At 56.9% G+C, this 112908-nt stretch carries 105 protein-coding genes, 1 tRNA gene, 4 pseudogenes and 1 riboswitch (2 of these 111 running past the window's edge); of the genes and pseudogenes, 67 read left to right on the top strand and 43 right to left on the bottom strand.

Annotation, left to right across the window (positions count from 1 at the left end):
* The 3 genes from RHM59_RS15535 to RHM59_RS15525 all read left to right on the top strand — a co-directional run.
* On the top strand, positions 1-2362 hold the final stretch of the coding sequence (locus tag RHM59_RS15535) for an Hpt domain-containing protein (RefSeq protein ID WP_322224642.1). The gene continues 3653 nt to the left of window position 1, outside the view; 2362 of the gene's 6015 nt are visible here — the last part of the coding sequence; the start codon falls outside the window, past its left edge; its stop codon occupies positions 2360-2362.
* Entirely contained in the window at positions 2355-2837 is a 483-nt protein-coding gene (locus RHM59_RS15530) for a chemotaxis protein CheW (protein WP_322167067.1), read from the top strand. The genes RHM59_RS15535 and RHM59_RS15530 overlap by 8 nt, the downstream gene beginning before the upstream one ends.
* 238 nt (positions 2838-3075) lie before the next feature.
* Positions 3076-4218 carry a Fic family protein gene (locus RHM59_RS15525; protein ID WP_322167068.1) on the top strand — a complete coding sequence of 381 codons (1143 nt, stop codon included), beginning with the start codon at positions 3076-3078 and terminating at the stop codon, positions 4216-4218.
* 81 nt (positions 4219-4299) lie between these two features.
* On the opposite strand, the gene RHM59_RS15520 is transcribed toward RHM59_RS15525, so the two are convergent.
* The 3 genes from RHM59_RS15520 to RHM59_RS15510 are packed head-to-tail and all read right to left on the bottom strand — an operon-like array spanning position 4300 to position 7552.
* On the bottom strand, positions 4300-6870 hold the full coding sequence (locus RHM59_RS15520; protein WP_322167069.1) for a DUF2235 domain-containing protein: 2571 nt from the start codon (positions 6868-6870) through the stop codon (positions 4300-4302).
* Positions 6855-7412, bottom strand: a complete 558-nt coding sequence (locus tag RHM59_RS15515; protein ID WP_322167070.1) for a DUF3304 domain-containing protein — start codon at positions 7410-7412, stop codon at positions 6855-6857. The genes RHM59_RS15520 and RHM59_RS15515 overlap by 16 nt, the downstream gene beginning before the upstream one ends.
* On the bottom strand, positions 7397-7552 hold the full coding sequence (locus tag RHM59_RS15510) for a hypothetical protein (protein WP_322224640.1): 156 nt from the start codon (positions 7550-7552) through the stop codon (positions 7397-7399). The genes RHM59_RS15515 and RHM59_RS15510 overlap by 16 nt, the downstream gene beginning before the upstream one ends.
* Positions 7553-8417: 865 nt before the next feature.
* Between RHM59_RS15510 and mdcA the strand changes: the two genes are divergently transcribed.
* From mdcA to madM, 9 genes are all read left to right on the top strand, one after another.
* A complete protein-coding gene (gene mdcA, locus RHM59_RS15505; protein ID WP_322224637.1) occupies positions 8418-10094 on the top strand; it encodes a malonate decarboxylase subunit alpha in 1677 nt (558 codons plus the stop codon).
* Positions 10094-10969: a triphosphoribosyl-dephospho-CoA synthase gene (locus tag RHM59_RS15500; RefSeq protein ID WP_322167073.1), complete on the top strand. Its 876-nt coding sequence runs from the start codon at positions 10094-10096 to the stop codon at positions 10967-10969. Before mdcA ends, RHM59_RS15500 begins: the two co-directional genes overlap by 1 nt.
* 2 nt (positions 10970-10971) lie before the next feature.
* On the top strand, positions 10972-11271 hold the full coding sequence (locus tag RHM59_RS15495; RefSeq protein WP_322167074.1) for a malonate decarboxylase subunit delta: 300 nt from the start codon (positions 10972-10974) through the stop codon (positions 11269-11271).
* Positions 11264-12115 (top strand): biotin-independent malonate decarboxylase subunit beta, encoded by an 852-nt coding sequence (locus tag RHM59_RS15490; RefSeq protein ID WP_322167075.1) that lies wholly within the window; start codon positions 11264-11266, stop codon positions 12113-12115. Before RHM59_RS15495 ends, RHM59_RS15490 begins: the two co-directional genes overlap by 8 nt.
* The gene (mdcE, locus tag RHM59_RS15485; protein WP_322224635.1) at positions 12112-12915 is read left to right on the top strand and encodes a biotin-independent malonate decarboxylase subunit gamma; all 804 of its coding nucleotides are present in this window, start codon (positions 12112-12114) and stop codon (positions 12913-12915) included. Before RHM59_RS15490 ends, mdcE begins: the two co-directional genes overlap by 4 nt.
* A complete protein-coding gene (locus tag RHM59_RS15480) occupies positions 12909-13547 on the top strand; it encodes a malonate decarboxylase holo-ACP synthase (RefSeq protein ID WP_416195021.1) in 639 nt (212 codons plus the stop codon). Before mdcE ends, RHM59_RS15480 begins: the two co-directional genes overlap by 7 nt.
* Positions 13544-14479, top strand: a complete 936-nt coding sequence (mdcH, locus tag RHM59_RS15475) for a malonate decarboxylase subunit epsilon (protein ID WP_322224632.1) — start codon at positions 13544-13546, stop codon at positions 14477-14479. Before RHM59_RS15480 ends, mdcH begins: the two co-directional genes overlap by 4 nt.
* A 64-nt stretch (positions 14480-14543) precedes the next feature.
* Positions 14544-14975, top strand: coding sequence for a malonate transporter subunit MadL (madL, locus tag RHM59_RS15470; protein WP_322167079.1), 432 nt, complete (start codon positions 14544-14546; stop codon positions 14973-14975).
* Position 14976: 1 nt separating this feature from the next.
* Positions 14977-15741, top strand: coding sequence for a malonate transporter subunit MadM (madM, locus tag RHM59_RS15465; RefSeq protein ID WP_322224630.1), 765 nt, complete (start codon positions 14977-14979; stop codon positions 15739-15741).
* Positions 15742-15810: 69 nt separating this feature from the next.
* On the opposite strand, the gene RHM59_RS15460 is transcribed toward madM, so the two are convergent.
* The 3 genes from RHM59_RS15460 to RHM59_RS15450 form a co-directional block, all read right to left on the bottom strand.
* Entirely contained in the window at positions 15811-16731 is a 921-nt protein-coding gene (locus RHM59_RS15460; protein WP_322167082.1) for a LysR substrate-binding domain-containing protein, read from the bottom strand.
* A gap of 143 nt (positions 16732-16874) precedes the next feature.
* The gene (locus RHM59_RS15455) at positions 16875-17417 is read right to left on the bottom strand and encodes a chromate transporter (RefSeq protein WP_322224628.1); all 543 of its coding nucleotides are present in this window, start codon (positions 17415-17417) and stop codon (positions 16875-16877) included.
* Positions 17418-17419: 2 nt separating this feature from the next.
* Positions 17420-17992: a chromate transporter gene (locus RHM59_RS15450; protein ID WP_322167085.1), complete on the bottom strand. Its 573-nt coding sequence runs from the start codon at positions 17990-17992 to the stop codon at positions 17420-17422.
* Between the two features lie 169 nt (positions 17993-18161).
* Between RHM59_RS15450 and trhA the strand changes: the two genes are divergently transcribed.
* On the top strand, positions 18162-18779 hold the full coding sequence (gene trhA, locus RHM59_RS15445; protein WP_322167086.1) for a PAQR family membrane homeostasis protein TrhA: 618 nt from the start codon (positions 18162-18164) through the stop codon (positions 18777-18779).
* A 104-nt stretch (positions 18780-18883) separates the two neighbouring features.
* Here trhA and RHM59_RS15440 read toward each other — a convergent pair whose 3' ends face one another.
* Together RHM59_RS15440 and RHM59_RS15435 are read right to left on the bottom strand one after the other, a co-directional pair.
* The gene (locus RHM59_RS15440) at positions 18884-19603 is read right to left on the bottom strand and encodes a 16S rRNA (uracil(1498)-N(3))-methyltransferase (protein WP_322224626.1); all 720 of its coding nucleotides are present in this window, start codon (positions 19601-19603) and stop codon (positions 18884-18886) included.
* A gap of 165 nt (positions 19604-19768) precedes the next feature.
* Entirely contained in the window at positions 19769-21175 is a 1407-nt protein-coding gene (locus tag RHM59_RS15435) for an adenosylmethionine--8-amino-7-oxononanoate transaminase (RefSeq protein ID WP_322167088.1), read from the bottom strand.
* Positions 21176-21474: 299 nt separating this feature from the next.
* Here RHM59_RS15435 and RHM59_RS15430 point away from each other — a divergent pair, with 299 nt between their 5' ends.
* Both RHM59_RS15430 and RHM59_RS15425 read left to right on the top strand, forming a co-directional pair.
* Positions 21475-22023: a cytochrome b gene (locus RHM59_RS15430; RefSeq protein WP_322224624.1), complete on the top strand. Its 549-nt coding sequence runs from the start codon at positions 21475-21477 to the stop codon at positions 22021-22023.
* Between the two features lie 26 nt (positions 22024-22049).
* Positions 22050-22646 (top strand): YceI family protein, encoded by a 597-nt coding sequence (locus RHM59_RS15425; RefSeq protein WP_322224622.1) that lies wholly within the window; start codon positions 22050-22052, stop codon positions 22644-22646.
* A 168-nt stretch (positions 22647-22814) separates the two neighbouring features.
* Here RHM59_RS15425 and RHM59_RS15420 read toward each other — a convergent pair whose 3' ends face one another.
* From RHM59_RS15420 to ahcY, 5 genes are all read right to left on the bottom strand, one after another.
* On the bottom strand, positions 22815-24716 hold the full coding sequence (locus RHM59_RS15420; protein ID WP_322167091.1) for a DEAD/DEAH box helicase: 1902 nt from the start codon (positions 24714-24716) through the stop codon (positions 22815-22817).
* A gap of 222 nt (positions 24717-24938) precedes the next feature.
* Positions 24939-25769, bottom strand: coding sequence for a substrate-binding periplasmic protein (locus tag RHM59_RS15415; protein ID WP_322167092.1), 831 nt, complete (start codon positions 25767-25769; stop codon positions 24939-24941).
* Positions 25770-25834: 65 nt separating this feature from the next.
* Entirely contained in the window at positions 25835-26926 is a 1092-nt protein-coding gene (locus tag RHM59_RS15410) for a hypothetical protein (RefSeq protein WP_322184401.1), read from the bottom strand.
* Between the two features lie 108 nt (positions 26927-27034).
* Positions 27035-27880 carry a methylenetetrahydrofolate reductase [NAD(P)H] gene (gene metF, locus RHM59_RS15405; protein ID WP_322184399.1) on the bottom strand — a complete coding sequence of 282 codons (846 nt, stop codon included), beginning with the start codon at positions 27878-27880 and terminating at the stop codon, positions 27035-27037.
* A 171-nt stretch (positions 27881-28051) separates the two neighbouring features.
* On the bottom strand, positions 28052-29461 hold the full coding sequence (gene ahcY, locus RHM59_RS15400; RefSeq protein WP_322167095.1) for an adenosylhomocysteinase: 1410 nt from the start codon (positions 29459-29461) through the stop codon (positions 28052-28054).
* Positions 29462-29483: 22 nt separating this feature from the next.
* Positions 29484-29601: riboswitch (S-adenosyl-L-homocysteine riboswitch) on the bottom strand.
* 159 nt (positions 29602-29760) lie between these two features.
* On the opposite strand from ahcY, the gene RHM59_RS15395 reads away from it, so the two are divergent.
* The gene (locus RHM59_RS15395; RefSeq protein ID WP_322167096.1) at positions 29761-30165 is read left to right on the top strand and encodes an acyl-CoA thioesterase; all 405 of its coding nucleotides are present in this window, start codon (positions 29761-29763) and stop codon (positions 30163-30165) included.
* A gap of 147 nt (positions 30166-30312) precedes the next feature.
* Here the strand turns inward: RHM59_RS15395 and RHM59_RS15390 are convergent, their stop codons facing one another.
* The 4 genes from RHM59_RS15390 to RHM59_RS15375 form a co-directional block, all read right to left on the bottom strand.
* On the bottom strand, positions 30313-30768 hold the full coding sequence (locus tag RHM59_RS15390) for a thioesterase domain-containing protein (protein WP_322167097.1): 456 nt from the start codon (positions 30766-30768) through the stop codon (positions 30313-30315).
* Positions 30769-30783: 15 nt separating this feature from the next.
* The gene (locus RHM59_RS15385; protein WP_322167098.1) at positions 30784-32169 is read right to left on the bottom strand and encodes a sigma-54 dependent transcriptional regulator; all 1386 of its coding nucleotides are present in this window, start codon (positions 32167-32169) and stop codon (positions 30784-30786) included.
* On the bottom strand, positions 32166-33980 hold the full coding sequence (locus RHM59_RS15380) for a sensor histidine kinase (protein ID WP_322224620.1): 1815 nt from the start codon (positions 33978-33980) through the stop codon (positions 32166-32168). The genes RHM59_RS15385 and RHM59_RS15380 overlap by 4 nt, the downstream gene beginning before the upstream one ends.
* A 160-nt stretch (positions 33981-34140) precedes the next feature.
* Positions 34141-34533 (bottom strand): lysozyme inhibitor LprI family protein, encoded by a 393-nt coding sequence (locus RHM59_RS15375; protein WP_322167100.1) that lies wholly within the window; start codon positions 34531-34533, stop codon positions 34141-34143.
* A gap of 229 nt (positions 34534-34762) precedes the next feature.
* Here RHM59_RS15375 and RHM59_RS15370 point away from each other — a divergent pair, with 229 nt between their 5' ends.
* The 6 genes from RHM59_RS15370 (at position 34763) to RHM59_RS15345 (ending at position 42578) form a co-directional block, all read left to right on the top strand.
* Positions 34763-35740 (top strand): dipeptidase, encoded by a 978-nt coding sequence (locus RHM59_RS15370; RefSeq protein ID WP_322167101.1) that lies wholly within the window; start codon positions 34763-34765, stop codon positions 35738-35740.
* 80 nt (positions 35741-35820) lie between these two features.
* A complete protein-coding gene (locus RHM59_RS15365; RefSeq protein ID WP_322167102.1) occupies positions 35821-36351 on the top strand; it encodes a DUF5943 domain-containing protein in 531 nt (176 codons plus the stop codon).
* Between the two features lie 15 nt (positions 36352-36366).
* Positions 36367-38427, top strand: coding sequence for a dimethylglycine demethylation protein DgcA (gene dgcA / locus RHM59_RS15360; RefSeq protein WP_322167103.1), 2061 nt, complete (start codon positions 36367-36369; stop codon positions 38425-38427).
* A gap of 176 nt (positions 38428-38603) precedes the next feature.
* Entirely contained in the window at positions 38604-40565 is a 1962-nt protein-coding gene (dgcB, locus tag RHM59_RS15355; RefSeq protein WP_322224618.1) for a dimethylglycine demethylation protein DgcB, read from the top strand.
* On the top strand, positions 40565-41785 hold the full coding sequence (locus tag RHM59_RS15350; protein ID WP_322224616.1) for an electron transfer flavoprotein subunit alpha/FixB family protein: 1221 nt from the start codon (positions 40565-40567) through the stop codon (positions 41783-41785). Before dgcB ends, RHM59_RS15350 begins: the two co-directional genes overlap by 1 nt.
* Complete coding sequence (locus RHM59_RS15345; RefSeq protein WP_322224614.1) at positions 41775-42578, top strand: electron transfer flavoprotein subunit beta; 804 nt, start codon at positions 41775-41777, stop codon at positions 42576-42578. Before RHM59_RS15350 ends, RHM59_RS15345 begins: the two co-directional genes overlap by 11 nt.
* A 318-nt stretch (positions 42579-42896) precedes the next feature.
* On the opposite strand, the gene RHM59_RS15340 is transcribed toward RHM59_RS15345, so the two are convergent.
* Both RHM59_RS15340 and RHM59_RS15335 read right to left on the bottom strand, forming a co-directional pair.
* Positions 42897-43253, bottom strand: a complete 357-nt coding sequence (locus tag RHM59_RS15340) for a bacteriocin (protein ID WP_322224612.1) — start codon at positions 43251-43253, stop codon at positions 42897-42899.
* 68 nt (positions 43254-43321) lie between these two features.
* On the bottom strand, positions 43322-43807 hold the full coding sequence (locus RHM59_RS15335; RefSeq protein WP_322224610.1) for a hypothetical protein: 486 nt from the start codon (positions 43805-43807) through the stop codon (positions 43322-43324).
* A gap of 259 nt (positions 43808-44066) precedes the next feature.
* Here RHM59_RS15335 and RHM59_RS15330 point away from each other — a divergent pair, with 259 nt between their 5' ends.
* Complete coding sequence (locus tag RHM59_RS15330) at positions 44067-44882, top strand: AraC family transcriptional regulator (RefSeq protein ID WP_322224608.1); 816 nt, start codon at positions 44067-44069, stop codon at positions 44880-44882.
* On the opposite strand, the gene RHM59_RS15325 is transcribed toward RHM59_RS15330, so the two are convergent.
* Entirely contained in the window at positions 44879-45466 is a 588-nt protein-coding gene (locus tag RHM59_RS15325; protein WP_322224606.1) for a LysE family translocator, read from the bottom strand. The genes RHM59_RS15330 and RHM59_RS15325 overlap by 4 nt on opposite strands.
* A 479-nt stretch (positions 45467-45945) precedes the next feature.
* On the opposite strand from RHM59_RS15325, the pseudogene RHM59_RS15320 reads away from it, so the two are divergent.
* The 4 genes and pseudogenes from RHM59_RS15320 to RHM59_RS15305 all read left to right on the top strand — a co-directional run.
* A pseudogene (locus RHM59_RS15320) lies at positions 45946-46917 on the top strand (ShlB/FhaC/HecB family hemolysin secretion/activation protein); the annotation flags it as partial.
* Between the two features lies 1 nt (position 46918).
* Positions 46919-48940 (top strand): hypothetical protein, encoded by a 2022-nt coding sequence (locus RHM59_RS15315; RefSeq protein WP_322224604.1) that lies wholly within the window; start codon positions 46919-46921, stop codon positions 48938-48940.
* Between the two features lie 20 nt (positions 48941-48960).
* Positions 48961-49713: a hypothetical protein gene (locus RHM59_RS15310; protein ID WP_322184390.1), complete on the top strand. Its 753-nt coding sequence runs from the start codon at positions 48961-48963 to the stop codon at positions 49711-49713.
* A 288-nt stretch (positions 49714-50001) separates the two neighbouring features.
* Positions 50002-50247: a hypothetical protein gene (locus tag RHM59_RS15305; RefSeq protein WP_322167113.1), complete on the top strand. Its 246-nt coding sequence runs from the start codon at positions 50002-50004 to the stop codon at positions 50245-50247.
* 1300 nt (positions 50248-51547) lie between these two features.
* Here RHM59_RS15305 and RHM59_RS15300 read toward each other — a convergent pair.
* The 5 genes from RHM59_RS15300 to RHM59_RS15280 form a co-directional block, all read right to left on the bottom strand.
* Positions 51548-51623 (bottom strand) — tRNA-Phe (locus RHM59_RS15300).
* 100 nt (positions 51624-51723) lie between these two features.
* Positions 51724-51996 carry an oxidative damage protection protein gene (locus tag RHM59_RS15295; protein WP_322167133.1) on the bottom strand — a complete coding sequence of 91 codons (273 nt, stop codon included), beginning with the start codon at positions 51994-51996 and terminating at the stop codon, positions 51724-51726.
* A complete protein-coding gene (mutY, locus tag RHM59_RS15290; protein ID WP_322167134.1) occupies positions 51996-53060 on the bottom strand; it encodes an A/G-specific adenine glycosylase in 1065 nt (354 codons plus the stop codon). The genes RHM59_RS15295 and mutY overlap by 1 nt, the downstream gene beginning before the upstream one ends.
* The gene (locus tag RHM59_RS15285; RefSeq protein ID WP_322224602.1) at positions 53057-55288 is read right to left on the bottom strand and encodes an AsmA family protein; all 2232 of its coding nucleotides are present in this window, start codon (positions 55286-55288) and stop codon (positions 53057-53059) included. The genes mutY and RHM59_RS15285 overlap by 4 nt, the downstream gene beginning before the upstream one ends.
* A 101-nt stretch (positions 55289-55389) precedes the next feature.
* Complete coding sequence (locus RHM59_RS15280) at positions 55390-55800, bottom strand: acetyl-CoA sensor PanZ family protein (protein ID WP_322167136.1); 411 nt, start codon at positions 55798-55800, stop codon at positions 55390-55392.
* A 248-nt stretch (positions 55801-56048) separates the two neighbouring features.
* Here RHM59_RS15280 and RHM59_RS15275 point away from each other — a divergent pair, with 248 nt between their 5' ends.
* The 7 genes from RHM59_RS15275 to RHM59_RS15245 all read left to right on the top strand — a co-directional run bounded on the left by RHM59_RS15275 (position 56049) and on the right by RHM59_RS15245 (position 62010).
* Positions 56049-57710, top strand: a complete 1662-nt coding sequence (locus tag RHM59_RS15275) for an OFA family MFS transporter (RefSeq protein ID WP_322224600.1) — start codon at positions 56049-56051, stop codon at positions 57708-57710.
* A gap of 213 nt (positions 57711-57923) precedes the next feature.
* A complete protein-coding gene (gene hisB / locus RHM59_RS15270) occupies positions 57924-58517 on the top strand; it encodes an imidazoleglycerol-phosphate dehydratase HisB (protein ID WP_322167138.1) in 594 nt (197 codons plus the stop codon).
* Positions 58517-59155 (top strand): imidazole glycerol phosphate synthase subunit HisH, encoded by a 639-nt coding sequence (hisH, locus tag RHM59_RS15265; RefSeq protein ID WP_322167139.1) that lies wholly within the window; start codon positions 58517-58519, stop codon positions 59153-59155. Before hisB ends, hisH begins: the two co-directional genes overlap by 1 nt.
* Positions 59155-59415: a DUF2164 domain-containing protein gene (locus tag RHM59_RS15260; RefSeq protein WP_322167140.1), complete on the top strand. Its 261-nt coding sequence runs from the start codon at positions 59155-59157 to the stop codon at positions 59413-59415. The genes hisH and RHM59_RS15260 overlap by 1 nt, the downstream gene beginning before the upstream one ends.
* Before the next feature lie 107 nt (positions 59416-59522).
* Complete coding sequence (gene hisA / locus RHM59_RS15255) at positions 59523-60260, top strand: 1-(5-phosphoribosyl)-5-[(5-phosphoribosylamino)methylideneamino]imidazole-4-carboxamide isomerase (protein WP_322167141.1); 738 nt, start codon at positions 59523-59525, stop codon at positions 60258-60260.
* A 105-nt stretch (positions 60261-60365) separates the two neighbouring features.
* Positions 60366-61136: an imidazole glycerol phosphate synthase subunit HisF gene (gene hisF / locus RHM59_RS15250; protein ID WP_322167142.1), complete on the top strand. Its 771-nt coding sequence runs from the start codon at positions 60366-60368 to the stop codon at positions 61134-61136.
* Positions 61137-61209: 73 nt separating this feature from the next.
* Positions 61210-62010: an ABC transporter substrate-binding protein gene (locus RHM59_RS15245; RefSeq protein WP_322167143.1), complete on the top strand. Its 801-nt coding sequence runs from the start codon at positions 61210-61212 to the stop codon at positions 62008-62010.
* Positions 62011-62126: 116 nt separating this feature from the next.
* Here RHM59_RS15245 and RHM59_RS15240 read toward each other — a convergent pair whose 3' ends face one another.
* From RHM59_RS15240 to gpmI, 4 genes are all read right to left on the bottom strand, one after another.
* Entirely contained in the window at positions 62127-62927 is an 801-nt protein-coding gene (locus RHM59_RS15240) for a divergent polysaccharide deacetylase family protein (protein ID WP_416194750.1), read from the bottom strand.
* A 1-nt stretch (position 62928) separates the two neighbouring features.
* Positions 62929-64266, bottom strand: coding sequence for a S41 family peptidase (locus tag RHM59_RS15235; protein WP_322224597.1), 1338 nt, complete (start codon positions 64264-64266; stop codon positions 62929-62931).
* A 34-nt stretch (positions 64267-64300) separates the two neighbouring features.
* Positions 64301-65629, bottom strand: coding sequence for a murein hydrolase activator EnvC (locus RHM59_RS15230; RefSeq protein WP_322167145.1), 1329 nt, complete (start codon positions 65627-65629; stop codon positions 64301-64303).
* Positions 65630-65774: 145 nt separating this feature from the next.
* A complete protein-coding gene (gene gpmI, locus RHM59_RS15225) occupies positions 65775-67310 on the bottom strand; it encodes a 2,3-bisphosphoglycerate-independent phosphoglycerate mutase (protein WP_322167146.1) in 1536 nt (511 codons plus the stop codon).
* A 146-nt stretch (positions 67311-67456) separates the two neighbouring features.
* Here gpmI and RHM59_RS15220 point away from each other — a divergent pair, with 146 nt between their 5' ends.
* From RHM59_RS15220 to secB, 3 genes are read left to right on the top strand one after another with little or no spacing between them, the layout of a single operon-like run.
* Complete coding sequence (locus RHM59_RS15220; RefSeq protein WP_322167147.1) at positions 67457-67870, top strand: rhodanese-like domain-containing protein; 414 nt, start codon at positions 67457-67459, stop codon at positions 67868-67870.
* A 1-nt stretch (position 67871) separates the two neighbouring features.
* The gene (gene grxC, locus RHM59_RS15215; RefSeq protein WP_322167148.1) at positions 67872-68126 is read left to right on the top strand and encodes a glutaredoxin 3; all 255 of its coding nucleotides are present in this window, start codon (positions 67872-67874) and stop codon (positions 68124-68126) included.
* A gap of 38 nt (positions 68127-68164) precedes the next feature.
* Complete coding sequence (gene secB, locus RHM59_RS15210; RefSeq protein WP_322167149.1) at positions 68165-68653, top strand: protein-export chaperone SecB; 489 nt, start codon at positions 68165-68167, stop codon at positions 68651-68653.
* A gap of 127 nt (positions 68654-68780) precedes the next feature.
* Here the strand turns inward: secB and trmL are convergent, their stop codons facing one another.
* Complete coding sequence (gene trmL / locus RHM59_RS15205) at positions 68781-69236, bottom strand: tRNA (uridine(34)/cytosine(34)/5-carboxymethylaminomethyluridine(34)-2'-O)-methyltransferase TrmL (protein ID WP_322167150.1); 456 nt, start codon at positions 69234-69236, stop codon at positions 68781-68783.
* On the opposite strand from trmL, the gene RHM59_RS15200 reads away from it, so the two are divergent.
* Positions 69235-69675 (top strand): hypothetical protein, encoded by a 441-nt coding sequence (locus RHM59_RS15200; protein ID WP_322167151.1) that lies wholly within the window; start codon positions 69235-69237, stop codon positions 69673-69675. The genes trmL and RHM59_RS15200 overlap by 2 nt on opposite strands.
* A gap of 308 nt (positions 69676-69983) precedes the next feature.
* Here the strand turns inward: RHM59_RS15200 and RHM59_RS15195 are convergent.
* Positions 69984-70507 (bottom strand): annotated as a pseudogene (locus tag RHM59_RS15195) (ATP-binding cassette domain-containing protein); the annotation flags it as partial.
* 178 nt (positions 70508-70685) lie between these two features.
* Positions 70686-70821: pseudogene (locus RHM59_RS15190) on the bottom strand (ABC transporter substrate-binding protein); the annotation flags it as partial.
* Positions 70822-71430: 609 nt separating this feature from the next.
* On the opposite strand from RHM59_RS15190, the gene RHM59_RS15185 reads away from it, so the two are divergent.
* Positions 71431-72813, top strand: coding sequence for an OprD family outer membrane porin (locus RHM59_RS15185; RefSeq protein ID WP_322167152.1), 1383 nt, complete (start codon positions 71431-71433; stop codon positions 72811-72813).
* Positions 72814-72997: 184 nt separating this feature from the next.
* Here RHM59_RS15185 and RHM59_RS15180 read toward each other — a convergent pair whose 3' ends face one another.
* Entirely contained in the window at positions 72998-73459 is a 462-nt protein-coding gene (locus RHM59_RS15180; protein WP_322184337.1) for a hypothetical protein, read from the bottom strand.
* A 374-nt stretch (positions 73460-73833) separates the two neighbouring features.
* On the opposite strand from RHM59_RS15180, the pseudogene RHM59_RS15175 reads away from it, so the two are divergent.
* The 8 genes and pseudogenes from RHM59_RS15175 to RHM59_RS15140 form a co-directional block, all read left to right on the top strand.
* Positions 73834-74044: pseudogene (locus RHM59_RS15175) on the top strand (peroxidase); the annotation flags it as partial.
* 289 nt (positions 74045-74333) lie between these two features.
* On the top strand, positions 74334-75299 hold the full coding sequence (locus RHM59_RS15170) for a sulfonate ABC transporter substrate-binding protein (RefSeq protein ID WP_322224595.1): 966 nt from the start codon (positions 74334-74336) through the stop codon (positions 75297-75299).
* Between the two features lie 27 nt (positions 75300-75326).
* Entirely contained in the window at positions 75327-76124 is a 798-nt protein-coding gene (gene ssuC, locus RHM59_RS15165; RefSeq protein WP_322167155.1) for an aliphatic sulfonate ABC transporter permease SsuC, read from the top strand.
* Positions 76121-76939, top strand: coding sequence for an aliphatic sulfonates ABC transporter ATP-binding protein (ssuB, locus tag RHM59_RS15160; protein WP_322167156.1), 819 nt, complete (start codon positions 76121-76123; stop codon positions 76937-76939). Before ssuC ends, ssuB begins: the two co-directional genes overlap by 4 nt.
* Positions 76940-76964: 25 nt before the next feature.
* Positions 76965-77180: a TOBE domain-containing protein gene (locus RHM59_RS15155; RefSeq protein ID WP_297842014.1), complete on the top strand. Its 216-nt coding sequence runs from the start codon at positions 76965-76967 to the stop codon at positions 77178-77180.
* A 253-nt stretch (positions 77181-77433) separates the two neighbouring features.
* The gene (locus tag RHM59_RS15150) at positions 77434-77676 is read left to right on the top strand and encodes a hypothetical protein (protein ID WP_322167157.1); all 243 of its coding nucleotides are present in this window, start codon (positions 77434-77436) and stop codon (positions 77674-77676) included.
* 163 nt (positions 77677-77839) lie between these two features.
* A complete protein-coding gene (locus RHM59_RS15145) occupies positions 77840-79360 on the top strand; it encodes an argininosuccinate lyase (RefSeq protein ID WP_322224593.1) in 1521 nt (506 codons plus the stop codon).
* An 86-nt stretch (positions 79361-79446) separates the two neighbouring features.
* Positions 79447-80385: a LysR family transcriptional regulator gene (locus tag RHM59_RS15140; protein WP_322184331.1), complete on the top strand. Its 939-nt coding sequence runs from the start codon at positions 79447-79449 to the stop codon at positions 80383-80385.
* A 5-nt stretch (positions 80386-80390) separates the two neighbouring features.
* Here the strand turns inward: RHM59_RS15140 and RHM59_RS15135 are convergent, their stop codons facing one another.
* Together RHM59_RS15135 and RHM59_RS15130 are read right to left on the bottom strand one after the other, a co-directional pair.
* On the bottom strand, positions 80391-81032 hold the full coding sequence (locus RHM59_RS15135; protein WP_322184329.1) for a TetR/AcrR family transcriptional regulator: 642 nt from the start codon (positions 81030-81032) through the stop codon (positions 80391-80393).
* A 613-nt stretch (positions 81033-81645) separates the two neighbouring features.
* Positions 81646-83022, bottom strand: a complete 1377-nt coding sequence (locus RHM59_RS15130; RefSeq protein ID WP_297845848.1) for a glutamine synthetase family protein — start codon at positions 83020-83022, stop codon at positions 81646-81648.
* Positions 83023-83299: 277 nt separating this feature from the next.
* Here RHM59_RS15130 and RHM59_RS15125 point away from each other — a divergent pair, with 277 nt between their 5' ends.
* The 8 genes from RHM59_RS15125 (at position 83300) to RHM59_RS15090 (ending at position 92282) form a co-directional block, all read left to right on the top strand.
* Positions 83300-84076, top strand: a complete 777-nt coding sequence (locus tag RHM59_RS15125) for a gamma-glutamyl-gamma-aminobutyrate hydrolase family protein (protein WP_322167161.1) — start codon at positions 83300-83302, stop codon at positions 84074-84076.
* A gap of 41 nt (positions 84077-84117) precedes the next feature.
* Positions 84118-85476, top strand: coding sequence for a glutamine synthetase family protein (locus tag RHM59_RS15120; RefSeq protein WP_322167162.1), 1359 nt, complete (start codon positions 84118-84120; stop codon positions 85474-85476).
* Positions 85477-85496: 20 nt separating this feature from the next.
* Positions 85497-86861, top strand: a complete 1365-nt coding sequence (locus RHM59_RS15115; RefSeq protein ID WP_322224590.1) for an aspartate aminotransferase family protein — start codon at positions 85497-85499, stop codon at positions 86859-86861.
* 143 nt (positions 86862-87004) lie between these two features.
* A complete protein-coding gene (locus RHM59_RS15110; RefSeq protein ID WP_322167164.1) occupies positions 87005-88105 on the top strand; it encodes a polyamine ABC transporter substrate-binding protein in 1101 nt (366 codons plus the stop codon).
* A 69-nt stretch (positions 88106-88174) separates the two neighbouring features.
* The gene (locus RHM59_RS15105) at positions 88175-89269 is read left to right on the top strand and encodes a polyamine ABC transporter substrate-binding protein (RefSeq protein ID WP_322167165.1); all 1095 of its coding nucleotides are present in this window, start codon (positions 88175-88177) and stop codon (positions 89267-89269) included.
* A gap of 57 nt (positions 89270-89326) precedes the next feature.
* Positions 89327-90469: a polyamine ABC transporter ATP-binding protein gene (potA, locus tag RHM59_RS15100; RefSeq protein ID WP_322167166.1), complete on the top strand. Its 1143-nt coding sequence runs from the start codon at positions 89327-89329 to the stop codon at positions 90467-90469.
* A gap of 35 nt (positions 90470-90504) precedes the next feature.
* Positions 90505-91386 carry an ABC transporter permease subunit gene (locus RHM59_RS15095; protein ID WP_322170648.1) on the top strand — a complete coding sequence of 294 codons (882 nt, stop codon included), beginning with the start codon at positions 90505-90507 and terminating at the stop codon, positions 91384-91386.
* Entirely contained in the window at positions 91383-92282 is a 900-nt protein-coding gene (locus RHM59_RS15090) for an ABC transporter permease subunit (protein WP_322167167.1), read from the top strand. Before RHM59_RS15095 ends, RHM59_RS15090 begins: the two co-directional genes overlap by 4 nt.
* A 372-nt stretch (positions 92283-92654) precedes the next feature.
* On the opposite strand, the gene RHM59_RS15085 is transcribed toward RHM59_RS15090, so the two are convergent.
* A complete protein-coding gene (locus tag RHM59_RS15085; RefSeq protein WP_322224588.1) occupies positions 92655-95051 on the bottom strand; it encodes a penicillin acylase family protein in 2397 nt (798 codons plus the stop codon).
* Positions 95052-95165: 114 nt separating this feature from the next.
* On the opposite strand from RHM59_RS15085, the gene RHM59_RS15080 reads away from it, so the two are divergent.
* Positions 95166-96086 (top strand): ParB/Srx family N-terminal domain-containing protein, encoded by a 921-nt coding sequence (locus tag RHM59_RS15080; protein ID WP_322224586.1) that lies wholly within the window; start codon positions 95166-95168, stop codon positions 96084-96086.
* Positions 96087-96101: 15 nt separating this feature from the next.
* Here RHM59_RS15080 and RHM59_RS15075 read toward each other — a convergent pair whose 3' ends face one another.
* Positions 96102-96677, bottom strand: coding sequence for a DUF6436 domain-containing protein (locus tag RHM59_RS15075; RefSeq protein WP_322224584.1), 576 nt, complete (start codon positions 96675-96677; stop codon positions 96102-96104).
* A gap of 118 nt (positions 96678-96795) precedes the next feature.
* On the opposite strand from RHM59_RS15075, the gene RHM59_RS15070 reads away from it, so the two are divergent.
* The gene (locus tag RHM59_RS15070) at positions 96796-97746 is read left to right on the top strand and encodes an alpha/beta hydrolase (RefSeq protein ID WP_322184321.1); all 951 of its coding nucleotides are present in this window, start codon (positions 96796-96798) and stop codon (positions 97744-97746) included.
* A 196-nt stretch (positions 97747-97942) separates the two neighbouring features.
* Here the strand turns inward: RHM59_RS15070 and RHM59_RS15065 are convergent, their stop codons facing one another.
* The gene (locus RHM59_RS15065) at positions 97943-98701 is read right to left on the bottom strand and encodes a hypothetical protein (RefSeq protein ID WP_322167172.1); all 759 of its coding nucleotides are present in this window, start codon (positions 98699-98701) and stop codon (positions 97943-97945) included.
* 119 nt (positions 98702-98820) lie between these two features.
* On the opposite strand from RHM59_RS15065, the gene RHM59_RS15060 reads away from it, so the two are divergent.
* The gene (locus RHM59_RS15060) at positions 98821-99453 is read left to right on the top strand and encodes a 2OG-Fe(II) oxygenase (RefSeq protein ID WP_322184319.1); all 633 of its coding nucleotides are present in this window, start codon (positions 98821-98823) and stop codon (positions 99451-99453) included.
* Between the two features lie 64 nt (positions 99454-99517).
* Positions 99518-99955 (top strand): DUF4399 domain-containing protein, encoded by a 438-nt coding sequence (locus RHM59_RS15055; protein WP_322184317.1) that lies wholly within the window; start codon positions 99518-99520, stop codon positions 99953-99955.
* A gap of 88 nt (positions 99956-100043) precedes the next feature.
* Here the strand turns inward: RHM59_RS15055 and RHM59_RS15050 are convergent, their stop codons facing one another.
* Positions 100044-100574 carry a GNAT family N-acetyltransferase gene (locus RHM59_RS15050; protein ID WP_322184315.1) on the bottom strand — a complete coding sequence of 177 codons (531 nt, stop codon included), beginning with the start codon at positions 100572-100574 and terminating at the stop codon, positions 100044-100046.
* Between the two features lie 90 nt (positions 100575-100664).
* Positions 100665-101894: a phosphoglycerate dehydrogenase gene (gene serA, locus RHM59_RS15045; protein ID WP_322167176.1), complete on the bottom strand. Its 1230-nt coding sequence runs from the start codon at positions 101892-101894 to the stop codon at positions 100665-100667.
* Positions 101895-102051: 157 nt separating this feature from the next.
* Between serA and RHM59_RS15040 the strand changes: the two genes are divergently transcribed.
* On the top strand, positions 102052-103446 hold the full coding sequence (locus RHM59_RS15040; protein ID WP_322224582.1) for an FAD-binding oxidoreductase: 1395 nt from the start codon (positions 102052-102054) through the stop codon (positions 103444-103446).
* A gap of 31 nt (positions 103447-103477) precedes the next feature.
* Entirely contained in the window at positions 103478-104143 is a 666-nt protein-coding gene (locus tag RHM59_RS15035) for a fumarylacetoacetate hydrolase family protein (protein WP_322167178.1), read from the top strand.
* 88 nt (positions 104144-104231) lie between these two features.
* Here the strand turns inward: RHM59_RS15035 and rpiA are convergent, their stop codons facing one another.
* Positions 104232-104903, bottom strand: a complete 672-nt coding sequence (gene rpiA, locus RHM59_RS15030; protein ID WP_322224580.1) for a ribose-5-phosphate isomerase RpiA — start codon at positions 104901-104903, stop codon at positions 104232-104234.
* 247 nt (positions 104904-105150) lie between these two features.
* Here rpiA and ilvA point away from each other — a divergent pair, with 247 nt between their 5' ends.
* The 4 genes from ilvA (at position 105151) to RHM59_RS15010 (ending at position 108894) form a co-directional block, all read left to right on the top strand.
* Positions 105151-106665 (top strand): threonine ammonia-lyase, biosynthetic, encoded by a 1515-nt coding sequence (gene ilvA, locus RHM59_RS15025; protein WP_322286710.1) that lies wholly within the window; start codon positions 105151-105153, stop codon positions 106663-106665.
* Between the two features lie 64 nt (positions 106666-106729).
* Positions 106730-107158 (top strand): DUF2269 family protein, encoded by a 429-nt coding sequence (locus RHM59_RS15020; protein WP_322224578.1) that lies wholly within the window; start codon positions 106730-106732, stop codon positions 107156-107158.
* A gap of 15 nt (positions 107159-107173) precedes the next feature.
* Positions 107174-108430: an SDR family oxidoreductase gene (locus tag RHM59_RS15015; protein ID WP_322224576.1), complete on the top strand. Its 1257-nt coding sequence runs from the start codon at positions 107174-107176 to the stop codon at positions 108428-108430.
* Positions 108427-108894 (top strand): DUF2269 domain-containing protein, encoded by a 468-nt coding sequence (locus RHM59_RS15010; protein ID WP_322224574.1) that lies wholly within the window; start codon positions 108427-108429, stop codon positions 108892-108894. Before RHM59_RS15015 ends, RHM59_RS15010 begins: the two co-directional genes overlap by 4 nt.
* A gap of 131 nt (positions 108895-109025) precedes the next feature.
* On the opposite strand, the gene RHM59_RS15005 is transcribed toward RHM59_RS15010, so the two are convergent.
* The gene (locus RHM59_RS15005; RefSeq protein ID WP_322224573.1) at positions 109026-109682 is read right to left on the bottom strand and encodes an HAD family hydrolase; all 657 of its coding nucleotides are present in this window, start codon (positions 109680-109682) and stop codon (positions 109026-109028) included.
* Between the two features lie 142 nt (positions 109683-109824).
* Between RHM59_RS15005 and RHM59_RS15000 the strand changes: the two genes are divergently transcribed.
* Together RHM59_RS15000 and ptsP are read left to right on the top strand one after the other, a co-directional pair.
* Positions 109825-110304, top strand: a complete 480-nt coding sequence (locus RHM59_RS15000; RefSeq protein WP_322170655.1) for an RNA pyrophosphohydrolase — start codon at positions 109825-109827, stop codon at positions 110302-110304.
* Between the two features lie 22 nt (positions 110305-110326).
* Positions 110327-112606, top strand: a complete 2280-nt coding sequence (gene ptsP / locus RHM59_RS14995) for a phosphoenolpyruvate--protein phosphotransferase (protein WP_322167182.1) — start codon at positions 110327-110329, stop codon at positions 112604-112606.
* 126 nt (positions 112607-112732) lie between these two features.
* Here ptsP and RHM59_RS14990 read toward each other — a convergent pair whose 3' ends face one another.
* On the bottom strand, positions 112733-112908 hold the final stretch of the coding sequence (locus tag RHM59_RS14990; protein ID WP_322224570.1) for an NRDE family protein. The gene runs 571 nt beyond the window's last position; only the last 176 of its 747 coding nucleotides appear in the window; the start codon falls outside the window, past its right edge; it ends in the stop codon at positions 112733-112735.

Raw genomic sequence — 112908 nt, 5'->3', positions numbered from 1 at the left:
GGAACCCGAGACGAAACCCGCTAAATCAGCCGTGGAAACCCTTCACGAAAGCGATCCTGAATTGCTGGAGATTTTTCTCGAAGAAGGCTTCGACATCATTGAAAGCTCTGGCAGCGCGTTAGCCCGCTGGCAAGACGATCCGACCAATACCCTGGAAGTGGAAAACCTGCTGCGTGACTTGCACACGCTCAAGGGCGGTGCGCGGATGGTCGAAATCACCCCAATTGGCGACCTTGCCCACGAGCTGGAGTTTCTTTACGAAGGCTTGGCGGCCGGGGTGCTCCACAGTCAGCCGCTGCTGATCAGTTTGTTGCAAAGTGGCCACGACTTCCTCGCCGACATGCTAGATGCGGTCCGCGTGAATGAGCCATTGCCCAGTGCGACGCTATTGATCGACAGTATTCATCGATTCAGCACCCACAGCGAATTGAGCGAAGCCTCGGCCCGCGTTGAGCCAGGCGCGGTCCTCGAACCGGCGTTGCAGGTGGCCCCGTCGCCGGAGCCGGAAACCGAGCGGACGCCGCCAGAAATGGTCAAAGTCGCCGCCGAGCAGTTAGAAAGCCTGGTCAATTTGGCGGGTGAAACCTCGATTTTCCGCGGACGCATCGAGCAGCAAGTCACCGACGTGGAAGTCACCTTGGCCGAGATGGAAACCACCATCGAACGCATGCGTGATCAGCTTCGACGTCTGGACATCGAAACCCAGGGCCGAATCCTCAGTCGCGAACAGGTCCAGGCTGAGCGGTTGGGCTACGAAGAATTCGACCCGCTGGAAATGGACCGTCATTCGCAGCTGCAGCAGCTGTCGCGGGCCTTGTTCGAGTCGGCCTCCGACCTGCTGGACCTCAAAGAAACCCTCCACACCCGCAACCAGGATGCGCAACGGTTGTTGTCGCAGCAGGCTCGGGTCAATACCGAGTTGCAGGAAGGCTTGATGCGCACGCGGATGGTGCCGTTCGAACGCCTATTACCGCGTTTGCGCCGGATCGTGCGCCAGGTCGCGGGGGAGTTGGATAAGCAGGTCAATTTCGATGTCGGCAGTGCTGAAGGCGAGATGGACCGTAGCGTCTTGGAGCGCATGGTCGCGCCGCTGGAGCATATGCTCCGTAACGCCGTCGATCACGGCCTGGAAAGTGCCGAAGAACGCCGGGCTGCGGGCAAGCCGGAAGAAGGCACTATCAGTTTGAGCCTGATTCACGAAGGCGGGGATATCGTCATTGAAATGCGTGATGACGGTGCCGGTGTTGACCTTGACGCGGTGCGGCGCAAGGCCATCAAGCGCGGGCTGATTGATGCAAGCGCCGAGCTGAGTGATTACGAATTGCTGCAATTCATCCTTCAGGCAGGCTTCTCCACGGCGGAAAAAGTCACCCAGATTTCTGGTCGCGGAGTGGGCATGGACGTGGTTCATGCGGAGGTCAAACAGCTCGGCGGCTCGATGATCATTGACTCGAAACCGGGGCAAGGCACGCGCTTCCAGATTCGGCTTCCGGTTACGGTGTCGGTCAACCGGGCGCTGATGGTTCAGTGCGGCGACGAACAATACGCCGTGCCGTTGAACACCGTTGGCGGCATCGTGCGGGTCATGCCTCATGAGCTGGAAGCCTGTTACCAGTCAGACCCGCCGCGCTATCAATTTTCCGAGCGCAGCTATGAGTTGCGCTACCTCGGTGAATTGTTGAATAACGGCCTGCCACCAAAGCTGCTCGGTCAGACTCAGCCGCTGCCAGTGCTGTTGGTGCATGTGCACGACCACTGGGTCGCGGTGCAAGTCGATGCACTGGCCGGTTCGCGGGAGATCGTGGTCAAAAGCCTGGGCGCGCAGTTTTCGGGATTGCAGGGCATTTCCGGTGCGACGATCCTGGGCGACGGTCGAGTGGTGTTTATTTTGGATTTGCTCACACACATCCGTTCTTTGAACTTGCGGCTCTTGGCCCAGCAAGCAGCCGGCCTGAGCACTCCGAAATACATCGAAATGGAGCAGGCGCGTCCGGTGCTGGTCATGGTGGTCGATGATTCGGTGACAGTGCGCAAAGTTACCAGTCGCTTGCTCGAACGCAATGGCATGAACGTGCTCACCGCCAAAGACGGCGTCGATGCCATGGCGCTGTTGCAAGAACACACGCCTGACGTTCTGTTGCTGGACATCGAAATGCCGCGCATGGACGGCTTTGAAGTTGCCAGTCGAATCCGCGCCGATCAACGCCTCAAAGAGCTGCCGATCATCATGATCACCTCACGCTCCGGGCAAAAGCATCGCGACCACGCCATGACCATTGGCGTGAACGATTACCTGAGCAAGCCGTATCAGGAATCAGTGCTGCTGGAGAGCATCGCCCAATGGAGCCAAGTTCATGTCTAGCACCACCCTCACCACTCGGAACCTGAGCAGCCATGCCGGCAGTTTGACCGGGCTGCTGCTGCCATTGAGCGACCGCAGCTTATTGTTGCCTAACGTTGCCGTGGCAGAGCTGATCGATTATCAGGACAGCAAAGCCGAGACCGATGCGCCTAGCTGGTACCTGGGGCCGATCAAATGGCGCAACCGTACCTTGCCGCTGCTCAGTTTCGAAGCCGCCTGCGGCAGTCGTACCCGAGTCGGTGGCCGCGCACGCATCGTCGTCCTCAACGCCTTGGGCGGCCGCGCGGATCTGAAATTCATCGCCCTGCTGACTCAAGGCATCCCTCGCTCCTGTAAAGTTGACAGCCAACTCAGTTACGTCGATGTGCAACTGGCCGCGCTGGAACTGGCTGCGGTGCAAGTCGGCGACACCATCGCCAAAATTCCGGATTTGGCGGGGTTGGAAGAGTGGCTGGTTGAGGCTGGGTTGGTTTAGAGCCCCAACAATGCATAACCTTTCTAAGTCGTAGAGCGCGCTTGCCCGCGATCGGCTGCGCAGCAGTTGTAAATCAGCGACTCAGGTATTTCAGTTAAAACGAGTCAGTCCGATGGGACCGTATCGCGCTCCTATGTCTGTGCTGGCTTATAGGGATGAGCCGATTAAATGCCGTATTCGGCTCACAAAATGAGCCGAATACGGCTATTATTCGGCTCATGCACTTCAGGGCCGCCGAATGAGCACACTCACTGATTGGATCTGGCAACAACCGGCATGGCCACATTTCACTTGGCAAGTGGATCGCTTGCCTGCCTTGCTACGCGCCTGTTCCAAGGCCCAGGGCCAATTATTGGGCATGATCGGCGCTGCAGGAGCGGATGCCAGCGCACAGACCGAATTGGATGCGCTGTTACAAAACATCATCACCTCATCGGCCATCGAAGGGGAGCAACTGAACGCAGGGTCTGTGCGTTCATCCTTGGCTCGGCGTCTTGGACTGGCGGGCGATCAACGTGTCAGCCAGCGCAGCGAAGGTCTGGCCGAACTGATGCTTGATGCCACTCAACAGCATCATTCGCCATTGACCCTTGAGCGGCTGCTGCATTGGCATCGGCTGCTGTTTACTGTTGAAGACGCCTATTTGGCCCACGGCATTCGCATCGGTGCCTTGCGCGGCGACGAGCCCATGCAGGTGGTTTCCGGCAGGCTTGACCGACCAACCGTGCATTTCCAGGCCCCACCGCGAGAGGGGCTGGACACTCAGCTCGCCGATTTTCTCAATTGGTTCGACCGCAGCCGGTCCGACACGAGTCTTGATCCTTTCCTGCGAGCAGGCATCGCGCACTTCTGGTTCGTGACCTTGCACCCGTTCGACGACGGTAATGGCCGCCTGGCCCGCACGATCACCGACTTGGCGTTGGCCCAGAGCGAAAACCAGGCCATCCGTTTCTACGCCCTGTCCGCAAGCATCCTTGCTGCGCGTCAAGGGTATTACCGAATTCTTGAAGACAGCCAGAAAGCTGAGATGGACATCACCCCGTGGCTGGAGTGGTTCCTGCAAACGCTGCTGGATACCCTAGAGCAGGCGATAAAACGCATAGATCGCGTACTAGCCAAAGCGCGTTATTGGCAGCAACACCGCGCGCATGGATTATCGGTCGAGCAGGTCAAAGTGCTTAACCGGCTACTGGACGGCGACGTGCTGTCAGATAAAAACGGTTTTGAGGCAGGCATCAGCGCCGCCCAATACCAAGCCGTGGCCAAGGTCAGCAAGGCCACCGCCACCCGGCACCTCAGTGACCTAGTGGAAAAAGGCTGCCTGCAGAAACTGCCGGGCGGCGGGCGCAGCACGCGGTATGAGATCGACGGCCGTCTGTAGGAGCGAACGTGTTCGCGAGGCGGTGTTACTGAAACACCGCGTTAAGGCCTTCGCCAACAAGTTGGCTCCAGATGGGGGGGGTTACCCGCCCACGGCGCCTTTGATTTGGTCCAGCCAACTGGTTTTCTCTTCGGCGGGCAGGCTGTCGAACAGGTCTTTGGCCATTTTTGCGACCTTCGCCGTTTTGTGGGCTTTGAGCAGGGTTTTAAGCTCAGGCGTGGTGGCGGTTTCGTCGCTGAGGGTGGGCGGAATCGGCAAGGCGTTAACCAACTTCAGTACGTCGCCGGTGTCTTTGCTGAAGGCACGGAGGTTGTCGAGGTTGCTCAGCATGGGCAGGGCCATGCCGGTCAGGGTATCGAAGGCGCTGATGCCCGGCAGGCCGACTTTGCCTCGGAACAACGGAATCCCAAACGACGGCGCCAACAACCCCACCAGATAACGGGGGTCATGACGCTTGATGCTCAGGCCGATGCTGGCGACAGCGACAGCGACGCCAATCACTTTCTCAGTGGACACCAGAGGTGACAGAGCTTTGCTCGACTCGTTGTCGAAGAAAATGCAGCGGTAGCGGAAGTAATCGGTGAATAACTCGCGCTCGCCCAAGATGGCGTTCATGAACCAGGCGCGGGAGTCATGGACTTGCTCGTCGAAAAAATCGGTAAGGGTCTGCGCTTTATCGCTGAGGATTGCAAAACTGCCGGCGGCGTAGAGCTTGTCGAAGACGATATTGGCCTTTCGGCGCATTCGAATGTACTCCTCGGCTTCGTCCTCTTCGTTGGTCAGGTACACCCAGCCGCCGAAGGTTACGTGGGCGAGGGTGGCAAAGCTAACGGTATCGGCGTCCCACGACAACCCCCAAAAAGAGGGCACGTAGTCACGGCGAAACTCGGCCATGGCGTTGTCTATTTGCGCTTGGTCAAGGCTGGGTTCGAAGCCTTTGCGCATGTTGAACGTCATCGGTTTTTCAGCACCGATACGTTGCTCATAGGCCAGTTTGATCGCCAGCTGTTCCTCATGGGTCGCCAACGTCGTGCCTGACAACTCGCGTAATGGCTGGCCCTCGTAGATGGCTTTTTCTTCGGCGAATTGTCGTTGGTGCAGGGCTTTGAATGCATCGCGCTCCGGCGTGGTCATGTCCTTGCCCTGGAAATGCTGGTAAGCGGCGGTGTGCTTGAACCTGTAACTGGCATAGCGATTGATCCGCCACGCAGTGAGCATTTCCAGTTCGCTTTCCATGGCTTCTTTGAGGGGGCCGGTTTTGTGGAAAGAGAGCCAGGTGTTGAAGCGGTGGGTGAGGGTTTCGGAGACGTCGAAGGCTTCGAAGGTTTTTCTGTCCATTTCCAGCCAAGGCCATTTCTCCCTTTGCTCCGTACTGAGAGCGACCGTCGGTGCCTGCAAAGGTGCGCCCACTGCGTACGCTTCGGCATACATGTGGTGTAGCGGAATCTGCGACAGCACATCCTTGCCTCCCGCTACCGCCTTCCCCTGTTCCCCCGGTGCATAACCACCGCCCACATCCGAGTGGACGCCGGGGTACAGGTATTCGAACGTTCCCTTACGGTAGGTTGACGCGCCGTTCGGATCGTCAGGATTGTCCTTGCGTCGAATTGAATCCAGTGGAAAGCAGCCGCGCTGTTCATGAGCCGCGACCAAATGCACGCAGCGCTCCAGAAACTTCTCCGAATCCGGCAAACGCATGGAGTCATCGGCCCAACCCATGTGCCCGGCGGCAAACGGGGCCACGTAGGCCACGCCCACCGAGGCCACGGTATCGAATAGCCCCATGAAGCCAATGCTGATGGGGATTCCGGCAAACAAATAACAGGTCTCACCGTCCACCTCGACCTTGGTCAGCGCCTCCAGCCAGTTGGCGAACGCCCGGGCTTCGGCAGCCCCCCGAGAGAAACCGTAGATCCACAGGCGCATGCCGATGATGCGCGGGACGGTCTTGCGGGCATGCACGTAGTCGACCTTTTTTTGCAGGGCCATCAACGGTGCTTGCAGGGCTTGCTGGCGTCGGATGAATCCATCTTTAAGCAGTGAGGCGCCAAGCATGTCTTCGGTGACCGAGGTGCCCATTTGTTTAACCAAGGCGTAAGCGTCTGGAGATTGCAAACGTTCATCCCCACAAGCTCTGCCAACGGCATCCAAGAGCCGAGTAATACCCCAGTTGATCCGGTTTTCGCCCCCGGCAGCCATCATTAGTCCATTGTCGTCGGGCGTGAATTCGCCGATTTCCTTGAACTCGGTGCCCACGCCTTGCATGTAATAAGCGTAAAACCCATTTTCATTGGCTCGGCTCTGACCGCCGCCCTGATCAGCGCCGAGGCTGGCATGGTAAAGCCGCGCCACATTGGTGGTGGTGGGTGGCAGGGCAAGTTTGTCCGATGGCTCATGGTTATTGGTGCCGTCGAAACACAGGGTAATTTCCAGCACATCAATGCACGGCGGCCCAGGGTAGGTGAAACCTGCTGCTTTGGCGGCTTTTTCAGCGGCATAGCCTGCCAGAATCCTGGGCCGGATTTGCGTGCGGTAATTGAGCCCGACGTCCAAGTGAGTGCGAGGTAACAGGCCTTCTTTTTTGAAGGGCGGCGTTGGTGTTAAAGACGCCGACGCGGGGCGTTGCGAAGCTGGGTTCAAGGTGCTGGACATACGGCAGGTTCTTCCATTTTCGATGGGTAGCTAAAGGGATACTTGGCATGGCCAGGCGTGGCCGCGACCGCCGAGACGGCGACTTGATCGCAGGGCAAAAAATGGACGTCGACGACGCCTAGCACTTCATACGGCGCCACCTCCACGACGGCGCGGTGGCGGGTGTTGTTGGTCTTTTCTTTTTTCATTCGGGCACGCCAGGCATCAGTGAATGGTGGCTCGGGCCAATCACCGTAAGCGTGTGGTGTTGGATCTTTCTCCCACTCCACCACCACGGTCAGGCCGGGATGCCATTGGCGCGGCAGGGTCACGCAGCAGTTCTGCTTGCCACCCCCGCCGTAAGGCCCGATGTTCGGACCGCCATTGCCGTTGACCATGAAGTAATTGATGGCCGCCGAGGTGTGGCTGTAACCCTCAATGGGCGCGCCGAGGCGGTCGGGTAATGATTGGCTGCACGCTTGCAGGGCCAGACAGGCGAGCACGCCCGCAGCCAAAAGCACCGGCGTACGGCGAGGCCAACCTGAATTCAAGGTGCTGGACATACAGAAGGGACTTCCATTTTGGATGGGTAATTGAAGGGGTAACTGCTTTGACCGGGCGTTGCCGCCACTGCCGAAACGGCGACTTGGTCGCAGGGTAGAAAGTGGCCGTCGATACCCCCCAACTCTGTATAGGGCGCCATCTCCACGACTACCCGATGTCGGGTGTATCTGGACCGGTGCCCTCTTGCAGCTTTGCGCCAAACGTCTGAGTAAAGGGGGTTAAGGGATTCCTTTCTGGAGAACGCGAACACCTGTAGGTTGCGCGACCTTTTCAGGTCGGTGACAGTCTGGGTGAATATGTTCTGAATGATAAAGATCGGCATGTTCGATCCTCTTTTTGTAAGGCCAAAATTCATTGGCTCACATGCTGGCTCAGGTCCACCCACGCCGTATGTAGGACGCATCCGCGACCGTATTAGGATATTTCCTAAACGTAAGTTATAAAAAAACCGCCTGCGATAACGCGGCGGTTTTTGAGTTGAAGGCGGGGATGTATTAGTGCTCAGTTGGAAACAGTAGAGCGTTTATCAACTAATGCCGAAGGCTGCGAAGCCGCTACGACTCTAAGATTTAATTGACAGGGGTGATAGCAAGCAGCCGTAGACCGTGGGAGCAGGCTTGCCTGCGAAGAGGCCGGAATCGCGCCGCTGATGTCGACCTGAAATGTGGGTCGCCTGCATTGGCACTTTCGTTAGCAAGCCCACAGAGACTTCGTTAGACCCGAAAGGGTACGACCGAAAATTTTTATCGCAGCCTTCGGCAGTTCCTACAGAATCCGCGGGACCGATTTATTCGGGAATACTTCAGTCCTGACACGCTGCAATCTCAAGCCACACCAAGTGCAACCCAGTTTGCTGCGCGACAGCGCGGCGTATAGGACGTGGCATTCACCATACAGTCGAAGCAATCATTACCCTAACCGTAACGATTGGGCGTTTTGCTTGATTGATGCTCAAGGCCATTCGATTCTAAGGTGACCCACGATAGCGAATTCGTGGAGCCAGCATGACAATAACAACAACACTCGATCCGCGCTGGTCGCGTCGGCGCAGCGAAAAGCAGCGGCGGCTCGAGCAGGTGCGGTCTCTCGCAGATGGCGTGGTACTGCCGACTGAACACATCGTCGCGGCGCTTGAGGCGCTGATTGCACCCGGCGACCGCGTGGTGCTGGAAGGCAATAACCAGAAGCAGGCAGATTTTCTCTCTCGCTCGCTGGCCAAAGTCGATCCCGCCAAGCTGCACGATCTGCACATGATCATGCCCAGCGTTGGCCGCTCGGAACACTTGGACCTCTTCGAACTCGGCATCGCCCGCAAGCTCGACTTCTCCTTTGCCGGCACCCAAAGCCTGCGCATCAGCCAGTTGCTGGAAGACGGCCTGCTGGAAATCGGCGCCATTCACACCTACATCGAGCTGTACGCGCGGTTAGTGGTCGATCTGATCCCGAATGTCGTGCTGTCAGCCGGTTTCATGGCCGACCGCGCTGGCAATATCTACACCGGGCCCAGCACCGAAGACACCCCCGCACTGGTGGAACCTGCCGCGTTCAGCGATGGCATCGTGATCTTCCAGGTTAATCAGATCGTCGACGATGTCAGCGATCTCCCTCGCGTCGACATCCCTGCGTCATGGGTAGACTTCGTGGTGTTGGCCGACCAGCCGTTTTACATCGAACCGCTGTTCACCCGCGACCCGCGTCACATCAAGCCCGTGCACGTGTTGATGGCGATGATGGCGATCCGAGGCATTTACGAAAAACATAACGTTCAGTCGCTCAACCACGGCATCGGTTTCAACACTGCCGCCATCGAGTTGATTCTGCCCACCTACGGCGAATCCTTGGGGTTGAAAGGCAAGATCTGCCGCAACTGGACGCTGAACCCGCACCCGACCTTGATCCCCGCGATCGAAAGCGGCTGGGTTGAAAGCATCCATTGTTTCGGCACCGAACTGGGCATGGAAAACTACATCGCTGCACGCCCGGACGTGTTCTTCACCGGTCGTGACGGCTCGCTGCGCTCCAACCGGATGATTTGCCAGCTGGCCGGTCAGTACGCGGTGGATTTGTTTATCGGCGCGACGTTGCAAGTCGATAGCGATGGTCACTCCTCAACTGTCACCCGTGGCCGCCTTGCCGGTTTCGGGGGCGCGCCGAACATGGGCCATGATCCTCACGGCCGTCGTCACGCCACCCCCGCGTGGTTGGACATGCGCCAGCAAACCGGTGACGGTCCGGCGGCGTACCTTGAACGCGGCAAAAAGCTCGTGGTGCAAATGGTCGAGACTTTCCAGGAGGGCGGCAAACCGACCTTTGTTGAAACCCTGGACGCGGTTGAAGTCGCAAAGAAAAGCGGCATGGCCCTGGCGCCGATCATGATTTACGGCGATGACGTCACCCACTTGCTCACCGAAGAAGGCATCGCTTACCTGTACAAGGCGCGCTCGTTGGAAGAACGTCAGGCCATGATCGCTGCGGTTGCCGGTGTCACCGTCATCGGCATGCGGCATAACCCCAAAGACACGGCGCGGATGCGGCGTGAGGGGTTGATTGCGCTGCCGGAAGATTTGGGCATCCGCCGTACCGATGCCAGCCGCGAGCTGCTTGCCGCCAAAAGCGTTGCCGATTTGGTGGCGTGGTCTGGAGGCTTGTACAACCCACCCGCCCAATTCAGGAGCTGGTGATGCGCGCACTTAAGCTAGAACCGCTCGCCATGTCGCTGGCCGAGCGCTTGGCCGACCTCGCGGTTGACGCATTGATTGATGAAGCCGACCTGTCGCCGAAACCGGCGCTGGTGGACCGTCGCGGCAACGGTGCACACAGCGATTTGCACTTGGGCTTGATGCATGCCTCGGCCTTGTCGTTGTGGCCCGCGTTTAAAGAGATGGCCGAAGCGGCGCTGGAGTTTGGCGCCGTCGGACAGCCGTTGCGGGAAGCCATCGGCCGCATCGGTCGCGACGGCGAAGCGGCGATGATGCGCACCACGGACGGCGTGAATACCCACCGTGGGGCGATTTGGGCCTTGGGCTTGCTGATAGTCGCTGTCGCGCTAGAGCCGGCGAATCAAACGCCCGCCGCGATCGGTCTGCGAGCGGCGCGCCTGGCCCTGATCGACGACCGTCACTCACCGGTCCAAAACAGCCACGGCGCTGAAGTCGCTCAACGTTACGGCGCACACGGTGCTCGGGAACAGGCGCAGTTGGGCTTTCCGGCAGTGCTGGAGTTTGGTTTGCCGCAGCTGCAACGCAGTCGTGCCGCAGGGCAAGGCGAGCAAAACGCCCGACTCGACGCCTTGCTGGCAATCATGACCACCTTGGGCGATACCTGCGTGCTGTACCGCGCCGGGGAAGCCGGTCTTCAGGCCATGCAACTCGGCGCACAGAAAGTGCTGGATGCGGGCGGCAGTGCCAGCCTCGCGGGTCGGCGTTGCCTGCACGAATTAGATGCGCAGTTGTTGAGCCTGAATGCATCGCCCGGTGGCGCAGCGGACCTGCTCGCAGCGTGCCTGTTTATCGATAGCCTTGAGCCTGGGCTCGGCGAACACTCGAGGAATGTTTGATCATGGAAACCCTTTCTTTTGAATTCCCTGCCGGGCAACCGCCCTTGGGCCGTGCGTTGGTGGGCTGTGTCGGTTCTGGCGATCTGGAAGTGATGCTTGAACCGGGCGAACCGGGCAAGTTGTCGATTCAGGTGACGACCTCGGTCAACGGTGCTTCCTCGCGTTGGCAGCACCTGTTCGAGCGGATGTTTGATGGACAAACACCGCCAGCCATGAGCATCGATATTCATGATTTCGGCGCGACGCCGGGCGTGGTGCGCTTGCGCATGGAACAAGGTTTCGAGGAGATCGGCCATGACTGACAGCGCACGCTTGCTCAATCAGCACAGCTTCGTCGAACTCAATGCTCGCCAGCGCGCCCGTGCAGTATTGGATGCCGGGAGCTTTCGCGAATTACTCGGCCCGTTCGATCGCATGATGTCACCGTGGCTGGCCAAACAAGGCGTCGTGCCACAAGCCGACGATGGGGTAGTGATTGCCAAAGGCACCATCGGTGGTTTACCGGTGGTGGTCGCCGCGATTGAAGGCGCGTTTCAGGGCGGCAGCATGGGCGAAGTCGGTGGCGCGAAAATGGCCGGTGTCTTGGAACTGGCCGCTGAAGACAACCGCAACGGAATTCCCACCGCCGCCGTGCTGTTGCTGGAAACCGGTGGCGTGCGTTTGCAGGAAGCCAATCTGGGCCTGGCGGCGATTGCTGATATCCATGCCGCGATTGTCGATCTGCGCCGCTACCAACCGGTGATCGGCGTGGTGGCGGGCAGCGTTGGTTGCTTCGGCGGCATGTCCATCGCCGCAGGCTTGTGCAGCTATTTATTGGTGACTCAGGAAGCCCGTTTGGGCTTGAACGGTCCGCAGGTCATCGAGCAAGAAGCCGGCATTCAAGAATACGACTCGCGCAACCGGCCGTTCATCTGGAGCTTGACCGGTGGCGAGCAGCGCTTTGCCAGCGCACTGGTGGATGCATTTGCCATCGACGACGTGGCAGCCATTCAGCAGCAAGTGGCCGCCCTGTTGCACAAGGGCTTGCCCGCGCAACATCGCAGCAATCAATACGAACACTATTTACAGCGCCTGTCCGAGTTGGACACCACCTCGCAAATCGACCCGCAAACCGTGCGCGCGCTGTACCAGGGAGAACAGTCATGAGTGATTTCTCAGTGCGGGGTTTGCAGTGGTTTTTGGCCCTGAGCAACGGCGCCGCTGAAGTACAGGGTTTGCCCGCATCGCTGAAAGTCGCCGACGGCGAATTGGGTCAACAGCCGGCGCGCTTTTTAGCGGTGGTTGCCGACACCGACAATCCGTTCCCTCGGGCGCGTAACGGTGAAGTGGGTCTGTTGGAAGGCTGGGGTCTGGCGAAAGCGGTGGACGAAGCCATCGAGCTGGATCAGCACAGCGAACACAAGCGGATCTTGATCGCCATCGTCGACGTGCCGAGTCAAGCTTATGGTCGCCGCGAAGAAGCATTGGGCATTCATCAAGCGCTGGCGGGCGCCGCAGACAGCTACGCCCGTGCGCGGTTGGCCGGGCACCCGGTGATTGCGCTGTTGGTGGGCAAGGCCATGTCCGGTGCGTTTTTGGCGCACGGTTATCAGGCCAATCGCCTAATCGCCCTGCGCGACCCCGGCGTGATGGTGCATGCAATGGGCAAAGCCTCTGCCGCCAGAGTTACCCTTCGCACCGTTGAAGAACTGGAAAAACTCGCGGCTAGCGTGCCACCCATGGCGTATGACATCGACAGCTTCGCGACCTTGGGTTTGCTGTGGAAAACCCTCTCTGTGAGTCAGATCGAAAAGCCCACTGCGCAAGACATTGAGCAGGTTCGAGCGTGCTTGATTGCGGCTGTGGAGGATGTTCGGGCAACTGGCACCGACTTGAGCAGTCGCCTTGGGGCAGAGAACCGAGCGGCGTCTTCCACGGTGCGTGAGCTGTTGCGGGCGCAGTGGTAATGAAGCGTTTTGGCGCGGTGCAGCCCCATGATTTGCTCTGGGGTTTGCCTGCGCGCGCGTTGCCGGCTGATGCGCCACTGTGGGTGGCCGACGCCTTGGGCCTCGGTCAACCGGTGGTGGTGCGTCGGGCATTGGTGGCGGCCGAACAAATTGCGGTAGGTGTGCGCGGTCAGCAGCGTGAACAACGCTATGCCACGCTGATGAACCGGGTTGATATACAACATCAGATTTCGCCGGAACAACTGATTGCTGCTGAATTTGAAGGTGATCACGATTGGCCCGCCTTGAAAGCGCTGAAGCAGATCAAGCCGGTGATGGACGATTTAGGCCTGGTGTGGGGCGTCAGCGGCAGCGCCGGTTTTGAACTGGCCAGTGGTTTTTCAGCGCTGCATGCTGGCAGCGACCTGGATTTGATTCTGCGCACGCCGCAGCTGTTTAGTCGCAACCATTCGGCGCAGTTGGTTGCTCAACTTGAATACGCTGTTTGCCGGATAGACGTGCAGTTGCAAACGCCCAGCGGCGGCGTGGCATTGCGTGAGTGGGCCGGAACTGCGCACCAAGTGCTGTTGAAAACCGATCACGGCGCGCGCTTGATCGACAACCCCTGGCTGTCGATCGAGCAAGCGGCATGAGCAGCTTTATGGTATTTCCCGGCCAGGGTGCGCAGTACCCGCAGATGCTCCATCAGTTGCCGGATGAAGCACTGATTCGCGAGTGCCTGCTTGAGGCCAGAGATGAGTTGGGCGAAGAAATAGGGGGGTTGGATTCTGCTCAAGCATTGACCTATACCCGGGCCGTGCAGCTGTGTTTATTGATCTCGGGCGTGGCCTGCGCTCGGTTGCTGATCGAACGCAGCGAAGCGCCCACCTATGTGGCGGGGCTGTCCATTGGCGCGTACCCCGCAGCAGTGATTGCCGGGTCGCTGGGGTTTGGCGATGCCTTGCGCTTGGTCGCCTTGCGCGGTGAGCTGATGCAAAACGCTTACCCCACAGGATACGGCATGACCGCGATCCTCGGTCTCGATCAAACCACGGTTGAGGCCTTGATCGCCGAGGTTCACTGCGCAGAGACGCCGCTGTACCTCGCCAATATCAATGCCGAGGCGCAAATGGTGGTGGCAGGCAGCGATGCGGCAATGGCTCACGTCGCCGAACTGGCAAAAGCCAAGGGGGCAGCCGCCGCAAAACGTTTGCTGGTCAGCGTGCCGTCTCACTGCGCGTTACTCGACCAGCCGGCGTTGGCCTTGGCAGACGCGTTTGCCAAGGTATCGATGCAAGCACCGACGGTGCGCTACCTCAGTGGCAGCACCGCGCGGTTGGTAATGACCGTCGATAAATTACGCGATGACCTGACCTACAACATGTGTCGGGTGATCGACTGGCGCAGCACCGTACAAACCGCTTACGAGCGTGGAGTGCGCCTGCAAATCGAATTGCCACCCGGCACCGTGCTAACGGGGCTGGGCCGAAAAGTGTTTGAACCAGGAGCTGCGGTCGCCTTTCAAGGGGCCCGCTTGGATACGTTGGGCGCGTTGCTGCAAGAGGAGGGACGCCGTAATCCATAGATCAAATAGCTGCTGCGAAGGATAAAAACAACAACTTCAGCAACGCAATGTGAGGATAAAAATAATGATTATTTACGGTGTGGCTTTACTGGCCATCTGCACCCTGGCAGGGGTCATTCTCGGCGACATGCTGGGAGTGTTACTGGGCGTCAAATCCAATGTCGGCGGTGTGGGCATCGCCATGATCCTGTTGATCTGCGCCCGGTTGTGGATGCAGAAACGCGGTGGCGGCATGACCAAAGACTGCGAGATGGGCGTGGGTTTTTGGGGTGCCATGTACATTCCGGTCGTGGTTGCCATGGCCGCGCAACAAAACGTAGTCGCCGCTTTGCACGGCGGTCCGGTTGCCATTTTGGCCGCCGTCGCCTCGGTGCTGGTGTGTGGTTGCGCCATCGCTTTTATCAGCCGATTCAACAAAGGCGAACCGCTGCCAGCTGAGGAACCGCCGGAAATGTTGCCGGCTGCACCTGTTGTCACCACCGTAGGGGGACGTTGATATGTGGCCACTACTGGCAAAAGACCTCGGCCAATACGGCCTGGTCACGGCGTTCGCGTTTGTCGGCATCGTCATGTGGATGTCCGTCGTTATCTCGAAACGTCTGACGTTCGGCCGTATTCATGGTTCAGCGATTGCCATTGTGATCGGGCTAATCCTTGCGTGGATCGGCGGCACAATGACCGGCGGCGAAAAAGGCCTGGCGGACATCAGTCTGTTTTCCGGCATCGGTTTGATGGGCGGCGCCATGTTGCGTGACTTCGCCATCGTCGCCACTGCCTTCGAAGTGCAAGCCAGCGAAGCACGCAAAGCCGGATTGGTTGGCGTCATCGCCTTGCTGCTGGGCACCACGCTGCCCTTCATCGTAGGGGCGAGCATCGCCTGGATGTTCGGTTACCGTGATGCGATCAGCATGACCACCATCGGTGCAGGCGCTGTGACCTACATCGTTGGCCCCGTCACTGGCGCCGCCATCGGTGCGAGCTCTGCCGTGATGGCGTTGTCCATCGCCACCGGCTTGATCAAAGCAATTCTGGTGATGGTTACTACCCCGATGGCTGCACGCTGGATGGGTCTCGACAACCCACGCTCGGCGATGGTCTTCGGTGGCCTTGCAGGCACCGTCAGCGGCGTCACCGCAGGTCTCGCCGCCACGGATCGCCGTCTGGTGCCCTACGGCGCACTGACCGCGACCTTCCACACCGGCTTGGGCTGCTTGCTAGGGCCTTCGGTGTTGTACTTCATCGTGCGCGGAATTATGGGCTAAAAAGCAAAAGGCCTCTCGCCCACGTTGGCTCCTACAGAGCCAACGTGGGCGAGGCGGTTTAAATCCGCATCAACCTTGCGAATGCCGATTGGCATACATTCGGCATTCAGCTACCAAGGCCAGTAAGTTTGGGTCGCGCTCTTTGGCTTTCAGGAACACCACGCCGATGTGTTGTTGCATGCGATAGCGTTTCTGGAGTGGGATCAAACGCACTCGGTTCTCATACACCGCCGCTACTCGTCCTGGCAGCAACGCATAGCCGACCCCGGAGCTGACCATGCTCAGCAGGGTGAAGATGTCGTTGACCTGCATCGCCACTTTTGGCTCAAAGCCCGCTTGTTGAAACACCCTAACCCCGTCTTGGTGGGTGGCGAAGCCTTGGGTCAGGGTCAGGAAGGTGGCTTCGCGTAGGTCGCTAAGGTCGACTTCGCTTTGGTGCGAGAAGGGTGAGTCCGCGGGGGCCGCGAGGAAGATGTCGTCGGAGAACAGCGGCAGTTGCTCGCAGTCGGGGTCGCTGACGCTTTCGTTGAGCGACACCAGAATCGCGTCCACTTCCATGTTTTTCAGCTTATAGAACAGGTCGATGTTTGAGCCGAGAATCAAGTCGATGTTCAGCTCGCTGCGGCGTATCTTCAAACCCATGATCAGTTGCGGAACGGTTTTGACGGTGAGGGAATACAACGCCCCGAGCTTGAATCGCGCGGCTGAAAACCCAGCAGCCTGACGCGTCACTTCCACGGTTTTGACCACGTCCTGAATCAGTTTTTGCGCACGCTCTTCCAGTACATAAGCGCTCTCCAACGGCGTCAGATTGCGGCCTTCGTGCTTGAACAGCGGGCAGCGCAAGGCGCTTTCCAGCGAGTGTATGGCCCGGTGTACGCTGACGTTGCTTGTCTGCAACTCAACGGCTGCCCGCGCCAAGTTGCCGGTGCGCATGAAGGCCAGAAATATCTCCAGCTTCTTCAGGGTCAGTTCTTCGTCGATCAACATGTCGGGCATTCCTATCAACAACCTATAACGCTTGAGTTAACTGTAGGGGCCAACGTGTTGGCGAGGCGATTAATCAAGTACACCCGCTAGGGCCTCTCGCCAACACGTTGGCTCCTACAGATAGTTGTGTGTGCTGTGGAGCGTCAGAACCAATCGGCATTCAACAAGCCGCTGGTTAAACCCAGCACGGTTCCGATCAGGATCAGCCAAATCGCATTGATCCTGGAAAAATAGATGATCGCGGCGCTGATAACGGTCAGTGATATTTGAGCCCAGCCGTTCTCCATGCTTTTGATCAACACGAACGACGCAGCCAGAATCAGGCCGATGGTCACCGGCAATAACGAACGCTTCACCCGCTGCACCCACGGCCGATGAGCCTGGCGCTCCAGCCAGGCGGCGCCGTAATAGGTGATCATCGAACACGGCACCAGCTTGGCCACCATCACTGTCAAAGCACCGGAAATGCCCGCCGCTTCTTGGCCGATGAACACCAGAAACATACCATTGGGCCCCGGCAATGCTTGGGCCATGGCGAAGAACGCGACAAATTGTGCGTCGGTGACCCAATGCGCCTGCATCACGGTGTAGCGGTGAATATCGCTAATCGCCACGCTGTTGCCGCCAATGGCCATCAATGACCAGAGCACGCAGTTGAATGCCAGTTGCAGCAGCACACTTTGCATGGTCAAGCCTCGCCCTGATGCGCGCGACCGTCGGGGGTGAGGTAGCTGAGCGCCAGTGACAGCGGGATGCAGATCAACAGCACCGTCCACAGCGGCAACACCAACAACCCGGTGAAGACGAAGGTGATGACGAACACAGAAAGGGTATGAATGTTGCGCGGCATGCCCTGCAGTAACCTGAGGGTGGTGCCGAGCATCAGGCCGGTGGCGATTGGCATTACGGCGCCGAAGACCTGCTGCACTGCGTACACGTGCCACCATTTGGTGTAAGCAAAACCGGCGAGAATCGTGACGATAGTGGGGAAGAGATAGAGGCCGACAATCGACACCCAGGCGCCGGCCAACCCTTGCTGACGCCTGCCGAAGATGATGCAGATGTTGCCAATATTAGGACCGGGAAAGAACTGGCCGGTGGTCAGCAGCTCTGCGAACTCCGCGTCATCGACCCATTGCCGGCGGTCGACCATCATTTGCCGCGCCCACGGCATGACGCCACCAAACCCGAAGAGCCCGACCATGGCAAAGTTGAAAAACAGCTCCCACAGCGTCGGGCGAATAGGGTTGGGTAATTGCATGGCGATTCTCAAAAAGGCTTAGGCTCAAACGCGCTCAGTGTGAACGTTAGGGCGCTAATTACTCTAGTTTTTTATCGACGAGCGCGACAAGGATTGAGGTCGGGGATTGCGCTTTTGACGCATAACCCTGAGCCTTGCGCGCTGGGTTGTAGGCTTTTGAGGTTCGAGTATGTATCACGGGGAACGTTTCAACGCCTGGACCCACTTGGTGGGGGCCGTGTTGGCTTTCATAGGGGTGGTCTGGATGCTGGTAATGGCCAGCATGGACGGCAGTGTTTGGAAGATCGTCAGTACGGCTATTTACGGCGTGACCTTGCTGCTGCTGTACAGCGTGTCCACGGTGTATCACAGCGTCCGGGGCCGGGCGAAGGTCATCATGCAGAAGGTCGATCACCTGTCGATCTACCTGTTGATTGCGGGCAGCTATACGCCGTTTTGTCTGGTCACCCTACGCGGGCCGTGGGGCTGGACACTGTTTGGTATCGTCTGGGGCTTGGCGGTGATCGGCATGTTGCAGGAAATAAAACCCCGCTCCGAAGCGCGAGTGATGTCCATCGTGATTTACGCGGTGATGGGCTGGATTGTGTTGGTGGCGGTCAAACCGCTGATGGCGGCACTGGGCACAGCGGGATTCGCGTGGCTGGCGGCGGGCGGAATTTTGTACACCATCGGTATTATCTTTTTCGCCTTCGACACGCGATTCAGGCACTGGCATGGCATCTGGCATTTATTCGTGATGGCTGGCAGTTTGCTGCACTTTGTGGCGATACTTTTTTATGTGCTGTGATCTTAAATCGGGTTGATTTCTTCGCAGGCAAGCCTGCTCCCACAGTTGTGTTCAGCACCCTGTGGGATCAGGCTTGACCGGTTCACCTTGCCTGCGAAGGCTGTTTAGAAATCACCCCATAACTGTTGGGCGACGCTCAGTGCCACCACCGGTGCGGTTTCGGTTCTCAGGACGCGGGGGCCGAAGCGGGCGGCGTGGAAGCCGGCGGTTGTCGCTTGGTCGACTTCAGCATCGTTCAACCCGCCTTCAGGACCAATCAAAAAGGCCAGGGTGAAGGGCTTGTCGTGGCGGCTCAGTGGCTCGGCAACGGGGTGCAGCACCAGTTTCAAATCCGCATCGGTCTGCTTCAGCCAGTCAGCCAAAGCCAGCGGCGGATGAATGACCGGCACCACAGAACGGCCGCATTGCTCGCAGGCGCTGATCGCGATTTGTTTCCAGTGCAGCTGGCGCTTCTCGGCCCGTTCGTCCTTGAGGCGGACTTCACAGCGCTCGCTGATGATCGGGGTGATTTCGCGGACGCCCAGTTCGGTGGCTTTCTGAATCGCCCAATCCATCCGCTCGCCGCGTGACAAGCCTTGGCCCAAGTGGATTTTCAGCGCCGATTCGGTTTGCCCGGCGAACTGCTCGTCGAGGTTGACCCGCACGCGTTTTTTGCCGACTTCGAGTAACGTGCCGCGAAATTCGCTGCCCGATCCGTCGAACAATTGCAGGGCGTCACCTTCGGCCATGCGCAACACGCGGCCGATGTAATGCGCTTGGGCTTCTGGCAGTTCGTGTTCGCCGAGGCTCAGGGGCGTCTCGATAAAAAAGCGGGACAGTCTCATGGTGGGTCTCTGAAATGGGTTGAATCTGTTGAAACAAGCGTGCGGGGTTGTGCCTGATATCTTGCGTGAACTTCTTCGCAGGCAAGACTGCTCTCACAGGTTCGCATACCTGTGGGAGTCGGCTTGCCGACGAAAGCAATATTCCAGGCGCCACCGAAATACCTGCTAGCCCGGATCACGAAAATTCGGGTGGAAGTTCTCGTGCACGGCCACGCTGACGCTCGTGCGGGTGGCGATGTCGATGCCTTCGGTGGCGACTTCGGCGAGGAAGTCGATTTCCTCGGGGGTGATTACGTAGGGCGGCAGGAAATAGACCACGCTGCCCAATGGACGGAGCAGGGCGCCACGCTCCAGCGCATGCTGAAATACCTTCAAACCGCGCCGCTCTTGCCACGGGTAAGCGGTTTTCGTGGCTTTGTCCTGGACCATTTCGATGGCCAATGCCATGCCGGTCTGTCGCACTTCAGACACATTCGGGTGGTCAACCAAATGCGCAGTCGCCGTGCCCATACGCGTCGCCAGGGCTTTGTTGTTTTCGATCACGTTGTCTTGTTCGAAGATATCCAGCGTCGCCAACGCCGCCGCACACGCGAGGGGATTGCCGGTATAGCTGTGGGAATGCAGGAAGGCGCGCAAGGATGAGTAGTCGTCGTAGAACGCGTCGTACACATCATCAGTGGTGATGCAGGCGGCCAGCGGCAAGTAACCACCGGTCAACGCTTTGGACAAACACAGAAAGTCCGGGGTAATGCCGGCTTGTTCGCAGGCGAACATGGTGCCCGTCCGGCCGAAACCTACAGCGATTTCGTCGTGAATCAAATGCACGCCGTAGCGGTCGCAGGCGTCGCGCAATAGCTTGAGGTAAATCGGGTCATACATACGCATGCCGCCTGCGCCCTGAATCAAGGGCTCGACGATGACTGCGGCGACGGTGTCATGGTGCTCGGCCAGGGTCTGCTCCATGGCGACGAACATGTTGCGCGAATGTTCTTCCCAGCTCATGCCCTCGGGCCGGTGGTAGCAATCCGGGCTTGGCACTTTGATCGTGTCTAACAACAGCGCTTTATAGGTCTCGGTAAACAATGGCACGTCGCCCACTGACATCGCGGCCATGGTTTCGCCGTGGTAGCTGTTGGTCAGGGTGACGAAGCGCTTTTTATTCGGCTGACCGCGATTGAGCCAGTAGTGAAAACTCATTTTCAGCGCGACTTCAATGCACGACGAACCGTTGTCAGCATAGAAACAGCGGGTCAGGCCCTTGGGCGTCATCTTGATCAGGCGCTCGGAGAGTTCGATCACCGGCTGATGACTGAAGCCAGCGAGGATGACGTGTTCCAATTGATCGACTTGATCCTTGATCCGCTGGTTGATGCGCGGATTAGAGTGGCCGAAAACGTTAACCCACCACGAGCTAACCGCGTCAAGGTAGCGTTTGCCTTCGAAGTCTTCGAGCCATACGCCCTTGCCGCTTTTGATCGGGATCAGCGGCAGGCTTTCGTGGTCTTTCATCTGGGTGCAAGGATGCCAGAGCACCGCGAGGTCGCGTTGCATCCACTGGTTATTCAAGCCCATGGGTAATCTCCTGGTGACACTCGCTTGGCGCGAGGGCAAAACAATCGCGCAAGCCTATGCAATGCATGGCTGCGGAACAACCTCTTGTAACGAACAATGATTAAGCAGTGCCGTTCATCGGGGCGTAAAGTCCGACTGTCACAGCGCAGTATTGTCGGTTGGGCATTATCGGGATGCTGATAGTTGGCCGATGTGAGGTCATCAGTGATCGTATTTTTCGATATCTCACAGCTAAATTTTGCGCTTTCATTCGATAGATAAAAAGTTAGTCTTGAACCCATTCTTACAAGGTAATTGGCATGCAGTTACGTAACTCCTCCTCTCGTTACGGTCTGGTCAGCATGGTGCTGCACTGGGGCGTTGCGGTTGTCGTGTTTGGCTTGTTCGCGCTCGGGCTTTGGATGGTCGGGCTCGATTACTACGACACCTGGCGTAAAGCTGCGCCGGACCTGCATAAGAGCATTGGCATAACACTGTTTGCCGTGATGTTGTTTCGAATCGTTTGGCGTTTGTTCAGTCCTGCGCCGCCGAAGCTTTCAACCTACGGCAAGTGGACTCGCCTAGGCGCTACGTTCGGTCACGTGTTCCTGTATGTCGGTCTGTTTGCCACGATGTTCGCCGGTTACCTCATTTCCACCGCCGACGGTGTGGGAATTTCGGTGTTCGGTCTGTTCGAAGTGCCGTCGTTGATCGACAGCATTCCTGACCAGGCAGATGTCGCTGGCGACGTTCACTTGTACCTGGCCTGGATTCTGGTGATTTTCTCAGTCCTTCACGGTCTTGCAGCATTGAAGCACCACTTTATCGATCGCGATGCGACCCTAACGCGCATGTTGGGTCGCGACTAATGTTCAAACCAAACAGGAATTACAGCATGTTCAAGAAGACTCTCGCCGCTCTGGCACTGGGTACCGCTTTGTTGTCGGCCGGTCAGGCGATGGCCGCTGATTACAAAGTCGACAAAGAAGGCCAGCACGCCTTCATCAACTTCAAAATCAGCCACTTGGGCTACAGCTTCATTTACGGCACGTTCAAGGACTGGGACGGTACGTTCAGCTTTGATGCAGCCAAACCTGAAGACAGCAAGATCAGCATCAGCCTGAAAACCGCCAGTGTTTTCACTAACCAGGCTGAACGTGACAAGCACATCAGCAGCGCTGATTTCCTGGATGTCGCCAAATACCCGGAAGCCAAATTCGTCTCTACCTCGGTCAAAACCACTGGTAAAGATGCGGATGGCAAGGTCACTGCCGACGTAACGGGCGACCTTACCCTGCACGGTGTTACCAAGTCGGTCGTGGTCAAAGCGACCTTCTTGGGTGAAGGCAAAGATCCGTGGGGCGGCTACCGTGCTGGCTTCGCAGGCACCACTACGATCAACCGTTCTGACTTCGGCAAAATGATGAACCTGGGCCCAGCGTCCGATTCAATGGAACTGATCATTTCGTTCGAAGGCATCCAAGCTAAGTAACGTTATTGTTTGCACTTGTAGGAGCCAACTTGTTGGCGAAGCGGCCTGACAGACCGCATGCAACTTTCGCCAGCAAGTTAGCTCCTTCAGAGATTCGGTTCTATAGAAATGGCTTAACCCGCACCCAAAAAAAACGCCCCAACCGGGGCGTTTTTTTATTCAGCTAGTTCAGCCTTCGCGGTTACGCGTCAGCAGTGCTGGCTTCTCGCCGCGTGGGCGGCTTGGCAGTTGGTCCAGTTGCTCGGCCGACGGGAAACGGTCGGTCTTGGACTCTTTATGCACGATGGTCGGCGCGGGCTGGCCGTCGCGAGGACCACGAACGGCGGGCTCTTGGCGCGCGGCAGGTTGGTCATCACGAGCAGCCGGACGGCGATTGCGAGGTTGTTCCTCGCGACGGGCCTGACCGTCACGAGGTGCGCCGTTACGCGCGCCGCCGCCAGTACGTTTGGCCGGCGGTGTGCCGGTCGTTGTGCCAGCGCCTGTGCGCGGAGCACTTGGACGAGCCTGACTCGGCGCACGGCCAGCAGGTGCTGCACCGCCCGCAGCAGGAGCTGGAGCCGGTGCGCCTGGACGACGACCACGGCCTTGGCCCTTGTTCGGGTATGGGCTGACGTAATCAGCGCGGTTACCGAAGTTATCCACTTCGTCATCCAGAAACTCATCCGGAGCACGGTCGGAACGCGGAGTCGCCGGACGTTGTTCACGTGCCGGGGTGCCTTCGCGAGGCTTTTGTGCCGGACGCTCAGGACGTGCTGCGGCAGCCGCAGCCGGTTTTTCCTGACCCCGGTCTTTGCCTTTGTCCTTGCGACCGCTGCCACCGCCACCGCCGGCAGGGCCATCACCGCGTGGGCCGCGAGGCGCGCGTGGGTTAGCGCGGACGTCTGGACGCTCGCGAACTTCTGGTTTCTCGGCTTCCACGGCCGTGATGTCGAAGCCCATCAGATCGCCGTCGGCAATCTTTTGCTTGGTCATGCGCTCAATGCTTTTGAGCAGTTTTTCTTCGTCTGGCGCAACCAGTGAAATCGCTTCACCGCTGCGGCCCGCACGGCCAGTACGGCCAATACGGTGGACGTAATCTTCGTCGACGTTCGGCAATTCGAAGTTGACGACATGGGGTAACTGATCGATATCCAGGCCGCGAGCGGCGATATCGGTGGCAACCATGATCCGCACTGCGCCGGCTTTAAAGTCAGCCAACGCTTTGGTGCGTGCGTTTTGGCTCTTGTTACCGTGAATCGCCACAGCCGAGAGGCCATGCTTGTCCAGGTACTCGGCCAAACGGTTTGCGCCGTGCTTGGTGCGGGTAAACACCAATACCTGTTCCCAGGCGCCAGCCGTAATCAAGTGCGACAGCAGCGAGCGCTTGTGGCTCGATGACAAACGGAAAACGCGCTGTTCGATACGCTCGACGGTGGTGTTCGGCGGCGTGACTTCGATGCGTTCCGGATTGTGCAGGAGCTTGCCGGCCAAGGCGGTGATGTCATTGGAAAAGGTCGCCGAGAACAGCAGGTTCTGACGTTTGGACGGCAGGCGGGCCAGGACCTTTTTCACGTCATGGACGAAGCCCATATCGAGCATCCGGTCTGCTTCATCGAGCACTAGAATTTCAACGTGGGACAGATCGACACTGCCTTGACCGGCCAGATCGAGCAGGCGGCCAGGGCAAGCTACCAACACGTCAACGCCTCGGGCCATGGCCTGGACCTGTGGGTTGGTGCCCACACCGCCGAAGATCACGGCACTGACAAACTTCAGGTTCTTGGCGTAGACCTTGAAGCTGTCATGCACTTGCGCCGCGAGTTCGCGGGTTGGAGTCAGGACCAGGACGCGGGGTTGGCGCGGGCCATGACGCTGGGACTTGTCCGGATGACCGTTGGGGAAAAGCCGTTCCAGGATCGGAAGAGCGAAACCGCCGGTTTTACCAGTACCTGTCTGAGCCGCAACCATCAGGTCGCGACCTTGCAACACGGCGGGAATAGCCCGCTGTTGCACTGGAGTAGGCTGGGTATAGCCAGCAGCCTCGATGGCGCTGACTAAAGCCTCGGAGAGACCGAGGGAAGCAAAGGACATGAGTAATCCTGTTTTAGTTAGGGCGGTGCCCATAAGAATGGTCTTGCCTGGCGCGATGGGCGTTTAGATGACGCAATCTCGTCCGGTCCTGCTGGGCCTTTTAGGCATTTCGGCACGTTGTCGCGGGATAGAAAAGGCGCGACTGGCGTGTTCGAGAGGTCTATTGCAAGGCGGAGCGTCCGGGCGTAAGCCTGGCGGGAAGGTCGGAGTATAACAGAGCATTCACCGTACGCCGCTTTCCTGCTGCTCAACGGTTTTATCAGGCGTTGACGCAGAGGGCGCAAGTGCTGCGGGCGCAATAACAATGGCTGGTATCGCTTCGCCGGTGTACCGAGCGACGAGTTCGGCATAGGCCGGCTCGCGCTTGAAGCGTTTGAGTTCGGCGCCAAAGCGCTGCACCAGCAGGTCCATGCCGGCATTTTTGCGCAGGGCAAGGTATTGCGCTTCACGGCTGAGGACGGTGGGGGACTGGGTAATCTGGTCGCGAGCCATCAATTGATCAAGCACGTGCTGACCGACACGTCGGTCAGTGATCACCAGGTCGATTCGGCCCAACAGCAGCTTGCCAAAGTTCGCTTCATGGCTGGGCGCGGGCTCGCGGGTGAACAGTGTCGAGGCCTCGAAATCCTTGCCATAGAGGTACCCCGGCGAAACCCCGATGGTCAGGCCGCGTAAATCCTCAAGGGTGAGGAATGGGTGAGGTCGGGCGTTGGCGTAAAACAGCACCCACTCGACGTCAGACAGCGGCTCGCTGGGATACAGCAGTAAATCGTCGCGCTCGCCCCGCTGGAAAATATCCAGCGCGCCATCGGCCTGGCCTTGTTTGAGCATTGAAAGGCAACGCTTCCAGGGCAGGAATTCCCATTTTACGTCGATGCCCAGTCGCTCAAAAATGATCGCCGTGGTGTCGTAATCCAATCCGCGCGCCTGACCGTCTTCAACGTAGACATACGGCGCCCAGGGTTCGGTGACGATATGCAGCGTTTCACCCAACGCAGTAAAGCTTAGGCAGTTGAAAAAAACGGCAGCAAATAATCGGGTGGTAGCGAGCATGGGCGGAGATTACGACGCGAGATGCTTAAAGAGAAGTGCCGCATCAGGTGGTTTGCACAGGCAGATCATTTATTCGCAGCGCTCTGTTTGAGCAAGTGCAGGTAAATCACATCGCGTTGTTTGCCGAGAATCTGCCGAACGCCCCAATGATTCAACCAACTGTTCAACTGGGCCGGTTCCAAGGTGTGCTTGAGCTTTTCTTCGGCGTTCTGCCGGGCTTTTTCCCACCAGACCGGCGAGCACGCGCGGTCAAATTCGTTGCTGTGCCATGAGCACCCGTAAAGAATCTCGCGCAGAAACTGCCTCTGGGTGGCAGGCACGCCAGCGGTGACGGCTTTGTACATCAGGCGTTTCCAAGTGGCCGGGCGTGGCAACAAGGTGTTTACGCGTCGTGTGTCATCCAGCGCCGCCTGGCTAAGCGGTGCATCCCCGTGCTTGGCGAGCCAGGCGCGAATCTTGGCGCGGAACAGCTGCTTGCGGCTCCAATAGTGATGGATCAGGTCCGTACACTCCTTGACCTCCATGGTGCGGTACGCCGCCACGCTCAAGCAGAACTCTTCGAGGGTGTAGGAGGTGGTCACTTCCGGATAAAACTCATCCATCAAAGCGATCGATTGATCCAGCACGCCTGCGTCTTCACGCATCAAGCCGATGACCCCCGAGTTGAGCAACGGCATCTGGTCGTCGGTCAGCCCGCGTGCCCCTAAACGTTCAGCGAGCACGGCATACAGCGGGACTTCGCGATAAGCCCCGTAGCGCGGACCGAACGCATTGCACAGCAGCGTGCCGGGCTTGACCCGATCAAACAGCTTTAGTGGCGAGCAATGGAAGAAGGTGTCGGTGTCGATTAGCAGCGCGCATTCCGATTCTGCCAACACGGTGCGAAGCGCGACGTGTTTGGTTCGGAAGTGGTAGCCATGAGGGTCGCTCCACGCAGCGCGGGTCTCTTTGTCCAGCGGGCGAACGCGCACGGGCAAGCCAGCGTAGGGCGCGGGGTTGTCGCTGAAAACCTGGATGTCCAAAGGCTGATCAGGCGTTTCGCGCATGCCGGCAAGGGCACTGGCGATACTGAATACCGCTTCCTGATGGTACGTGTCCGCACCAAAAACCAGGTAGACCAGCTGCGGCGCTTGCGGGGAAATATTGGAAGATGTCACAGATAAGTCCGTAATCCAAAGTGCCAGCAAGGTCCCGCCGACGCGAAAGCTTGCTGATTCAAGAGGCTCGAATGGTACACAAGCGCGCTTGTCACGTTGGATTTGTTTTCAGCGCGGCAGTTTCAAGTTATTCCAGATGGCCAAGCTCGGCTCAGCCTGATTCAACGTGTAGAAATGCAGGCCCGGTGCACCGCCGTCCAACAGGCGATCACACATTTGAGTGATGACCTGTTCGCCGAACGCCTGGATGCTTTGGACATCATCGCCGTAGGCTTCCAGTTGCTTGCGAATCCAGCGTGGGATCTCTGCGCCACAAGCGTCAGAAAAGCGCGCCAGTTTGCTGTAGTTGGTGATGGGCATAATGCCCGGCACTACTGGGATGTTCACGCCCATTTTCCGCACTCGCTCGACGAAGTAAAAATAGCTGTCGGCGTTGAAGAAGTATTGAGTGATGGCACTGTCGGCACCGGCTTGAGCCTTGCGCACGAAGTTAGCCACGTCGTCTTCGAAATTGCGCGCTTGCGGATGCATCTCCGGGTAGGCCGCTACTTCTATGTGGAAATGGCTGCCGGTCTCTTCCCGGATGAACGTCACCAGATCATTTGCATGACGTAATTCACCGCTGGCCATGCCCATGCCAGAAGGCAGGTCACCGCGCAGGGCGACAATGCGTTTAATGCCCGCTTGTTGGTATTGGGTCAGCAGGGCGCGCAAGTCGGACTTGCTGTCGCCGACGCATGACAGATGCGGGGCTGCCGGGACTTTTACTTCGCTTTCCAGCTGTAGCACGGTGTTGATCGTGCGGTCGCGGGTTGAACCGCCTGCGCCATAGGTGCAGGAAAAGAAATCGGGGTTGTACGTGGCCAATTGACGAGCGGTGGTGAGCAGTTTTTCATGCCCGGCATCGGTCTTGGTCGGGAAAAATTCGAAGCTAAAGCGACGGTCTTGGGACATGGACGCCGATCTCATTGTAGTAGCGGGCTTGCCCGCGATAAGGTCGGAACGACCTTCAAAAAATGTGAATGATGGCTAATGCAACTGCTTCACGCTCGTTCGCGGACAAATCCGCTCCCACAGGAGAGCGGACAGTCCGAGATCAATTGCGAGCGCGCGAGCGCCAGTCAATCAATAACGATAAGCGTGCGGCTTGAACGGGCCTTCGACAGCCACGCCGATGTAGTCGGCTTGGGTCTTGGTCAGTTGAGTGACCACGCCACCGAAACCACGAACCATCTCCAGCGCCACTTCTTCGTCGAGCTTCTTCGGCAGCACTTCTACGGTCAGACGCTCGGCTTTTTGGGCCGGTGCCAGGTCGGCGTATTTCTGATCGAACAGGAAGATCTGAGCCAGCACTTGGTTGGCGAACGAACCGTCCATGATGCGGCTCGGGTGACCTGTGGCGTTGCCCAGGTTTACCAAACGACCTTCGGCCAACAGGATCAGGTAGTCATCGTTGTGCGGATCGAAAGTGCCCGGCCCGGTACGGTGAATCTTGTGAACCTGCGGCTTCACTTCTTCCCACGCCCAGCTTTTGCGCATGAAAGCGGTGTCGATTTCGTTGTCGAAGTGACCGATGTTGCACACGACCGCGCGTTTCTTGAGGGCCTTGAGCATGTTCGAGTCGCAAACGTTGACGTTACCGGTGGTGGTCACGATCAGGTCGATCTTGCCCAGCAAGGCGGTGTCGATGCTGGCGGCGGTGCCGTCGTTGATCCCGTCGATGAACGGCGAAACCAGTTCAAAACCGTCCATGCACGCTTGCATGGCGCAGATTGGATCAACTTCCGTAACCTTGACGATCATGCCTTCCTGGCGCAGCGACTGCGCAGAACCCTTGCCCACGTCACCGTAACCGATGACCAGCGCTTGCTTGCCGGACAGCAGGTGGTCGGTACCACGCTTGATTGCATCGTTCAGGCTATGGCGGCAGCCGTACTTGTTGTCGTTTTTGCTTTTGGTCACAGAGTCGTTGACGTTGATGGCCGGGATTTTCAGCTCGCCCTTGGCCAACATGTCCAACAGGCGGTGAACGCCAGTGGTGGTTTCTTCTGTGACGCCGTGGATGCGTGCGAGCATCTGCGGGTATTTCTTGTGGATGATCTCGGTCAGGTCGCCGCCGTCGTCGAGAATCATGTTGGCGTCCCAAGGCTGACCATCTTTAAGGATGGTTTGCTCGATGCACCACTCGTATTCAGCTTCGGTTTCGCCTTTCCAGGCATAAACCGCAACACCGGCAGCGGCAACCGCGGCAGCGGCCTGATCCTGAGTAGAGAAAATGTTGCATGACGACCAACGCACTTCGGCACCCAGGGCAACCAGGGTTTCGATCAGCACGGCGGTCTGGATGGTCATGTGGATGCAGCCGAGAATCTTCGCGCCCTTGAGCGGTTGCTCGCCGGCGTATTTACGGCGCAGACCCATCAGGGCAGGCATTTCGGATTCGGCGATGATGGTTTCGCGACGACCCCAGGCAGCCAGGGACATGTCAGCGACTTTGTAGTCGGTAAAATCAGCGGGCGAAATTACAGCACTCATTGAGAGTCTCCATTCGTAAGTATGCGAATGGGCGCCGTTGTGCGTTTAGGTTTGACCGGCATGATTCGCAGAATCAGCTGATTAAACAACGCCCCATCCGAGCCTGACAGGAAGAACCTGCTGCAGCGCCCCTCGGACAGGTGGCGGGAACGGTATCAAGCGAAGATGACCGTTTTGAAGCGGTGGCGATTATCTTTTTTTGAGCGGTAAGTTGCAAGCCTCAAGCTACAAGCGGCAAGCTGAGCGCTATTTCTTGCAGCTCGCAGCTTGCCGCTCAAACTGCCTTTCTAGGAGTGATTATGAATTTCCACACCCGCAAGTGGGTTAAACCCGAAGACCTCAACCCCAATGGCACGCTGTTCGGCGGCAGCCTGCTGCGCTGGATCGACGAAGAAGCGGCGATTTACGCCATTGTTCAGCTGGGTAACCAGCGCGTTGTCACCAAGTACATTTCCGAAATTAACTTCGTCAGCGCCTCGCGCCAGGGCGACATCATCGAACTGGGCATCACTGCGACCTCTTTTGGTCGCACCTCGATTACGTTGACCTGTGAAGTGCGCAATAAAATTACGCGTAAAAGTATTCTTACCGTCGACAAGATGGTCTTCGTTAACCTCGGCGAAGACGGCTTGCCGTCACCCCATGGCCGGACTGAGATTTTGTATGTGAAAGATCAATTCAAGGAAGAAGCGATCCACGGCTGATTGCTCTTGTACCAAACATAAAGCCCAAAACTGGGATAGCTTTCTGTAGAGCCAACTTGTTGGCGAGAGGCTTGATGCCGTGTTACCGGTCAGCAGCCTCGCCAACAAGTTGGCTCTACAGATGACGAGACTCAAGTGATTGTCCTCTTACCGGTGCAACACAAACTGACCGCTGAAGGTCACTGCCACGTCTTCGCTGCCTTGGTTGACGATGTGCGTCGCCAATGTCAGGCGCGCTCGGCCATGGCGTTCATAAGTGCGCAAAAACTTCTCCCATACGACTGGCTCTGGCGCTTCGCAAATGGCGGTGGCATCGGTGGTGACGGGCAGCGGGTAACTGATCTGTCCTTCTTGAATAACGATGTGCCCGTCTTCAATTCCCGCTTCGCGTAGACGCAGATGCATCCAGCCCCAGCCGGCGAGCACGGCGCAGCAATACAGGCTGCCGCCGAACATCGTGCTTTTGTGGTTGATGTTGGGTTCCAGCGGCAAGTGCAGGCGCAATTGGTGTTCGTGCCAGCTCAGCACCTTCAGGCCCATCTCTCGGGTCAACGGAATGTCGTGATGGAGTACCTGTTCTAGCGCGTGGCTATGGGCGTTCATGCGGGGTCCTTGCGATCAATCGAGGTCATCGGCAGCGCTGCTATTGTCACCAAAGCTCAAGCCGTGTTTGCGCAACTTGTCATGCAGGGTTTTGCGCGGCAAACCCAGCGCTTCGGCCAGGCTGCGGACCGAAGTATGAGGCCGTGTCAGCTCGGCAGCGATCAGCGACCGCTCGAAACTTTCAACCTGCTCGCTGAGTCCGCTGCCGGTCGAAGGCATGCTTGGCAGTTCATTGCCCTCCAAGGCCAGTTCCAGCCCAAGGGCGAAGCGCTCGGCAGCGTTTTGTAATTCCCGTACATTGCCCGGCCAGGTGTGGCGCAACAGCAGGGCGCGCTGGCCCGGTTGCAGTTCGTGTTTAGGCAAGCCATGGCGGATGCTGGCTGATTCAGCGAAGTGCTGGAACAGCATCAAGGCATCTTCGCCGCGCTCACGCAGTGGTGGAATTTTAAGGGGCGCGACGTTGAGGCGGTAATACAAGTCGGCGCGGAAGCGGCCTTGATCCGAGGCTAGGCGCAAGTCTTCCTTGGTGGCGGCAATCACCCGGATGTCCAACGGGATCAGTTGATTGCCGCCCAAGCGCTCGACCACCCGCTCTTGCAGCAATCGCAGCAGCTTGACTTGAACCTCAAGGCTCATGCTTTCGATTTCATCGAGAAACAATGTGCCACCACTGGCGAACTCGAACTTACCGATTCGGCGTTTTTGCGCGCCGGTAAACGCGCCGGGTTCATGGCCGAACAATTCGCTTTCCACCACCGACTCCGCCAGAGCCCCGGCGTTGATCGCAACAAACGGCCCCGCTCGGCGGCTGGACAGATCGTGTAATGCACGGGCCACCACCTCTTTGCCCGAGCCGGTCTCGCCGAGGATCAGCACGTCAGCCTTGGTGGCGGCCAGTGCGCCGATTTGCTCACGTAAGCGCAAGATCGGTGCGGATTGGCCGACCAGCCGAGCACTCAGTTGCTGACGGTCGCTCAAGGCCAGGCGCAGGCTGCGGTTTTCCAGCACTAGGCGGCGCACGTCCAACGCCCGGCGCACGCTGTCGAGCAGGGCGTCGCTGGCAAAGGGTTTTTCCAGAAAGTCATACGCCCCCGCACGCATGGCCTGCACGGCGAGCGGCACGTCGCCATGCCCGGTGATGAGCAACACGGGCAATTCCGGGTCTTGTGCATGCAGTTGTGCCAGCAGTTCAAGGCCGTCTATGCCGGGCATGCGAATATCGCTGACGATCACGCCAGGCCAGTCGCGCTCAATGCGTCCGCCCAGTCCTGCGGCGTCGGTCAGCGGCAGCACTTTGAGCCCCGCCAGGTCCAGCGTCTGGCCGAGGGCGCCGCGTAAATGGGGGTCGTCGTCGATCAGCACCACTTGAATCCGGCTGTCGATGGCCTGGTCGGTGCTCATGCAGATAGATCCTCTGGCGGTTGAAGGCTTATTCCGGATGCGCCGGCGCGTAGCCGCAGTGTCAGTACCGCACCGCCGCTGGGATGATTGGTGATCAGTAATTCACCGCCCAACGCGCGCATCAGCGTGTCACAAATGGCCAGCCCGAGACCCAGCCCCTGTGTACGGGTTTTGGTGGTAAAGAACGGTTCTAGCGCGCGGGTCAGTGCTTCTTTGGAAAACCCCGGACCGTTGTCGCGAATAGACAGGTTCACGCCTTCGGCGGTCTGCTCGGCACTGAGCCAGAGTTTACGTGGCGGGCCTTTTTCGGTGAGGGCATCAAGGGCATTGGCTAAAACATTGCCCAGCACTTGGCGAAGGCGTGTTTCACCCGCTTGCACCCACAAGGTCGCATCCGGCAGGTCGCGGATCAGTTCGACTTCCATCGCTCGACGGCGTTTGGCGAGTAGCGCCAGGGCGTCATCCAACGCCGGTTGCAACGCGACACTTTCCGGCGCGTGCCGGTCGCGGCGGGCGAACGCACGCAAGTGGGCGATGATCGACGCCATGCGTGCCGTCAGTTCACTGATGAGCTTGAGGTTGCCGCGGGCGTCATCGGTGCGCTCATGGTCGAGTAGCACTTCGGCGTTTTCCGCGTAACTGCGGATGGCCGCCAGCGGCTGGTTCAGTTCGTGGCTGATGCTCGCCGACATGGTACCGAGCGCCGACAGCTTGCCGGCCTGCACCAGTTCGTCTTGCGCTCGAACCAATTCCTGCTGCGCCTGTTCGCGCTCCAGCACCTCTTGTTTGAGCCGACTGTTCAGGCCTTCAAGGTCACTGGTGCGTTCAATGACGCGCATTTCCAACTCATGCCGGCCCTCGGCTTCGAAGGCAATTCGGTCCAGGTAATGGCGTCGCCGTTGCATGATCAGGCCCAGCAGCAGCATAAGCACCAGCAATGCTGCACCGCCAACAGCGACCACGGTGCGTACCGGCCGATCCACCAGCACGCGAGGCGCAAGGATGTTTACGTTCCAGCCGATCTCCTCAATGGGCTGGGTTTGAGTAATCCACGCCTTTTCATTGATGGTAAGCGGCTTTGGGTCTCGGGTCGGATACGGTTGAATGGCGGTGATAGCCTTGCGTTCCTCATCACTCAGCGGGCGTGTAGCGCGAAAACGCCATTCGGGGTTGGAGGTCAGGATGACGACGCCGTTATGGTCGGTCAGTAGCAGCTGTTCCGGGGTTTTGCCCCACAAGGTTTCAGTGCGGTCCAGATCGACTTTGACCACCAGTGCGCCGACCACTCGATCACGGTCGTGTACGGCTGCGGCGAAGAAATACCCGCGCTTGGCCGAGGTCGTTCCAAGGCCAAAAAAACGCCCAAGTCGTCCGGCCATGGCGTCGCTGAAATAAGGCCGGAAAGCGAAGTTGCGGCCCACGAAGCTGTCGTGTTTGTCCCAATTTGAGGCCGCCAGTGTCTTGCCGTCGGGGTCCATCAAATACATAACGTCCGCCCCGGTTTGCAGGCTAACGTCTTTGAGCAGGCGGTTGGCATTCTCTTGGGCAAGGGGTTGCAGCGGGTCCACCAAGGCTGCACGCAGGGCCGGAAGATCACTGAGGATCTGCGGCAGCACTTCGTAACGGTGCAGGGTGCCGAGCAGGTTGGCGACGTAAAGATCCAATGTCTGCCGGTTCTGGCTGATCAGTTCGTTGCCGTAATAACGCTCGGCCAAATGCTGCAATGGCCACAGTAACGGAGCAAGGCACAGCGCCAGCAAGGCAAGGCTGCGCCAGCGGGGGCGACTGGCAATGGTGGGAGTACGGCTCATGACATGACTGTTGGCCAAGTGTTGCTAGAAGCAGGTGTGCCTGCGCATGGACGGGGTTGTGTCCGCCGCCGACCAGAATACCTGTCGGCGCTGCCGAAGGCTGCGATAAATAGGTTCGGCGTTCAATAGCAACACCAATGCGTCCCGCTTGGGGCGGGGTTCACTCAATCCCTATCGACTGCAAATACTCTGACCGTTCATCACTGTTCTGCGCAAAGCAGTCGTTCTGGGCGATCTGGAACGCTTGGCTGCCTTTTTCATTGAGGAAGGTCTGCACTGAGCAATCGGCTTCACGTAGCTTTACCCAGATGTCTTGGGCATTTTTGATTTTGGCTAAATAGTCGCTGAGTTGTGGCGGGTGCGCGGCGTATTGAGCGCTGATGCGATCAATCAAGTCTTTGTAGGCATTGTTCATTTCGCGATCGGCGGTGGTTCTGTTGAACGCAGAGCACTCGAAGCTCTGTTGGGTGGTCTCCACCTTGTCGCACGGCGTGCCGTCCTCGGCCTGTGCTCCAGTAGCCAGCACTGCCAAAACCAATAGCATTGACCTCATTTGAGACATCCTCGTCCGTTATGTAAACCATTGGCCGGCGATTCTGGCCCAGTGGGCGCGCAAAGAACAGGGCTATCCGGGTCAGCGGTATCGACCCTTTGTCGCTTCTTGACGCTTTCGGCAAACCCCTTGTCGTTTTTGCACCCGGCTCGCTCAACCCTCAGGCATATGCTGGCCCCAAAGCGCCGGCACACGATTCGGTGCATGAATCACTAAAGGGGACCGCCTGATGAGCCCAGCCGAATTACACGCCGACAGTATCGTTATTGACGGGCTGATCATTGCCAAGTGGAACCGTGAGCTGTTTGAAGACATGCGCAAAGGTGGTCTGACCATGGCCAACTGCACCGTGTCGGTGTGGGAAGGTTTTCAGGCGACCATCAACAGCATTTGCACCAGCCAAAAGTTGATGCGTGAAAACAGCGACCTGGTGATTCCGGTACGCACTACTGCGGATATCCGCAAGGCCAAGGAGCAAGGCAAGACCGGCATCCTCTTTGGGTTCCAGAACGCCCACGCGTATGAAGACCAAATCGGCTACGTCGAGATCTTCAAGCAGCTCGGCGTTGGCATCGTGCAGATGTGCTACAACACGCAAAACCTGGTTGGCACTGGCTGCTACGAACGTGACGGCGGCCTGTCGGGCTTTGGTCGCGAAATCGTTGGCGAAATGAACCGCGTCGGTGTGATGTGCGACCTGTCCCACGTGGGGTCGAAAACTTCCGAAGAAGTCATCCTTGAATCGAAAAAACCGGTTTGCTACTCCCACTGCCTGCCGTCCGGTTTGAAAGAGCACCCGCGCAACAAATCCGACGAAGAGCTGAAGTTTATCGCCGACCACGGCGGTTTTGTGGGCGTGACCATGTTCGCGCCGTTCTTGGCCAAGGGCATCGAGTCCACCATCGACGACTACGCCGAAGCCATTGAATACGTGATGAACCTCGTCGGCGAAGACTCTATCGGTATCGGCACTGACTTCACTCAAGGCCACGGCCAGGACTTCTTCGAATACCTGACCCACGACAAGGGCTATGCCCGCCGTCTGACCAGCTTCGGCAAAATCATCAACCCGCTGGGTATCCGCACCGTGGGCGAATTCCCGAACCTCACCGAGACGCTGCTTAAACGCGGCCATCCTGAGCGCGTGGTGCGCAAAATCATGGGCGAAAACTGGGTCAACGTTTTGAAGGACGTTTGGGGCGAGTAAATCCCCGACACCCCCACCGCTTAAACACCCCTCTGCCTTTCGCGCAGAGGGCGTCACCCGAATTTCTGGAGTTTTACCCCATGGCTAAAATCGCCCCGCAACTGCCTATTGAAGTCGACAGCGAAACTGGCGTCTGGACCTCCGACGCATTGCCAATGCTGTACGTGCCGCGTCACTTTTTCGTCAACAATCACATGGGCATTGAAGAAGTCCTGGGCGCCGATGCTTACGCCGAAATTCTGTACAAAGCCGGCTACAAGTCGGCTTGGCACTGGTGCGAGAAAGAAGCTGAATGCCACGGTTTGTCTGGCGTTGCGGTGTTCGAACATTACATGAAGCGCTTGTCGCAACGTGGTTGGGGCCTGTTCAAGATTCAGGACATTGATCTGGAAAAAGGCACCGCCAGCGTCAAGCTTGAGCACTCTTGCTTTGTCTACGTGTACGGCAAAGTGGGCCGCAAGGTCGATTACATGTTCACCGGCTGGTTTGCAGGCGCCATGGACCAGATTCTTGAGGCGTCGGGCAGTTCAATTCGCACGGTCGCCGAGCAAGTCTACGGCGGTTCCGAAGAAGGCCACGACGACGGCTTGTTCACCGTCAAGCCGTTGTAAGTCGAGGTTTCCGTCATGGCTTTCGAAGCGATGTTCCAGCCGATTCAGATCGGCAAACTCACCATCCGTAACCGCGTACTCAGTACCGCACACGCCGAGGTGTATGCCACCGACGGCGGCATGACCACGGATCGGTATGTGAAGTATTACGAAGAGAAAGCCAAGGGCGGTATTGGCCTGGCCATTTGTGGCGGGTCTTCCAGTGTCGCCATCGACAGCCCGCAGGGCTGGTGGAAATCGGTCAACCTGGCGACCGACAAGATCATCCCGCACTTCCAGAACCTGGCCGACGCCATGCACAAGCATGGCGCCAAGATCATGATCCAGATTACTCACATGGGCCGTCGTTCCCGTTGGGATGGCGACCATTGGCCGACGCTGCTGTCGCCGTCGGGCATTCGTGAGCCGGTACACCGCGCGACCTGCAAAACCATTGAGCCGGAAGAAATCTGGCGAGTGATCGGCAACTACGCCAGTGCGGCTGGGCGGGCTAAGGCTGGCGGCCTCGATGGCGTTGAGCTGTCTGCCGTGCACCAACACATGATCGACCAGTTCTGGAGCCCAAGGGTTAACAAGCGCACCGACGAATGGGGCGGCAGTTTCGAAAACCGCATGCGCTTCGGCATGGAAGTGATCAAGGCTGTGCGCAAGGAAGTCGGGCCTGATTTCTGCGTCGGCCTGCGTATTTGCGGCGACGAGTTTCACCCTGATGGCTTGAGCCATGAGGACATGAAAGAAATCGCCAAGTACTACGACGCCACCGGTTTGATCGACTTCCTCGGCGTAGTCGGTTCGGGTTGCGACACCCATAACACCTTGGCCAACGTTATTCCAAACATGAGCTACCCGCCTGAGCCGTTCCTGCACTTGGCGGCCGGCATCAAGGAAGTGGTCAAGGTTCCGGTGCTGCACGCACAGAACATCAAAGACCCGAACCAGGCCACACGAATTCTGGAAGGCGGCTACGTCGACATGGTCGGCATGACCCGCGCGCACATTGCTGACCCGCACCTGATCGCCAAAATCAAAATGGGCCAGATTGACCAGATCAAACAATGCGTCGGCGCCAACTATTGCATCGACCGTCAGTACCAAGGTCTGGACGTGCTGTGCATTCAGAACGCCGCGACCTCCCGTGAATACATGGGCGTACCGCACATCATCGAAAAAACCACCGGCGTGAAACGCAAAGTGGTGATCGTCGGTGCCGGCCCTGCCGGCCTGGAAGCGGCTCGCGTGTCAGCTGAACGTGGGCATGACGTGACCTTGTTCGAGAAGAAAGACACCCTCGGCGGGCAGATCACTACGGCATCGAAAGCACCGCAGCGCGATCAAATCGCGGGCATCACTCGCTGGTTTCAGCTGGAACTGGCACGTTTGAAAGTGGACGTTCGTTTGGGCACGGCGGCTGATCCTGCGGCCATTCTCGACCTGCGTCCTGACGTGGTGGTGCTGGCCAACGGCGGCCATCCGTTCCTGGAGCAAAACGAGCATTGGGGCGCGGCAGAAGGTTTGGTGGTCAGCAGTTGGGACGTGCTGGATGGCACCGTGGCACCGGGCAAGAACGTGCTGGTCTACGACACCATTTGTGAATTCACCGGGATGTCGGTTGCCGACTTCATCGCTGACAAAGGCAGCCAGGTCGAGATCGTCACCGACGATATCAAGCCGGGCGTGGCCATCGGTGGTACATCGTTCCCGACGTACTACCGCAGCATGTACCCGAAAGAAGTGATCATGACCGGCGACCTGATGCTGGAAAAGGTCTACCGCGAAGGCGACAAACTGGTCGCGGTTCTGGAAAACGAATACACCGGCGCTAAAGAGGAGCGGGTGGTTGACCAGGTGGTGATCGAGAACGGCGTGCGTCCTGATGAGTGGATGTATTACGAGTTGAAGGAAGCCTCGCGCAACAAAGGCCAAATCGACATCGAAGCGTTGTTCGCGATTCAGCCGCAACCGTGCCTGAGCCAACCGGGCGACGGCTACTTGCTGTTCCGCATCGGCGACTGCGTGGCCCAGCGCAACATCCATGCGGCCATCTATGACGCCTTGCGGTTGTGTAAGGATTTTTAAGCTGATGACTGATCCCGGGAATGTTTAATCCCCTGTAGGAGCAGGCTTGCCTGCGAATGAGTTAACGCGGTTTATCTGACGCGTCGCCTTCGCAGGCAAGCCTGCTTCCACAGAGATCAGGGTGACGCATTCCGGTATATCCCCTTGCAAGACCCGAGGTCTTTTGGGAGCTCCACATGTTGAACACCCTTCTTCCCATCCTGTTGTTCGTCGCCCTGGCTTTGGCCGTGTTGGGCGCGGTGCGGCGGGTGATGCTGTGGCGTCAGGGCCGGGCGTCCAGCGTCGACCTGCTCGGCGGCTTGCTGGCCATGCCCAAGCGCTACATGGTGGATTTGCACCATGTGGTTGTTCGGGACAAATACATCGCTAATACCCACGTCGCGACCGCAGGTGGTTTTGTGCTGGCGGCGCTGTTGGCGATCCTGGTCCACGGTTTCGGCCTGCATAACCGTATCCTCGGTTACGCCCTGTTATTGGCGTCGGCGATCATGTTCGTCGGTGCGATCTTCATGGCCCTGCGCCGGCGCAACCCGCCTGCACGCCTGTCCAAAGGCCCGTGGATGCGCTTGCCGAAAAGCCTGATGGCGTTTTCCGTGAGCTTCTTTCTGGTGACCCTGCCGGTCGCCGGGATTTTGCCGGAAGATTTTGGCGGCTGGTTCCTCGTGGCCTTATTAAGCCTCGGGGTGGTCTGGGGCGTTTCAGAAATGTTTTTCGGCATGACGTGGGGCGGGCCGATGAAGCACGCCTTCGCCGGTGCATTTCATCTAGCATGGCACCGTCGCTCCGAGCGTTTTGGGGGCGGTCGTTCTACGGGCTTGAAACCTCTGGACCTGAGCGACCGCAGCGCGCCGTTGGGCGTGGAAAAACCCAAGGACTTCACCTGGAACCAATTGCTGGGCTTCGACGCCTGCGTGCAGTGCGGTAAATGCGAAGCTGCATGCCCGGCGTTTGCGGCGGGCCAACCGCTGAACCCGAAAAAACTGATTCAAGACATGGTCGTTGGTTTGGCAGGCGGCACAGACGCTAACTTCGCCGGCAGCCCGTATCCAGGAAGGGCCATCGGTGAACACGGCGGCAACGCCCATCAACCCATCGTCAACGGCTTGGTCGATGCCGACACGCTGTGGTCGTGCACCACCTGCCGCGCTTGCGTTGAAGAGTGTCCAATGATGATCGAGCACGTGGACGCCATCGTCGACATGCGTCGCTTCCTGACCCTGGAAAAAGGCGCGACGCCGAACAAAGGCGCTGAAGTGTTGGATAACTTGATCGCCACCGACAACCCCGGCGGATTTGCACCGGGCGGGCGGATGAACTGGGCGGCAGATTTGAACCTCAATCTGCTCAGCGAGCAGAAGACCGCCGATGTGTTGTTCTGGGTCGGTGACGGCGCGTTCGACATGCGTAACCAGCGCACCTTGCGCGCCTTCGTCAAAGTGCTGAAAGCGGCCAATGTCGACTTCGCCGTGCTCGGTCTGGAAGAGCGCGACAGTGGCGACGTGGCTCGGCGTCTGGGCGACGAAGCGACGTTCCAGATGCTCGCCAAGCGCAACATTCAAACTTTGGCCAAATACGACTTCAAGCGCATCGTCACCTGCGATCCGCACAGCTTCCATGTGCTGAAAAACGAATACGGTGCGTTCGATGGCCATTATCAAGTGCAGCACCACAGCACTTACATGGCTGAACTGATCGAAGCGGGCGCGTTGAATCTGGGCCAGCACAAAGGCACCAGCGTGACCTATCACGATCCGTGCTACCTCGGTCGCTACAACGGTGAATACGAGGCGCCGCGCGAGGTATTGCGTGCGCTGGGGATCGAGATCAAGGAAATGCAACGCTCCGGTTTCCGTTCCCGTTGCTGCGGTGGCGGTGGCGGCGCGCCGGTCACGGACATACCGGGCAAACAACGTATCCCTGACATGCGCATGGACGACATCCGCGAAACCGGCGCCGAGCTGGTGGCGGTCGGATGCCCGCAATGCACGGCGATGCTCGAAGGCGTGGTCGAACCTCGGCCGTTGATCAAAGACATCGCGGAACTGGTGGCTGACGCGTTGCTGGAAGGCGCCGTCGTCAACAAGCCGCTGCCGATTAAGCAGGGTTCAGTTAAACCTGAACTCGCGGAGGCACACTGATGAGCGACATTATTCGCCGTGACCCTCGCGCTGAGTGGATCGCCCGTAACCGTTTGCACCCGCTGCACGCGGCCATGCAACCGGCGCAAGCCAGCTGGATGGGGCCTAATGGCGTCGTGCGCAAAGACGTGCACCACGTTGGCTTCATCGGTCTTAACGGCGTCAAACGTATTGATCGCAGCGGCGCGCAGCAGGGCGGGGCTGTTAAACGTTCTTCAGCTAATGAAGTGCAGTTGCCGCTGCATCAAGTCGCACAACCGGCGTTCTACATTTGTGTCGCCCCCGATATGGTCGGTGGCCGATTAAGTGCTCACGACCGCGACCTGCTTGGCTTGGCCCACAGCTTGGCCGGTAACCACGGCGCGGTGTTGGCGGTGGTCTTTGGCGAACACAAAGAAACCACCTTCGCCACGGCGGGCGTCGATAGATTACTGACGTTGGAAGGCTACGAATTCAGCGGTTATTCACCCGAGCAGCGCGTACAAGGGCTGCGGGCTGTGGATAACCAGTTCAACCCGCGCCACTGGCTGCTGCCCGACAGCCGCACCGGTGGCGGCGAATTGGGTCGGCGTTTTGCCGCCAGCTTAGGCGAACGCCCGGCAACACGGGTTTGGCAGGTCACGGATAACCAGTGCATCGGTCGCGCTGGGGCCGGCCGTCAGGACGTGGCCGGTCCGTTGGCGCGCTTGATTTTAGCCGCCGTCGAGTGTGCCGAACCGGTCAGTGACACCCGACATGAAGTGCTGCCCGTGGAGTTATACACAACCGTGGCGCGTAGCCTGTCGCGTATCGAAGACCTTGGCGCGGTGGCGGTTGATCCGGCAGCCATTCCCATGGCCGAAGCGGAGTTCATCTTCTCTGGCGGCAATGGCGTGAAAGATTGGGAATTGTTTCACCGCACCGCTGCCGCATTGGGCGCCACCGAAGGCGCTTCCCGTGTGGCGGTGGACGACGGCTACATGGCGCGTGATCGCCAAGTCGGCGCCAGCGGTACGTGGGTCACAGCGCGGGTGTACGTCGCGGTGGGTATTTCCGGCGCGATCCAGCATTTGCAGGGCATTGGCGCCTGCGACAAAGTCGTGGCGATCAACCTAGATCCGGGGTGCGACATGATCAAACGCGCCGATCTGTCGGTCATTGGTGACAGCGCAGCGATTCTTAAAGCGCTGATTGCGGCGATTGAGACCCACCGCAACGAGGGGAAACGCGATGCCGCTTAATTCGAAGGCCCCTGTGGATAACGGCTCGATTCATGTAATTAGCCTGGTCTCTATCGGCGCTCACCCGACTTCTGGCCGTCCGCGCCGCGCCGAGCAAGATGCACGCGCCGTTGAACTGGGCCTGCAATTGGCTGGGGATAACTTGCACGTGCTGCATGCCGGCAATGTCGAAGAGCCTGCGCTGCGGGCTTATCTGGGCATGGGCCTGGACGAATTGCATGTCTTGGAACAGCCCGAAGGCGCAGACGCATTGCCTGCGCTGACGGAGTATTTACGTGAATCCAATGTGCAAGTGGTGCTCACCGGCAGCCAAGCTGAAACGGGCGAAGGCTCAGGCATGCTCCCGTATTTGCTGGCAGAAAAGCTCGGTTGGCCGTTAGTCGTCGGATTGGCGCAGGTTGAATCATTGGCAAACGGCGTGGCCCATGTGCTCCAAGCGTTGCCACGTGGCCAGCGGCGTCGGCTGAAAGTCCGCCTGCCGTTTCTCGCGACTGTGGATAACGCCGCGCCCAAATCTCGGCAAAGCGCCTATGGCCCAGCGCAGCGTGGTTTGCTGGCGGCTGATCAGGTTGAAGTGGTGATGGACGAGCTGTTGGCGGCCTCGTCGCTTCAGCCCGCCAAGCCTCGGCCAAAACGACTGAAAGTGATCAAAGGCAAAAGCGGCGCTGATCGGATGAAAGCGGCGACCGCCAAAGCCAGTGGCGGCGGTGGGCAAGTGCTCAAGGGCGTTAGCGCCGAGGCCGGTGCTGAGGCTATTTTGAAGTTGCTGATTGAGGAAGGCGTGGTTCGCTGAGAAGCCGGCGGCCAGTCGCCTATCAAGCGACGCATAACCGGTTGAATAAAATCGATGATGTGTAGGAGCTGCCGAAGGCTGCGATAAGATTTTTCAGTGCCTGCCATTTCCTGTCTGCCGAAGTCTCTGTGGGAGTTGGCTTGCCAACGAAAGCGTCAATGCAGGCGACCCAGGTGTTTATTCAGGGATGCCATAACTGCACTCCTTTTGCTTGTTATCGAAAAGCAAAAGCCTAGCAATCAAGACAACAAAAAACCCGCACGGGGCGGGTTTTTTGTTCACGTACAGACGGGTAGCACCGTCCACCGCAAGGGCTGCTTACTTAGCCATCAGTGCACTGCCCGCCGCGCCGCCCAAGCCAGCGCCAACGGTGCCGCCAGTGCTGCCGCCCAATTTGTTACCGAGCAGCGAGCCGCCCGCTGAGCCAAGGCCGCCACCGAGTGCGGCTTTGGTTTTATGGCCTTTCTTGGCGGTCAATGCGCCACCTGCTGCGCCGCCGACACCGGCGCCCAAGGCTGCACCCGTGCTGCCGCCGCCCATTTTCTGGCCAACAACGTTACCCAGCGCGCCACCGACGCCGCCGCCCAATGCGGCATTAAGTTCGCTGCCAGCCATCGCGTTCTGGGCTGCGAGCAATCCAAGGGCAAGGGTCAGGGCGGAAAGAGTTGTACGCATGTTACGAACCTCAAAAAGAATAATGCAGAGGGAATACAACGACTCACGGCGTGAGTCGGTAGAAATCTTCAGCGAGACTGCTGATTGTTTTTGCCAACTAGAATGCGAGACGCCTCGTTGTAATCAGCTTGGAAAGCGTCGCCTTCCATCCATGCAACGGCAGTGTCTTCGTCTTCATCGTAAAAATTCGTTCGATACGCGATGAGCAGGCCCATGAGGAAGTCGGTGGCGTGCTGTTCTTCTTCCTCGGAAATCACCAGTTCTAACACCGGGTACTGCAAAAACACCACGCACATTGCCAACTGACTAATGGACTCCGCAGCTTTCATCGCCTGGAACAGGTCATCGAAGTCAGCCGGGTCAAAACCATTGGCGAGAAGATCGGCAAAATCGAACGTAGACAGGTCAACCTCGACGTCATCAAACGGCTCGTTGACCAGCGGCGAGGCGAGTACCGGATGGAACAAACCCTGCGCCGGCTTGCCCGAACGGTTCTGCTTGGCTTTGGTTTTTGCTCGCTTGGCGCGTTTCTGCTGTTTGTCTGGCGAAGCCATGGCTTAGAGTCCTGTGCAGGCTGGATGCCGTTAATGGGCGCTATTGAAACGCATACGTTTTGAATAGCCAAGCGGGATGGGGCAAACGATACCAACAAAAAATCGCTAAGCCTTACGATTGAGGGGGTTTTAGGTTGTTAGTCGATTTGAGGCGGAGACTAATCTCATACCACAAGCAATGTTGAGCGAGATTGGCCTGAACGGTTATTGTGGCTAATTCCAATTGCAACACTATTGCTGAAATGATCAGGTAATCGCCATGCCCATCGAAGCTATGCCCACATTCTGGAGAGACGCAGAGTTGCCTTTCATCGAGGCGCGCCAAATAGAAGATGGGCGAAAGGTCTTTTATGGCCGGCATTCTCATGAGGTGTTTTCCATTGGTGCGGTCACCTCTGGGCAAAGCACTTACCTGCATGAAAAGAGCTGCCAAACCATCAGCGCCGGGACGGTGGTGTTGATGAATCCAGGCGAAGTCCACGCCTGCAATCCCATCGAAGACCAACCGTGGTCATACGTGATGTTGTACGTTGATGCGAACTGGCTAGCGGGGATTCAGCACAGTCATGACGATGGTGACGGCTTGGGTTTCCAACCGATCTCGGCTACCCACACTCGATCATCTAAATTGTTTGCTGGCCTGATTGACCTGTATGCGCAACTGATCGATCCAGCGCTGGACGCCCTGCCGAAACGTGAAGCGGCTGTTGCCTTCTTCATGTTGATGCAGCGGACGTTAGGCCATTCGACGCTGGAACTAAAAAGGATCAATCCGAGGGTGGTACGCGCTGCTGAATACATCAATGAGCACTTTATGGGCACGGTGCGCCTTGCGGCAATTTGTAAGGCGGCCAATCTCTCGGAAGCTTATTTGATCCGCGCTTTTGAGCAGCAATATCACATGACGCCCCACGCCTACTTGATCAACCGGCGAATTCAGCACGCTCAGGCGCAGCTACGTGACGGCGCGTCGATCATAGATATCGCACATGAAGCAGGGTTTGCCGATCAGGCGCATTTTCAGCGGGTGTTCAAGAAGCATCTCGCGGCGACGCCAGGGCAATACAAGCCTTAAAACAACAGCAGGGACACCGCGCAGCCCGCCAGTATGGCTGCCATGCAGCGGTTGAATAAACGGATCCGGGGCGCGCTGTGCAAGTACCTTCCCAGAACCGCACCGGCGTAGACCCAGCAGGCCACCGACAAGTAGCAGATTACAAAGTAGATCAGGGCAAACGACCAGATCAGTTTGGCATCTCCGCTGGCAACAAAGGCCCCCATTCCTGCGACGGCTGCAAGCCAGGCTTTGGGATTGAGCCATTGCATCGCAGCGCCGCGCAGAAAGGACGGTTGACGCGTCGCACTGCTGACATCCAATCGCCCGTCATCCACCGCCAGTTTCCACGCCAGCCACAGCAGAAACGCAACGCCAGCCCAGCGAATCAGGTCGGTCAGAATCGGCCACTGCTTCAGTACCTCATGCAGCCCGAAACCGGTGAACAACAGCAACACAACAAACCCCACCGTAGCTCCGAGCACATGCCTCAGGCTGGAACTCAAACCGAACTGCGCTCCGGAACTCAGGGCCACAACATTTACCGGCCCCGGTGATATCGACGCCGCCAAGGCAAACGCCGCCATTGAAATCAACACGCTCATTTTTGCTCCGCTTCGTTTAATGAATGCGCGTTGAAAGTAGTTGGGTGGGGGTGTGGAGTATTGAAAAAAACTGCCCTGTGCGGTGGGGTTGGAATTTATCGCGGAGGTGAATGACCTTCGGCTTTGCAAAGTTCGTGCAGGGCTCTGGTAATTTGCGGGGAGGAAGGTTGTTATCAATCCACGAGCCGACGGTCTGCGTTAGTCGATGATATTCCGGCTGTTGACGTTGATCGAAAACTGGCACCTTGAGATGAAGCCAAACTGCGATGCCATCGCTCGTCAGTTGGATGATCGATACCGTCTGTCGGAATAAAAACGTCAAATTCAAATACAGATATTTTTAGAGGTTTTGATATTTAATTATCATTAATCAATAGGTTGGTGAGCCTGTAGGCGATTTCTGATAATGCAGTCGAGATATTGGCTCACCCATGCTTCGATGTTAGTTTGCCCCCCCTTTTGAATTCGACGGATCGAACATGTCTTCTCTCACGCCACGGACTCGGCTGCTGATGGGCGTCTGCCTGCTGACTTGCTTCGCGCTGAACAGCGCGTCGGCTGCCCCTACGCCCGGCGATCAGGACCTGATCCGCGACCGGCAAAACCGCCTGCTGGAAGAACAGCAGCGGCGTCTTGAAGAGCTCAAGGACCTGCCCGGTAAAGAGGCCAAGCCAAAAGCGCCCACCACACCTGCGGACACCCGCTGCTTCCCCATCAAAGACATCAAGCTCAAGGGCGCTGACAGCCTGTCCGCACCCGACCGCGAGCGCCTGCTCAAGCCTTATATCGGCCAGTGCCTGGGCGTGTCCCAGCTCAATGAATTGCTCAAGACCATTACCGACTACTACATCGACAAAGGCCTGGTCACCAGCCGGGCTTACTTGCCGCAACAGGACCTGTCCAAGGGTCATCTGCAAGTGTTGGTGGTGGAAGGCAAAGTCGAAGGCTTGAAAGGCGCCGACAACAGCAAACTCTCGGACCGCGAACTGGCCATGGCCTTTCCCGGCAAAAACGGTGACTTGCTGAACCTGCGAGAAATCGAGCAGGCCATTGATCAGCTCAACCGTTTGCCCTCCAACCAGGCACAAATGGAACTGGCACCAGGCAATGCCGTTGGCGGCAGTTCGGTGCTGGTGAAAAACAACCCGCAGAAGCCTTGGCGTGCCAGCCTGTCGCGTAACAACGATGGCCAGAAAAGTACTGGCGAACAGCAATGGGGCACCGGCTTTGAATGGGACAGCCCGCTGGGCCTGGCTGATCAGTTGATTCTGCGCGGCGGCCACGACGCCATCAGCGACCATCAGAAAACTTCAAAAAACGCGATGCTTTACTACAACGTGCCGTGGGGCTGGTGGAATTTCAGCTACAGCTACAACCAGAGCGATTACCGCTCGGTGGCACACGGCGACGGTTTTGATTTCAAGCAGACCGGCGACAGCCAGAACCGCAAACATGAACAGTGACTACAAGGCCGTGACCGACCAAAGCGGCCTCTTCGCGGGCGCAGGTGGCTACGACATCAATGTCGGCAAGACGACTGCCTTGCAGGGCGCTGTGATTGCCAGTGAAGCGTCTGTCGACAAAAACCGCCTCAACACGGATCGCCTAATCGTCAACGACATAAAAAATATCATCGAGATCGAGAGCCAATCGGTAGGCCTCGCTGTTTCGTCCAGCAGCGCTGGCGGCGCCTCAATCGGCGGCAGCATCCCGGTAGCACTCAAGGATGAAGACCGTAGTCACACCCGCAGTGCAGTCAGCGAAGGCACGATTGTTGTTCGCAATGCCGAGAGCGCTAATGACCTCGTGGGACTGAACCACGACACCGCCAACGCCAATCAGAAGCTGGACAGGCCTGATGAAAAGGCAATGAAGGAGCGTATCGAACTGATTCAAAGCACGGCCCAGTTGGCCAGTGGGATTATCAGTACGGTGGCGAAGGCGTCGGTAGATGAGGCGAAAGAGCGGTTGAAAACGGCCAAAAGTCCGTCTGATGTTAAGGCTGCTGAGCAAAACCTCAAGGCAGTTTCCGAGAGTTGGGCGGCGGGCGGCGACAAGCGAGTATTGGCCGACATTGCTAGTGGGATTATCGCTGCGGCATTAGGGGGAGCTGGGGGATCCACATCCCTGGGAATTGTCGCCAACACCACGGCTGCTGATGCGTACCAAAAAATTGGTGATTACGCTGATCGGCAGCGTGACGTTGCGGGCAAATCAGGTGACCTCGCAACTCAGGCGGCTTGGGACGAGGGCGGGGCCGCGCGGATTTTGTTGCATACCTTAGCCGGGGCGACCCAAGGATTGTCAGGTGGGGTAGTGGGAGCCAGCGCCATGAGCGCAGGCGTAACTGGTCTGACGGTACCGTTGATTGCTGAAAAAGTCGCTCAGTTGGACATTCCTGTTGATGTAAAAAAAGCGCTAATTTCCAGCGCCTCCGGGTTTGTAGCAGCCGGTGTAGGTGGTATTGCCGGGGCTAACGCAGGTTTACTGGAAGTGCAAAACAACTACCTCAAACACACGGATATTGAAGTTCTATCTAAGCAGTTGGCCGTTTGTGCAGCGGGCAACACAGCGTGTCGTCAACAGGTGATCACAGATGCCAAAAGGATGAGCGACGCCAACGACGCTGAGTTGATGGCTTGTAAGGACCAACAGTGCCTCAATATTCACATCGCTCAGATTTTTGAAGGCGCTAAAAGCTTTGGAGACCTGTATGCCGCAGACAAGGCTATCAACTCTAAGGATAAAACCACCTTTGGCGCGATCAGTGATATTGAAACTAACAGCCTCCTGATGGCCGCTAACATGGCCTCGGGTCTTCCTAGCTATGCCAGTTGGGCTGGTAAACACTGTGAGTCTGCAGGCTCGTCAGCCTGTCAGGCCAAATTCTCTGATGCAGTTAAAAGTGGTACGTTCATCAATTCACAGGGGCTACCCGGGGGGGTCATTCCTGAGGCCTTCCAGTATTGGGAGACGGTGTTTGGTGACACCCGGCAACCTCATGAGTACAGCGACGTGACCAAAGGCTGTATTCCTTTGCTAGGTGGCTGTGGTTCGTTGATACAAGCGTATGAAGCTTTACGACGAAATGCAGGCCCTGGTGGAGATGGGATAAGGGTGGTTAACAGTGGAGATGTGAGTGAGTTGCATATGATGGGGGCTAAGCTGGGTCATGTTGCGCACCTGACAGATGACAGTACCATGAGTGTGATCAATATCACGTTGCCAGGAATGCACGCACTAGATCCCGGATTCGTGATACGTACAGTCCAACCCACTCAGGACGGCGCATTTAATGTGAAAACGCATGGTTGGGGAACAGGTCCCAGCCCACTATTTAACTCCAACAGTTGGGCTGCTTATATGGTCTGGGGAGGTAATACTACTTTGGGGATCGCATGGCAAGAACTTATCAATAACAGTCCTGAGCGTGTCAAGAAAGCGCTTATACCTGCACCTGAGATGCCGAAATGAGGGCCGATGGAGTTCTGCGCTTGTTCGCGGTGCCATTTTGTGGTGCTCTGGTTTATGCAGCGTTTATGCCATTGCTCAAGGGCTTTAATTTCACGTCCTTGTTCTCGGGTTTTTTGTTTGGGTTCATTGTTTCCATGTTTGTGGGGATTCCCTTGTTGCTGCTGGGTGACAAGGTTTTTCCGGGGTATAGGGTTCGCCATATTTTGAGCAGCTTGTTTCAGAGCTTGCTGATCTATCTGGTTTATGGCGGTTTTACTTTGCATTTGCTAGTTGTTGCGATAGCTGGCGGTTTGGTGTTGGGAGGGTTATATACCGCGCTTGCAATGCGAATAGAGCAACATGTAGCGAAACAGAACGAGCCGCAGAGAGGGCGAGGCTACATACTAGGAATTCCACTTTGCGGCGGTTTGTCCCTTGTGGCTGCAGCGTGGGGCTTCTTCAGCGGGACTGAGTTCGTCGCTTTTTTTGTTCTGTTTTTCTTTGTAGGCGCAGGGCTGAGTATGCTAATCAGTTGGCCTGTTTTGTGGCTAATAGAGGGTTTTCTTACTACTCCTTTTCGTTATGTCGTCGGAGGGATCCTCAGTGGTTTTTTAATATGGCTACTCTGTGGCGCACCTGCGGGGTCATCCGCTTTGTTTGGGCAAGAGTCTCTGGGTTTCTGGCCCTTCCCTTCTATGGTTGGCATGTTTTATTTTGTCTCGGTGGGGTTAGTCTCTGGATTGTTGTTCACCGGGTTTAATTGGATTTATGAAAAATTTAGTGGAAGCGAGTGAAAAAATAATTTTGCTGATTTTGCTTAAGGAAAAACTAGTAGATGGTTGGATTTATTTGGTTTTCGAAGCGGGGGGATGGATTTATTGTGCTTTCTTAAACTAATATTTTCAGAAGGGGTGGTGGGGCGTCTGAATACTAAAGCCGCACCTACTACTGACTTTATCAATCGCTCCCCTTATTTGGTCGACGGAGATGTGCATGCTTGAGTCATGTAGAACCAGCTCCGTCAACATACATATATGATCGGGTAAATCGCCGTAAGGCGACTGGCCGGTTACGTTGTTGATATGGCGGTTGTTATTTTTGCTCTGGTATTAAAAAGGCTTCATAAAGCATCTATCCGCTCGATTCAGTTCTGCGTTGAGCCTGACTATTTTTCAGGGGTAGAGTATTTTTTAACCCTGCTTGCCCTTACCTACTTTCTATTTTGTGACGCTCTACCTAATGGTCAAAGCTTAGGTAAATGTCAGTTAAAAATGTCGGTGGTCGGCCTTTTTTTAATCCGTTCTGTACCGTTTTTCAGCCAGGCCTGATCTTGCTAACTGGATAAAAAATGTATGGATTGATGGTGAGTGATTATCCGCTTCGGAAAGATAAATAACGGCATACACAGCGTAATCGCGTACGCACCGCGTATACCGCGTGACTTCCGGAGTCTATGAAAAAGCAAAACCAGAGAGGATTGCTCAGAGGCCCTGCAGCGCGCCGTGGGAGAAAAGAGTGTACGTAGTGGCGTACAGGATTTTCGATGCCTCAGCGTGCCAGAAGGAAGCTTTAACCTGACAATTTAAATCAGGCTAAGAAGATGTTCAATTTTGGGTCAGGTGCTGAAAATCCGTTGGACTGACTTCGATCAAACTGCCAAAGCGTCTAGGTCCAGAAATGGAAGTCCAGGGGCCACTACAGTGACAGATAGCTTTTGCCTGTAATATAGAGTCGTCAAAGAGTTAATCCTGCACTGCGCACGTAGGGCGGTAAGTAAATAAGCAACCGTTTTTGTGCCGATTTTGCCATATCAAATCTCTAGCTCTCTCAGGTAGGCCTCTACCCACTGGCGAGGAGACCGGCATCGAATGATCTTGTTCAGGGTTAGCCGAAACTCAGCACTGACCTTGTCCCTGACTCTGTAGGCGGTGGCGATTATGCCTGATCGGTTTCGTGTATCCGCCCGGCAAGAACTAAACAGAGAAGGGCATCGCCGAGTGTCAGTTGATGGGTGGTGCATGCGAGGTCAGTCCTGAGTTTGAAATGACCGGCCATAGATACCGGTGTCGATTGTGGGGCCTGAGAATGGGCGTGATCTGTATGCCTATTTCAAGGATGTGCTGACACGGATAGCGACGCAGCGGCCGGTGGGATTGTCTTCGAGGCGGGAGAGATATTGTTGTTTGAAGGGGCTTACTGGCCTGAGCTCAAAGGAAGGGTTCCTGCTGCTGGGCTTTTCATTTGAGGTGGGCGCTGTCGGTAGTTTGTAGTCGTCTATCAGGAGCACGCAACGTAATCGCATGCGCACCGCGCACACCGCGTGACTTCAGGGTCTATGAAAAAAGCAGGGAGGGTTGCTGAAAGGCCCTATAGCGCGCCATGGGAGAAGAGGGAGCAATGCTGGGGCGGACTGTATTGCCGACGCCTCAGCTTGTCTGAGGGAGGCTCTCAACCTGGCAATTTAAATCAGGTTAAAAATATTCAGTTTTGTCACTGCTCCATAAATTCCTTGGACACCTTTCAATCCCACTACCCAAGCGCCCTGGTCCAAAAATGGTCCAGAGATCATAAAATCGCAGGCAATAAAAAACCCCAAGGACACATTGTTCCTTGGGGTTTTCGGTATTTTGGTGCCCAGAGACGGAATCGAACCGCCGACACGGGGATTTTCAATCCCCTGCTCTACCGACTGAGCTATCTGGGCAACGGGGCGCATTAGACTTGTTTTTCTGGGGGTCGTCAAGCGCGTTGTTGAAAATAGTCAGTTATTACCGTTGCTTACGACCCACAGTGGCTGCAAAGGGTTATTCCTTGGGCGCGACGTAGCCTTCTGCTTGGGCGTAATCGGCGCCGGAGAGGAACTTGTCCATTTCGACCTGGAGGAATTTACGGTCTTCGGCGTTCATCATGTTCAGGCGACGTTCGTTGATCAGCAGGGTCTGGTGTTTCTGCCAGTCGGCCCAGGCCTTTTGTGAAACGTGGTTGAAGATGTCTTCGCCTTTGGCGCCTGGGTAAGGAGCGCGGTCCAGGCCGGGTAATTCTTCTTTGTACTTGCGGCACATCACGGTGCGGGTCATTACAACTCTCCTGCGTTCAATACGTCGGCTGCGCGTTTCAGCAGCTTCTTCACCGGGGCGGCCAAGCCCAGGCGCGGTGGGGTGGCGAGGTTATACCAGAGCCAGTCGGCCTCGGCCACGTGGTTGGCGGACTCTTCGACCTGTACCAACCACGGTTCGATGGACAGCTGGAAGTGGCTGAAGGTGTGAACCAGGCCCGGCAGCTCATGGTGTTTGCCCAGCGCCAGAGCGTGTTGGTTGGCCAAATGCTCCAGGTCACTGAACTGATCCAGCTCCGGCAAGCTCCACAACCCGCCCCAGAGGCCCGTAGAGGGACGTCGGTACAGCAAAATGGCGCCATCGCGGTTAGCGAGCATCGGCATCAGCGTGCGCTTTTGTGGCACGGTTTTGCGCGGTTTGGGAATCGGGTAACGGATCTCTAAACCCAACAGGTGCGCTTCACAGCCTTTTTCCAGCGGGCAGAGCAGGCAACTCGGTTTACTGCGGGTACAGAGCGTTGCGCCCAGGTCCATCATTGCTTGGGTGTAGTTGTTGACTCGGGTGTGCGGCGTGAAGCGCTCAGCGTTCGCCCACAGCTGTTTGGCCACCTTGGGCTCGCCAGGGTAACCCTCTTGGGCGGTATAGCGCGCCAGCACGCGCTTGACGTTGCCGTCGAGGATCGGTGCACGCAGGCCCATGCTCAAGCTGGCGATGGCGCCAGCGGTGGAGAGGCCGATACCGGGTAATTCGATGAGTTTCTCCACGTCGTGAGGAAACTCCCCCGCATAGTCAGCCACCACAATCTTTGCGCTCTTTTGCAGATTGCGGGCCCGGGTGTAATAACCGAGTCCGGTCCACAGGTGCAGCACTTCATCTTCCGGCGCTTGAGCCAAGGCCTGCACCGTTGGCAAGGCTTCCATGAACCGGTCGAAGTAATTTAAAACGGTGCTGACCTGAGTCTGTTGCAGCATGATCTCTGACACCCAAACCCGGTACGGCGTGATGCCCTGTTGCCACGGCAGATCGTGCCGGCCGTGGCGGTCGTACCATTCCAGTACAGCCGTTGAAAACTGCTCGGCTTTCATCGTTTAAACAGACCTTTGAGCGCGTCCTTGAGCTGTGGATTGATTTTGTCGCCTAGTTTGTCGTCGATTTTCTGCTCGATCTTGTCACCTGCCAATTTGGCCGCGGCTTCGACCAATCCTTCGTTATCGACGCGGCACGCCTTGGCGCCCAGCTCCAGTGGTCCACGGCAGCGCAACGGAAATTCGAAATTGGCGTAGCGATCATTGACTTGGCAGGCCGGGTCCGGCATGTCGCTCTTGTCGCCTTCGACGATGATGCCGATGCGGTAATCCATGCCCAGTACGCGTAGGTCGATGTCGCCGTTACCGTTAACCGTTAAACCGGGGATTTGCACTTTCAGGTCCGGATTGCTGGCAACGCCGTTGCGTATGACCAAGGTGCCGCCGAGTTGCTGAAAAGGCGTGTCCTTGCCGTGAGGTTCGGCGCTCAACGTTTTGCGATTTAGCTTGGCGATGCCTTGGCAGACTTGCTGCTCCAGGTTTGCGTTGACCAGCACGCCGTTGTTGAGCATGAAACTGGCGGTACCGTTGAGGCCGTCAATCAACGCTTTTTGACTATTGCCTTTGCCGGTCATGTTGCTGCGTGAGGTCAGCAACCCTCTGACAGGCGCGTTATCCTCGCTCCGGTAAAAGCTTTCAACCGGAACTTTGTTGACACGGGTTTGCAGGGTCACTACTGGCAAATCAGGTCGAACATCCAGCGTGCCTTTGACTTCGAAATCACCGTTGCTAATGTTGCCGCGCAGGCTATCCAGCGTGATCTGTCCATCGAGACCGTGGGTTTTCAGCACGGCATTGCGTATCGGCAATCTATCGATGGTCAGTTGGCCAAAACTAAGGTCAGCTTGAGCGTCGAGTTTGCGCATCCGCTCCAGCGGTAACAGGCGATCATTACTCCAGGCAACCTGGGTCGGCTGATTGGGCAGAGGGGTCGTTCCGCCCGCTGTGGCGAACGCCTGGTTTTCTGTACCGGTCACTTCAGACTTACGGGCAGCACCCGCGCTGTTGGCCTCATCGCTCCTGGCGGGACGATAACGGTCGGCGTCAAAGGTGTCGGCCTTGAGTTGGATGCGAATGGCTTGCTTGGCAAAGTCGTCAACGGCCAAGCGTCCACTGAACGTGCTGTCGTCAACCTTCATGTTGAGGTCTTCGACGGCAAGGCTGGTGGGGCTGCCGGTGAGGCGACCGACCAGTTCGACCTTCTTCAAGCTGTCTTTGTCTATGTCGGGTACGGTTTGACCGATGCTTTCGAGAAAGTCCCGCAGGTTGAATTGCGCGATGGACAGGCCGCCGCTCAGCTGTGGTGTCTTGTCCAGATCGCGTACATGCAACTCGCCCAGTGCGCGCAATTGGTTCGCCGAAAACTTCAGGCCATTCCAGTCCGCGATATTGGCCGCCATGTCGACGAGCAGTTGGCCTTGTGCAGCGAAGGTCAGGGTATTGCCGTCCAGTGGATCGCCAGAGGCTTCTCCGGACAAACGCATGTCTTCGAACTGGTAGCGTTTAAGCGCACGGTCAAAGCGCAACTGCCCGACCAGTTCGGTCTTGGCGCGTATCACCGGCTGATTGGTGCTGAAAAACGAAGTGAACTTGATCGGAATATTGGCCCCTTCATGCACGGCGCCGGTGCTCAATTGAATACTCTCGGCAGTAAATTGCCGGCCAGTTTTGGCATCGCTGTAATCGATGCGGGCGTTGTTGACGGTCAGGCTGTCGATATCGAGCTTGATCGGCTGCGATGATTTATCTGGCGCTGCTGGCGTGTTTTTTCCGGAATTAGCGCTGGCGTTTTCAGGTGTTGGCGCGGGCGCTACGGTGGAGGGGGCTGGGCGGCCAATGTCTTCCCAATTGCCGTGGCCGTTTTCGTCACGGTTCAACGTCAGGTTCAAGCCTTCGATGCGTACATCGCTCATCTGCACTTCGCGGCGCAACAGCGGCAGCACGCGAACTGACAGACCAAGCATCTGCAAATCGGCAAACGGTTTGGTCGGGGTCACCAAGGTGGCGACGCTGGCGTCATGCAACTCCAGGCCAAGCCAAGGGAACAGGCTCCAACCAATGTCACCTTTTAGGGTGAGCTCCACATGGGCTTTGTCGCGGGCCAATTGGCGAATCTCGTCTTTGTAATCGTTGGGATCAAAAAAATGGGTCAGGGCAAAGCCAAGAGCCACGATGATCAGCAACAACCCGAGAATAACCAGACCCAGGATTTTGCCGAACGCTTTCATAGGCGAGTCCTTGTGATGGATTCATTCAAAATTTAGCCCGCGAGTATAGCGTTCTCGACTGGAACCGTGCCGCGGACGGTTTTTTTGTTGTGTGCATTCCCTCAGCTCTGAGCCAGCTGCGGATCGAGAATCAGATGGAATTTGGCCGCCAAAGCTTGGGCCTCAAGATGTCCGACAGGCGCCAGCAAGCGCAGTTCACAGCCTGCAACGCGGGCCATTTTTTGTGCCTCGACCAACAGGCGTTCTGCGACCCCTCGGCGCCGGGTCAATTTTCTTACGCACAGTTGAGATAGGTGCCAAATGTTGTTGTTGCGTTGAACGCAAGCGGCGCCCAGCAGTCGATCATTGAAACGTGCCGCGAGTAATGTGCCTTCGCTTAGCCCCGACTCAATCAATGCCTGACCATCGTGGAACGGCGCTAATAGCCACTGGGGGGCATCGCGATAGATTTTTTGCAGATCTTCTTGGTCCTGATAAGTGGCTGAGTGTACTGACTCGACAACAATGGGCATTACTTTTCCTCAGGGTCTGATCTGGCGTGAGCGCAACAGCTAGCAAACGTTGTAACAAAAAAACTGATATCAGATTGCTTTCCATGTTGTTTCTAGATGTTAACCTCTCGAACACTGCCGATCCTGCTGCGTCGTTTTGTCACGCCATCAGAATTTCTGCCGTAAAAAGCAAACGCCCTTTGAGGATAGAAGGCTGCGGGCGCAATAAGGTGTTCAGCCATGCGTATGTACCATTTGGGGTAATAATAATGAATAAAAGTGCCACTCTAAGCGGCCTTGTTGCGCAGCCTGCTTTTTTATCGAAAGAACGCATTATCGCTAAGCCCGGGTTTAACCGATGGCTAGTCCCACCTGCCGCTCTAGCGATCCACTTGTGTATCGGCATGGCGTATGGCTTTTCAGTGTTTTGGATCCCGTTATCTAAAGCCGTTGGTATTACCGCTTCAGTTGCCTGCGCGCCGAACACGAGCTTTTTGACTCAAGTTTTCTCATCTAGCTGCGACTGGCCTATTTCGATGTTGGGCTGGATCTTTACGCTGTTCTTCATCTTTTTGGGGTGTTCCGCCGCTGTTTGGGGGGGGTGGTTGGAGCGAGCGGGTCCGCGCAAGGCCGGTGTGGTGTCGGCGGTGTGCTGGTGCGGTGGGCTGGTGATTTCTGCCTTGGGTATCTATACCCACCAGATAGGATTGATGTGGCTCGGCTCCGGCGTAATCGGCGGTATTGGTCTGGGCCTGGGATACATCTCCCCGGTGTCGACCTTAATCAAATGGTTTCCAGATAAGCGTGGTATGGCCACCGGCATGGCCATCATGGGTTTCGGTGGTGGCGCAATGGTTGGTGCCCCGCTGGCTGCGGCGTTGATGGGCCATTTCGCTTCGCCCACCGGCATGGGGGTTTGGCAAAGCTTTCTGGCCATGGCAGCAATTTACTTCGTCTTCATGATCGGCGGCGCGTTGTCATACCGCGTACCACCCACGGGTTGGAAGCCTGAAGGCTGGACCACTCCGGCTAAAAAAGCCGGCAACGCTATGATCACGCACCGTCATGTGCACGTGAGCGTGGCCTGGAAAACCCCCCAGTTCAAGCTGGTGTGGCTGGTTCTGTGCCTGAACGTGTCGGCGGGTATCGGCATTCTCGGCATGGCGTCGCCGTTGTTGCAGGAAGTGTTCGCCGGCAAATTACTCGGCAACGGGTTGGCATTCGGGCAATTGGATGCCGGTCAGTTGGGTCAGATCGCAGCCATTGCAGCCGGATTTACCGGCTTGTTGAGCCTGTTCAACATTGGCGGGCGCTTCTTCTGGGCCACGTTTTCTGACTACATCGGCCGTAAAGCCACGTATTTCGTGTTCTTTGTGCTGGGGGTTGTGCTCTACGCGTCGGTACCGACCTTGGGTCATACCGGCAACATTGCACTGTTCGTCGCGGCATTCTGCGTAATCCTCTCGATGTACGGCGGTGGCTTCGCTACGGTGCCGGCCTACTTGGCCGACTTGTTCGGCACGCAGATGGTTGGCGCAATCCACGGTCGGCTGCTGACGGCTTGGGCGGCGGCGGGTGTGTTGGGTCCGGTGTTGGTCAACTACTTGCGTGAATACCAATTAAGCCTTGGCGTTGCGCGCTCTGACGCTTACGACATCACGCTGTACATTCTCGCGGGCCTGTTGGTGTTGGGCTTCATCTGCAACTTGCTGGTTCGCCCGGTTGCCGATAAATATTTCATGGCTGACGACGAGTTGGCTACAGAGCAATCCTACGGTCACGATGTCGGCGCTGACCACAACACGGTGTTGGAGTGGAAAGCGTCCGCTGCCAGCAAGCCATTGGTGGTTGCTGCCTGGTTGGCAGTCGGTATCCCATTGGCATGGGGCGTTTGGGTCACCCTGCTTAAAACGGCGGTGTTATTTCACTGATCGGTAGCGTTGAATTTACGGTAATAACTTCACTGGGGGAGCGAATTCATTCGCGAATGTGGTGCATCAGGCCGCCAATGATGTGGCTATGCTGACCTCATCGCGAATGAATTCGCTCCTACAGGATGTGTGGTGTATCTGATTGCTTCATGGCAGCCGGTTCTAGGCCTATAATGCTCGCCTTTTTCGCCCAATGATTTTGCGGAGCTAGTGATGGCCGAACGTAAGGCGTCCGTCGAGCGCGACACTCTGGAAACCCAGATCAAAGCCTCGATCAATTTGGATGGCACCGGAAAGGCCCGATTTGATATCGGCGTTCCTTTTCTTGAGCACATGCTCGATCAGATCGCCCGGCACGGGTTGATCGACTTGGACATCGAATGCAAAGGCGACTTGGCTATCGACGACCACCATACGGTGGAGGACGTCGGTATCACCTTGGGCAAAGCCTTCAGTAAAGCGATTGGCGACAAAAAAGGCATTCGTCGTTACGGTCACGCTTATGTGCCGCTCGATGAAGCGCTGTCGCGTGTGGTCATCGACTTCTCTGGCCGCCCTGGCTTGCAGATGCACGTGCCCTATACCCGCGCTACCGTTGGCGGCTTCGATGTGGACTTGTTTCAAGAGTTCTTTCAGGGCTTCGTCAACCACGCCAACGTAACGTTGCACATCGACAATCTGCGTGGGACCAACACCCACCACCAGATCGAGACTGTGTTCAAGGCATTCGGCCGCGCCCTGCGCATGGCTGTAGAGCTTGATGAACGCATGGCTGGACAAATGCCATCGACCAAAGGCGTGCTCTGATGCAGACCGTCGCGGTTATCGACTACGGCATGGGCAACCTGCACTCAGTCGCCAAGGCGCTGGAACACGTCGGCGCCGGCAAGGTGTTGATCACCAGCGACGCTGCGGTGATTCGCGAAGCTGACCGTGTGGTGTTTCCCGGTGTTGGCGCTATTCGCGATTGCATGGCTGAAATCCGCCGCCTGGGCTTCGACGCGCTGGTGCGTGAAGTCAGCCAAGACCGTCCGTTTCTCGGCATCTGCGTCGGCATGCAAGCCTTGCTTGAGCGCAGCGAAGAAAGCGGCGGTGTCGATTGCATCGGTGTGTTCCCTGGGCAGGTGCGCTTTTTCGGCAAGGATTTGCATGACGATGGCGAACACCTGAAAGTGCCGCACATGGGCTGGAACGAAGTAAAACAAACCGTCGAACATCCGTTGTGGCACAACATCCCGGACATGGCGCGGTTCTATTTCGTACACAGCTACTACATCGATGCTGCCAATAAGCGGCAAGTGGTGGGCGGTGGTCATTACGGTCTGGATTTCGCTGCCGCATTGGCTGAAGGCTCGCGCTTTGCCGTGCAGTTCCACCCAGAGAAGAGCCATACCCATGGCCTGCAGCTGTTGCAGAACTTCGCTGCATGGGACGGTCGTTGGTAATGGCCAAGAAGGCCAAGCCGCCGATCCTGACCCTCACCCCTGAACAGGAAAGTGAGGCGAACCACAAGATCAAACGGTTCATGGCGGACCGTTTCGAACTGGATTTAGGTTCGTTTGAGGCGGCTGAAATCCTCGAGCTGTTCACTCGCGAAATTGCTCCGCACTACTACAATCGGGCGATTTTTGATGTCCAGGCGCACCTCAAAGAGAGGTTCGACAGCATCGAAAGCGACGTGTGGGCGTTGGAGAAGAACAGTTGAAAAGCAGCTAGAAGCTTCAAGCTTAAAGCTGCAAGACAGATTGGTAGACACGCATGCTTGCAGCTTACGGCTTGCAGCTTGCCGCTCTTTTGACGAAGGAAAAACGCATGCTCATTATCCCCGCTATCGATCTTAAAGACGGTGCCTGTGTGCGTCTGCGCCAAGGCCGTATGGAAGATTCCACGGTGTTCTCCGATGATCCGGTGAGCATGGCCGCCAAGTGGGTTGAAGGCGGTTGCCGTCGTTTGCATCTGGTCGATTTAAACGGCGCGTTTGAAGGCCAGCCGGTCAACGGCGACGTGGTAACGGCGATTGCCAAACGCTACCCGCAATTGCCGATCCAGATTGGCGGCGGTATTCGCTCGCTGGACACCATCGAGCACTACGTCAAAGCCGGCGTCAGCTACGTGATCATCGGCACCAAAGCGGTGAAAGACCCCGCATTCGTTGCCCAAGCCTGCCGTGCGTTTCCCGGCAAGATCATTGTGGGTCTGGATGCCAAAGACGGCTTCGTCGCCACCGACGGCTGGGCTGAAATCAGTACCCTCCAAGTAATTGATCTGGCCAAGCGTTTCGAAGCGGACGGCGTCTCGGCCATTGTTTATACCGACATCGCCAAAGACGGCATGATGCAGGGCTGCAACGTCCCGTTCACGGCTGCACTGGCGGCGGCAACGCGTATCCCGGTGATCGCTTCAGGTGGCATTCACAACCTGGGCGACATTAAATCCCTGCTGGACGCTCGCGCGCCGGGAATCATCGGCGCCATCACCGGCCGGGCGATTTATGAAGGGACACTGGATGTGGCAGAGGCCCAGGCGTTTTGTGACAGTTATGCAGGATAGCCATAAGCTGCAAGCTTCAAGCTGCAAGTAACAGCCGATCATCGGTGTGCATTAACTTGTGGCTTGAAGCTTGACGCTTGCCACTCTTAATCGGAGATTAAGCCCATGGCCCTGGCCAAACGCATCATCCCTTGCCTCGATGTCGACAACGGCCGAGTGGTCAAAGGCGTCAAGTTCGAGAACATTCGTGACGCCGGTGATCCGGTGGAAATCGCCCGCCTCTACGACGAGCAGGGCGCAGACGAAATTACGTTTCTCGACATCACGGCCAGCGTTGATGGCCGCGATACCACCTTGCATACCGTCGAGCGCATGGCCAGCCAGGTCTTTATCCCGCTGACCGTGGGCGGTGGTGTGCGCACCGTGCAAGACATCCGCAACCTGCTCAATGCGGGGGCCGATAAGGTTTCGATCAACACTGCTGCGGTGTTCAACCCAGACTTCGTGGGTGAAGCCGCTGCGCGTTTCGGTTCGCAGTGCATCGTGGTCGCCATTGACGCCAAGCGTGTTTCCTTACCGGGCGAAACCCCGCGCTGGGAGATTTTCACCCATGGCGGGCGCAAGCCGACAGGGCTGGACGCTGTGCTATGGGCCAAGAAGATGGAAGAGCTGGGCGCAGGTGAAATTTTGCTCACCAGCATGGATCAAGACGGCATGAAAAATGGCTTCGACTTGGGCGTAACCCGCGCTATCAGCGATGCGTTGGGAATTCCAGTGATCGCTTCGGGCGGTGTCGGCAATCTCGAGCATTTGGCGGCCGGCGTATTGGAAGGCCATGCCAGCGCAGTGCTGGCGGCGAGTATTTTTCACTTCGGCGAATACACCGTTCCTGAAGCCAAGGCCTACATGGCCAGTCGCGGCATCGTAATGCGCTAAAAACCATTGATGGCGACTGGACATCAGTGCGGTCGCGCTGCACTCTAAAGCTGTCATGGACGGGGGCTAGCACATGTTTAAACGTGTTTTTCTTGCAGTAATCGGGATTGGTTTTTTACTGGCGGGCGCCGCTCATGCGGCCGACGCCAGTAGCGAGACGCCGGTAGTGGATGCAGCGTCAACCGACGCACCGCCTGCTTATTCGGTGGTGTTGCTGACGGAAAATTTCCCGCCCTACAACATGGCGGTGGATGGCAAAAACTTCGCCCCGGACAACAAGATTGCCGGTATCTCTGCCGAAATCCTGCGCGAAACCTTCAAACGCGCCGGGGTCGGCTACAGCATGACCCTGCGTTTTCCCTGGGACCGCATTTACAAACTCGCGATGAAAACTTCGGGCTACGGAGTTTTCTCAACGGCCCGTTCGCCTGACCGGGAAAAACTCTTCAAGTGGGTAGGTCCCATTGGTCCGGATGACTGGATTATGCTGGCGCGCGCCGACAGCACAATCGAGCTAAGCAGCCTGCAACAAGCCAAAAAATATAAAATTGGCGCGTATAAAGGTGATCGCATTGCCGATCAGTTGGCTTCCGACGGGCTAAACCCGGTGCTGGTGTTACGAGACCAAGATAACGCCAGAAAGCTTGCCGAGGGTCAGATTGATTTGTGGGCGACAGGCGATCCATCAGGCCGCTACCTGGCGCGCCAGGAAGGCGTTGCCGGCCTCAAAACCGTACTGCGCTTCAACAGCGACGAGTTATTCCTGGCGCTGAACAAAGAAGTGCCCGACGAGATTGTCGCCAAACTGCAAAAAGCGCTCGATGAAATGCGCGCTGAAGGCAAGATCGACGAGATATTGGGGCGGTATTTGTAGCGAAGGGTTGATCGATCTGTAGGAGCCAACTTGTTGGCGAAGGGCAGCAATGCGTTGTATCTGACAAAGTGCAGCGTTGCTTGTCTCGCCACCAAGTTGGCTCTACAGGCTTGATCTCAACGATAAATCCCATTCTTGCCATGCCCGGCCATCGCTTGATTGCCGCGTAAGCCGATCATTTGGCGCAGGTCGATCCAGACAATGCCTTGCGCTTTGAGGCGTGGCAATTCGCGTTCAAGCACGTCGAGGGTGACGGGGTAGGGGTGGCCGATCACCACCACTGAGCCTTGTTTGTGAGCCAATGCGATGGCCGCGTTGAGCTGCGCAGTCACCGCTTCAGTAGTACGCTCATCATCCAGAAAGATATCCCGGGACAAACTGGCCAGCCCAATGCGTTGCGCTTCGGCGGCCGCCACGGTCTTGGCACTGGTCCGGCTGTCGAGCAAAAACAAATGACGGCGCTGCAACTCTGCCACCAACCAGGTCATTGCCACGGGTTCGGCGGTCATGCGGCTGCCCATGTGGTTGTTGATGCCCGCCGCGTACGGCACGGCAAGCAACGCAGCGTTCAGGCGTTTTTCCAGTTCGGGAAGGGGCAGTTCGGGATGCCAGGCAAACGGTCCGGTCGCCGGGTCCATGGGCATGTGCAGAATCACAGTCTTGCCCTTATGGTGAGCCTGACGGGCGAATTCAGTGGCGTGTGGGGTGTCCGGCATAATTGCCAGCGTAACCGGGCCGGGTAGGGCCAAGGCACGGCTGTCGCCCGCAGGCGTTTGACCAAGGTCGTCGATCACCAGGCTGAGATAAGCAACGTGCGGCGCACTGCCGGTCTTTACCGCTTCAACCGCCGCGGCCTGAGCAGCGCCGATCAAGCTTACCGACAGGGCCAAAACCCCTACAAGCAGCCGCACGCCCATGTCAGTTGCCGCGCGTAACGCTCAAGCCCTTGAGCAAGCTCAGCGCCTGACTCAACTGGAAGTCATCGTCTTGTGGGCGCGCTTTCGACGCTGCCGCTTTGGTCATTGGCGTCGGCTTGTCCGCGCCACCGTTGCCGTTGCCCAAGTGACCGGCCAAGTCAGCTTCTTTGTAGTTCTCGCTGTCTGCATCGGAGGTGAACTTGCCGCGACGTACTTCGATGTCTGGCGAGATACCCTGGGCCTGAATCGACCGGCCGTTAGGCGTGTAATACAGCGCCGTAGTGATTTTGATCGCTCGGTCATTGGCCAATGGCAGTACGGTTTGCACCGAGCCTTTGCCGAAACTTTCAGTGCCCATCAGCACACCGCGTTTTTGATCCTGCAACGCACCGGCAACGATTTCCGACGCCGAAGCACTGCCGCCGTTGATCAGCACCACCAATGGCACGCCTTCGCTGGCATCGGCCGGGTCGGCATAGAAGCGCAGTTCGGAGTTGGCGATACGGCCTTTGGTGTAAACGATCAAGCCCTTGGTCAAGAAGTGGTCCGCCACTTCCACCGCCGCTTGCAGCACGCCGCCGGGGTTGTTGCGCAGGTCGAGAATCAGACCGCTCATTTTCTTGCCGTTGTCTTTGCGCAGCTTGGCCAGCGCCTTGCCGACTTCTTCGCCGGTTTTGACTTGGAACTGGGTGATGCGAATGTAGCCGTAGCCATTTTCCAGCATCTGCGATTTGACGCTCTTGACCTGAATAGTCGCCCGCGCCAGTGTCACGTCAAACGGGGTGCCGCCGTCGCGCACCAGGGTCAGGGTGATTTTTTCGCCGATTTTGCCGCGCATCTTGTCGACCGCTTCCTGCATGGTCTGACCGCGAGTCGGCGCGCCGTTGATCTTGACGATCAAGTCGCCCGCTTCAACACCAGCTTTGGACGCTGGAGTGTCGTCGATCGGCGAGACCACTTTGATAAAGCCGTCTTCGATACCGACCTCGATACCCAGGCCGCCGAATTCGCCGCTGGTGCTCTGCTGCAGCTCTTCGAAGTCTTCGGGGCCCAGATAGGCGGAGTGCGGGTCGAGGTTGCTGAGCATGCCTTTGATGGCATTTTCCAGCAAAGTTTTGTCATCGACAGGTTCGACGTAGGCGGCTTTGATCCGATCCATGACCTCAGCGAACGTGCGCAATTCTTCAAGCGGTAAAGACGCTTTGGCGGCTGGAGCGGCCGCGGCTGCTGCTGGAGCAGGTGTTGAAGGTTTTACAGCTTCTGCGGCGGTTGCCAGAGGAGCGCCGATAACGATCGCAATAGCCAGAGCCAGCGAAGTGAGGCGGGACAAATGCAGCATCGAACGAACTCCTAAACCTGAGGTTGGCACCAGCCTATCCTTGGACATGGCACCATTGCGCCGGGTCACTAGGGCGACCCTGCTGACGTATAGCGAAATACAACGCCGGTGTTTCTTGACCACCACTGTTACCTACCGTGGAAATCGCCTCACCCGCTTTAACAATGTCGCCAGCGTCCTTGAGCAGACTCTGGTTGTGGCCGTACAAACTCAAAAAGCCGTTGCCGTGGTCGAGAATGACCAGAAGCCCCGCGCCGCGCAACCAGTCGGCAAACACCACGCGACCGCCGTGGACGGCGTGTACTTGGCTGCCAGCTGGAGCGCTGATCATCACGCCGTCCCACTTGGTTCGGGCGTCGTCGCCGCGTGTTTCACCGAAACGCGCCAACAATCGACCATCAACAGGCCAAGGAAGTTTTCCCTTTGCTTGCTCAAAAGGTCCGCCGTACGAAGCACCAGCACTGGAAACCATTGCCCCAGGCGCTTTGACAGGACGTTTTACCGGCGCTTCGTCGTCATCATCGCGGCTGCTGGGTTTGTCGCTGTTCTTTGCCAGCGCGCGAGCTTCTTCATCACGCTGACGCTGTTTTTCTGCTTGCTGCTGGGCGATCAAGGCCTGCTGGCGGGCTTCTTCAGCTTCGCGAGCTTGTCGGGCCAAGGTCTCCTCGATGGTTTTCAGTACATTCGCCAAATCATTTTGTTCTTGCTGGCGGATTTGCAGTTTGTCGTCGCGAGCTTTCACATCCTGATTAAGCTTGGCGAGGGCCTGTTGGCGTTGCTGACGAACCTTATCCAGCGCTTGGCGCTGATCTTCAAGATTGCTTTTCTGTACGAGCAACTGCGCTTGTTGCAGGTCGATGTCTTTCTCGACACCCGCCAACTGGCTTAGGGTTTCATTAAAACTGCGCAGTTGCGCCAAGCGTGCTTGGCTTAAATAGTCGTAGTAGGTCAGGGTCCGGGCGAATTTTTCCGGGTTCTGCTGATTCAACAGCAGTTTCAGGTATTCCTCACGGCCACCCTGGTAAGCAGCACGGGCCTGAATCGCGATCAGCCGTTGTTGTTCAACGCGGGAGCTTTGTAGTTTTTTTTTCTCTTGGTCGAGCCGTTGCAGCTCGACTTCAGTCTTTTTTTGTTCCTTCTGCAGGGCCTCCACCTGCTTTTCCAGCTTGCCCATTTCGGTTTCTGTACCGCGCAGGTCTTTCTGCACGCCGGATTTCTCCTGCTGCAACTCGCCGAGGCGTTTCTTCAGCTCGGTGATGTCTTTGCGGGCAGCGTCCAACTGTTGTTGGGTCTGCGCGCGCCCATCGGCGAACGCTGGAGTGAGCAAGCACGTGAGAACTAGGGCGATCAGGGCGCGGAGCATGGGGCGGGCGACACCAAGGAGGAGTTTGAACAGAGCCTAGTATGCCCGCCGCGCGCTGCAAAAAAAACGCCCCAAAGCTACTGCTTTGGGGCGAGTCGGATAATTAACCGGTGCTGCGGGGTTCAATACCCCGTTTTAGCGCGGTTTATTTAGCCACGAGGATCGAATGACCGGTCATCTCTTCCGGTTTTTCCATGGACAACAGTTGCAGCATGGTGGGTGCCACATCTGCCAGAACGCCACCTTCACGGACTTTCAAATTGCGTTTGCCCACATAAATGAACGGCACGGGCTCGGATGTATGGGCCGTGTGCGCCTGACCTGTCTTTTCGTCAGACATCTGTTCGACGTTGCCATGGTCTGCCGTAATCAGCGCTTCTCCGCCGACTTTATCCAGTGCGGTGACAATGCGACCGATGCACACATCAAGGTATTCGACGGCCTTGATCGCCGCCGACAGAATGCCGCTGTGCCCGACCATGTCGCCATTGGCGTAGTTGACGATGATCACGTCGAATCGCTGATGTTCGATAGCGTCGACGATTTTGTCAGTGACTTGCGGCGCACTCATTTCTGGCTGCAAATCGTAGGTAGCGACTTTAGGCGAAGGGATCAGAATGCGCTCTTCGCCGGGGAACGGTTCTTCACGGCCGCCAGAGAAAAAGAACGTCACGTGGGCGTATTTCTCGGTTTCGGCGATCCGCAGTTGGGTTTTGCCGTTGTTCGACAGGTATTCGCCGAGCACGTTTTTCAGGCTGCCGGCGGCAAACGCCGAGGGTGCGGGAATGCTGGCGGCGTACTGAGTGAGCATGACAAATCCGGCCAGTTTCGGCTGACGGGCGCGCTCGAAATCCTTAAAGTCGTTTTCGACGAACACTCGGGTCAGTTCACGCGCTCGGTCGGCGCGGAAGTTCATGAAGATCACGGCGTCGCCGTCTTCGACTCTGACCTTGTCGCCGATGCTGGTGGCTTTGACGAATTCGTCGTTCTCGCCACGCTCGTACGCCAATGCAAGACCGGCCTCGCTGGTGGCTGCCTGGAACTCGCAAGCGCCGTCGACGATCAGGTTGTAAGCGGACGCCACACGGTCCCAACGATTGTCGCGGTCCATAGCGAAATAGCGACCAATGATGCTGGCGGTGCGGCCTTTGCCCAGTTTGGCGAAGGTCGCGTCCATCAGCTCCAATGATGCTTTGGCGCTACGAGGTGGCGTGTCGCGGCCATCTAGAAAGGCGTGCAAATAGATTTTTTCAGCGCCCTGTTGAGCGGCCAGTTCGACCATGGCGACCAGATGGTCCTGATGGCTGTGAACGCCGCCTGGGGACAAGAGGCCCAGAATATGCACGGCTTTGCCGGCACTGACGGCTTTATCGACAGCGCTGCAAATAGTGGGGTTCTTAAAAAAGTCACCGTCGCGGATTGATTTGGTAACCCGGGTGAAGTCCTGGTACACGACGCGGCCTGCGCCGAGGTTCATATGACCGACTTCAGAGTTGCCCATCTGCCCGTCCGGCAGGCCGACATCCATCCCTGAACCTGAGATCAGGCCGTTGGGCTGGGTTGCATAAAGGCGATCCATCACCGGCATTTTGGCGTCGTAGATAGCGTTGCCGTCGTGGCTATCGCTGTGTCCGAAGCCGTCCAAAATGATCAGAACCAGAGGTTTTGGCGTGGCAGTCATAGAATCCACTCGCGGCTAATGAACGAAGTAAAAAAACAGATCGGCATTTTAAGGGCAAGTTCAAACGGCGTCACTGCCGTACGGGCTTTGGCCGACCTTAGGTGCTGTGTATACTGGCCGCCATTTTAACGCCCTGGAACCTACTGATGGTTGCTCATCTGATTGAATTTGCCACTAACCACTATTTGCTGGCTGGCGCCTTCGCCATTCTGCTCGCGCTGTTGATCGCGACAGAAATCAGCAAAGGTGGCCGCAGCCTCAGCACCCGTGAGCTGACGTCGCTGGTCAACAGTGATCAGGGCGTGGTTATCGACGTCCGTTCTGCCAAGGATTTCTCGGCTGGGCATATTGTTGGCGCCCTAAGCTTCCCGCAAGACAAGGTGATTTCTCGCGTTGCCGAGCTGGAAAAACACAAGGCCAAGACGCTGATCATCGTTGACGCTCAGGGCCAGCACGCGGGCACTACGGCTCGCGAATTGCTCAAGTCCGGTTTTACCGCCGCCAAGTTGTCGGGCGGTATTGCCACCTGGCGTTCCGACAACCTGCCTCTGGTGAAGTGAAATGGCTGACGTCATCGTCTATTCAAGCGACTGGTGCCCTTACTGCATGCGCGCCAAGCAGTTGCTGGAAAGCAAAGGGGTTGCCTTCGAAGAAGTCAGAGTCGATGGCAAGCCTCAGCTTCGCGCTGAAATGACTCAGAAAGCCGGACGTACTTCCGTCCCGCAAATCTGGATCGGCTCAGACCACGTGGGTGGTTGCGATGATTTGTTTGCCCTGGAGCGCGCCGGTAAACTCGACGCGCTGCTTCAGGCTTGAATCCGAAATCCTAAAGAACCTTATAAGAAGGACCTGACATGACTGACCAATCGACCAACAGCGCTGTAGCAGAAGACGCTGAAGCCCCGCAATTTTCCTTGCAGCGCATCTACGTTCGTGACTTGTCGTTCGAAGCACCAAAAAGCCCGGCGATCTTTCGCCAGGAATGGACCCCAAGCGTTGCTCTGGACCTGAATACTCGCCAGAAGCCGCTGGAAGGCGATTTCTACGAAGTCGTGCTGACGCTGTCAGTTACCGTCAACAACGGCGACGAAGTAGCTTTTATCGTTGAAGTTCAGCAAGCAGGCATCTTCTTGATCAAGGGTTTGGACCCGGCCGGCATGAGCCACACGCTTGGCGCGTTCTGCCCAAACATCCTGTTCCCGTATGCGCGTGAAACCATCGACAGCCTTGTTGTGCGCGGTTCATTCCCTGCGCTGATGCTGGCCCCGGTCAATTTCGACGCGCTCTACGCGCAAGAATTGTCCCGCATGCAAGAGTCTGGCGAACCCCAAACTGTGCAATAAGCGGCAGGTTGAACCGAAAAAAGCGCCTTTCGGGGCGTTTTTTTTATTTCTGTAGGAGCCAACCTGTTGGCGAAGCGTCTGGCCTCTCGCCAACAAGTTGGCTCTACAGAGGCCGAGTAACAGCGAATTAAGCGAAATCCAGTTGCCGCCAGGCTTCATACACCGCCACCGCCACGGTGTTTGACAGATTCAAGCTGCGGCAGCCTTCGCGCATGGGCAGGCGCAGGCGGTGATCGCTCGAAAGTGAGTCGAGCACGTCGACGGGTAAGCCACGGCTTTCCGGGCCGAATAGAAAGGCGTCGCCTTTCTCGAATCGTGCATCGTGAAAAGGCCGCGAGCCTTTTGTGGTAAAAGCAAACAGGCGTGGATGGCCGAGCCTTTCAAGGCAACTCGGCAAATCCGCATGAGTCTGGAGATTGGCGTACTCGTGGTAATCGAGGCCTGCGCGGCGTAAGCGCTTGTCGTCCAGTTCGAAGCCTAATGGTTCGATCAAATGCAGGGTGCAGCCACTGTTGGCGCACAGCCTGATTATATTGCCGGTATTCGGCGGAATTTCTGGTTGAAAAAGGATGACGTGAAACATGCACGGCTCCGAATTGAAAGACGGGCTGCATTCTAACCCCGAAGAGGATCCCAGACCGAAACTCTGGCCCAAGGTACTTGGCTCGGTGGCCATCGTGGGTGTGATGGTCGGCCTAATGATCGGTCGGCTGACAGCGCCTGATCCGCTGGAACTGCAGCTGATCGAGCCGGTTGAAGATGGATTGGTGTTGTGGTTCAACGATGAACCGAAAGTGCGGGGTGAGCAGGTGTCAGGTTCGCTTGCGATGTTGTTCAACACGCAAGGTAAAGCGCAAAGGGGTGAGTTCAAATTGAAGGGCAAAGATGTTCGTTGGAGAGTGCAACGTGCGGATGGGGGACTGTTGCTGAACCTGCTGGCGGCCCGCCCTTTGCACGGTGACTGGCACGGTACGAAAGTGGACGGGCGCTGGAGACTGGAGGTTAGTCTCCGAGAGGAATAAAAGAGGGGAATCCCCGGCCTGCCTGTACCAAGGTCCCCAAAACTGGGCTTACTGCGGGTGTTGATGTTGCTCTTGATCAAGCTATTGCAGGGGGCGTGCCAGTTTTTGAATTGTGTGCTGCATAAAGGGTGTTTTCTGTTCGGAAGCCCTTTAATAGAGGGCTATTCGTGGTTTTCGGAAATTTTCGCCGTGGGCGCGGAAAGTTTCGATTGGCCGCTTTTCGAATTTCTCTGCACACAATTTGCGCATTAAAAGGGTGCGAGATCCCAAAGTGATGCATTTTTTAACGATCTTGCTGCTAAGCAGCACTAATGGGACAGGCCGTGCCACGGCACCCGTTTGCGTTGCAGCGCGCGCAGGCCCATCTCCATGGCGAACGCAATCAGGGCGATCACCAAAATGCCCAACACCACGACGTCGGTGACCAGAAACTGCGCGGCTGACTGGACCATAAAGCCAAATCAGCAGCACTTTCGACAATTCACCGATGCCGCAGCAGATAACAATCAGCGGCAGATAGGCCAGTGGTGGGATGGTCGATAAAACTCGATCAGCGGATTAAAAATGCCTCGGGCGATGCGTGGCCACACTTGCAGCAGCAATTTTGCATGTGTTCGCGGGTAAACGCATCGAGGGCGCCAAAAGGTTCGTCTATCAGCAGGACACGCGGATCTGCTGGCAGTGCGCGGGCCAGCTCGACACGTTGGCGCTGACCGCCTGAGAGCTGCCAGATCCGTCGATAATTAAAGTCGGCCAGATAGACCAGGGCCAGCATCTCGCGGGCTTTGACCTCGCGCTGAGCGCGGGGTATGCCGGCGAGTTGCAGGCCGAACCGCTGCGCAGCAGTCGTCAAACCGGCGATTCTATACTTTCATTTGGAACCGGTTCGGCCCGCTGGGACCGGTTCGGTCAAGCGCGACCGGGCCCGCGAGCAAGCCCGCTCATACAATTAATCTAGACAGCTCAATAATTTGTCCGGTGTTTGATGAGTGGTTTGCCGCATTTATTGGAGCGAAGTAAGTCAGCGCTGAGCCCGCCGCTTGGGCAAGACCAGGACGGTGTCGGCAGCATCAGCGCTCATATCGACATTTCCGATATTCAACGATTCGAGCAACGCAAGCCGTTGAGAAATTCATACCCCGACACATCAAGGTGGCTGGTGACGCGCACCTATGAAAAAACTCGTAGATCACGCTGCCGAACGTGGCGGAAAAAAAGCCGATGTGATCTAAAAAATCACCTATCAGTAACATTTTGGCATTAGCATCAGGAAGATGCTGGCGTGACGTTTTGTAATTAATTTGGACGGCGTACACAAACTGTAACGTTACTTTGAGAAATTGGTCGCGATGACACATAAGCGCCCAAAGCCGAAACACAGCTCGAAGGCCACAAATAAGATCCACGTCACGGTTTCCGTAACCGAATTTTCAATTTGGTTATAGGTAGCTGCGTTTTTATTCTATTTTTCGAATAAAAACACAATTTTACGATGGAAAACCGCTATTGGTTTGGGTGGCGACGTTTGATATTCCATAATCGTCTGAAAAAGGACGAAACAGTTCTTTTTCGAATTATGAAATATTATTTAATCTCCATCCAAGATTTGGAGTGGCATTAGACCAAGGTCGGTATGTGACAGTTATGTGTTGACTTGATGGTCACACTTTAGTGCTATTCGCACATCCGGAGTGGAAGGGGCGTCAGATCCCCAAGCCTTGGAACACAAGAATTAGAAACGTAGAGGAGCAAAACATGAACAAGTCAAGCTTAGCGCTGGCTATTGCTGTTGGCGTATTGGCCCAACAAGCAGGCGCTGCAGGATTCCTGGAAGACAGCAAACTCAATCTCAGTTCCCGTACTTTTTACTACGAGAACGACAACCATGCGCCATCCGTTACTCAGAACAACCAGCGTGAAACTGGTGAAGTTCTGAAGCTTGATTACCTCTCCGGTTTCACCCAAGGCGTTATCGGCGTTGGTGTTGATGCTCAGATGCTCTACGGTCTGCACCTTGATGGCGGCGCTGGTCACCACCCGGCTACCGGCAACTCTTTCTGGCCTAGTGAGCATGACGGCACCGCTCAGAGCGACTTGGCTCGCGGCGACGCTAACGTCAAGTTCCGCTACTCGAAAACCGAATTGCACGTTGGTGGCGCCTTGGCACCACAACTGCCAATTCTGCTCTCGAACGACAGCCGCGCAATGCCGCAAAACTTTGACGGTGGCATCATCACCTCAAAAGACATCGACAACGTGACGTTGGTTGCTGGTCAGCTGGAACACTCCACTGGTCGCGCATCGACCAACAGCACCGGCCTGTCGGTTGCTGGTGCGTACAATGACAGCAACCAGTTCCGTTTCGCTGGCGGCGATTGGAAGGTCACTAAAGACCTGACTTTGCAGTACTACCATGCCAACCTGGAAGACTTCTACAAGCAAGACTTCTTGGGCTTGGTCCATGTTCTGCCATTGGGTAATGATCAGTCGTTCAAGACTGACCTGCGCTACTTCAATAGCCGTTCTGACGGTAAAAACAGCAGCGGCACCGCTGGTTATGCGTTCAACAACAACGGCGGCTATGCGGATCACGCAGGCGAAGTTGACAACAACACTTGGAGCACGATCTTCACTTACCAGTTGGGTGGCAGTTCGTTCCTGGCCGGTTACCAGAGTGTTAGCGACAGCGGTGGTTTTGTTCTGCTGAACCAAGGCAGCGTTAGCAATGACGGCAAGACTGCCGGTGCTTTGAACAGCGAAGACAACGGCGGCACAAGCTTCTATCTGTTCACTGACTCCACCGTCAACAGCTTCATCCGCGCAGGTGAGCAAACCAAGTTCGCTCAATATTCTTATGACTTCTCCCGCATCGGCGTTCCAGGCTTGAAAGCTTCGATCTCCTACCTGAAGGGTGATGACATCAAGAGCTCCATCGCGAGCAGCAATAGGACCTTCTCCGAGTGGGAACGTGATGCACGTATCGACTACGTGATTCAGACTGGTTACCTGAAAGGCTTCGGTACCACCCTGCGGACCGGTAGCTACCATGTTGGTGGCGATACAACCGTCGGTAACGGCAGCACCCGCAGCACCGATCAGACCCGTCTGATCTTCAACTACACCTACGCTTTCTTTTGATCGTAGCGAGTTGAAAGAGCCCCGCCTTGTGCGGGGTTTTTTATACCTGGGATTTTGTATTCCCCTTTAGCAAACACGTCTCTGTAGGGCCCAGCTTGTTGGCGATACGGACTGTCAGGCGCACCTCGTTGAACCCACTACAAGTTGGCTCCTAAAAAGGTGATTTGAATGGGTTGGACGGTGCTTATTTGCCGACTACTTTCTGCCAGTCAGTTGCGTCGACGATGCCGGCAACTTTAGGCAGCGCCCCGTCAGCCCTAACTGTTAGAAACGACGCATAGCCGTAATCACCGGTCTTGGATGCGGGCAAATTCATGAGTTTTTCGAGGGCAGTGAAACATTCACTGTGGAAGACCAATACCAAGTTGCGATTCCTCACCTTGTGGCTAAGGGTGTCGGTCAACATGGTTTTCCTGCAGTCGAACAGCCAACTTTGTTCAGCACTGGCGTAATTGAACATAAACCCTGAAGTTCGAGCTGCTCGGGTAAGGGGACTGCTGAAGATGTCAGCGTGACGCACCAGAACAATCATGTCGCCCTTAACCCAATGCGCTTTAAGGTCGGCCAGCTTTGCGGAGCCGGCTTTGGCCAAGTTCGGAAGGATGGCGGGACGGAATAAGGCCCGCGCACGCGACAACGCCCACACACAGCAGCGCAGTCAAGCGAGACTTATATCTTGAGAGATCGGCAAGGCTTACAGCCGTACAGGGCCGGGCAAGTCATAGTCGGAACGCCATTGAACGACTCCTGCGACGCTAGAAACACGCGCCAGGTTGGGTCGTATGGATCTTTTGGATGAAACGTGAACAACGGTCAGATTGGTAATGCACAGGGTGAGGAGTCCGGCTTCACCAACGTTGTGCGTTAATTATGCCGAACCATACGTAAACAGGAGGTGAAACAGGTGTGAAAAATAACGGCTGGTTTGATGACATATGTGAAAGTTTCATTAGGTTTGCTCTTGGTTACTGAGAATAAACGCGCTGAGTTCTACGTTAAGCGCACCCCAAACACCTTGGTCATTTTCCTATCTTGGCGGACGCCAATCGTAAAGTTTCAGACCTGTACGACATGATTCATACAAACGCAATCACACCCTGACCGTGCGTTCTTTGTTCGTGATCGACCCGATTAAAAAATTCGACTGACCATCACTTATCCCGCCAGCACTGGACCTAACTTCCATGACGTTCTGCGAGTAATCGACTCACTGCAGTTGACCGATAACTACTAGGCCGCGACCCGGCGAATGGGCGTCACACCTTATTAGCGCCTGACTCCACAACCTAATCGCTAAGGGTTGGGTGTTGAAGAGGACCGATCATTCGGTCCTTTTTTACGTCTGAAATTGGTGATTTTTTCTTATGCAATTTAAGAATAAACAAATGAAAAAAAGAGATTTAAAGATATAAAAAACTCCTGTTAAGGTCTGTCCCACTTAGCGAAATCGCTAGTCCATCTTACTCGCCCGACAACAGGCAAGCAGGTGCAACCTCATCCTCACAGCAAAGGAGCGCGCCATGCGCACTGCTATTCTGCGTCGAAGCCTGGTCGCTCTGGTTGTTGCGGCTGTCACCTTCGGCACCATCGCCGCCGCCCAAGCAGAAAGCGTGCGCATCGGTTATCAGAAGTACGGCACGTTGGTGCTGCTTAAGGCCAAAGGCTCGCTGGAGAAACGTCTCGCCGCACAGGGCGTGCAAGTGCAATGGACCGAGTTTCTCGGTGGTCCGCAATTGCTAGAAGGGTTGAATGTAGGTTCTATCGATTTCGGCGTGACCGGCGAAACACCGCCAGTCTTCGCCCAAGCGGCTGGCGCTGATTTGTTGTACGTCGCATACGAGCCGCCTGCGCCCACCAGTGAAGCGATTCTGGTGCCCAAGGATTCACCGATCACGTCGGTGAAAGACTTGAAAGGCAAGAAGGTCGTTCTTAACAAAGGTTCCAATGTTCATTACTTGCTGGTGAAAGCGCTGGAAGACGCCGGCCTTAAATACGCTGATATCCAAACTATATTCCTGGCGCCCGCCGATGCGCGAGCTGCCTTTGAGCGTGGCAGTGTTGATGCCTGGGTGATATGGGATCCGTACCAAGCCGCCGCTGAGCAACAGTTGCAAGCGCGCACCCTGCGGGACGGCCAAGGCATCGTGGACAACCACCAGTTCTATCTGGCGACCAAGCCCTACGCCGAACAGCACCCTGAAGTGATTAAAGCCCTGGTCGAAGAAATTCGGGCGGTGGGCAAATGGTCCCAAGCCAATCCTGAAGACGTCACGCAGCAAGTGGCGCCGCTGCTTGGTCTGCCAGTGGACATCACCCGGATTTCAGTAAAACGCCAAGGCTACGGAGCGCAGCTCATCACGCCAGAGGTGGTCGTGGCGCAACAGAAAATCGCTGACACCTTTTATCAGCTCAAGTTGATTCCCAAACCGTTGAGCATCAAAGACGTGATTTGGACTGCTCCCGCTAACGTGGCCAAGGCCCCGTAACTCAACGGCCTTCGAGGAGACAAATCCATGAGCCTTAGCGCTTCGCAAAAAATCATTCACAGACTGGCGCCTTGGGCACTTCCGGTCTTGCTGTTGGCGGTGTGGCAGCTGTCGGTGTCGGCCGGTTGGCTGTCCACCCGCATCTTGCCTGCACCGAGCGCGGTTATCGCGGCCGGCGTGGCACTGGTTCGCAGCGGTGAAATATGGACGCATTTAGCCATTAGTGGCTGGCGCGCCGGTGTCGGTTTTGCCATTGGTGGCGGCATCGGTTTGGCGCTGGGCTTTATCACCGGCTTGTCGAAGTGGGGCGAACGGTTGCTGGACAGTTCGGTGCAGATGATCCGTAACGTGCCGCATTTGGCGCTGATCCCCCTGGTAATTTTGTGGTTCGGCATTGACGAGTCAGCAAAAATATTTCTGGTGGCGCTGGGTACGTTGTTTCCGATTTACCTGAACACCTATCACGGCATTCGCAATGTTGATCCGGCCTTGGTCGAGATGGCGCGCAGTTACGGATTGTCCGGTTTCTCGTTGTTCCGCCAGGTGATTTTGCCGGGTGCGCTGCCTTCGATTTTGGTGGGCGTGCGTTTCGCATTAGGTTTCATGTGGTTGACACTGATTGTGGCGGAAACCATCTCCGCCAGTTCCGGCATTGGTTACTTGGCAATGAACGCCAGGGAGTTCTTACAAACCGACGTAGTGGTGCTGGCGATTCTTTTGTACGCCGTGCTTGGCAAGTTGGCAGACCTGGCAGCGCGTGGTCTGGAGCGTGTTTGGCTCCGCTGGCACCCGGCCTATCAAACAACCAAGGGCGGTGCGGTATGAGCAGTCTCAAGCAAGTACCTCAGCCGCCTAATCTGCTGCGCGGAATTCCGCTGGCAGTGCGCAAATTACGCAAAACCTTCGGCCCGCGTGAAGTGCTCAAAGACGTCGATCTGCATATTCCTGCCGGTCAGTTTGTTGCGGTCGTGGGCCGCAGCGGATGTGGCAAAAGTACGTTGCTGCGGTTGTTGGCGGGGTTGGATAAACCGACCTCCGGCGACTTGCTGGCAGGCTCGGCACCGCTCAGTGACGCCTTGGAAGACACGCGGTTGATGTTCCAGGAAGCGCGGTTGCTGCCGTGGAAAAAAGTCATCGATAACGTCGGCCTTGGTTTGCATGGCAACTGGCGGCCACGAGCCCTGGAAGCGTTGGAAGCGGTGGGCTTGGCCGACCGCGCCAACGAGTGGCCGGCAGCCTTGTCCGGTGGCCAGAAACAGCGTGTGGCGCTGGCCCGCGCATTGATTCATCAACCTCGCCTGTTGTTGCTCGACGAACCACTAGGCGCGTTGGACGCACTGACCCGAATCGAGATGCAGCAGCTGATTGAGCGGCTTTGGCAAAAACATGGCTTCACCGTGTTGTTGGTGACCCATGACGTCAGCGAAGCCGTGGCCATTGCCGATCGCGTCATCTTGATCGAAGACGGTCAAGTCGGTCTGGATTTACTGATAGAGCTGCCGCGCCCCAGGGTCCGTGGCTCGCAGCGCCAAGCTGTGCTGGAAACTGAAGTGTTGAACCGAGTGCTGTTGATACCTGGCACACCGCCTGAACCCGAACCTGTTTCACCATTGCCCACGCAATTGCGCTGGGCTCAATAAACCATCTGCACACAGGAAAATCATCATGACTATCAAAGCGATCAACGTTCGTAACCAGTTCAAAGGCACCATCAAAGAAATTCTCGAAGGCCCAGTGTTGTCGGAAATCGACGTACAGACGCCGTCCGGTATAGTGACTTCGGTGATTACCACCCGCTCGGTCAAGGAGCTGGAGTTGGTCGTTGGCAGTGAAGTAATTGCCTTCGTGAAATCCACCGAGGTGTCCATCGCAAAGCTGTGATTTATGCACGGCTAATAACCCCGAACGGCTAAAGCCCTTCGGGGTTTTTTTGGATTTAAAAGCTAGGTCGTGGTGATTTCTTCGCAGGCTTGCCTGCGAAGGCATTGGATTGGCCGCTGCAAATTCCCATACTTTTGAAGTATCGAAACACCCGCTTTCAGATATTTTTCTTCATGAAACCATCCTGCTAGCATCACCCCTGCCGCGCACATTGCGGTGAGTCTCTTTCCCCGCGCGCGAAGGTCCGATGCCCATGGCAGTTTTTTTGAAATCCCTTACTCCCCTGAGCGCGAGGACTGTTCTGGCAGCGGCGTTATTGACCGGCGCGGTTGGCTCGGCATCCGCGGCGCGCAGTCACAACAACGCCTTCGCCGCCAGCGCCGAGCAAACCATCGAGATCGGTAGCGCAGCCAGCCCTTATCCGTTTGTGGTGTATGCCAATGCCGACCTCAAACAGCCAAGCGCGAGCATCGAGGGCTGGCGCCGAACTTTCTGATTAAATCCGATGCACCTGCCAGTTCGAATGTCCCGCTGTGGCTTAAAGACAGCTGGATTCAAGGCGTCGCCCATGACGCCAACGGTATTTACGCGTCGGACATCGCCGCGCAACGGTTATTCCCGCAACACTAAGATCCAGTGCACCCAGAGCGAAAATAATAATGAAAATAAATAAGCGCGTATTGCCGACCTTGCCGTTTCGTTTGGCGATGATCCCCTTGCTCATGTTGGCAGCGGGACTCGCCCAGGCGGCTGACAAAAAAGAACCGCACGATAACTTTTACTTTCTGGGCGAGATGAACAAGGCCTCCACGGTGATGGTCATCGACACCAAAGTTGTTCCGCCGGAGTTGGGTAAGAAGATCGTGGCCGCGGTCGATCAAGTCATCGTCAACGGCAACAAGCCGGGGGCCGAGCGTCCCGCCGATTACTTGAAGTATGAGCCGCTGATTCTTGCCATCGCTGGCCCCGATGGGTCGCGGATGCACTCTGGCCGTAGCCGCCAGGACATTTTGTCCACCACCCGACGGCTGATGCAGCGCGAGCGTGTGCTGAACCTGCTCGATGAGATGAATAAATCCAAGGCTGAGTTTCTGAAATTGGCCGAAGACAATATCGACACCATCGTGCCGGCGTACACCAACGGCGTGCAGGCGCAGCCGATTACCTATGCGCATTACCTACTCGGCTTCACGTCGGTATTTGACCGCGATGCAACTCGATTCAAAGAGGCCTACGCCCGACTGAACATGAGTCCGCTGGGCTCTGGCGCGCTGGGCACCTCCAGCTTCCCGATTGACCGTAAGCAATTGGCCGCGCTGTTGGGTTTCGACGGCGTTGTGGAAAATTCCTACGATGCGGCGCAGCTAGGGGCGCTGGATACCGGCATCGAACTCACCGGCATTTCCAGCAGTGCAGCGCTGACCATCGGTTTGCTGGTTCAGGATATCCACACTCAATACCATCAGCCTTATCCGTGGATCATGATCACCGAGGGCAAGCTGACCGGCACCAGCAGCATCATGCCGCAGAAGCGCAATCCGTATGGCCTGAACCTGTTGCGCCTGCAAGCCAGTGATGTGGTGGGCGGCGCCATGACCTATCAACTCGAAGCCCACAACGTGACGCCGGGCATGCCTGACTACAAGCGGGATCAGGTGGAAAAGACCCTCGACCAGACGGCCATGTCCTTCACGATGCTGGCTGATTTGTTGAGCAATCTGCAGATCGACAAAGCCCGTGCATTGGAGGAAGTCGATGCCGATTATTCGACCACCACCGAACTGGCGGACATGCTGCAACGCGATTCCGATGTGCCGTTCCGAGTCGGGCACCACTTCGCATCAGATCTGGTGACCTACGGTCGCTTGAACAAGATGAAACCTGCGGACATTCCGTTCTCTGAGGTCCAGCGAATATATGGCGAGGCGCTGAAAGCGTTTAACTTCGAACACGCCCAGTTCCCGTTGACCCAAGCCCAATTCCGCACCTCGCTGACCGCGCAAAACATGATCGCCTCAAGTAAAGGCCTCGGCGGCCCCCAGCGCCCGGAAGTCGAGCGTATGCTGGCGGCAGAAAAGGCCAGCTTGATCGACGATCAAAACTGGGTGAAAACCCAACAACAGAAATTGACCAAAGCCTCGGCTGACCTCGACGCCGCGTTTCACAAAGCGGGGCAGTGATCTGTAGATACCAACGTGTTGGCGAGCTTTAGATTGCCTCGCCAACACGTTGGCTCCTACGGGTGGCCTTCCATTTTAGGAATTTCATGGAACTGCGACACCTACGTTATTTCCTGATGGTCGCCGAAGAGCAGCATTTCACCCGTGCGGCGATGCGCTTGAATATGCAGCAGCCGCCACTGAGTAATCAGATTCGGATACTGGAGCGCGAGCTGGGTTTCGAGCTGTTCAGGCGCCATCCCAAAGGGGTTGATCTGACCGCCGGCGGACAGGTGTTCTTACAGGAAGCCCGGGCGATTTTGAGCCGGGTCGAAGACGGCTCGAAACGTGCCGCCCGCGCCGCCAAAGGCCTGGAAGGTGCGCTCTCCATTGCTTTCACTAGCTCTGCTGCGGCGCACCCGTTGATTCCGAGGATGATTCGTTCCTACCGCGAGCTGTACCCGAGCGTCACGCTGCTGTTAAGCGAAGGTAATGCCGGGGAATTGACCGAAGAAGTCCAGTCGCGCCGCGTGAGCATCGGTATTTTGCGTGCGCCGGTGGCTCATCCCCAAGGCATCACGCTGCATCGATTGCTAAACGAAGAAATGCTACTGGTGCTGCCGGTGGGGCACCGGCTATTACCCGTGACGATTCCCGTTGAGCCCGAACTCCCCAGCGTTTCGCTTAAAGCCTTGGCCGACGAATCCTTCATTTTGGTGCGCAGACGTGGCGCGCCGGGCATGTATTCGAAATTAATCGAGGCCTGCGAGAGCGCGGGTTTCACGCCAAAAATCGCCTTTGAAATCGAGCGCATGCTGACCAACATCAATCTGGTCGCCGCGGGAGCAGGTGTATCGGTGGTGCCCGCTTCAATGCTCGGCTTTCATCGGGACAGCGTGGTGTATTGTCGGATTCAAGGCGCCCGCCCACGGCTGGTGGCGCCGATTACCCTGCTCTGCGGGACTGATGATCTGGAGCCGACGACGCAGAACTTTATCGCGTTGGCCAAAGAACTGGGCCGTAAGCACCGCAAAGAATCCAGCTAGGGATGTCAGTGCTCTAGCCATTCACGCTTGGGCAGATAAGGCGGCAGATACAGCCCCAAATAGGCGTCGAACACGCGCATGCCTTCTTCGGCTAAACGCGGGGTGATCTCGTCATGCAGTTGCACCGAGCGTGCGTATACCCGGTCACCCAGCTCCATCGCCAAGGCAAATACATCCACGTCGTCGGGCATCGCTGGAAGCTGGAAGTGTCGGTTGAACAGCTCGTGCATCAGATGGCCCAGCTCAATGTCGTGCTGACGGTCGGCCTGGGTTACTTCGGTCAGGCCGTGTTGCGCGAGGATCAACTGGCGGGCGGCGGCGTCGGCGCTGTAGATGCTGAGCATTCGTAGCTCGACCACCCGCGACAGGTCACGCCAACTGGTGAGCTGCTCGTGGGCTATCGGCGCTTGCAGGCACGCGCGAAAAGCCGAGTGGACATCGGCGGTCAAGGCTTCGAGCAGGGCAGGTACGCTGGCGAAAAAGTGATACACCGACGACGGCGGAATTTGCGCGCGCTCGGCCACCAGATAAATCGACAGACTGGCCACCCCATCGGCCGCCAGCAGCGTGCGCGCCGCATCAAGGATTGAATCGATGCGCGCCTGACTGCGGGCGCGGGGTTTGCGGGCGGTAACGGGGCGGGTCATGGAAGGTTTCCGGAGCGGGGCCTGTGGGCATTGTACGGGGGGGTTGTCAGTCCGTCATCGTGGGTAAACGCGCTGCTACAACATCCCATGGCCTTGCTCCACTGATCAGAAGTGTAAGGTTCTGCTTGCAATGCGCTTCTTCGTTTTCTAAGATCCTCCCCGTGGAATGCGCATGCCGGTGAACCCTGAAAGGGAGAGTATCCATGCCGCCAAGTAATATTGGCCCTGCCAAAAGCTGTGTTCGCACAGTGGTGGGATAGACCGAAAGGTTAAGAGGCCCGGCCTATAATTCAAACCCTGCCCTAGTTTTCTAGCGCAGGGTTTTTTTATGCCTTTGTTTCGAGTTATTCAAAAATATGGTTCGACGGTAAAAGGTGTAACAGTGAAAACCTCGCCCCATCGGGCGACACAAATTCTGTCATTGTTGCCTCAAACATCCCTTTTTTAACCGCTTCGATATGCCTGTCACGGGCGATGCTTCGTAGCGATTGCCATCTTACAGCAGTTTTTTTTGAGTGCGCGCTTGGCGTTTTTCCCAAGGCAAAATCCGGCAACAGCCACAAAAAAACGCCGCAAGCCCATAAGGCCGACGGCGTTTTTTTACTGCACGGCGTTACACCGTGTGCAGGTACCAGTTGTATTCGAGGTCGGAGATGGAGTGTTCGAACTCTTCCAGCTCACTTTCCTTGCAGGCGACGAAGATATCGATGTATTTCGGGTCGATATAGCGCGCCATGATTTCACTGTCGTCCAGCTCGCGCAGGGCATCGCGCAAGTTGTTGGGCAGGCTTTGTTCGTTCTGCTCGTAGGAGTTGCCTTCTACCGGTGCGCCTGGTTCGATTTTGTTGGTCAAACCGTGGTGTACGCCCGCCAGCACCGAGGCCAGCAGCAAGTATGGGTTGGCATCGGCACCGGCTACCCGGTGTTCGATACGTACGGAGTCGGGTGTTCCGGTCGGTACGCGCAAGGCGACCGTCCGGTTATCCAAGCCCCAGCACGGCGAGTTAGGCACATAAAACTGTGCGCCAAAACGACGGTAGGAGTTGACGTTCGGGCACAAGAACGCCATCGACGCCGGTAGGGTCTCGAGCACACCGCCGATCGCGTGGCGTAACGCGGCGTTCTGCTCGGGATCCTCGCTGGTAAAGATGTTTTTGCCATCGCGATCAAGGATCGAGATGTGGACGTGTAAACCGTTACCTGCCTGACCCGGATAGGGTTTGGCCATAAAGGTCGAGTCCATTTCGTGGTCGTAAGCGATGTTCTTGATCAATCGCTTGAGCAGTACCGCGTAGTCGCACGCTTTGATTGGGTCGGCGACGTGGTGCAGGTTCACTTCGAACTGCGCCGGGGCACTTTCCTTGACGATGGCGTCAGCCGGGATGCCTTGTTCTTTGGCACCTTCCAGAACGTCCTGGAGGCAGTCAACGTATTCGTCGAGGTCGTCGATCAGGTAAACCTGAGTCGAGTGAGGGCGTTTGCCGGAAATCGGCGAGCGCGGTGGCTGGGGACGACCGTTCACGTTCTCCTGATCGATCAGGTAGAACTCAAGTTCGAACGCGGCGCAAATAGTCAGGCCCATTTCATCGAACTTGCTGACGACCTGACGCAGAACTTCGCGGGGGTCGGCAAAGAAGGGTTCGCCTTCTATTTCGTGCATGGTCATCAGCAACTGCGCAGTAGGGCGCTTTTGCCAAGGTTCGTTGCAGAGAGTGCCGGGGATGGGATAGCAGATTCGGTCAGCGTCACCGATGTCCAGACCCAAGCCGGTGCTTTCTACCGTCGAGCCATTGATGTCCAGGGCAAACAAAGAAGCCGGCAAGTTAATGCCTTTCTCGTAAACCTTATGGAGGCTGGTGCGTTCTATGCGCTTGCCGCGCACCACACCATTCATATCTGCAATCAGAAGGTCAACGTACAGAACCTCAGGATGTTCCTTAAGGAACGCGTTCGCTTCGTTAAGCTGAACGGCACGCGGGGGTACCGACATGATGAAACACCTTTGTTGTTAAAAATATCAATCATTGAGCTTTGCGGGTTTCAGTCAATCCGAAAGCCATGATGAAGTCAATAGAGCCTTTTTTTGCCCCAAAAAAGCACTGTAGGGGGCATTTTGCGGCAATTTGGGGCAAAAAAAGCGCATCCGGCCGCTTGGGATATGCGGGGTTGAGCGGGCTGTGTTCTATTTTTTACGGGGGTGTTGTGTAAAAAAATGAACAAGGCTAAGCTCGATTGCAACCCAAAATAGCAATAATACCGGGGGTCCCATGTCTCGCCTGCCGTTAATCGGCGTGACCGCCTGCACCAAGCAGATCGGTCTGCACAGTTATCACATCAGTGGTGACAAGTACGTCCTAGCAGTCGCTGTTGCTGCCAAGGGCCTGCCGCTGATCCTGCCTTCACTGGCCGAGTTACTCGATCCTGCCGACCTTCTTTCCAGTCTTGATGGGCTCCTGTTTACCGGGTCGCCCTCCAATGTCGAACCCTATCACTATAGCGGCCCAGCCAGTTTGCCTGGCACTGCTCATGATCCCGACCGCGACCGCACCACCTTACCGCTGATTCGTGCCGCTGTGGCGGCGGGCGTACCGGTATTGGGCATTTGCCGGGGCTTTCAGGAGATGAACGTCGCCTTCGGCGGCAGTCTGCACCAACAGGTTCACGAAGTTGGAACGTTCATGGACCATCGTGAGCACAGCGACGACCCGCTCGACGTCCAATACGGCCCCAGCCACACGATGCATATCCAGCCGGGCGGCGTTCTCGCGGGCCTCGGCTTGCCGAGTGAAATCGAGGTCAACTCGATTCACGGTCAGGGTGTAGAGCGTCTGGGGCCGGGCTTGCGCGTCGAAGCACGGGCGCCGGATGGGCTGATTGAAGCGATTTCGGTCGAGGCAGGCGCAGGTTTTGCTTTAGGTGTGCAATGGCACCCTGAATGGCAGGTCACCTCGAATCCGCACTATCTTGCGATTTTTCAGGCATTTGGCGATGCCTGTCGAACGCGAGCGACACTACGCGACGCAGACGCGTTAAAGCGTGCCTGAGCCCATTACGGCGCCCAGGTTTTATTACCCCTGAGGTCTTTATGAGTAGCAACCTCGATCAGCTCACGGATTGGTTGAAAGAGCACAAGATCACCGAAGTCGAATGCATGATCAGCGACCTCACCGGAATCACTCGCGGCAAGATTTCACCGACTAACAAATTCATCGCTGAAAAAGGCATGCGCTTGCCAGAGAGCGTGTTGTTGCAGACGGTCACCGGCGACTATGTCGAAGACGACATTTATTACCAACTGCTGGACCCGGCTGACATCGACATGATTTGCCGTCCTGATCAAAACGCCGTGTTCCTCGTCCCGTGGGCCATTGAGCCGACCGCGCAGGTTATTCACGACACCTACGACAAGCAGGGCAACCCCATCGAGTTGTCCCCGCGCAACGTATTGAAGAAAGTCCTGAAACTCTATGCTGACCGGGGCTGGCAGCCGATAGTGGCGCCAGAAATGGAGTTTTACCTGACCAAGCGCTGCGAAGACCCTGACTTTCCGCTGCAGCCGCCAATAGGTCGCTCCGGTCGCCCGGAAACCGGTCGGCAATCGTTCTCTATAGAAGCCGCCAACGAATTCGATCCGCTGTTCGAAGACGTCTACGACTGGTGCGAATTACAGAACCTGGACCTCGACACGCTAATTCACGAAGACGGCACGGCCCAGATGGAAATCAACTTCCGGCACGGCGATGCGTTGTCCTTGGCGGATCAGATTTTGGTGTTCAAACGCACCATGCGCGAAGCCGCGCTCAAACACGATGTAGCCGCCACGTTCATGGCCAAACCCATGACCGGCGAGCCGGGCAGTGCGATGCATTTGCACCAGAACGTCATTGATGTAGCCACCGGCAAAAATATCTTCTCCAACGAAGACGGGACCATGAGTGAACTGTTTCTGTGTCACATCGGTGGCCTGCAAAAATTCATCCCTGAGCTGCTGCCTTTGTTCGCGCCGAACGTCAATTCGTTCCGCCGTTTCTTGCCCGACACCTCGGCGCCGGTGAACGTGGAATGGGGCGAAGAAAACCGTACCGTGGGGCTGCGGGTGCCGGACGCGGGTCCGCAAAACCGTCGCGTTGAGAACCGTTTGCCGGGGGCTGATGCCAATCCGTATCTGGCGATTGCCGCCAGCCTGCTGTGTGGCTTCATCGGTATGGTCGAAGCGATCAACCCCAGTGCGCCGGTGGTCGGTCGAGGTTATGAGCGGCGCAACCTGCGGCTGCCGCTGACCATTGAAGATGCGCTGGAACGGATGGAAAACAGCAAGACCATCGAAAAATACCTTGGCAAGAAATTCATCGTCGGTTACGTCGCGGTCAAGCGTGCCGAACACGAGAATTTCAAGCGCGTGATCAGCTCTTGGGAACGTGAGTTCCTGCTGTTCGCGGTCTGATAAAAACGGAGAAAAGCGGTATGAGCGATAACTCAACACAAACACGCGAATGGCAGGCCCTGAGCCGCGATCATCACTTGGCGCCGTTCAGCGACTACAAGCAATTGCAGGAAAAAGGTCCGCGCATTATTACTCGCGCCAAGGGCGTTTATCTGTGGGACAGCGAAGGCCACAAGATCCTCGACGGCATGGCCGGGCTCTGGTGCGTCGCCATCGGTTATGGCCGCGAAGAACTGGCCGATGCGGCCAGCAAACAGATGCGTGAGCTGCCTTATTACAATTTGTTCTTCCAAACCGCCCATCCGCCGGTGCTGGAGCTGGCCAAGGCCATTTCTGACATTGCGCCTGAAGGCATGAACCATGTGTTCTTCACCGGTTCTGGTTCGGAAGGCAACGACACCATGCTGCGGATGGTCCGCCATTACTGGGCGATCAAGGGCCAACCGAGCAAGAAGATCATCATCAGCCGGGTCAACGGTTATCACGGTTCGACCGTGGCCGGCGCCAGCTTGGGCGGCATGACTTATATGCACGAGCAGGGCGATTTGCCGATCCCAGGCATCGTCCACATCCCGCAACCCTATTGGTTCGGCGAAGGTGGTCAGATGACCCCGGATGAATTCGGGGTCTGGGCCGCAGAACAACTGGAAGCGAAGATTATCGAGCTGGGCGTCAATAACGTGGGCGCGTTTATTGCCGAGCCAATCCAAGGCGCGGGCGGCGTGATCGTTCCGCCTGACAGCTACTGGCCGAAAATCAAAGAGATTCTCGCCAAGTACGACATTTTATTCGTCGCCGATGAAGTGATCTGCGGGTTTGGTCGCACCGGAGAGTGGTTCGGGTCGGATTTCTACGGCCTCAAACCGGACATGATGACCATCGCCAAAGGCCTGACCTCGGGATACATCCCCATGGGTGGCCTGATCGTGCGCGACGAAGTGGTCAAGGTGCTCAACGAAGGCGGTGACTTCAATCACGGCTTCACTTATTCCGGGCATCCGGTGGCTGCCGCGGTGGCGCTGGAAAACATCCGGATCTTGCGCGACGAAAAAATCGTCGAGCGCGTAAAAGCTGAAACGGCACCTTATTTGCAAAAGCGTTTACGTGAGCTGAATGATCATCCGCTGGTGGGTGAAGTTCGGGGCGTTGGGTTGCTGGGTGCGATTGAGTTGGTGAAAGACAAGGCCACTCGCGAGCGCTATGTCGGCCAAGGCGCAGGAATGATCTGCCGGACATTCTGTTTCGATAACGGCCTGATCATGCGTGCAGTGGGTGACACCATGATCATTTCGCCACCGCTGGTTATCAGCTTTGCCGAAATCGACGAGCTGATTACCAAGGCGCGCACTTGCCTCGATCTGACGTTGCATGCATTGCAAGGCTAAGTGCTAGGCTCAGCCGGCAAAAAATAAAAAGGCGGGTTCAGTGGTCTTGAAAGCCCGCCGAAGATCTTGCAAGACTCACGACTGTGTTTCATTAATCAGTCACCGCGACCTAACGGTAGTGTTCTAACAACGGAGCTTCACGCATGAAAATATTTGGCAAGACCCTTCTCGCCTTGTCCCTTGTGGGTGTCGTGGCCGCTGCTGCTCAGGCCGATGACAAAGTGCTGCACATCTATAACTGGTCGGACTACATCGCACCGGACACCATCGCCCAGTTTGAAAAAGAATCGGGCATCAAAGTCGTTTATGACGTCTTCGACAGCAACGAAACCCTGGAAGCCAAATTGCTGGCTGGCAAATCCGGGTATGACGTTGTAGTGCCGTCCAACAACTTCCTCGCCAAGCAGATCAAGGCCGGCGTTTACCTGGAGCTGGACAAGTCCAAGCTGCCGAACTGGAAAAATCTTAACCAGGCCTTATTGGCTACCGTCGGCAAGGCCAGTGATCCGGGCAACAAGCATGCGTTCCCGTACATGTGGGGTTCGATCGGGATCGGTTACAACGCCGAAAAAGTCAAAGCCGCATTGGGCGCAGACGCTCCGGTGGATTCATGGGACCTGGTGTTCAAGCCAGAGAACGCTGCCAAGCTCAAAGGTTGTGGCATCAGCTTCCTCGATTCGCCAACCGAAATGATGCCGGTGGCCCTGCATTACCTGGGTTTCGCGACCGACACTCAAGACAAGGACCAGATCAAAAAAGCTGAACAGCTGTTCCTTAAAATTCGTCCATCCGTGGCGTACTTTCACTCCTCCAAATACATCTCCGACCTGGCCAACGGCAACGTTTGCGTAGCGGTCGGTTACTCGGGTGACGTGTATCAGGCCAAAGCCCGCGCGGCTGAAGCCGGTGACAAGGTCAAAGTCAGCTACTCGATTCCGAAAGAAGGCGCTGGCAGTTTCTACGACATGGTTGCCATTCCTAAAGACGCCGAGAACGTTGAAGGCGCTTACAAATTCATGAACTTCATCATGAAGCCAGAAATCATGGCGGCCATCACCAACAGCGTGCACTTCCCGAACGGCAACGCAGCGGCCACCGCTCTGGTTGATAAAGACATCACCAGCGACCCAGGCGTTTATCCACCGGCTGAGATCCAGGCAAAACTGTATGCCATCAGCGATTTGCCAGCCCCTACGCTGCGCTTGCTGACCCGCAGCTGGACCACTATCAAATCCGGTAAATAACGGCTTTCTGTAGGAGCCAACACGTTGGCTCCTACAGAGGTTGATGTCCTCATGGAAAGGACCACTTCAATGCATCTTTCTTTATTTCGCAAAACCATGCTGGCGGGAGCAGGCCTGACCTTGGCGGTCGGCGCTTATGCGGCACCCACTGTGCATATTTATAATTGGTCGGATTACATCGGCGAAACCACGCTGGTGGATTTCGAAGCGGCGACTCATATCAAACCGGTGTACGACGTTTTCGATTCCAATGAGACCCTCGAAGGCAAGCTGCTCGCCGGGCATACCGGGTACGACGTAGTGGTGCCGTCCAACCATTTTCTGGGCAAGCAGATCAAAGCTGGCGCCTTTCAGAAACTCGACAAATCCCAACTGCCCAACTACGCCAATCTTGATCCGGCGTTGCTCAAACGTCTGGAAAAGAATGATCCAGGCAACCAATACGCAGTGCCGTATCTATGGGGCACCAACGGCATCGGCTACAACGTCGATAAAGTGAAGGCGGTGCTGGGTGTCGATAAAATCGACTCCTGGGCCATGCTGTTCGAGCCGGAAAACATCAAGAAACTTTCAAAATGCGGCGTCGCTTTTCTCGACTCAGCCGATGAGATGATTCCCGCCGTGCTCAACTACATGGGCCTGAAACCGAACAGCGAAGACCCCAACGACTACGCCAAAGCCGAGGCGAAATTACTGGCGGTACGGCCTTACATCACCTACTTCAACTCGTCGAAATACATCACGGACCTGGCCAATGGTGACATTTGCGTCGCCGCCGGTTTTTCCGGTGATGTGTTCCAGGCTCGGGCCCGCGCGGCGGAGGCCGGTAAAGGCGTGAAAATCGCCTACGCGATCCCGAAAGAGGGCGGCAATCTGTGGTTTGACATGCTCGCCATCCCCCGCGACGCGAGTAATGTTAAAGAAGCCCATGCGTTCATCAACTATTTGCTGAAACCTGAGGTGATCGCTCAGGTCAGCGACACCGTCGGTTACGCCAACCCGAACCTAAAGGCTGACGAACTGATGGATCAAAAGGTACGGACCGACGCTGCGGTTTACCCACCGCAAGAGGTACTGGACAAGCTCTACGTCAATGCTGAATTGCCGCCTAAGGTGCAACGATTGATGACCCGCAGCTGGACCAAGGTCAAGTCGGGCAAATAAAAAATCCTGGCCCGGCTGTGTTGGTCGGGCTGAAAATTTTGTTGGGAGTTCCACCACATGGCAGTTGCCTCCGGCGCCTATAAGAAAGCCCTCGAAGGAGATCAGCAACCTAAACAGGTGCTGGTCAAAATCGACCGGGTTACGAAGAAGTTCGATGAGACGATTGCCGTGGACGACGTGTCCCTGCAGATCAACAAGGGCGAGATTTTCGCCTTGCTCGGCGGATCGGGTTCAGGGAAGTCCACGTTGCTGCGCATGCTTGCGGGTTTCGAACGACCAACCGAAGGCCGAATCTACCTCGACGGCGTGGACATCACTGACATGCCGCCGTACGAGCGGCCGATCAACATGATGTTCCAGTCCTACGCGCTGTTCCCCCACATGACTGTGGCGCAGAACATCGCCTTCGGTTTGAAACAAGACAAAATTTCCAGCCAGGAAATCGACGCCCGTGTCGCAGAGATGCTCAAGCTGGTGCAGATGAGCGAGTACGCCAAGCGCAAGCCGCATCAGCTGTCTGGTGGCCAACGGCAGCGGGTGGCCTTGGCGCGCTCGTTGGCGAAAAAGCCGAAGTTACTGCTCCTCGATGAACCGATGGGCGCACTGGATAAAAAACTGCGCTCGCACATGCAACTCGAATTGGTGGAGATCATCGAGCGAGTCGGCGTGACGTGCATCATGGTGACCCATGATCAGGAAGAGGCCATGACCATGGCCCAGCGCATCGCGATCATGCACTTGGGCTGGATCGCGCAGATCGGCAGCCCGATCGACATCTACGAAACCCCCACCAGCCGTTTGGTGTGTGAATTCATCGGCAACGTCAATCTGTTCGAAGGCGAAGTCATCGACGACGCCGAAGGCCATGCGCTGATCGCAAGCCCAGAACTGGAACGTAATATCTACGTCGGCCACGGCATCAGTACCTCGGTGGAAGACAAGCGCATCACCTACGCAATTCGCCCTGAAAAGCTGCTGGTCACTACTGAAATGCCGACCTGCGAACACAACTGGTCCAGGGGCAAGGTGCATGACATCGCTTACCTGGGCGGGCATTCAGTGTTCTACGTGCAACTGCCGTGCGGCAAGCTGGTTCAGTCGTTCGTGGCCAATGCCGAGCGTCGTGGCGCGCGGCCGACCTGGGATGACGAAGTTTACGTCTGGTGGGAAGACGACAGCGGCGTGGTACTGCGCTCATGAAAAATCAGAAATTTCAGCGCGCACTCACTCGAATAATTCCCGGTGGCCGGCAGATGGTCATTGGGGTGCCCTTTATCTGGATGTTCCTGTTTTTCATGCTGCCGTTCATCATCGTGCTTAAGATCAGCTTTGCTGAGGCAGACGTCGCGATCCCGCCGTACACCGAGATTTTCAGCTTCGTAGAACAGAAGTTCTCGATGATTCTGAACCTGGGCAATTACGCGATGCTGGGCGACGACGAGTTGTACATCGCCGCTTACCTGGGCTCGCTGAAAATGGCGTTTTTCAGCACGCTGTTGTGCCTGCTGATCGGTTACCCCATGGCTTACGGCATCGCGACGGCGAAAAAGGAAAGCCAGACCGTTTTGCTGCTGCTGATCATGATGCCAACCTGGACCGCGATCCTGATTCGAGTCTATGCGTGGATGGGCATTCTCAGTAACAACGGGCTGCTCAACTCATTTCTGATGTGGCTGGGGCTGATCCATGAGCCGCTGCAAATCCTCAATACCAATTTGGCGGTGTACATCGGCGTGGTCTATTCGTACCTGCCGTTCATGATTTTGCCGCTGTTTGCCAATCTGGTGAAACACGATCAAAGCTTGCTGGAAGCGGCGTCGGATTTGGGCTCCAGTACGTTTAACAGCTTCTGGAAGATCACTGTGCCGCTGTCGAAAAACGGAATCATCGCCGGTTGCATGCTGGTCTTTATTCCCGTGGTCGGCGAGTTTGTGATCCCGGAACTGTTAGGCGGCCCCGAGACGTTGATGATCGGCCGAATCCTCTGGCAAGAATTCTTCAACAACCGTGACTGGCCAGTGGCATCGGCGTTGGCGGTGGTCATGCTGGCGATCCTGATCGTGCCAATTATTCTGTTTAACCGCAGTCAGGCCAAAGAACTGGAGGCGAAAGCATGAAGGCGTTCAGGTTCTCAAACGTGATGCTGGTGCTGGGCCTGGTATTCATTTATGCGCCCATGGTCATCCTGGTTATTTACTCGTTCAACGCCTCCAAGCTGGTGACGGTGTGGGGCGGTTGGTCGATCAAGTGGTACGTCGGTCTGCTGGATAACACGCAATTGATGAGCGCGGTGGCGCGTTCATTGGAAATCGCGTGCTACACCTCTGTCGCCGCCGTGGCATTGGGCACAATGGCGGCGTTCGTGCTGACCCGTATCGCCAATTTCAAAGGCCGCACCTTGTTCGGTGGGCTGGCGACCGCGCCATTGGTGATGCCGGAAGTGATCACCGGTCTGTCGTTGTTGCTGTTGTTTGTGTTCATGGCGCAATTGATTGGCTGGCCGCAGGAGCGCGGCATCGTCACCATCTGGATAGCCCACACCACGTTCTGTTCGGCTTATGTGTCAGTGGTGGTGTCGGCACGCTTGCGCGAGCTGGACCTGTCCATCGAAGAGGCGGCCATGGACCTTGGTGCGCGGCCATGGAAGGTGTTTTTTCAGATCACCATTCCGATGATCGCGCCGTCGCTGGCGGCAGGGGCCATGATGTCGTTTGCCCTGTCGCTGGATGATTTGGTGCTCGCGAGTTTCGTCTCCGGGCCAGGATCAACCACCTTGCCGATGGAAGTGTTCTCGGCTGTGCGTTTGGGGGTTAAACCGGAAATCAACGCAATTGCCAGCTTGATCCTTTTGGCGGTATCGATTGCGACGTTTATGGTCTGGTTCTTTACCCGTCGAGCTGAAGACTCGCGTAAACGCGCCATCCAATTGGCTATCGACGAGGCCGCGGCCGACTCATGGAAACAACCCGACCCACGCCGCGCACCCGCGCCAAAGGCCGTAGAACCGGCGTAAGTCAGAGGTTTCCAGCGACTGTGGGAGCGAATTCATTCGCGAATGGCTTGATGCGGTGTACCAGATAGACCGCTTCCCGAATAAATTCGGTCCCACGGATTCTGGCGACACACACAAAGTTCTGTAGGCGCTGCGCAAGGCTGCGATCAGATGTTCAGTGCCTACTATTCTGTGTCTGCCGAAATCTCTGTGGGTGGCTTGCCAACGAAAGCGTCAATGCAAGCGACCCAGGTTTCAGGTCGACATCAGCGGCGCGATTACCCGGCCTCTTGCAGGCAAGCCTGCTCCCACAGGATTTGCGGCTGCTTGCTATCAAAGCCGTCCCGGCTTCGCAGCCTTCGGCAGCTCAACACGTTGGCTCCTGCAGGGAATTTACTTGGCTGGAACTAACCTCAATGTCGCGCGGGTACTCGCCGCCACATCCGCCTCGTCAAGATGCTGTGGCACGTACCCCCCTTCGACATAGGTTTTGGCCTGATCCGAGTAGTGTTCGTCAAACAGCACGCCGCTTTGTCCAACCGGGTTGATTCCCAAGCTGTGTGCAGGATCAGCGAAATCAATCAAACGACGTGTCGATGGCCCGTAGGTCACCGGCCATGGCGCTTGGCTGATACGCGCTGACAGGTTGTTCGGCACTTCATGAGTCCCTGGCGCCGGGAACGGGCCGACGTTGAACAGTTTATCCAACGGTTTTTGCATGCCCAGCGGGTGTTCGTGGGTCAAGGTGTGCGCTTTGCCCCACTGCCAATCAAACGCGTTGTTGCCATACACGGCTCTGAGGTGCGAAACGCTGTCGTGCCATGCCTGCTTGACGATGTCGGCGCGGGTTTCTTTGGCCGGCGTATTGCGGTTGTCCCACCATGGCGAATCGGCGTCGGCCACCAATCGAGGTAGGGCGGCATCAATCACCCGCGTTGCCAGCAGTGAGTCGAAAAAACCATCGCCGAGTTCGTCTCGCATCGTGGCGTTGATCAGGTCATAGACGAACTCGTTGAACAGCGTGGCACCCACTGAATCCAGCGAGTAGTCGCCCTTCCAACTGACCAGCCGTTCTACCAGCGCCCGTTCTTCCGGGTCGGTCACGGCGCTGCGCAACACCGGGATCAGCGGTTTCAATACGCGTCCGGCATACGCCGTCTGCGTACCCAGTTGCAGCTTTTTACTGTTGTCCAGATCCCACTTCACCGCCGAATCATTCAGTTGCCTGTTCAACTGCTGGCCACGGTCGGCGAGGTTGTAATAGCCGGGAATCTCCATGCCGGTCGGCGATACCGGTTGCGCATTGGCCGACACGATATAACCCCGTGCAGGATTTTCTTCCTGGGGGTTGGCACTGAACGGATAAAACCCACCTTTGTCGGCCTCCGCCGTGCCGCCGTCGAGAATGAACGTCGGGTTGACGCCCTCAGGCCGAATAGGCAATTGCGCGGCAGCCCACCAGCCAATATCGCCCTTGGCGTTGGCCCAGACGATGTTCAGCCCTGGCGATTGAATCTTCTGCGCCGCCGTGCGCATTTTGCTCAAGGTGTCGGCGCGATTGGCCTCGTAGAAACCTTCGATGATCGGGTTTTCGGATTCCAGAAATGACCACCACATAGCAATCGGCGCCGGGCCCGCCGACGCACCCAGCGCATCGTTAATGATTGGGCCGTGGGGCGAGCGACGCAGGTCCAGGGTTATCGCCGGCAAACCCTTGATCTGAATCTGCTGCTGGCTGTGGGTCATCTCGACCCAGCCACCGTGGTACCACACTTGGTTGGGGTTCCCTGGATTGACCCGTTCGGCGATCAGGTCAACGTCGTCATTCTGGAACATGGTCAGGCTCCAACCGAAGTCGCGGTTGTGGCCCAGCGCTGCAAACGGGTCCAGCGGCTGATGATGTCCGTACAGTTCGAAGCCGGGTGCTGACAGGTGCGCCTCGTACCACACCGACGGCACCGAGAAGCGAATGTGCGGATCACCCGCTAACAACGGCTTGCCGCTTTTGGTTCGGCTGCCGGAAACTACCCAAGCATTACTGCCTTCAAACTGCGGCAGCCCGGCGTCTTCCAGCGCGCGTTGGCTGAGCTGCGCCAGGGCGTCCAAACCTTTCCAGTCCGCCTTGACGAGTGGCGGCTGACCAAACGCGCCCTTGGGCTGCCACGCCAGATCAAAAATACTCAAATACTCCGGTCCTAATTCATCGCGGACGTAGGTCAACAACGGTTCGGTGCGAAACGCGGCGGCAAAGCTGTAGGCCATATACCCGGCGACGCTCAAGGTGTCTGCGGCAGTGAAGGGCCGTTTCTTGATGCCCAACACATCGAACTCGATGGGACTGGCGTGGGTGTCCTGATACTGGTTGATGCCATCAAGGTAAGCTTCGAGTGCTTGCCACGACAGCGCTTGCTTGTCCTGTTGCGCAACAATGGCGTCAGCGCGTTCGCGAATTCGCAGGCTGCGGAACAGTTTGTCGGTGCCCACCAGCTTGACGCCCAGCACTTCGGCCAATTCCCCACGGGACAGGCGTCGCATCATTTCCATCTGAAACAACCGATCCTGAGCCTGCGCATAGCCCAAGGCACGGTACATGTCTGCTTCGTTTTCGGCATTGATATGCGGCACGCCGCGTTCGTCGTAGCGCAGGGTGACCGGCGCTTGCAGGTGTTTCAGCGATACTTGGCCCTGACGCGCTGGCTGCTTGCTGTGGACATACCAAAATCCAGCGCCCGCAAGGACGGCGATGACAACGGCGAGAAGGAGGGCGAGAACGGTTAGGCCGCGTTTCATCTGAAGTCCTGTCTTTGATCCAGTCCGGATTTGCAGGCTACAGATTTGCTGTGATGGTGTGTAGTCAGTTGCAAGGTTACAGTTCGGGCCTTACTGATATGAAAGGAATCGAAGATGCGAATGAGTTCATGGCTGCTGGCCTTGGTACTGGGTGTGTTCACGCTCCAAGCCCAGGCGTTGTCTACGCACAAGCCGGGGGAACTGGTCGAAGTCAGTCTTGATCAATTGCACCCGACCCAAGCGGTCATCGGCTTTGACCAGATCTATTACAAGCTCGGGCGTTTCGCTGAGCAGCGTTCAAAGTTGTTCGATGAATACTGCGAGACGAATGGCCAAGGCGATTCCAGCCGAGTGAACACGGCGTCGAACCTTCTTGATCTTGCCAGTTTCGACTGCCAAAGCCCGGTGGGCACGCATTCCAAAGGCATGAAAACCGTAGTGATGGGTCCAGGTGGCGCGTTCTATCTCACCGATGGGCATCATACGTTCAGCACCCTGTGGGACCAGCCGGGCGCCGGTCCGCAGTTGAAGATGTGGGTCAAAGTGACCGATGACTTCAGCGACAGTGCCGACAGCGCTACGTTTTGGACGCGGATGCAGCACGCGCACAAAACCTGGTTGAAGGACGGCAATGGCCAGTCGATCAACCCGTCGCAATTGCCTGAACACCTTGGCTTGAAAAACATGCAGAACGACCCGTTTCGCAGCCTCGTCTATTTCACCCGCGGCGCTTCGTTTGGCAAACCGAGTTCGGCGGGCGTTACTCCAGAGTTTCTAGAGTTTTATTGGGGAAGCTGGCTGCGGGCGCAGCTGGATATCGCGCCGTTTGATCTGGGTGAACGCAGCGGTTACCGCAAAGCGCTGCAGGCGGCGAGTGCTTTGATGGTGGCGCTGCCGGGGACCGCATTGGTCGGTGACAGTGGATTCAACGCTCGGCAGTTGGGTGGCTACTCATCGGTGAACAGCAAAGCGCTGCGCAAAACTGTCCACGACAAACTGCCTTACGTGATCGCCTACAAGGCCGCCCATCACTGATCGAACGACGCACAGTCAGGGCGCCAGCCACGGGCAATAACAGCCGACCGCCATGGTGTGCGTGACGTCGACCGGCCGCCCAGCGCTGAGCGCCTTGAGAATCGGCTCAATGAAACTGTTGCTGGAATTACAGGTGGCGCCTTCGCTGTAGGGCCCGAAGTACGCCAGCTTGCCGTCCCGGTCCCAGATCGCGACGGCAGGGCTGGCGGTGATGCGTTCGGCACCTGGCAGGCTGTTCAGCGGTTTGATCGCCTCCAGCGTACTCGGCAGTTGACCATGGGTGCCGGGTTTCTGTACGGAATAGAAATCGACTCCCTGGGCGCCGCCGAACTGTTCCACCAATTCGGCCAAGTGCTGTTGATTGCCGACGTTACACGGACACGCGGGGTCCCAGAAATGCACCAGTCGAATTCGTCCTGGGCCTGTTAAATCAGCAGGCAAACTCAGCACGTCGCCGGCGAACAACGCGGTCTGATCGCTGAACGGGCGAATGTAGCGCCCCTGGAACCAGTCGTAAGCCGCCCACAGTCCAATCGCGCAAACAAGGGCGAGCAAACAGGCAAGAACGGTAGGGCGATAACGCGCATTCATACGGGCAGCTTCTGTTTTGAGGCGCGTAGCTTGCCATGCTTAGCGAGACAGATGAATATCTGCGCTGTCTGATTGCCTTGCTCGGATGCAAATGACCTCCGTTTTGCCTGGAAGACCCATGCCCGTCACCTTCGACCCTGATGTTTTGCGATCCAGCCTGCTGCCTTTGCGCGCAGGACAACCCCTGTCCGATGAGGGCCGGGCCTACCAGCACTTCTATGGTTTAGCGACCCGCGAGAGCCAGGCACCTGTTCGTAGCTGGCTCGGGCGCTTCGATGTCGCGGGCTATGAAGTGGTCAGTCAGGTCTGGATTCCTGAGCGGCCCATTGCGACGCTGTTTCTGGTGCACGGGTTTTATGATCATGTCGGGCTCTATCGGCACGTCATCGACTGGGCGCTGGGCCGGGGGTTTGCGGTGATCGGCTGCGACTTGCCGGGGCATGGCTTGTCGAGTGGCGTTCGGGCAAGCATTGACGACTTTGATGAATACCAAGTGGTCTTGGACGCCTTGTTCGACGAAGCGTCGAGCCTGCAACTGCCGCAGCCTTGGCATCTGTGCGGGCAAAGCACCGGCGGGGCGATTGTGATCGACCACTTGCTGATCCATGGCGTCACCAGCCCAGCACAAGGGCGGAGCATCTTGTTGGCGCCGCTGGTTCGACCGCGCGGCTGGAACCTGTCAAAACTCAGCTACAGCCTGTTCAGCCCATTCGTCAAAGGCATCGAGCGGCGCTTTAGCGAAAACACCAACGACCCGGACTTTTTGCCATTTCTATTGGCCGACCCGCTACAACCCCGGCGTCTGCCAACGGCATGGGTGGGCGCGTTGGCGAAGTGGATCAAACGCATCGAAGCCGCACCTCGCAGCAGCCGCAGCCCCTTGATCGTCCAGGGCGACGCTGACATGACCGTCGATTGGGTGCACAACCTCGAAGTCCTCAACGACAAATTCGCCAAACCACAAATCTTCATGCTCGGCGAAGCGCGGCACCATTTGGCCAATGAGTTGCCGGTGCTGCGAGAAAAATATTTTGCGTTTTTGGATGAGCAGTTCGATGCGGACCTTTAGGCGCTGCTGACAGCCGCGATCCGATCTGTGGGAGCAGGCTTGCCTGCGAAGAGGCCCGTAATCGCGCCGCTGATGTCGACCCGAAACCTGATGCGCTTGCAATGACGCTTTCGTTGGCAAGTCAACTTCCCACAGTGATCTCGGCTGAAATCTGTGGGACCGAATTTATTCGGGAAGCGGTTTATGCGTCATCAAACTATTTCCCCGGCGCCAAGCTCGATGCGCTTTTCCCGACGGCCAGTCCGGCACGGACCGCAGCCAGGGCGGCCTGGTAATAGGCTTTGCCTTCGGGGGATTCGGCAAAGGTGTCGAATTCTTCCAACTCGGGGTCGGAAAGGTCGCGGTAGACATAGAGCAACGTGTTGTTCATGTCGTTACCGATCTGCTGCATCAACCGCTCCCGCTGGCCGTCCAGCATGCCTTGCGCCTGCCCACCGCCTAACAGGCCAGGAATCATCTGACTGAGGCTGTCGGCGGCGACACCGGCGATGGCGAGGCTGACTTCGGCTCCTGCTTCGCGCGCAGGCAGCGCCTGGGCCAGATGCCCAATCAATAACTGACGGGTCGCACTGGCTTCAATGTGCGGCAAACCCTGAGCATTTTTTGCCAATTGATCGGGACGAGTTGCCGTCAGCTCGGCGGTGACGATCTTGAGACCCAACGGCGACTGAAAGAATTGCAGCGCGGGCATTGGGTCCTGCAACGTTTGCCGTAAACGCTGTTCGGCGCGCTGGTCCATGGCCTGCGGCGCAAAGCGTTGGTTGCTGTTATTGACCAGCGCTTGATAGACCGCCGGCGGCAGGCTGTTGCGGTAACGCTGCTGGGCGGCGTTGAGGGCAGCGACGAAATGCGCGCGTTGTTCTGGCCAACCGGCGACCTTGTACAGCTGGTCGTGGCCGTCTGCCCAAGAGGGCAATGGGCAGAACATCAACAACAAAACAAACAAACGGCGCATAGGGACTCCTGTCAGCAGGGCGCTATTCTCAATGCGCTTGCGTGGATTTGTCGAGTTATCACTGTATTCCACACTCGTTCGGTCGCAGGCCCTGTCGGATTTCAAGGCGGATGGATACTATGCCAGCCATGCGAATCCCCCCTGATCACCCGCTGTTGCTACGAATCGTTGATGACTTGGCCGCAAACGGCTGGTCGCAGCAAAACATTTTTTTGCCCGACGCTCTGACCCTAGAGTTGGCCCAAGAGTGCCGCAAGCGTTCGGAGGACGGCCAACTTGCGCCTGCCGCCGTTGGGCGAGGCGATACCCAGGAAATCCGAGAAACCATTCGGGGTGATCACATTCAGTGGCTGGAAGCGGGGGAAACCCATGCGTGCGACCGTTATCTGGCGCTGATGGACAGCCTGCGCCAAGCACTCAATCGAGGGCTTTTTCTCGGGCTGGAGGATTTTGAAAGCCACTTCGCGCTGTACCCGCCAGGGGCGTTTTACCTCAAGCACCTTGACCGTTTTCGCGATGATGATCGGCGCACGGTCTCGGCGGTGCTTTACCTGAACCCCGCGTGGTTGCCCGAACATGGCGGCCAACTGCGCATGACCCTCAAGGGCGACAACGAATACGATGTGCAGCCCATTGGCGGCTGTCTGGTGGTGTTTCTTTCGGGTGAAATTCCCCATGAAGTGCTACCGTCGACCCGAGAGCGGCTTTCCCTGACCGGTTGGTTTCGACGCCGGGGCGATGACCCGTTCTAAGTGTCGAATGAACCGACGTCGTTGTTTAAAGTCCGATATGTGTCGTTAATCTCCCGGAGAAACCATGAAGACCTTATTGTCACGAGTAGCTATTGCGGGTCTGTTGCTGAGCGCTTCTGTGTTGGCGAGCGCAGCTGATGTACCGCGTACCGCTTCGCCCGCAGGCGCCGAGGAATACATTATTTCGCCCAAAGATGGCGCGACCGTGGGCAAGACGTTCAAGGTCCAGTTTGGCCTTAAAGGCATGGGCGTTGCGCCCGCCGGCGTTGATATGCCGGATACCGGCCACCATCATTTGCTGATCGACGTGAAAGATGAGCTGCCGCTGGATGCACCGATTCCGGCAACTGACACCATCAAACACTTCGGCAAAGGTCAGACCGAAACCGAGCTGACCCTTGCACCCGGTAAGCACACCCTGCAATTGCTGATGGGCGACAAAGGCCACATCCCGCTGAACCCGTCGGTTGAATCGAAGAAGATCACGATTACCGTTAAGTAATGCGTAACCCGTTAGGAGCAGAGACACCTCTGCCCCTAACGTTTCATCGCACGTCTTGCCCGATCCTCAAAGTTTTGACCGCGACGCGTTAAGAACGACGCAGCCGTGCTTTGGCTGTGTAAGCGAAGACGTGGAACACGGCCCCATTGAGGTCGAATTCTCCTACCTTGTTCATTCCCATTTTTTTATGCGCTCGCAGCGAGGGTTCGTTGTCGCCCCGGATAAACAATACGCCTTGGCGGCCAGGCTCCTCCTCAAGCAATTTCTCGAACATTAGTTGCGCCAGGCCGTTACCACGTTCTTCATCACTGACGCAGATCGGTCCGTAGATATAGGCGTCGGACTCGGCATACGGATAGGCCTGTAGCGTTTTTTCAACCACGGGTATGGGGCGCTTTTTGTTGACGGCTTGGGATGTTGTCATCAAAAAGGCGACGATCTCTGCGTTTCGCCGCGCGATAATCTGCGGCATGTCCTGCATCATCTCTTCGATTTGATGAGGCGCCAGCTCTGCCGCCAGCGTTCCGCCCTGGGCGAGCTGATTGGCATGCTGAAGCTCAACGATGCCTTGCAGATCGGTTTTTGAAGCTCTGTCGATGGTGATATGACTTGCTGTCATGTTCGTTCTCCCTGTCATGCTTTTCCTAACGTGTATTTTTGCAAATAAAAAAGGAGACCCGCAGGTCTCCTTGTTGTACCTAGGTAAAAACTAGAACAGTACGCGGCTACGAATCGTGCCGTTGATCGTCTGTAGCTTTTCCTGGGCCAGATCGGAGTACTCGGCATCGACGTCGATGACCACGTAGCCCACCTTTTCGTTGGTCTGTAGGAACTGACCGGAAATGTTGATTCCGTTTTCAGCGAAGACCTTGTTGATCTCGCTCATTACACCCGGAATGTTCTGGTGGATGTGCAGCAAACGGTGCTTGCCAGGGTGAGCGGGCAAGGCCACTTCCGGGAAGTTGACCGAAGACACCGACGTACCGTTGTCGCTGTACTTGACCAGTTTTTCTGCGACTTCCAGACCGATGTTGGCCTGTGCTTCGGCAGTGGAACCGCCGATGTGCGGGGTCAGGATCACGTTATCCAGGCCACGCAGCGGGCTTTCGAATTCTTCGTCGTTCGAGCGTGGTTCAACCGGGAAGACGTCGATGGCGGCGCCAATCAGGTGTTTATCCTTGATCGCGTCAGCCAATGCCTGCAACTCGACCACCGTACCGCGAGCGGCGTTGATCAAGATGCTGCCTTTCTTCATCGAGCGAATTTCTTTCTCGCCGATCATCCATTGGGTTTCAGCAGTTTCCGGGACGTGCAGCGTCACGATGTCCGCCAGACCCAGCAGTTCGGTCAAGCTAGACACTTGAGATGCATTGCCCAGCGGTAGTTTGGTCAGCGTGTCGTAGAAGAACACTTGCATGCCCAGACCTTCGGCCAGCACGGAAAGTTGGGTGCCGATCGAGCCGTAGCCGACGATGCCCAGTTTCTTGCCGCGAATTTCGAAGGAGTTGGCCGCGCTTTTGATCCAGCCGCCACGGTGGCAGGAAGCGTTTTTCTCAGGGATGCCGCGCAGCAACAGGATCGCTTCCGCCAGCACCAGCTCAGCCACCGAACGGGTGTTGGAGTAGGGGGCGTTGAAAACAGCGATACCGCGTTCGCGGGCAGCGTTGAGATCGACTTGGTTGGTGCCGATGCAGAAGCAACCGACAGCGACCAGTTTCTTCGCGCAATCAAAGACCCCTTCGGTCAATTGGGTACGGGAACGGATACCGATGAAATGTGCATCGGTGATCTTTTCCTTCAATTCGGCTTCCGGCAGCGAGCCGGTAAGGTATTCAATGTTCGAATACCCGGCGGACTTGAGGACGTCCACGGCTGATTGGTGGACGCCTTCGAGAAGAAGGAACTTGATCTTGCTCTTATCGAGAGAAGTCTTGCTCATCTGCGTAAACCTGTGTCCCGGAGAAAATGGCAGGGGGCGCACATCGGCCGTAGGCACGATTAGCGGGGGGCTATGCTAGCATATGCACCCCGCGAAACACCCATTCCTGGACGTGAAGCGTTCTCAGGATGACCATGAATTGTTCGAGAGTTCCGTGATGACCAATCCTGCCCTGATAGACGAGTTGAAGACCCTGGTTGAGCCTGGCAAGGTCCTGACCGACGCTGACTCCCTTATTACTTACGGCAAGGATTGGACCAAACACTTCGCGCCAGCCCCTGTGGCCATCGTGTTCCCGAAGACCACCGAACAGGTGCAAGCCATCGTTCGCTGGGCCAATGAACATAAAGTAGCGCTGGTGCCATCGGGCGGTCGAACCGGGCTTTCCGCTGCTGCGGTCGCGGCTAACGGTGAAGTGGTCGTCTCGTTCGATTACATGAATAAGGTGTTGGATATTAACCTGACGGACCGCACCGTGGTCTGCCAGCCGGGCGTCGTCACTGAGCACCTGCAGACCCTCGCTGAAGACAACGGCCTTTATTATCCGGTGGATTTCGCGTCGGCCGGTTCCAGCCAGGTTGGTGGCAACATCGGCACCAATGCCGGCGGGATCAAGGTGATTCGCTACGGCATGACCCGCAACTGGGTCGCGGGCATGAAAGTCGTCACCGGCAAGGGTGACCTGCTCGAGCTGAACAAAGACTTGATCAAGAACGCCACCGGCTACGATTTGCGTCAACTGTTCATCGGCGCCGAAGGCACGCTGGGCTTTGTCGTCGAAGCCACCATGCGCTTGGACCGTGCGCCGAAAAACCTTACCGCCATGGTCCTCGGGACCCGTGATTTCGACGCAATCATGCCGGTGCTGCACGCGTTCCATAACAAGCTCGACCTGACTGCCTTCGAATTCTTCTCCGATAAAGCGCTGGCCAAAGTATTGGCGCGCGGCGACGTTCCCGCGCCTTTTGAGTCCGATTGCCCGTTTTATGCGCTGCTGGAGTTCGAAGCAACGACTGAAGAAGTGTCCAACGAAGCCTTGGCAACCTTCGAGCATTGCGTGGAAGAAGGTTGGGTGCTCGATGGCGTGATGAGCCAGAGCGACCAACAGTTGCAGAACCTGTGGAAGTTGCGCGAATACATCTCCGAGACCATTTCGCACTGGACGCCATACAAGAACGATATTTCCGTGACCGTTTCGAAAGTGCCGGCGTTCCTGAAAGAAGTGGACGCTATCGTTGGCCAATACTACCCGGACTTCGAAATTGTCTGGTTCGGCCACATCGGCGACGGCAACCTGCACCTGAACATCCTCAAGCCGGATAACCTGAGCAAGGACGAGTTTTTTGCCAAGTGCGCCACGGTCAACCAGTGGGTGTTCGAGATTGTGCAGAAGTACAACGGCTCGATTTCCGCTGAGCACGGCGTGGGCATGACCAAGCGCGATTACTTGACGTACAGCCGTTCGCCCATCGAAATCGAATACATGAAAGCGGTTAAAGCCGTGTTCGATCCCAACGGGATCATGAACCCAGGCAAGATCTTCGCCGTTTAATCCATTTGGCCTACAGACCAGGAGTCGCCCCATGAGCTATCAGCACCAGTACATCGACGGTACGCGAATCCACTTCCCCGTGGGAAAGGTCGTCTGTATCGGCCGTAACTACGCCGAACACGCCAAAGAATTGAATAACCCGGTGCCGACTGAGCCATTGCTGTTCATCAAGCCTGGCAGTTGCGTAGTCGCGTTGGAAGGTGGGTTTACTATCCCGGTTGATCGCGGGTCAGTGCATTACGAGGCTGAGATCGTGGTATTGATCGGCAAGCCGCTGACTAAAAGCCCGACCGCTGAAGAAGTGCTGGATGCGATTAGCGGTTTCGCTCCGGGTCTGGACCTGACCTTGCGCGACATTCAGACCCGGCTGAAAGAGAAAGGCCTGCCGTGGGAGATCTGCAAGTCCTTCGACGGCGCCGCAGTCATCGCCCCGTTTGTGTCGGCTGATGCCTACCTAGACCTGACCGATATTGGGATTCGCTTGTCGATCAACGGCGAAGTGCGCCAAGACGGCAACAGCAGCGCAATGCTCAACCCGATCATTCCAATGATTCAGTACATGGCGTCGCAATTCTCACTGCAAGCCGGCGACATCATCATGACCGGCACTCCAGCAGGCGTTGGTCCGTTCGTGGCGGGCGATGAGATTGTGTTGGAGTTGACCGGTGTGAGTAAGTTCGAAAGCAGCGTTCGCTGATCAACAGCTTCCCGAATGAATTCTGTCCCACGGTAAAATTGCAATCACTGTGGGAGTGAATTCATTCACGAAGAGGCCCAAATGCGTATTAGCGCTTAAGGGTTTTCACACCTTCCGCCGTACCCAAAAACAACAAGTCAGCCGGACGCGCCGCGAACAAGCCATTGGTCACAACGCCAACGATGGCGTTGATCTGGGTTTCCAGCGTCACCGGGTCGGTGATGTTCATGTTGAACACGTCCAGAATGATGTTGCCGTTATCCGTTAGCACGCCTTCGCGGTACACCGGATCGCCGCCCAGCTTCACCAACTGACGTGCTACGTGGCTGCGCGCCATTGGAATCACTTCAACCGGCAGCGGAAACTCGCCCAACACCGACACCAGCTTGCTGCCGTCGGCAATGCAAATGAATGTCTGAGCCACGGCCGCGACGATTTTCTCGCGAGTTAGCGCCGCACCGCCGCCTTTGATCAAGTGCAGGCCTGCGTCTGCTTCATCAGCGCCATCAACGTAAAACTCCAGATCGCTGACGGTATTCAGTTCGTACACCGGAATGCCGTGGCTCTTGAGGCGTGCGGCAGTGGCCTCGGAACTGGCGACCGCGCCGTCGAACGCGCCCTTGTGCTTGGCCAGAGCATCGATAAAGCAGTTGGCGGTGGAACCCGTACCGACGCCAACGACGCTCTTGTCATCGAGTTTCGGAAGGATGAAATCGACAGCAGCTTGGGCCACGGCCTGTTTGAGTTGATCCTGGGTCATGCGGGCTCCGATATGACGAAAATAAGGTATTGGAACTGTATCTGTAGGAGCCAACGTGTTGGCGAAGGGTCCACTGCGGTGTGTCGGGAAAACCATCTCGCCAACACGTTGGCTCCTACGGGAAATGTGTTTGCAGCGAGCAAACGTCTGCAAAAGGGCGCGCATTATAGCGATAACCTGCCTTAAAACCGCGTCATTCTGGGTTAGACTTCGGGCCTTGTCCCTATTCGCCAGTGATGCTTTCCCGATGCTTGAACAGTACGTCAAAAAAATCCTCACCTCGCGCGTTTACGACGTAGCCGTAGAAACTCCGTTGCAGACCGCCCGCCAGCTGTCCGAGCGCCTCGGCAACACGGTGCTGCTCAAGCGCGAAGACTTGCAGCCGGTGTTCTCGTTCAAGATTCGCGGCGCTTACAACAAGCTCACCCTGCTTAGCGACACCGAACGGGCGCGCGGTGTGGTCACGGCGTCGGCGGGCAATCACGCGCAAGGCTTGGCATTGGCGGCCAAGGTGCTGGGCGTCAAAGCCACCATCGTCATGCCCAAAACCACCCCCGAGATCAAGGTCGAAGGCGTGCGCTCCCGGGGCGGCATCGTGGTGTTGCACGGCGATTCGTTCCCCGAAGCGCTGGCGTTCTCGCTGAAACTGGTCGATGAAAAAGGCTACGTCTACGTTCACCCGTACGACGATCCCGACACCATCGCCGGACAAGGCACCGTGGCGATGGAGATTCTGCGTCAGCAGCCGGGCCGGCTCGACGCGATTTTCGTACCGGTGGGCGGCGGTGGTTTGATCGCGGGCATCGCGGCCTACGTCAAATACCTGCGCCCGGACATCAAGGTCATCGGTGTTGAACCGGACGATTCCAATTGCCTGCAAGCGGCGATGGCTGCGGGTGAGCGCGTGGTGCTGAGCCAGGTCGGATTGTTCGCCGACGGCGTGGCGGTGGCGCAGATCGGCCAGCACACCTTTGATATCTGCAAAGATTATGTCGACGAAGTGATCACCGTCAGCACCGATGAAATCTGTGCGGCGATCAAGGACATCTACGACGATACCCGCTCGATCACCGAGCCTGCGGGTGCGCTGGGCGTGGCCGGCATCAAGAAATACGTCGAGCTGTACGGCGTCAGCGGGCACACCTTGGTGGCCATTGATTCGGGGGCCAACGTCAACTTCGACCGTCTGCGCCACGTGGCCGAGCGTGCCGAGTTGGGCGAAGGCCGCGAAGCAATCATCGCCGTGACCATTCCCGAAAAGCCGGGCAGCTTCAAGGCGTTCTGCGAAGCCATCGGCAAACGCCAGATCACCGAATTCAACTACCGCTACCACACCGACCGCGAAGCCCACATCTTCGTTGGCGTGCAAACCCACCCGGACACCGACCCTCGCGCCGCGCTGCTGGCCAGCCTGACCGAGCAAGGTTTTCCGGTGCTGGATTTGACCGATAACGAGCTGGCGAAACTGCACATTCGGCACATGGTCGGCGGCCACGCGGCACGGGTCAGTGATGAAGTGGTGTTGCGCTTCGAATTCCCAGAGCGTCCGGGCGCGCTGTTCAACTTCCTCAACAAACTCGGCGGGCAGTGGAATATTTCGATGTTCCACTACCGCAATCACGGCGCGGCGGACGGTCGTGTTGTCGCTGGTTTGGTGGTGCCGGAAGACGAACGGCACCTGATTCCGGCGGCGTTGGCGGAAATCGGCTACCCGCATTGGGATGAGAGCGAGAACCCGGCGTACAAATTGTTCCTCGGCTAATCCACCGAGGAAAACCGTCGCGCTGCTACGCTGATCAATACGCTCTGACAGGAATTTACTGAAAATGGAACATTTCACCGCCATCAAAATCGTCCACGTTGTCGCCACCGTGCTGTTTCTACTCAGCGCGTTGGGGCTCGTGGTCTGGGTCATCCGCGGCCGCCGCGCCGGCGACTTGACCACCCAGCGCCGCACCCTGCAACGGCCGTGGTTATTCGCCTGGATTCTGATGGCCCTGTGCTTGTTGACCTTGCCGATCAGCGGCTGGTGGCTGGTGCATTACGCCGGCTGGCCATTGGGTCAGACCTGGTTATTGGCCGCGAGCGTGCTCTATACCCTGGGCACCCTCAGCTGGGCATGGCTACTGGTTCGCCTCAACCGCCTGCGCGTTCCCGCCGTCATCGGCCATCCAAAATTCACCCTGGCCCTCGCCCTGTTCTGCGGCGTGTGCTTTATCGCTATTGCGGGGTTGATGGGGGCTAAGCCGGTTTAAGGCTGTTTCACGATAATGAATATTCTTCTCGTAGGCGCCAGCGGCTTCGTTGGTCGCCATTTGCTTAATGCGTTGGCCGCTAACGGCCATCAGATAATTGCTACCTCTCGCCGATGTGGGAGTGTTTCGGTACCCGGTGTCGCCTGGCAGACGCTGGATCTTGGCCTGCTGGCCGATAATCCCGAGCATTTCCAATGGCCGGAAAATACCGAACTGTTAATCAATGCTGCGGGCTTGCTAAGCGTCAGCAGCGACGAGCTTGACCGGGTTCAGAGTCGCGGCACGTGTGCTCTGTTCGATCTGGCGGCTAAACACGGCGCCCGTGTTTTGCAGATTTCTGCCTTGGGCGCGGGTGAGCAGCCAGATATTCCATTTCTGGAAACCAAGGCAGTCGCAGATCAATATTTGCTGGGACTAGGTTCGCCAGTGGTAATCCTGCGACCGTCTCTTTTGTTGGGTGCTGGAGGTGCCAGCAGTGGTTGGCTCTCAAGGCTTTCGCCGTTGCCATTGATTGCGTTGCTGGACCTGAACGCACAGTCGCAACCTTTGCACATTGATGATTTTGTCGGCGCAGTACTGGCATTGTTGCGAAGTTGGCCGACGCAGCCGATGGTATTGCCGGTTGTGGGTCCGCAACCCATGACTCTGCCGCAAGTGATAGATCAACTGCGTGATGCTCAAGGTTGGGCGCCCGCTCGCTACATGAAAGTCTCAGCGCCATTGGCAGGGGTAGGCGTATTGCTGGGTGATCAATTTGGTTGGCGTGCGTTGAACAAGCAAAGCCTGAAAATGGCCGGTCGAGATAATCTTGGCGACCCTGAACCCTTGGCAAGTATCTGTGGCTATCGTGCATTACCCCTGGCATCACGCCTGATCGGGTGGCCACAGGCGGGGCAAAGCGTAACGTTGGCGCTGCGCCCGATTTTTCTTGCCGTAATGATCCTGATTTGGCTGGGTACTGCTGCAGTTTGTCTCGGGCCCGGTTATGAGTGGGGCCTGCGGATAATGTCCGAAGCGGGTATCACCGGAGGCTTGGCCCGCTTGGCGGTGATCAGCGGTGCGCTGTTAGATGGCGTTTTGGGTTTAGGGTTGCTCGCTACCCGTTGGCGCCGTTTAGCCTTACGCACCCAACTGGGATTAATGCTGGGCTACACGGCATTCATCACCGTGGTATTACCGCATTACTGGTTTGACCCCTACGCCGCTGTCGCCAAAAACTTGGTGTTGATAGTGGTGACTCTTTGGCTTCTATGGACTGAACCGCGTAAATGAGTCTTTACCTGATATTGAAAACCCTTCACATACTGTCTTCTACGGTACTGTTTGGCACCGGGTTAGGCTCAGCCTATTACTCATTGCGCGCATGGCGCAGTGGGAAAGTTGAAGTGATCGCCGTCACGTTCAAACATTTGGTTTTAGCCGACTGGATATTTACTGCGACCACGGCGGTTTTTCAGCCATTAAGTGGCGTCGGTTTAATTATGTTGGCAGGTTGGTCGCCGCATCAGACTTGGTTGGCGTGGAGCATGGGTTTGTATGTGTTGGCTGGCCTATGCTGGTTGCCCGTTGTCTGGCTGCAGATTCAGGTACATAAGTTGGCAGAGCAAGCATTGAAAGACGGAACACCCATGCCAATCAAGGCCGCGCACTATATGCGTTGGTGGTTTGGGCTCGGTTGGCCAGCCTTTCTAGCGTTTATGGCTATTTTCTATTTGATGGTCAGCAAGCCTGCATAAGTCAACGCCGGCCCCGTCAGAACTGCTCTGAAGCGATGTTTTATGTGCATACGCCTCGCCAACAAGTTGGCTCCTACAGTTAAACCCACTGTAGGAGCGAACTTGTTCGCGAAGGGGTCATTCGGATCGACTTAGCTTCTCAGCGTGATCACCGGCCAGCCACGCTGCTCTGCTTCGGCGCGTAACTTCGGGTCTGGGTCGACGGCTACCGGGTTGGCGACTTGCTCCAATAAGGGTAGGTCGTTCAGCGAGTCGCTGTAGAAGTAGCTGTCGTCAAGATTGAATCCGGTTTCTTCCAGCCAGCGATTAAGTCGCGTCACTTTCCCTTCGCGGAAGCAAGGGATGTCGGTGGTGCGCCCGCTGAAGCGGCCGTCGATAATTTCGCATTCGGTGGCCAGTAAGGTATCAACCCCAAACCGTGTAACGATTGGCGCCGTCACAAAGCGGTTGGTGGCGGTGATGACCAGCAGTTTGTCGCCCGCTTCACGGTGCTTTGCCAGCAGGGCTTCGGCTTTGGGCAGGATGATGGGTTCGATGCAGTCGCGCATGAACTCGCGGTGCCATTCATCCAGCTGAGCCATGTCGGTGCGGCCGAGGATGTCTAGGCTGAAGTTCAAATAGTCTGTCAGGTTCAGGGTGCCCGCCAGGTAATCCTGATAAAACGCGTCGTTGCGCGCTTTGTAGGCGATGGCGTCGAGAATGCCGCGCTCGCAGAGGTAATCACCCCAGGCGTGGTCGCTGTCGCCACCCAGAAGTGTGTTGTCGAGGTCGAATAAAGCCAGGCGCATGGAGTTACTCACTGAATTGTCACGGAAAAGGCCGTCAGAATACGAGCTTTTCACAAGAGTTCACATAAGCTGCGAAGCCTCGTTGCTGCTTTCATTCGCTTTGTGGAACAATGCGGCGATATGCGTTTACGAGGCCGCTGCCGTGATCGACCCCGATGGTTTCCGTCCTAATGTCGGGATTATTCTGACAAATGATGCTGGTCAGGTCTTATGGGCTCGGCGAATCAATCAAGATGCCTGGCAGTTTCCTCAGGGTGGAATTAACCCGCTTGAGACGCCAGAAGACGCTTTGTATCGCGAATTGAATGAGGAAGTCGGGCTGGAACGGCAAGATGTTGAAATTCTCGCCTGCACCCGGGGCTGGTTGCGTTATCGTTTGCCGCAACGTTTGGTCAGAACGCACAGCCAACCGCTGTGCATCGGCCAGAAACAGAAGTGGTTTCTCCTGCGCCTGGTCTCTAACGAGCAGCGGGTGCGGATGGATTTGACCGGTAAACCGGAATTTGATGGCTGGCGTTGGGTCAGTTATTGGTATCCGTTGGGCCAGGTAGTGACATTCAAGCGCGAGGTTTACAGACGCGCCCTTAAAGAACTTGCCCCGCGCCTATTGGCGCGCGACTGACGACGGAGTTCGACCCCGAGCCATGCTCAATACGCTGCGCAAGATCGTCCAGGAAGTTAACTCCGCCAAGGATCTCAAGGCGGCGTTGGGGATTATTGTGTTACGCGTCAAAGAGGCCATGGGCAGCCAGGTCTGCTCGGTCTATTTGCTCGACCCCGAATCCAACCGCTTTGTGTTGATGGCCACCGAGGGCCTGAACAAGCGATCCATCGGCAAGGTCAGCATGGCGCCGAACGAAGGTTTGGTCGGTCTCGTGGGTACCCGCGAAGAACCACTGAACCTCGAAAACGCTGCTGATCACCCGCGTTATCGCTACTTTGCCGAGACCGGCGAAGAGCGCTATGCGTCGTTCCTTGGCGCACCGATCATCCACCACCGTCGCGTGGTCGGGGTGTTGGTGATCCAGCAAAAGGAGCGTCGCCAGTTCGATGAAGGTGAAGAAGCCTTCCTCGTGACCATGAGTGCCCAGTTGGCCGGGGTAATCGCCCACGCTGAAGCCACGGGTTCGATTCGTGGCCTGGGCCGTCAGGGCAAAGGCATTCAAGAAGCCAAATTCGTCGGTGTGCCGGGTTCGCCAGGTGCTGCTGTCGGTACGGCCGTGGTGATGTTGCCGCCGGCCGATCTGGAAGTGGTGCCTGACAAAAACGTCAGCGACATCAAGGCTGAACTGGCGCTGTTCCAAAATGCACTGGAAGGCGTGCGCGGCGACATGCGTTCGCTGTCGGCCAAGCTCGCGACCCAACTGCGCCCGGAAGAGCGTGCGCTGTTCGATGTGTACCTGATGATGCTGGACGACGCGTCGCTGGGCAGCGAAGTGACCGACGTCATCAAGACCGGCCAATGGGCACAAGGCGCGCTGCGCCAAGTGGTCAACGAGCACGTCAAACGTTTCGAATTGATGGACGACGCTTACCTGCGTGAGCGCGCTTCCGACGTCAAGGATTTGGGTCGTCGGCTGTTGGCGTATTTGCAGGAAGCGCGTCAGCAAACGTTGGTTTATCCCGACAACACCATTCTGGTCAGTGAAGAGCTGTCGCCGGCAATGCTGGGTGAAGTACCCGAAGGCAAGCTGGTCGGCCTGATCTCGGTACTCGGTTCCGGCAACTCCCACGTCGCGATTTTGGCGCGGGCCATGGGTATTCCCACGGTCATGGGCGTGGTCGATCTGCCGTATTCCAAAGTCGATGGCATCCAGCTGATCGTCGATGGCTACCACGGTGAGGTCTACACCAACCCCAGCGATATCCTGCGCAAGCAATACGCTGAAGTGGTCGAAGAAGAGCGCCAGCTGTCACTAGGCCTCGACTCCTTGCGTGAACTGCCGTGCGTGACGCTGGACGGGCATCGCATGCCGCTGTGGGTCAACACGGGCCTGTTGGCAGACGTTGCCCGCGCCCAACAGCGTGGCGCCGAAGGGGTGGGGCTGTATCGCACCGAAGTGCCGTTCATGATCAACCAGCGTTTTCCGAGCGAAAAAGAACAACTGGCGATTTACCGTGAACAACTGGCGGCTTTCCATCCGTTACCGGTGACCATGCGCAGCCTGGACATCGGTGGTGATAAATCGCTGTCGTACTTCCCGATCAAGGAAGACAACCCGTTCCTGGGCTGGCGCGGGATTCGTGTCACCCTCGATCACCCGGAAATTTTCCTGGTGCAGACCCGCGCGATGCTCAAGGCCAGTGAAGGCTTGAACAACTTGCGCATTCTGCTGCCAATGATTTCCAGCACCCACGAAGTGGAAGAAGCGCTGCACTTGATCCACCGAGCCTGGGGCGAAGTACGCGACGAAGGGTTCGACGTGCCGATGCCGCCAATTGGTGTGATGGTTGAAGTCCCGGCAGCGGTGTACCAAACCCGTGAATTGGCGCGTCAGGTGGACTTCCTTTCGGTGGGTTCCAACGACTTGACCCAATACTTATTGGCGGTAGATCGCAACAACCCACGGGTTGCCGATCTGTATGACTACCTGCACCCAGCGGTGCTGATGGCGTTGCAGCATGTGGTGCACGATGCTCATTTGGAAGGCAAACCCGTGAGCATATGCGGCGAAATGGCCGGCGACCCGGCAGCGGCGGTGTTGTTGATGGCAATGGGTTATGACAGCTTGTCGATGAACGCCACTAACTTGCCGAAAGTGAAGTGGATGTTGCGTCAGATCAACCTGAGCAAAGCCAAGGAGTTGCTGGGGCAGTTGATGACCAACGACAACCCGCAAGTTATCCGCAGCTCGCTGCAACTGGCGCTGCGTAACCTTGGCCTGGCGCGGATGATTAATCCGGCGTCGGTTAAAGGGCATTGATTCAAGGCGAGACCACGCCAAATCGGTGGGAGCGAATTCATTCGCGAAAAGCGCAACGCGGTCTGTCTGAATAACTGCGACGCTGCATTCGCGAATGAATTGGCTCCCACTGGGTCTTCATCTGCGTTACACCTTCAACTCAACCGCCCCCAATTGGCCGCCATACGGCCCGAAGCTGTGTTCGGTGAAGTGGCGGCTGCCGTCGGCATTGACGATCAGTGCGCTGCTGGCGCGGGTGCCGTAGGTCGGGCTGGCAATAAATACGCTGGATAACAGACTTTCCGTGGTCAGTCCTACGCCGG

The sequence above is a fragment of the Pseudomonas sp. MH10 genome (assembly GCF_034353045.1).
In the GTDB taxonomy this organism is placed as follows: Bacteria; Pseudomonadota; Gammaproteobacteria; order Pseudomonadales; family Pseudomonadaceae; genus Aquipseudomonas.
This window is presented reverse-complemented; position numbering and strand designations above follow the sequence as displayed.

What these genes read in the sequence shown, in the direction of transcription:
- RHM59_RS15130 (WP_297845848.1), bottom strand. Translation starts at nt 83,022, where the DNA reads ATGTCGGTACCCCCGCGTGCCGTTCAGCTTAACGAAGCGAACGCGTTC.
- ssuC (WP_322167155.1), top strand. Translation starts at nt 75,327, where the DNA reads ATGAGCCTTAGCGCTTCGCAAAAAATCATTCACAGACTGGCGCCTTGG.
- RHM59_RS15450 (WP_322167085.1), bottom strand. Translation starts at nt 17,992, where the DNA reads ATGCAATTACCCAACCCTATTCGCCCGACGCTGTGGGAGCTGTTTTTC.
- RHM59_RS15015 (WP_322224576.1), top strand. Translation starts at nt 107,174, where the DNA reads ATGAATATTCTTCTCGTAGGCGCCAGCGGCTTCGTTGGTCGCCATTTG.
- secB (WP_322167149.1), top strand. Translation starts at nt 68,165, where the DNA reads ATGACTGACCAATCGACCAACAGCGCTGTAGCAGAAGACGCTGAAGCC.
- grxC (WP_322167148.1), top strand. Translation starts at nt 67,872, where the DNA reads ATGGCTGACGTCATCGTCTATTCAAGCGACTGGTGCCCTTACTGCATG.
- RHM59_RS15490 (WP_322167075.1), top strand. Translation starts at nt 11,264, where the DNA reads ATGACTGACAGCGCACGCTTGCTCAATCAGCACAGCTTCGTCGAACTC.
- RHM59_RS15530 (WP_322167067.1), top strand. Translation starts at nt 2,355, where the DNA reads ATGTCTAGCACCACCCTCACCACTCGGAACCTGAGCAGCCATGCCGGC.
- RHM59_RS15260 (WP_322167140.1), top strand. Translation starts at nt 59,155, where the DNA reads ATGGCCAAGAAGGCCAAGCCGCCGATCCTGACCCTCACCCCTGAACAG.
- RHM59_RS15245 (WP_322167143.1), top strand. Translation starts at nt 61,210, where the DNA reads ATGTTTAAACGTGTTTTTCTTGCAGTAATCGGGATTGGTTTTTTACTG.
- RHM59_RS15330 (WP_322224608.1), top strand. Translation starts at nt 44,067, where the DNA reads ATGCCCATCGAAGCTATGCCCACATTCTGGAGAGACGCAGAGTTGCCT.
- RHM59_RS15055 (WP_322184317.1), top strand. Translation starts at nt 99,518, where the DNA reads ATGAAGACCTTATTGTCACGAGTAGCTATTGCGGGTCTGTTGCTGAGC.
- gpmI (WP_322167146.1), bottom strand. Translation starts at nt 67,310, where the DNA reads ATGACTGCCACGCCAAAACCTCTGGTTCTGATCATTTTGGACGGCTTC.
- RHM59_RS15020 (WP_322224578.1), top strand. Translation starts at nt 106,730, where the DNA reads ATGGAACATTTCACCGCCATCAAAATCGTCCACGTTGTCGCCACCGTG.
- RHM59_RS15430 (WP_322224624.1), top strand. Translation starts at nt 21,475, where the DNA reads ATGCAGTTACGTAACTCCTCCTCTCGTTACGGTCTGGTCAGCATGGTG.
- RHM59_RS15520 (WP_322167069.1), bottom strand. Translation starts at nt 6,870, where the DNA reads ATGTCCAGCACCTTGAACCCAGCTTCGCAACGCCCCGCGTCGGCGTCT.
- RHM59_RS15345 (WP_322224614.1), top strand. Translation starts at nt 41,775, where the DNA reads ATGCCGCTTAATTCGAAGGCCCCTGTGGATAACGGCTCGATTCATGTA.
- RHM59_RS15085 (WP_322224588.1), bottom strand. Translation starts at nt 95,051, where the DNA reads ATGAAACGCGGCCTAACCGTTCTCGCCCTCCTTCTCGCCGTTGTCATC.
- RHM59_RS15115 (WP_322224590.1), top strand. Translation starts at nt 85,497, where the DNA reads ATGAGCGATAACTCAACACAAACACGCGAATGGCAGGCCCTGAGCCGC.
- RHM59_RS15070 (WP_322184321.1), top strand. Translation starts at nt 96,796, where the DNA reads ATGCCCGTCACCTTCGACCCTGATGTTTTGCGATCCAGCCTGCTGCCT.
- RHM59_RS15145 (WP_322224593.1), top strand. Translation starts at nt 77,840, where the DNA reads ATGAAAATAAATAAGCGCGTATTGCCGACCTTGCCGTTTCGTTTGGCG.
- RHM59_RS15460 (WP_322167082.1), bottom strand. Translation starts at nt 16,731, where the DNA reads ATGTTGATCGACGAAGAACTGACCCTGAAGAAGCTGGAGATATTTCTG.
- RHM59_RS15120 (WP_322167162.1), top strand. Translation starts at nt 84,118, where the DNA reads ATGAGTAGCAACCTCGATCAGCTCACGGATTGGTTGAAAGAGCACAAG.
- RHM59_RS15350 (WP_322224616.1), top strand. Translation starts at nt 40,565, where the DNA reads ATGAGCGACATTATTCGCCGTGACCCTCGCGCTGAGTGGATCGCCCGT.
- madM (WP_322224630.1), top strand. Translation starts at nt 14,977, where the DNA reads ATGTGGCCACTACTGGCAAAAGACCTCGGCCAATACGGCCTGGTCACG.
- RHM59_RS15170 (WP_322224595.1), top strand. Translation starts at nt 74,334, where the DNA reads ATGCGCACTGCTATTCTGCGTCGAAGCCTGGTCGCTCTGGTTGTTGCG.
- RHM59_RS15440 (WP_322224626.1), bottom strand. Translation starts at nt 19,603, where the DNA reads ATGAGACTGTCCCGCTTTTTTATCGAGACGCCCCTGAGCCTCGGCGAA.
- RHM59_RS15455 (WP_322224628.1), bottom strand. Translation starts at nt 17,417, where the DNA reads ATGCAAAGTGTGCTGCTGCAACTGGCATTCAACTGCGTGCTCTGGTCA.
- hisF (WP_322167142.1), top strand. Translation starts at nt 60,366, where the DNA reads ATGGCCCTGGCCAAACGCATCATCCCTTGCCTCGATGTCGACAACGGC.
- RHM59_RS15335 (WP_322224610.1), bottom strand. Translation starts at nt 43,807, where the DNA reads ATGGCTTCGCCAGACAAACAGCAGAAACGCGCCAAGCGAGCAAAAACC.
- RHM59_RS15275 (WP_322224600.1), top strand. Translation starts at nt 56,049, where the DNA reads ATGAATAAAAGTGCCACTCTAAGCGGCCTTGTTGCGCAGCCTGCTTTT.
- ptsP (WP_322167182.1), top strand. Translation starts at nt 110,327, where the DNA reads ATGCTCAATACGCTGCGCAAGATCGTCCAGGAAGTTAACTCCGCCAAG.
- rpiA (WP_322224580.1), bottom strand. Translation starts at nt 104,903, where the DNA reads ATGACCCAGGATCAACTCAAACAGGCCGTGGCCCAAGCTGCTGTCGAT.
- RHM59_RS15220 (WP_322167147.1), top strand. Translation starts at nt 67,457, where the DNA reads ATGGTTGCTCATCTGATTGAATTTGCCACTAACCACTATTTGCTGGCT.
- RHM59_RS15010 (WP_322224574.1), top strand. Translation starts at nt 108,427, where the DNA reads ATGAGTCTTTACCTGATATTGAAAACCCTTCACATACTGTCTTCTACG.
- RHM59_RS15005 (WP_322224573.1), bottom strand. Translation starts at nt 109,682, where the DNA reads ATGCGCCTGGCTTTATTCGACCTCGACAACACACTTCTGGGTGGCGAC.
- potA (WP_322167166.1), top strand. Translation starts at nt 89,327, where the DNA reads ATGGCAGTTGCCTCCGGCGCCTATAAGAAAGCCCTCGAAGGAGATCAG.
- RHM59_RS15035 (WP_322167178.1), top strand. Translation starts at nt 103,478, where the DNA reads ATGAGCTATCAGCACCAGTACATCGACGGTACGCGAATCCACTTCCCC.
- RHM59_RS15420 (WP_322167091.1), bottom strand. Translation starts at nt 24,716, where the DNA reads ATGTCCTTTGCTTCCCTCGGTCTCTCCGAGGCTTTAGTCAGCGCCATC.
- trmL (WP_322167150.1), bottom strand. Translation starts at nt 69,236, where the DNA reads ATGTTTCACGTCATCCTTTTTCAACCAGAAATTCCGCCGAATACCGGC.
- RHM59_RS15135 (WP_322184329.1), bottom strand. Translation starts at nt 81,032, where the DNA reads ATGACCCGCCCCGTTACCGCCCGCAAACCCCGCGCCCGCAGTCAGGCG.
- metF (WP_322184399.1), bottom strand. Translation starts at nt 27,880, where the DNA reads ATGTCCCAAGACCGTCGCTTTAGCTTCGAATTTTTCCCGACCAAGACC.
- RHM59_RS15495 (WP_322167074.1), top strand. Translation starts at nt 10,972, where the DNA reads ATGGAAACCCTTTCTTTTGAATTCCCTGCCGGGCAACCGCCCTTGGGC.
- dgcB (WP_322224618.1), top strand. Translation starts at nt 38,604, where the DNA reads ATGTTGAACACCCTTCTTCCCATCCTGTTGTTCGTCGCCCTGGCTTTG.
- hisB (WP_322167138.1), top strand. Translation starts at nt 57,924, where the DNA reads ATGGCCGAACGTAAGGCGTCCGTCGAGCGCGACACTCTGGAAACCCAG.
- RHM59_RS15395 (WP_322167096.1), top strand. Translation starts at nt 29,761, where the DNA reads ATGAATTTCCACACCCGCAAGTGGGTTAAACCCGAAGACCTCAACCCC.
- RHM59_RS15380 (WP_322224620.1), bottom strand. Translation starts at nt 33,980, where the DNA reads ATGAGCCGTACTCCCACCATTGCCAGTCGCCCCCGCTGGCGCAGCCTT.
- RHM59_RS15305 (WP_322167113.1), top strand. Translation starts at nt 50,002, where the DNA reads ATGGCGGTTGTTATTTTTGCTCTGGTATTAAAAAGGCTTCATAAAGCA.
- RHM59_RS15315 (WP_322224604.1), top strand. Translation starts at nt 46,919, where the DNA reads ATGAACAGTGACTACAAGGCCGTGACCGACCAAAGCGGCCTCTTCGCG.
- RHM59_RS15155 (WP_297842014.1), top strand. Translation starts at nt 76,965, where the DNA reads ATGACTATCAAAGCGATCAACGTTCGTAACCAGTTCAAAGGCACCATC.
- madL (WP_322167079.1), top strand. Translation starts at nt 14,544, where the DNA reads ATGATTATTTACGGTGTGGCTTTACTGGCCATCTGCACCCTGGCAGGG.
- RHM59_RS15050 (WP_322184315.1), bottom strand. Translation starts at nt 100,574, where the DNA reads ATGACAGCAAGTCATATCACCATCGACAGAGCTTCAAAAACCGATCTG.
- RHM59_RS15295 (WP_322167133.1), bottom strand. Translation starts at nt 51,996, where the DNA reads ATGACCCGCACCGTGATGTGCCGCAAGTACAAAGAAGAATTACCCGGC.
- RHM59_RS15080 (WP_322224586.1), top strand. Translation starts at nt 95,166, where the DNA reads ATGCGAATGAGTTCATGGCTGCTGGCCTTGGTACTGGGTGTGTTCACG.
- RHM59_RS15370 (WP_322167101.1), top strand. Translation starts at nt 34,763, where the DNA reads ATGAGCCCAGCCGAATTACACGCCGACAGTATCGTTATTGACGGGCTG.
- mutY (WP_322167134.1), bottom strand. Translation starts at nt 53,060, where the DNA reads ATGAAAGCCGAGCAGTTTTCAACGGCTGTACTGGAATGGTACGACCGC.
- serA (WP_322167176.1), bottom strand. Translation starts at nt 101,894, where the DNA reads ATGAGCAAGACTTCTCTCGATAAGAGCAAGATCAAGTTCCTTCTTCTC.
- RHM59_RS15110 (WP_322167164.1), top strand. Translation starts at nt 87,005, where the DNA reads ATGAAAATATTTGGCAAGACCCTTCTCGCCTTGTCCCTTGTGGGTGTC.
- RHM59_RS15435 (WP_322167088.1), bottom strand. Translation starts at nt 21,175, where the DNA reads ATGGGCTTGAATAACCAGTGGATGCAACGCGACCTCGCGGTGCTCTGG.
- RHM59_RS15150 (WP_322167157.1), top strand. Translation starts at nt 77,434, where the DNA reads ATGGCAGTTTTTTTGAAATCCCTTACTCCCCTGAGCGCGAGGACTGTT.
- RHM59_RS15185 (WP_322167152.1), top strand. Translation starts at nt 71,431, where the DNA reads ATGAACAAGTCAAGCTTAGCGCTGGCTATTGCTGTTGGCGTATTGGCC.
- RHM59_RS15240 (WP_416194750.1), bottom strand. Translation starts at nt 62,927, where the DNA reads ATGGGCGTGCGGCTGCTTGTAGGGGTTTTGGCCCTGTCGGTAAGCTTG.
- RHM59_RS15500 (WP_322167073.1), top strand. Translation starts at nt 10,094, where the DNA reads ATGCGCGCACTTAAGCTAGAACCGCTCGCCATGTCGCTGGCCGAGCGC.
- RHM59_RS15425 (WP_322224622.1), top strand. Translation starts at nt 22,050, where the DNA reads ATGTTCAAGAAGACTCTCGCCGCTCTGGCACTGGGTACCGCTTTGTTG.
- RHM59_RS15065 (WP_322167172.1), bottom strand. Translation starts at nt 98,701, where the DNA reads ATGCGCCGTTTGTTTGTTTTGTTGTTGATGTTCTGCCCATTGCCCTCT.
- RHM59_RS15515 (WP_322167070.1), bottom strand. Translation starts at nt 7,412, where the DNA reads ATGTCCAGCACCTTGAATTCAGGTTGGCCTCGCCGTACGCCGGTGCTT.
- ahcY (WP_322167095.1), bottom strand. Translation starts at nt 29,461, where the DNA reads ATGAGTGCTGTAATTTCGCCCGCTGATTTTACCGACTACAAAGTCGCT.
- RHM59_RS15060 (WP_322184319.1), top strand. Translation starts at nt 98,821, where the DNA reads ATGCCAGCCATGCGAATCCCCCCTGATCACCCGCTGTTGCTACGAATC.
- ssuB (WP_322167156.1), top strand. Translation starts at nt 76,121, where the DNA reads ATGAGCAGTCTCAAGCAAGTACCTCAGCCGCCTAATCTGCTGCGCGGA.
- RHM59_RS15200 (WP_322167151.1), top strand. Translation starts at nt 69,235, where the DNA reads ATGCACGGCTCCGAATTGAAAGACGGGCTGCATTCTAACCCCGAAGAG.
- RHM59_RS15390 (WP_322167097.1), bottom strand. Translation starts at nt 30,768, where the DNA reads ATGAACGCCCATAGCCACGCGCTAGAACAGGTACTCCATCACGACATT.
- RHM59_RS15375 (WP_322167100.1), bottom strand. Translation starts at nt 34,533, where the DNA reads ATGAGGTCAATGCTATTGGTTTTGGCAGTGCTGGCTACTGGAGCACAG.
- RHM59_RS15325 (WP_322224606.1), bottom strand. Translation starts at nt 45,466, where the DNA reads ATGAGCGTGTTGATTTCAATGGCGGCGTTTGCCTTGGCGGCGTCGATA.
- RHM59_RS15415 (WP_322167092.1), bottom strand. Translation starts at nt 25,769, where the DNA reads ATGCTCGCTACCACCCGATTATTTGCTGCCGTTTTTTTCAACTGCCTA.
- RHM59_RS15230 (WP_322167145.1), bottom strand. Translation starts at nt 65,629, where the DNA reads ATGCTCCGCGCCCTGATCGCCCTAGTTCTCACGTGCTTGCTCACTCCA.
- ilvA (WP_322286710.1), top strand. Translation starts at nt 105,151, where the DNA reads ATGCTTGAACAGTACGTCAAAAAAATCCTCACCTCGCGCGTTTACGAC.
- RHM59_RS15235 (WP_322224597.1), bottom strand. Translation starts at nt 64,266, where the DNA reads ATGCTGCATTTGTCCCGCCTCACTTCGCTGGCTCTGGCTATTGCGATC.
- RHM59_RS15105 (WP_322167165.1), top strand. Translation starts at nt 88,175, where the DNA reads ATGCATCTTTCTTTATTTCGCAAAACCATGCTGGCGGGAGCAGGCCTG.
- mdcA (WP_322224637.1), top strand. Translation starts at nt 8,418, where the DNA reads ATGACAATAACAACAACACTCGATCCGCGCTGGTCGCGTCGGCGCAGC.
- RHM59_RS15125 (WP_322167161.1), top strand. Translation starts at nt 83,300, where the DNA reads ATGTCTCGCCTGCCGTTAATCGGCGTGACCGCCTGCACCAAGCAGATC.
- hisA (WP_322167141.1), top strand. Translation starts at nt 59,523, where the DNA reads ATGCTCATTATCCCCGCTATCGATCTTAAAGACGGTGCCTGTGTGCGT.
- mdcH (WP_322224632.1), top strand. Translation starts at nt 13,544, where the DNA reads ATGAGCAGCTTTATGGTATTTCCCGGCCAGGGTGCGCAGTACCCGCAG.
- RHM59_RS15525 (WP_322167068.1), top strand. Translation starts at nt 3,076, where the DNA reads ATGAGCACACTCACTGATTGGATCTGGCAACAACCGGCATGGCCACAT.
- RHM59_RS15285 (WP_322224602.1), bottom strand. Translation starts at nt 55,288, where the DNA reads ATGAAAGCGTTCGGCAAAATCCTGGGTCTGGTTATTCTCGGGTTGTTG.
- RHM59_RS15385 (WP_322167098.1), bottom strand. Translation starts at nt 32,169, where the DNA reads ATGAGCACCGACCAGGCCATCGACAGCCGGATTCAAGTGGTGCTGATC.
- RHM59_RS15510 (WP_322224640.1), bottom strand. Translation starts at nt 7,552, where the DNA reads ATGGCGCCCTATACAGAGTTGGGGGGTATCGACGGCCACTTTCTACCC.
- RHM59_RS15075 (WP_322224584.1), bottom strand. Translation starts at nt 96,677, where the DNA reads ATGAATGCGCGTTATCGCCCTACCGTTCTTGCCTGTTTGCTCGCCCTT.
- hisH (WP_322167139.1), top strand. Translation starts at nt 58,517, where the DNA reads ATGCAGACCGTCGCGGTTATCGACTACGGCATGGGCAACCTGCACTCA.
- RHM59_RS15090 (WP_322167167.1), top strand. Translation starts at nt 91,383, where the DNA reads ATGAAGGCGTTCAGGTTCTCAAACGTGATGCTGGTGCTGGGCCTGGTA.
- RHM59_RS15040 (WP_322224582.1), top strand. Translation starts at nt 102,052, where the DNA reads ATGACCAATCCTGCCCTGATAGACGAGTTGAAGACCCTGGTTGAGCCT.
- dgcA (WP_322167103.1), top strand. Translation starts at nt 36,367, where the DNA reads ATGGCTTTCGAAGCGATGTTCCAGCCGATTCAGATCGGCAAACTCACC.
- RHM59_RS15280 (WP_322167136.1), bottom strand. Translation starts at nt 55,800, where the DNA reads ATGCCCATTGTTGTCGAGTCAGTACACTCAGCCACTTATCAGGACCAA.
- RHM59_RS15340 (WP_322224612.1), bottom strand. Translation starts at nt 43,253, where the DNA reads ATGCGTACAACTCTTTCCGCCCTGACCCTTGCCCTTGGATTGCTCGCA.
- mdcE (WP_322224635.1), top strand. Translation starts at nt 12,112, where the DNA reads ATGAGTGATTTCTCAGTGCGGGGTTTGCAGTGGTTTTTGGCCCTGAGC.
- RHM59_RS15140 (WP_322184331.1), top strand. Translation starts at nt 79,447, where the DNA reads ATGGAACTGCGACACCTACGTTATTTCCTGATGGTCGCCGAAGAGCAG.
- RHM59_RS15365 (WP_322167102.1), top strand. Translation starts at nt 35,821, where the DNA reads ATGGCTAAAATCGCCCCGCAACTGCCTATTGAAGTCGACAGCGAAACT.
- trhA (WP_322167086.1), top strand. Translation starts at nt 18,162, where the DNA reads ATGTATCACGGGGAACGTTTCAACGCCTGGACCCACTTGGTGGGGGCC.